Annotated in this window: 84 protein-coding genes, 8 tRNA genes and 1 riboswitch (1 of these 93 running past the window's edge); of the genes, 76 read left to right on the forward strand and 16 right to left on the reverse strand. The window is 39.5% G+C overall.

Annotation, left to right across the window (positions count from 1 at the left end; translation table 11 throughout):
* Window positions 1-227: 227 nt before the first annotated feature.
* From BUA88_RS00005 to BUA88_RS00055, 10 genes are all read left to right on the forward strand, one after another.
* Window positions 228-302, forward strand: a tRNA-Pro gene (locus BUA88_RS00005).
* 21 nt (window positions 303-323) lie between these two features.
* Window positions 324-394: transfer RNA gene (locus BUA88_RS00010), tRNA-Gly, on the forward strand.
* Window positions 395-420: 26 nt separating this feature from the next.
* Window positions 421-494, forward strand: a tRNA-Arg gene (locus BUA88_RS00015).
* A 26-nt stretch (window positions 495-520) separates the two neighbouring features.
* A tRNA-His gene (locus BUA88_RS00020) sits at window positions 521-594 on the forward strand.
* Between the two features lie 27 nt (window positions 595-621).
* Window positions 622-693 (forward strand) — tRNA-Gln (locus tag BUA88_RS00025).
* A 58-nt stretch (window positions 694-751) separates the two neighbouring features.
* Window positions 752-824: transfer RNA gene (locus BUA88_RS00030), tRNA-Lys, on the forward strand.
* Between the two features lie 230 nt (window positions 825-1,054).
* Window positions 1,055-1,318, forward strand: coding sequence for a type II toxin-antitoxin system prevent-host-death family antitoxin (locus BUA88_RS00035; RefSeq protein ID WP_028248491.1), 264 nt, complete (start codon window positions 1,055-1,057; stop codon window positions 1,316-1,318).
* Window positions 1,311-1,613, forward strand: coding sequence for a type II toxin-antitoxin system RelE/ParE family toxin (locus tag BUA88_RS00040; RefSeq protein ID WP_072910799.1), 303 nt, complete (start codon window positions 1,311-1,313; stop codon window positions 1,611-1,613). The genes BUA88_RS00035 and BUA88_RS00040 overlap by 8 nt, the downstream gene beginning before the upstream one ends.
* A gap of 397 nt (window positions 1,614-2,010) precedes the next feature.
* On the forward strand, window positions 2,011-2,193 hold the full coding sequence (locus tag BUA88_RS16680) for a DUF3791 domain-containing protein (protein ID WP_242839276.1): 183 nt from the start codon (window positions 2,011-2,013) through the stop codon (window positions 2,191-2,193).
* Between the two features lie 236 nt (window positions 2,194-2,429).
* Window positions 2,430-2,657, forward strand: a complete 228-nt coding sequence (locus tag BUA88_RS00055; protein ID WP_044937206.1) for a hypothetical protein — start codon at window positions 2,430-2,432, stop codon at window positions 2,655-2,657.
* A 362-nt stretch (window positions 2,658-3,019) separates the two neighbouring features.
* Here BUA88_RS00055 and BUA88_RS00060 read toward each other — a convergent pair whose 3' ends face one another.
* Window positions 3,020-3,730, reverse strand: a complete 711-nt coding sequence (locus BUA88_RS00060; protein ID WP_072910801.1) for a CPBP family intramembrane glutamic endopeptidase — start codon at window positions 3,728-3,730, stop codon at window positions 3,020-3,022.
* A gap of 229 nt (window positions 3,731-3,959) precedes the next feature.
* Here BUA88_RS00060 and BUA88_RS00065 point away from each other — a divergent pair, with 229 nt between their 5' ends.
* A complete protein-coding gene (locus BUA88_RS00065; RefSeq protein WP_072910802.1) occupies window positions 3,960-4,463 on the forward strand; it encodes a shikimate kinase in 504 nt (167 codons plus the stop codon).
* Here the strand turns inward: BUA88_RS00065 and BUA88_RS00070 are convergent.
* Entirely contained in the window at window positions 4,460-5,164 is a 705-nt protein-coding gene (locus BUA88_RS00070; RefSeq protein WP_072910803.1) for a hypothetical protein, read from the reverse strand. The genes BUA88_RS00065 and BUA88_RS00070 overlap by 4 nt on opposite strands.
* 188 nt (window positions 5,165-5,352) lie before the next feature.
* On the opposite strand from BUA88_RS00070, the gene BUA88_RS00075 reads away from it, so the two are divergent.
* From BUA88_RS00075 to BUA88_RS00090, 4 genes are all read left to right on the forward strand, one after another.
* Entirely contained in the window at window positions 5,353-6,573 is a 1,221-nt protein-coding gene (locus BUA88_RS00075) for an Ig-like domain-containing protein (RefSeq protein WP_072910804.1), read from the forward strand.
* A 134-nt stretch (window positions 6,574-6,707) separates the two neighbouring features.
* The gene (locus tag BUA88_RS00080; RefSeq protein ID WP_072910805.1) at window positions 6,708-7,403 is read left to right on the forward strand and encodes a zinc metallopeptidase; all 696 of its coding nucleotides are present in this window, start codon (window positions 6,708-6,710) and stop codon (window positions 7,401-7,403) included.
* Window positions 7,403-8,155 (forward strand): GNAT family N-acetyltransferase, encoded by a 753-nt coding sequence (locus tag BUA88_RS00085; protein ID WP_072910806.1) that lies wholly within the window; start codon window positions 7,403-7,405, stop codon window positions 8,153-8,155. The genes BUA88_RS00080 and BUA88_RS00085 overlap by 1 nt, the downstream gene beginning before the upstream one ends.
* On the forward strand, window positions 8,156-8,983 hold the full coding sequence (locus BUA88_RS00090; RefSeq protein ID WP_072910807.1) for an AraC family transcriptional regulator: 828 nt from the start codon (window positions 8,156-8,158) through the stop codon (window positions 8,981-8,983).
* 100 nt (window positions 8,984-9,083) lie between these two features.
* On the opposite strand, the gene BUA88_RS00095 is transcribed toward BUA88_RS00090, so the two are convergent.
* Window positions 9,084-9,156: transfer RNA gene (locus BUA88_RS00095), tRNA-Lys, on the reverse strand.
* 143 nt (window positions 9,157-9,299) lie between these two features.
* Window positions 9,300-9,414, forward strand: a riboswitch (FMN riboswitch).
* A 125-nt stretch (window positions 9,415-9,539) separates the two neighbouring features.
* On the opposite strand from BUA88_RS00095, the gene ribD reads away from it, so the two are divergent.
* The 13 genes from ribD to BUA88_RS00160 all read left to right on the forward strand — a co-directional run bounded on the left by ribD (window position 9,540) and on the right by BUA88_RS00160 (window position 24,658).
* Complete coding sequence (ribD, locus tag BUA88_RS00100; RefSeq protein ID WP_072910808.1) at window positions 9,540-10,628, forward strand: bifunctional diaminohydroxyphosphoribosylaminopyrimidine deaminase/5-amino-6-(5-phosphoribosylamino)uracil reductase RibD; 1,089 nt, start codon at window positions 9,540-9,542, stop codon at window positions 10,626-10,628.
* The gene (ribE, locus tag BUA88_RS00105; protein WP_072910809.1) at window positions 10,628-11,260 is read left to right on the forward strand and encodes a riboflavin synthase; all 633 of its coding nucleotides are present in this window, start codon (window positions 10,628-10,630) and stop codon (window positions 11,258-11,260) included. Before ribD ends, ribE begins: the two co-directional genes overlap by 1 nt.
* A complete protein-coding gene (locus BUA88_RS00110; protein ID WP_072910810.1) occupies window positions 11,221-12,426 on the forward strand; it encodes a bifunctional 3,4-dihydroxy-2-butanone-4-phosphate synthase/GTP cyclohydrolase II in 1,206 nt (401 codons plus the stop codon). The genes ribE and BUA88_RS00110 overlap by 40 nt, the downstream gene beginning before the upstream one ends.
* Before the next feature lie 22 nt (window positions 12,427-12,448).
* Complete coding sequence (gene ribH / locus BUA88_RS00115) at window positions 12,449-12,913, forward strand: 6,7-dimethyl-8-ribityllumazine synthase (RefSeq protein ID WP_028248478.1); 465 nt, start codon at window positions 12,449-12,451, stop codon at window positions 12,911-12,913.
* 167 nt (window positions 12,914-13,080) lie between these two features.
* Window positions 13,081-14,565 carry an L-fucose/L-arabinose isomerase family protein gene (locus tag BUA88_RS00120; RefSeq protein ID WP_028248477.1) on the forward strand — a complete coding sequence of 495 codons (1,485 nt, stop codon included), beginning with the start codon at window positions 13,081-13,083 and terminating at the stop codon, window positions 14,563-14,565.
* Between the two features lie 137 nt (window positions 14,566-14,702).
* Entirely contained in the window at window positions 14,703-16,160 is a 1,458-nt protein-coding gene (xylB, locus tag BUA88_RS00125) for a xylulokinase (RefSeq protein ID WP_072910812.1), read from the forward strand.
* Between the two features lie 486 nt (window positions 16,161-16,646).
* Window positions 16,647-17,864 carry an ROK family transcriptional regulator gene (locus BUA88_RS00130; RefSeq protein WP_051194959.1) on the forward strand — a complete coding sequence of 406 codons (1,218 nt, stop codon included), beginning with the start codon at window positions 16,647-16,649 and terminating at the stop codon, window positions 17,862-17,864.
* A 38-nt stretch (window positions 17,865-17,902) separates the two neighbouring features.
* Window positions 17,903-19,441 carry an ATP-binding cassette domain-containing protein gene (locus BUA88_RS00135; protein ID WP_072910816.1) on the forward strand — a complete coding sequence of 513 codons (1,539 nt, stop codon included), beginning with the start codon at window positions 17,903-17,905 and terminating at the stop codon, window positions 19,439-19,441.
* 72 nt (window positions 19,442-19,513) lie between these two features.
* Entirely contained in the window at window positions 19,514-20,740 is a 1,227-nt protein-coding gene (locus tag BUA88_RS00140) for a sugar ABC transporter permease (RefSeq protein WP_072910819.1), read from the forward strand.
* Window positions 20,741-20,833: 93 nt separating this feature from the next.
* Window positions 20,834-21,976 carry a substrate-binding domain-containing protein gene (locus tag BUA88_RS00145; protein ID WP_072910822.1) on the forward strand — a complete coding sequence of 381 codons (1,143 nt, stop codon included), beginning with the start codon at window positions 20,834-20,836 and terminating at the stop codon, window positions 21,974-21,976.
* 113 nt (window positions 21,977-22,089) lie between these two features.
* Window positions 22,090-22,890, forward strand: coding sequence for a Cof-type HAD-IIB family hydrolase (locus BUA88_RS00150; protein WP_072910825.1), 801 nt, complete (start codon window positions 22,090-22,092; stop codon window positions 22,888-22,890).
* Between the two features lie 32 nt (window positions 22,891-22,922).
* Window positions 22,923-24,155 (forward strand): AGE family epimerase/isomerase, encoded by a 1,233-nt coding sequence (locus tag BUA88_RS00155; protein WP_072910829.1) that lies wholly within the window; start codon window positions 22,923-22,925, stop codon window positions 24,153-24,155.
* A gap of 32 nt (window positions 24,156-24,187) precedes the next feature.
* Complete coding sequence (locus BUA88_RS00160) at window positions 24,188-24,658, forward strand: NUDIX hydrolase (protein WP_072910832.1); 471 nt, start codon at window positions 24,188-24,190, stop codon at window positions 24,656-24,658.
* A 464-nt stretch (window positions 24,659-25,122) separates the two neighbouring features.
* Here the strand turns inward: BUA88_RS00160 and BUA88_RS00165 are convergent.
* Window positions 25,123-25,194: transfer RNA gene (locus tag BUA88_RS00165), tRNA-Glu, on the reverse strand.
* Between the two features lie 284 nt (window positions 25,195-25,478).
* Between BUA88_RS00165 and BUA88_RS00170 the strand changes: the two genes are divergently transcribed.
* From BUA88_RS00170 to pyk, 5 genes are all read left to right on the forward strand, one after another.
* The gene (locus tag BUA88_RS00170; protein ID WP_072910835.1) at window positions 25,479-26,618 is read left to right on the forward strand and encodes a glucose-1-phosphate adenylyltransferase; all 1,140 of its coding nucleotides are present in this window, start codon (window positions 25,479-25,481) and stop codon (window positions 26,616-26,618) included.
* Between the two features lie 3 nt (window positions 26,619-26,621).
* Window positions 26,622-27,740 carry a glucose-1-phosphate adenylyltransferase subunit GlgD gene (gene glgD / locus BUA88_RS00175; RefSeq protein ID WP_072910838.1) on the forward strand — a complete coding sequence of 373 codons (1,119 nt, stop codon included), beginning with the start codon at window positions 26,622-26,624 and terminating at the stop codon, window positions 27,738-27,740.
* Between the two features lie 252 nt (window positions 27,741-27,992).
* The gene (locus tag BUA88_RS00180; protein WP_072910841.1) at window positions 27,993-34,856 is read left to right on the forward strand and encodes a family 43 glycosylhydrolase; all 6,864 of its coding nucleotides are present in this window, start codon (window positions 27,993-27,995) and stop codon (window positions 34,854-34,856) included.
* 17 nt (window positions 34,857-34,873) lie between these two features.
* On the forward strand, window positions 34,874-37,552 hold the full coding sequence (locus BUA88_RS00185; protein WP_072910842.1) for a LamG domain-containing protein: 2,679 nt from the start codon (window positions 34,874-34,876) through the stop codon (window positions 37,550-37,552).
* Window positions 37,553-37,771: 219 nt separating this feature from the next.
* Window positions 37,772-39,187, forward strand: a complete 1,416-nt coding sequence (gene pyk, locus BUA88_RS00190; protein WP_072910843.1) for a pyruvate kinase — start codon at window positions 37,772-37,774, stop codon at window positions 39,185-39,187.
* 269 nt (window positions 39,188-39,456) lie between these two features.
* Here the strand turns inward: pyk and BUA88_RS15825 are convergent, their stop codons facing one another.
* From BUA88_RS15825 to BUA88_RS00215, 3 genes are all read right to left on the reverse strand, one after another.
* Window positions 39,457-41,316 (reverse strand): cellulose binding domain-containing protein, encoded by a 1,860-nt coding sequence (locus BUA88_RS15825; RefSeq protein WP_083572327.1) that lies wholly within the window; start codon window positions 41,314-41,316, stop codon window positions 39,457-39,459.
* Window positions 41,317-41,596: 280 nt separating this feature from the next.
* Window positions 41,597-42,778: a sensor domain-containing diguanylate cyclase gene (locus BUA88_RS00210; RefSeq protein ID WP_072910844.1), complete on the reverse strand. Its 1,182-nt coding sequence runs from the start codon at window positions 42,776-42,778 to the stop codon at window positions 41,597-41,599.
* 1 nt (window position 42,779) lies between these two features.
* Window positions 42,780-43,343, reverse strand: coding sequence for an FIST N-terminal domain-containing protein (locus BUA88_RS00215; RefSeq protein WP_072910845.1), 564 nt, complete (start codon window positions 43,341-43,343; stop codon window positions 42,780-42,782).
* 299 nt (window positions 43,344-43,642) lie between these two features.
* Here BUA88_RS00215 and BUA88_RS00220 point away from each other — a divergent pair, with 299 nt between their 5' ends.
* From BUA88_RS00220 to hisS, 6 genes are all read left to right on the forward strand, one after another.
* A complete protein-coding gene (locus BUA88_RS00220) occupies window positions 43,643-45,283 on the forward strand; it encodes an ABC-F family ATP-binding cassette domain-containing protein (RefSeq protein WP_072910846.1) in 1,641 nt (546 codons plus the stop codon).
* Window positions 45,284-45,434: 151 nt separating this feature from the next.
* Window positions 45,435-47,498 carry a pectate lyase family protein gene (locus BUA88_RS15830; protein WP_159430868.1) on the forward strand — a complete coding sequence of 688 codons (2,064 nt, stop codon included), beginning with the start codon at window positions 45,435-45,437 and terminating at the stop codon, window positions 47,496-47,498.
* 299 nt (window positions 47,499-47,797) lie between these two features.
* Entirely contained in the window at window positions 47,798-50,098 is a 2,301-nt protein-coding gene (locus BUA88_RS00240; protein ID WP_072910847.1) for a RelA/SpoT family protein, read from the forward strand.
* Window positions 50,099-50,107: 9 nt separating this feature from the next.
* Window positions 50,108-50,731, forward strand: a complete 624-nt coding sequence (locus BUA88_RS00245; protein ID WP_072910848.1) for an MBL fold metallo-hydrolase — start codon at window positions 50,108-50,110, stop codon at window positions 50,729-50,731.
* A gap of 12 nt (window positions 50,732-50,743) precedes the next feature.
* Window positions 50,744-52,183, forward strand: a complete 1,440-nt coding sequence (gene hemZ / locus BUA88_RS00250; RefSeq protein WP_072910849.1) for a coproporphyrinogen dehydrogenase HemZ — start codon at window positions 50,744-50,746, stop codon at window positions 52,181-52,183.
* Window positions 52,174-53,433, forward strand: a complete 1,260-nt coding sequence (gene hisS / locus BUA88_RS00255; RefSeq protein ID WP_072910850.1) for a histidine--tRNA ligase — start codon at window positions 52,174-52,176, stop codon at window positions 53,431-53,433. The genes hemZ and hisS overlap by 10 nt, the downstream gene beginning before the upstream one ends.
* Window positions 53,434-53,562: 129 nt before the next feature.
* On the opposite strand, the gene BUA88_RS00260 is transcribed toward hisS, so the two are convergent.
* On the reverse strand, window positions 53,563-54,087 hold the full coding sequence (locus tag BUA88_RS00260) for a flavin reductase (protein WP_072910852.1): 525 nt from the start codon (window positions 54,085-54,087) through the stop codon (window positions 53,563-53,565).
* Window positions 54,088-54,104: 17 nt separating this feature from the next.
* Window positions 54,105-56,030, reverse strand: coding sequence for an EAL domain-containing protein (locus BUA88_RS00265; protein ID WP_072910854.1), 1,926 nt, complete (start codon window positions 56,028-56,030; stop codon window positions 54,105-54,107).
* Between the two features lie 189 nt (window positions 56,031-56,219).
* Between BUA88_RS00265 and BUA88_RS00270 the strand changes: the two genes are divergently transcribed.
* The 9 genes from BUA88_RS00270 (at window position 56,220) to BUA88_RS00310 (ending at window position 70,120) form a co-directional block, all read left to right on the forward strand.
* Entirely contained in the window at window positions 56,220-57,284 is a 1,065-nt protein-coding gene (locus tag BUA88_RS00270; protein WP_072910857.1) for a branched-chain amino acid aminotransferase, read from the forward strand.
* Window positions 57,263-59,896 (forward strand): bifunctional diguanylate cyclase/phosphodiesterase, encoded by a 2,634-nt coding sequence (locus BUA88_RS00275; protein WP_083572329.1) that lies wholly within the window; start codon window positions 57,263-57,265, stop codon window positions 59,894-59,896. The genes BUA88_RS00270 and BUA88_RS00275 overlap by 22 nt, the downstream gene beginning before the upstream one ends.
* A gap of 60 nt (window positions 59,897-59,956) precedes the next feature.
* Entirely contained in the window at window positions 59,957-61,222 is a 1,266-nt protein-coding gene (glyA, locus tag BUA88_RS00280) for a serine hydroxymethyltransferase (protein WP_072910861.1), read from the forward strand.
* Window positions 61,223-61,380: 158 nt separating this feature from the next.
* Window positions 61,381-63,726, forward strand: coding sequence for a collagen binding domain-containing protein (locus BUA88_RS00285; RefSeq protein ID WP_072910864.1), 2,346 nt, complete (start codon window positions 61,381-61,383; stop codon window positions 63,724-63,726).
* Window positions 63,713-64,300: a sortase gene (locus BUA88_RS00290; protein WP_072910865.1), complete on the forward strand. Its 588-nt coding sequence runs from the start codon at window positions 63,713-63,715 to the stop codon at window positions 64,298-64,300. Before BUA88_RS00285 ends, BUA88_RS00290 begins: the two co-directional genes overlap by 14 nt.
* A gap of 252 nt (window positions 64,301-64,552) precedes the next feature.
* A complete protein-coding gene (hypB, locus tag BUA88_RS00295) occupies window positions 64,553-65,227 on the forward strand; it encodes a hydrogenase nickel incorporation protein HypB (protein ID WP_072910866.1) in 675 nt (224 codons plus the stop codon).
* A gap of 68 nt (window positions 65,228-65,295) precedes the next feature.
* A complete protein-coding gene (locus BUA88_RS00300; protein WP_072911722.1) occupies window positions 65,296-68,079 on the forward strand; it encodes an FAD-dependent oxidoreductase in 2,784 nt (927 codons plus the stop codon).
* Window positions 68,080-68,256: 177 nt separating this feature from the next.
* Window positions 68,257-69,252 (forward strand): alpha/beta hydrolase, encoded by a 996-nt coding sequence (locus tag BUA88_RS00305; RefSeq protein ID WP_072910867.1) that lies wholly within the window; start codon window positions 68,257-68,259, stop codon window positions 69,250-69,252.
* Window positions 69,253-69,364: 112 nt separating this feature from the next.
* Complete coding sequence (locus BUA88_RS00310) at window positions 69,365-70,120, forward strand: helix-turn-helix domain-containing protein (RefSeq protein ID WP_072910868.1); 756 nt, start codon at window positions 69,365-69,367, stop codon at window positions 70,118-70,120.
* A gap of 594 nt (window positions 70,121-70,714) precedes the next feature.
* On the opposite strand, the gene BUA88_RS00315 is transcribed toward BUA88_RS00310, so the two are convergent.
* The 5 genes from BUA88_RS00315 to BUA88_RS00335 form a co-directional block, all read right to left on the reverse strand.
* Window positions 70,715-71,317 (reverse strand): cytidylate kinase-like family protein, encoded by a 603-nt coding sequence (locus BUA88_RS00315; RefSeq protein WP_072910869.1) that lies wholly within the window; start codon window positions 71,315-71,317, stop codon window positions 70,715-70,717.
* Between the two features lie 33 nt (window positions 71,318-71,350).
* Window positions 71,351-72,007, reverse strand: coding sequence for an arginase family protein (locus BUA88_RS00320; protein WP_072910870.1), 657 nt, complete (start codon window positions 72,005-72,007; stop codon window positions 71,351-71,353).
* A gap of 3 nt (window positions 72,008-72,010) precedes the next feature.
* The gene (locus BUA88_RS00325) at window positions 72,011-73,519 is read right to left on the reverse strand and encodes a TrkH family potassium uptake protein (protein ID WP_072910873.1); all 1,509 of its coding nucleotides are present in this window, start codon (window positions 73,517-73,519) and stop codon (window positions 72,011-72,013) included.
* 7 nt (window positions 73,520-73,526) lie between these two features.
* Window positions 73,527-74,915, reverse strand: coding sequence for a Trk system potassium transporter TrkA (trkA, locus tag BUA88_RS00330; protein ID WP_072910876.1), 1,389 nt, complete (start codon window positions 74,913-74,915; stop codon window positions 73,527-73,529).
* Window positions 74,916-74,999: 84 nt separating this feature from the next.
* Complete coding sequence (locus BUA88_RS00335) at window positions 75,000-75,500, reverse strand: hypothetical protein (protein WP_072910879.1); 501 nt, start codon at window positions 75,498-75,500, stop codon at window positions 75,000-75,002.
* Between the two features lie 153 nt (window positions 75,501-75,653).
* On the opposite strand from BUA88_RS00335, the gene guaA reads away from it, so the two are divergent.
* From guaA to BUA88_RS00410, 14 genes are all read left to right on the forward strand, one after another.
* Window positions 75,654-77,201, forward strand: coding sequence for a glutamine-hydrolyzing GMP synthase (guaA, locus tag BUA88_RS00340; protein WP_072910881.1), 1,548 nt, complete (start codon window positions 75,654-75,656; stop codon window positions 77,199-77,201).
* Between the two features lie 588 nt (window positions 77,202-77,789).
* Window positions 77,790-78,605 carry a hypothetical protein gene (locus tag BUA88_RS00345; protein ID WP_072910884.1) on the forward strand — a complete coding sequence of 272 codons (816 nt, stop codon included), beginning with the start codon at window positions 77,790-77,792 and terminating at the stop codon, window positions 78,603-78,605.
* A 91-nt stretch (window positions 78,606-78,696) separates the two neighbouring features.
* The gene (locus BUA88_RS00350; protein ID WP_072910886.1) at window positions 78,697-79,179 is read left to right on the forward strand and encodes a GNAT family N-acetyltransferase; all 483 of its coding nucleotides are present in this window, start codon (window positions 78,697-78,699) and stop codon (window positions 79,177-79,179) included.
* 115 nt (window positions 79,180-79,294) lie between these two features.
* Entirely contained in the window at window positions 79,295-80,077 is a 783-nt protein-coding gene (locus tag BUA88_RS00355) for a class I SAM-dependent methyltransferase (protein WP_072910889.1), read from the forward strand.
* Entirely contained in the window at window positions 80,065-80,538 is a 474-nt protein-coding gene (locus BUA88_RS00360) for a dihydrofolate reductase (RefSeq protein ID WP_072910891.1), read from the forward strand. Before BUA88_RS00355 ends, BUA88_RS00360 begins: the two co-directional genes overlap by 13 nt.
* 23 nt (window positions 80,539-80,561) lie before the next feature.
* Window positions 80,562-80,888 (forward strand): MazG nucleotide pyrophosphohydrolase domain-containing protein, encoded by a 327-nt coding sequence (locus tag BUA88_RS00365; RefSeq protein ID WP_072910894.1) that lies wholly within the window; start codon window positions 80,562-80,564, stop codon window positions 80,886-80,888.
* A gap of 543 nt (window positions 80,889-81,431) precedes the next feature.
* A complete protein-coding gene (locus BUA88_RS00370) occupies window positions 81,432-82,097 on the forward strand; it encodes a GDSL-type esterase/lipase family protein (protein WP_072910897.1) in 666 nt (221 codons plus the stop codon).
* A 3-nt stretch (window positions 82,098-82,100) separates the two neighbouring features.
* Window positions 82,101-83,477 (forward strand): MATE family efflux transporter, encoded by a 1,377-nt coding sequence (locus tag BUA88_RS00375; RefSeq protein WP_072910900.1) that lies wholly within the window; start codon window positions 82,101-82,103, stop codon window positions 83,475-83,477.
* Between the two features lie 180 nt (window positions 83,478-83,657).
* Window positions 83,658-84,695 (forward strand): LacI family DNA-binding transcriptional regulator, encoded by a 1,038-nt coding sequence (locus BUA88_RS00380; RefSeq protein WP_072910902.1) that lies wholly within the window; start codon window positions 83,658-83,660, stop codon window positions 84,693-84,695.
* A 32-nt stretch (window positions 84,696-84,727) separates the two neighbouring features.
* On the forward strand, window positions 84,728-85,933 hold the full coding sequence (locus BUA88_RS00385) for a glycoside hydrolase family 130 protein (protein ID WP_072910903.1): 1,206 nt from the start codon (window positions 84,728-84,730) through the stop codon (window positions 85,931-85,933).
* A 21-nt stretch (window positions 85,934-85,954) separates the two neighbouring features.
* Window positions 85,955-90,334, forward strand: coding sequence for a carbohydrate binding domain-containing protein (locus BUA88_RS00390; protein WP_072910904.1), 4,380 nt, complete (start codon window positions 85,955-85,957; stop codon window positions 90,332-90,334).
* Window positions 90,313-91,746 (forward strand): glycosyl hydrolase, encoded by a 1,434-nt coding sequence (locus BUA88_RS15835; protein WP_083572330.1) that lies wholly within the window; start codon window positions 90,313-90,315, stop codon window positions 91,744-91,746. Before BUA88_RS00390 ends, BUA88_RS15835 begins: the two co-directional genes overlap by 22 nt.
* A gap of 93 nt (window positions 91,747-91,839) precedes the next feature.
* On the forward strand, window positions 91,840-94,032 hold the full coding sequence (locus BUA88_RS00405) for an alpha-galactosidase (RefSeq protein ID WP_072910905.1): 2,193 nt from the start codon (window positions 91,840-91,842) through the stop codon (window positions 94,030-94,032).
* A gap of 4 nt (window positions 94,033-94,036) precedes the next feature.
* On the forward strand, window positions 94,037-95,065 hold the full coding sequence (locus BUA88_RS00410) for a LacI family DNA-binding transcriptional regulator (RefSeq protein ID WP_072910906.1): 1,029 nt from the start codon (window positions 94,037-94,039) through the stop codon (window positions 95,063-95,065).
* A 1-nt stretch (window position 95,066) separates the two neighbouring features.
* Here the strand turns inward: BUA88_RS00410 and BUA88_RS00415 are convergent, their stop codons facing one another.
* Window positions 95,067-96,026, reverse strand: a complete 960-nt coding sequence (locus BUA88_RS00415; protein ID WP_072910907.1) for a helix-turn-helix domain-containing protein — start codon at window positions 96,024-96,026, stop codon at window positions 95,067-95,069.
* 273 nt (window positions 96,027-96,299) lie between these two features.
* Here BUA88_RS00415 and BUA88_RS00420 point away from each other — a divergent pair, with 273 nt between their 5' ends.
* The 14 genes from BUA88_RS00420 (at window position 96,300) to BUA88_RS00485 (ending at window position 114,824) form a co-directional block, all read left to right on the forward strand.
* Complete coding sequence (locus BUA88_RS00420; protein WP_072910908.1) at window positions 96,300-97,694, forward strand: ABC transporter substrate-binding protein; 1,395 nt, start codon at window positions 96,300-96,302, stop codon at window positions 97,692-97,694.
* Between the two features lie 119 nt (window positions 97,695-97,813).
* The gene (locus tag BUA88_RS00425) at window positions 97,814-98,833 is read left to right on the forward strand and encodes a carbohydrate ABC transporter permease (protein ID WP_072910909.1); all 1,020 of its coding nucleotides are present in this window, start codon (window positions 97,814-97,816) and stop codon (window positions 98,831-98,833) included.
* Window positions 98,834-98,849: 16 nt separating this feature from the next.
* The gene (locus BUA88_RS00430; protein ID WP_072910910.1) at window positions 98,850-99,698 is read left to right on the forward strand and encodes a carbohydrate ABC transporter permease; all 849 of its coding nucleotides are present in this window, start codon (window positions 98,850-98,852) and stop codon (window positions 99,696-99,698) included.
* Between the two features lie 5 nt (window positions 99,699-99,703).
* Entirely contained in the window at window positions 99,704-100,873 is a 1,170-nt protein-coding gene (locus BUA88_RS00435) for an AGE family epimerase/isomerase (protein ID WP_072910911.1), read from the forward strand.
* A gap of 11 nt (window positions 100,874-100,884) precedes the next feature.
* The gene (locus BUA88_RS00440) at window positions 100,885-102,054 is read left to right on the forward strand and encodes a glycoside hydrolase family 130 protein (RefSeq protein WP_072910912.1); all 1,170 of its coding nucleotides are present in this window, start codon (window positions 100,885-100,887) and stop codon (window positions 102,052-102,054) included.
* A 14-nt stretch (window positions 102,055-102,068) separates the two neighbouring features.
* A complete protein-coding gene (locus tag BUA88_RS00445) occupies window positions 102,069-103,091 on the forward strand; it encodes a glycoside hydrolase family 130 protein (RefSeq protein ID WP_072910913.1) in 1,023 nt (340 codons plus the stop codon).
* Between the two features lie 30 nt (window positions 103,092-103,121).
* The gene (locus tag BUA88_RS00450; RefSeq protein WP_072910915.1) at window positions 103,122-104,177 is read left to right on the forward strand and encodes an SGNH/GDSL hydrolase family protein; all 1,056 of its coding nucleotides are present in this window, start codon (window positions 103,122-103,124) and stop codon (window positions 104,175-104,177) included.
* 2 nt (window positions 104,178-104,179) lie between these two features.
* A complete protein-coding gene (locus BUA88_RS00455; protein ID WP_072910916.1) occupies window positions 104,180-105,295 on the forward strand; it encodes an SGNH/GDSL hydrolase family protein in 1,116 nt (371 codons plus the stop codon).
* Between the two features lie 11 nt (window positions 105,296-105,306).
* The gene (locus tag BUA88_RS00460) at window positions 105,307-107,670 is read left to right on the forward strand and encodes a GH1 family beta-glucosidase (RefSeq protein ID WP_083572331.1); all 2,364 of its coding nucleotides are present in this window, start codon (window positions 105,307-105,309) and stop codon (window positions 107,668-107,670) included.
* Window positions 107,636-109,318: a phospho-sugar mutase gene (locus BUA88_RS00465; protein WP_072910917.1), complete on the forward strand. Its 1,683-nt coding sequence runs from the start codon at window positions 107,636-107,638 to the stop codon at window positions 109,316-109,318. Before BUA88_RS00460 ends, BUA88_RS00465 begins: the two co-directional genes overlap by 35 nt.
* Before the next feature lie 482 nt (window positions 109,319-109,800).
* Window positions 109,801-110,619, forward strand: coding sequence for a hypothetical protein (locus tag BUA88_RS00470; RefSeq protein ID WP_072910918.1), 819 nt, complete (start codon window positions 109,801-109,803; stop codon window positions 110,617-110,619).
* A 1-nt stretch (window position 110,620) separates the two neighbouring features.
* Window positions 110,621-110,821 (forward strand): NUDIX domain-containing protein, encoded by a 201-nt coding sequence (locus BUA88_RS00475; protein WP_072910919.1) that lies wholly within the window; start codon window positions 110,621-110,623, stop codon window positions 110,819-110,821.
* 240 nt (window positions 110,822-111,061) lie between these two features.
* Entirely contained in the window at window positions 111,062-113,473 is a 2,412-nt protein-coding gene (locus tag BUA88_RS00480) for a response regulator (protein WP_072910920.1), read from the forward strand.
* A complete protein-coding gene (locus tag BUA88_RS00485) occupies window positions 113,466-114,824 on the forward strand; it encodes an ABC transporter substrate-binding protein (RefSeq protein ID WP_072910922.1) in 1,359 nt (452 codons plus the stop codon). The genes BUA88_RS00480 and BUA88_RS00485 overlap by 8 nt, the downstream gene beginning before the upstream one ends.
* Window positions 114,825-114,830: 6 nt before the next feature.
* Here BUA88_RS00485 and BUA88_RS00490 read toward each other — a convergent pair whose 3' ends face one another.
* Window positions 114,831-115,343, reverse strand: partial view of an Hpt domain-containing protein gene (locus tag BUA88_RS00490; RefSeq protein WP_072910925.1) — the 3' portion only. 69 nt of this gene lie beyond the right edge of the window; the window shows 513 of its 582 coding nt (coding positions 70-582); the start codon falls outside the window, past its right edge; its stop codon occupies window positions 114,831-114,833.

Raw genomic sequence — 115,343 nt, forward strand, 5'->3', positions numbered from 1 at the left:
CTCGCCGACGAACACGTCGTAACGATTATCGCACAGGGCTTGAGTCATATTCTGGAATAGCTTGTAGGTATCAATCTCAATACAAAAAGAAGTTGTCGGAATTTCAGAAACTTCAGGTTAAAATCTAACAATTAAATTTGAAAAAAGTTGTTGACATTAACGCTATTCTCCTATATACTTCTTTTTGTTCGCGAGAGAGATACGCATGAAACGCGGACATCACTTATCGGGGTGTGGCTCAGTTTGGCTAGAGCACCTGGTTTGGGACCAGGGGGTCGCAGGTTCGAATCCTGTCACCCCGACTTCAAATTGAATATACATATGCGGGTGTGGTTCAATGGTAGAACATCAGCCTTCCAAGCTGAATACGTGGGTTCGATTCCCATCACCCGCTCTTTACTTTCTAAGATTTATCAATATGTGTCAGTAGCTCAGCTGGATAGAGCAACGGCCTTCTAAGCCGTGGGTCGGGGGTTCGAATCCCTTCTGGCACATTTATACGGTTTATTTTATCAGTATGGTGGGTGTGGCACAGCTGGTTAGCGCGTCGGATTGTGGTTCCGAAGGTCGAGGGTTCGAACCCCTCTACCCACCCTGTTGCGGTAGCAACTCAATACACGTTGGGCTATCGCCAAGCGGTAAGGCACCAGATTTTGATTCTGGCATTCGCTGGTTCGAATCCAGCTAGCCCAGTTTCGGATCTATGCCTTTTTCTTTTAGGCGAGTGTTCTGAATACCAACAATTTAATATGGGGTTGTAGCTCAGTTGGTAGAGCACCTGACTTTTAATCAGGTTGTCGGGAGTTCGAGCCTCCTCAGCCTCAGCAAAGGAAAGCACGTAAGCATTGGCTTACGTGCTTTTTATTTTATGAACTATCCGGAAAATCCGGATAGTTCAAAGTGTGATAAGTCGTCACGCTTTGACAATTGAACTATTAAGAAATCCTTAATAGTTTAATTGGTTACAATTTGTAACCAATTGAAGAATAAATCAAAGACATGTACAACGCAGCATAATTATGCTACAATATTTTTATCAAAGGAGGTATACACTATGCCAACAATCATGCCTATTAGAGATTTAAGAAATACAAGTGAAATATCAGAAATTGCACATAGACAAAAGGAACCTATTTTTATTACTAAAAATGGATATAGTGATCTTGTGGTTATGAGTGCAGAATTATACGAGAAGTTTGCAAGGGAAAATCGTATTGATCAGGCTATTTTTGAAGCAGAGCAGGAGTTTGCTGAAACTGGTAAGACAATAGATGCAAAGGATGCTTTTGCAGAATTGGAGAAAAAGTATTTTGAATAAGTATACTGTAGAATTAATGCCAAGAGCGTATAGGGATATAGAAGAAATATATGCTTATATTGCTTATGAAAAGTTGTCTCCAGAAAATGCAAAAGGACAGATTGATAGAATAAAGAAGGCTATTCTAGGCCTGGATAAATTCCCAGAGTCGCATCAAGATAGGACAGCTGGTAGATATGCTGGTAAAGGATATAAACAATTAATTATAGATAATTATATTGCTATATTTAGAATTGATGAAGAAAAGATGAGAGTACTAGTGGTAACTGTGCAGTATCAAGGAAGAAATATTTAATAAATCTTGGTTTAACCTAAGGTTTAACTTAAAAATACAGATGCTACAAATCTCTTTCTTTTAGTATTTTGTGGGGCTAAGAATCTGTTCGAGCCTCCTCAGCCTCAGCAAATGAAAGACCTTGAAGTATTTGTTTCAAGGTCTTTTTTTAATATCTAGAATCTTATTACTGTTTTTTATATTTCTCTCGAGTTCAATATAGTCATTAAATATTTTAATTTAGTCATTTGATAACAAAATGACTAAATTAAAGCTGTTGACGACTGAAATGAAGCCTTCAGATTAGTCTGAGGGCTTTTTATTTTATGTAGGAATCTGTTATATTATTTATGTAGGAGTTAATTTAACAAAGGAGATTAAATAGATGAATCAGGAATCGTTTTCATTTGTAATATACATGATTCATGCTTGTGCTAATAAGTGGGGGAAACTACCATCTGAGGTTTACGCTATGCTTAGTAGTGTCGATTGTATAAATAATTATTTGGTTAAACATTTTGACATAATTCATACTCAAAGCACGTCCTATGTTATTGATGATATTACAGACTATTTAAATGCAAGAGGTGTTAAAATATGATTGTTTACCATGGCGGGATTGATGTAATTAAGAAGCCAGATATTAATCACTCATATAGACCTTTAGATTTTGGTAAGGGTTTTTAGAGTTGTAGATATGTATCATCAAGGCATCTGGGATAGAGATAGAGCTTTGAAAGAAATCAAGGTATATGAAACTTATGACCAGATAGCTTTTATATCACAAAAAGCTATAGATAATCTTTTGACTTATAGTTCTTCATATGAGGTTAAATAATGGATGATAAAGTACTAGAACAGGTATATCAGGAAAGCTTGGAAGAGAGATTAATTTCTTATATAGCAAAAGAAAACAATGTTTCTCTAGAGAAAGCAATGGCTATTTATTATGGTAGCAAGCTTTCAAATAAAATAAATCAAGGCAAGGAAGGAATGCAGTATCTAGACTACAAGGTACTTGCGGATATATTAAAAGAGACAGAGCCTGAGTTGTTTGAAAAATAGTCTTCATATGAAGGCTTTTTTTATTGGTGACAAGTTGTCACCAGTTGGTGTCAATATGTCACCAACTCAATTTATGTAATTCTCGCTAAAATAGACTGATAATGTGTCGAGACATGAGTCGAGACCAATAATTGCAGAGGTGACAAATGCCTTTCTTTCATATTTTTTTGAGGCTAGACTTCTGTTCGAGCCTGCTCAGCCTCAGCAACTGAAAGCTTTCAGACTTATGTCTGAAGGCTTTTTTCTTGTATGTATCTATAGTAAGATTATATAAAGTTTATGAATGAAGATGAAAATAGAAATGGGCTATATAGAGTTCTTGCAAAAAAATCCCAGGAGTAAGGATACTCCTGGGATTCATTTTACTGATTTATAATTCCGAATAAGAATGCAGCTACGCCAAGGAACCAGTGAATAAACCAGACGCCGAAAATGGTCTTTTGTTTTTCATAAATGACTCCTAAAATACCACCAAGGAATGCAGCTCCAATCATGAACCAAAATCCATATTCAATATGGAATACAGCGAAAATAATAGATGCATGAACAATAGCATATATAGTCTTATGGCTGGTAGCACAAACTCGTCTTAGGCCAGTTTGCATGATGCTTCTGGCAGTGAATTCCTGTATGAAAGCAGTGACAAGATAAAAAATCTGGTATGAATTAAATCTTCTAATATCAAAGAATCCACGCTCTGTTTGGAATAAAGTAGGATCATATAATTGACCAAAATATTTTATTGCAGCAAGTATTCCGAATGAAATCCCGCATATAATTAATGTTTGGATAATAGTTTTCTTAGGATTATCTGGTAATAGCTCAAGTTCTCGCAGGGAAAATGTTGAAGTGAAATGCCATGCGGTAGCACACATGATTATACCAAGTAAATCTACCGCCTGAACCAAATATGAAACTGGAATAGGGCGTCCAAGGTGTTCCCAAAGTGCGTAAATAATCACCCATACACCCATGCCAGATAAAAGAATTCCCATAACAATGGAAGCATCACGAAACTTTACTTCCGCTGTTCTATTATCTTCATAAGAAGAATTACCGCAGTTAATATCCATTTTTATACCTTTCAGTTAAATAAACAACCGACATTCTATCATCTTTTTTGAATATTGGCATCCCAAATATAAGAAGAATGATTATATTGCATCGATATTTGACATAATGTTTCCATAGTTTCATTTTATAATAGTCTTGGTAAATCGTTGGATGTTGTAAATAACATAATGCAAAAAAGGTTTATTATGGTATAATACGGATTAAAATTTTTATCAGTGAGGAATTGTCATGAAAAACAACATTGTTTTAATCGGTATGCCAGGAGTTGGGAAAAGTACACTTGGAGTTGTTCTTGCAAAGGAATTGGGATTTGAGTTTGTGGATGCAGATTTACTTATCCAGAAACGCGAAAAACGCCTTTTAAAGGAGATAATTGCTGAAGAGGGTGTTAATGGTTTCCTAAAGATTGAAAACGATGTTAATGCAGGAATTCAGACGGATAAGACAGTCATTGCAACCGGAGGTAGCGTAATCTATGGAGCCGAAGCAATGGAGCATTTAAGAGAGATTGGAACTGTCGTATATCTCAAGCTTGATTATGAAACACTTGATAGCAGACTTGGAAGTCTAAAGGGACGTGGAGTAGTACTTAAGGATGGTCAGAATTTGAAGTCTTTATACGAAGAACGCGTACCTTTGTATGAAAAGTATGCGGATGTTATCGTGGATGAATACGGATTGAATTTGGAAGAGACATTGGATAGTGTATTAAAAAAGTTGCAGAACGCTTAGCGCTCTGCAACTTTTTTATATCCAGTCTTAACTAACCATTTCTGGTCGATAATCTTTATTTCATCTCCAAAGGATATGTGGAGTCTTACTGAAGATGGCTGTTTTTCAATTTCCTGAACTGTGCCTTCTCCAAATTTAGGATGTGTAACCACATCTCCAACCTCATATTTAACCTTAGAATTTTCGATGTTAGAATACATCTTCTGAGTGCGGTATGTATCGAGCATCTGAACCTGCTTATGGTCAACGCTAGGACGTGTAAGCACTGAATCATAATCGATTTTTTTGATGCTGGCATCTTCTATATAATAGTCGGATGGGATGGCTCCGATGAGAGAACAGCAATATTTCCATGCACTGCCGTGTACACCTGGCTGCCAATTATATTTTTCTGGGATACTAATATGTCTTGTCATGTAGTGAGCATATTCATGTTTGTAAAGATTGACTCTGTCTGCCTTTGTGAGCTGGTCGTTCATACAGAAGCCAATAAAGAATAGTGAGAACTGAAACTGTTCTTCGTTATCATAAGATGGTGGCATGTAAGAGCCTAAAGCCTTTTCGTCCATTCCGAAGGTGATAGGAACATCTGCACCATGTAATCCCAGCTTGTGATCTAAAACTGAGTAAAGAGCGGTAATTTCTGCACGTAAAACGGGTTCTTCGTTGTGCAATAACTTAAGCATATCTTTTTTAGTCATTTGGTACTCCTTATTGATTAGAAAAACTTTTTTCAGTATATCAACAGAATTACTAATTTACAATTACCAATACTGTGAAATAGTTACAAAAAATGAATATAAACTCTAAACTCAAAATTATAATTGCCGATAAATGTTTTGAAGTATAGATATGATGATAAAAAGAAGGAAAAATGTAGGGGTTGAGTATGAAAAAAATCTATCAAAATCTTAAATTTATAATGGCACTATGGATGGCAGTTGTTATGCTGGCATCTTTTATAGCCTCACCAATTACTGCTGAGGCGGCCAAGAAAAAAAGCTCAGGAAATGCCACTTATGCAGTGGGTGATGATATAGCCTTTGGTCACTTGGATGGAACAATTTTATCCTGGACTATATTGACCTATGACGATACAACAAAGATGGCACTGGTAACCACCCGCAGACCATTGAATTCTAAATCTGTAACAGCTTACAGAGCTGCGATAGCTCAGATGTTTAAGCAAAACGGAACCACAGCAGGATATGTAAGATGGTCTGAAAATTATTGGAGAGGATGGTTGAACCAGACTTTTTACAAGGAATGTTTTAACGATGCTGAGAGGGCGATGATTCAGAAGACAACCCTTTCTGAGCAGGACGCCAAGAATTCTATAATGAATTATTATCATGATACTTCCATGGATGCCTTATATGTAAATGGGCAACCAAAGAATTCATTGAATATGGCAATTTATAATTCTCAAACAACAACATCGGATTATGTATTTTTCCTTTCTAGTGATGAGTATACAACTCATAAGGATACAATGAAGAATGAGACACTTCTTCAGTTCCCACTTAGAACAAATTCTTATGATGATCCTACCTTTGGATTGTTTGGAAATGATACAGATAAATTGATTTATAGAATGTACTATTATGCAGGTGATTCAATTCGACCGGCAATGAATGTTAAGCTTGGAGAAGTGGAAGAAGATACAAGCGATAGTAGTACCTCGGATAAGGATAAGTCATCAAAGTCAAAAACTGATACGACTACTAAATCTTCAACTACATCATCAGCTAAGACAACGTCTACTTCCACAGCGTCAGCCTCAACTGCGACAACTACTGAAACAAAGACTACGAGTAGTAGAAAGTATGCCAATAACGGAACCAACGTAGGAGATATATCACTACCTGAGGATTCGGATTATTCTATGAAACCTGGTGATGTGGCGCAGGTAGCAATTGACATGGAATACTTAAATAGCACTGATAAACAATACAATTGTACATACACTACATCCGATGCCAGTGTACTGACAATCGATTCTAATGGGCAGATTATAGCTGTAAAGAAAGGCTCGGCTAATGTGACAGTTCGAATGAAAAAGTCTAACGGAAAGATTTATACTATGTCATGTAGAATCGATGTGACATAATAAGGTAGCATATGAGCTCTCGGCAATATTGCCGGGAGCTTTTTTAGAAATTTTTTATACTTATTTTATTAGTATTCTAGAGAGCAAACAATTATACTATAAGAAGATAAATATCTATTTATAGGAGGATACAGATGTATTACGGATATGGTTATGATTGGACAATTATATTAGTCTTAATTGGAGCTGCTATCAGTGGAATAGCTTCTTTAAACGTAAGAAGAACTTATGCTAAATATAGCAAGCTCAGAAATTATAGAGGAATCACTTCTAACGACGTTGCTGAGCATATTTTACATGCGGCAGGTATATATGATGTGAGAATTGAGAGAATCAGAGGAAATCTTACTGATCATTATTCTCCAAATGAAAAGGTACTTCGTCTTTCAGATGCAGTATATGGTCAGACAAGTGTAGCTGCTCTTGGGGTAGCTGCTCACGAGTGCGGACATGCTATTCAGCATCAGGAGGGATATGCACCACTTAAGCTTCGTTCAGCATCAGTGCCACTTGCAAATATTGGTTCGTGGATTTCATGGCCAGTTATTTTGATTGGCCTGTTGATTGGTTATACACCACTTGCTCAGCTGGGAATCTTCTTATTCACATTTGTAGTAGCATTCCAGTTGATAACACTTCCTGTAGAGTTTGATGCAAGTGCCAGAGCACTTCGTATTTTGGATCAGGATCACATCTTAGAGGGTGAAGAGCATGCAGGCGCTTCAAAGGTATTAAAGGCAGCTGCCCTCACATATGTTGCAGCATTATTTGCTACTATTCTTCAGTTGCTCAGACTGGTTTACATTGTTAATGGCAGGAGAAGAGATTAGTGACAACTTATCTTAAGAGCACTATCAAAGTTAATAAGTTAGAAGATTTACAGCCTGACTATCCGCAAGGGGTTCTTGTACTCTCGGACAGCCAGGCTGTTCTTGATGAGTGCAATGCTAAGGGGATTCCTGTGGCAGGTTATGAGCACGAAGGTGTTACAGGTCTTAAATGTGACCAGCTGCTTCTTGATGTTGATGAGGTGGAGGATGAAGATTTTGAAAATATCTACCGCAGATGCAAAGGAATACCGTGGGATATAGCAACGACTGAACGCACATATATCAGGGAGTTTTCCATGGATGATTTAGATGATTTGGTGGCTCTTTACGATAAGCCAGGGATGACCGATTACATGGAGCCTCTTTTTGATTATGAAGAGGAAAAGACTTACGAGAAGAATTATATCGAGTACATTTATAAGCTTTATGGCTTTGGAATGTGGTTGATTTATGATAAAATTACGGGTGAACTTATTGGTAGAGCAGGAATCGAGGTAAGGGAGACCTGTGAAGAAGATGGTCAGGCAGAGTTGGGGTTTTGCATTGCTTCAGATCATTGGAAACAGGGACTGGCCTATGAAGTTTGCTCGAAAATAGTTCAGCTTGCAAGGGACGAATATGGCATGAAAAGTCTCATAGCCAGATGTGCCCCTGAAAACAAAGCAAGCATAAGGTTATTAGAGAAATTGGGATTCAGCTTTCAGTATTTTCAGGAGGATGGAGACCGCAGGTATTTTATGGAGATATGTTAGATGGATTTAAAGGATTATCAACACGAGGTAGTAGTCACTGATGCGGGGCTTCCTTTCAAGCTTTTTTCATTTGAGGGAGCTAGTGGCAATTATATTCGTGACAAGCATTGGCATCGTTCAATTGAGATTTTTGCAGTATGGGAGGGCAAACTAGATTTCACACTTCACGATAAGAAATTTCCACTTAGTAATGGTGAATTTGTTATTGTAAACAGTAATGAGGTACACAGTATCCTGGCACCAAATCCTAATAAAACAGTGGTGCTTCAGATACCACAGGATACTTTCGCAGAATATTTTACAGATGACCAGTTTATCTGGTTTTCACATGGTGACAGAGAATCAGATCACCGTGTATTTACCCTTCTTCAGGAGATGTTTCTTATTTACACAAATGGAGAAGAGGGCAATAAGCTTCAGGTTCTCAGCTTGTACTATGAGCTTTTGTACATCCTTGTTACTAAGTATCGTAAGTTCAATGTTAACGAGGAGATTGTAAAGAGTAATAAACAGTTAAAGAAGCTTTCTAGTATTACAAGATACATGAAAGACCATTATGCAGAACCGCTTTCTCTTGAGTTGATGGCAGATCAGTTTAACTATTCACCATCATATTTGTCTCGTATGTTCCAGAAGCATGCTGGAATTAATTTTAAGGATTATCTTCTTGGTATTCGCTTAGAGCATGCAGTTCGCGAGCTTGAGGAGACTGGAGGGCAGATTGTTGATATCGCCCTTGGCAACGGATTTCCTAATTCTAAGGCATTCTCAAATGCTTTTAGGGAAAAGTATGGAGTGCTTCCAAGTGAGTATAGAAAGAACAACTAAATAGAAGATTATGACAGAGCAGCTTCATTTTGAGGTTGCTCTTTTTGCCTATAGTTATTTTGGGTACAAAAAAAGCACCAAGTAAAACTTGATGCTTGAGTGCGCGACCAGGGGTTCGAACCCTGGACACCCTGATTAAGAGTCAGGTGCTCTGCCAGCTGAGCTAGTCGCGCTTATATGTAAAGCTGTTTTTCAACAGCAACGATAATTATTATATAAGGTTTTCAAAATTTTGCAAGCCCTAATTTGAAAAAAATTATTTTTTTTTTGATTCTTGACAGCAGTAGGAAGGTGTCGTAGTATTTACTCAATTAAATAGTATCTTCAGGGCAGGGTGCGATTCCCTACCGGTGGTATAGCCCACGAGCCGCAAGGCATGATTCGGTGTGATTCCGAAGCCGACAGTATAGTCTGGATGAAAGAAGATGGTAGTTTATTTGTGGAACATATTTGCTCTGAGATTATTTTATAGTCTCAGAGTATTTTTAGTTTAAGGGATGAACTATATTTGGCCTTGGAATTTTTCCAAGGCCATTTTTTATTTGGGAGGAAAAGAATGGAAGACAAGGAATACATGCAGCGAGCGATTATGCTTGCGAAGCTTGGAGCAGGATTCGTAAATCCGAATCCAATGGTAGGTGCAGTAATCGTCAAGAATGGGAAGATTATTGGCGAAGGCTACCACAGAAAATATGGTGATTTACATGCAGAGCGAAACGCGTTGAGAGATTGTTCGGAATCCCCTGAGGGTGCCACAATGTACGTAACCTTAGAGCCGTGCTGTCACTATGGAAAGACACCACCTTGTACAGAGGCTATTATCGAAAGTGGTATTACAAGAGTGGTAATAGGAACACTTGATGTAAATCCCGTTGTGGCGGGTAAAGGAGCCAGAATTCTCATGGAGAACGGTATCAAGGTAGAAGTAGGGTTGCTTGAAAAAGAGTGTAAAAAACTGAACCGCGTGTTTAACAAATACATGTCTTCCAAGCGTCCATATGTAGTCATGAAATATGCAATGACGGCTGATGGAAAGATAGCCACAGTGACAGGGGAGTCAAAGTGGATAACTGGAGATGAGGCGCGGACGAATGTGCACAGACTTAGGAAGAATCTGTCGGGGATAATGGTAGGAGTTTCTACTGTAATAATGGATGATCCTGGTCTTGATTGCAGACTTGATGAGCCAGCAAAGAATCCGGTAAGAATTATTTGTGATTCGCATTTACGTACACCACTTACATCAAAGGTGGTAAAAACTGCAGATGAAATCGAGACGATAATTGCCACATCATCTGATGATAAGAAAAAGGTCGCTGAGTTTAAGAAAAAAGGTTGCAGAGTAATAAATATTCCACAGGCAGAAAATGGGATTGATCTGAATGTACTGATGGAAAGACTTGGAGAGATGGGCATAGACAGTGTGCTTTTAGAGGGTGGCGGAACACTAAATTACAGTGCCTTGGAGAGCAAGATTGTAGATGAGATTCATGTCCATATGGCTCCAAAGATTTTTGGAGGAAGCAGCAAATCTCCAGTAGAGGGACTTGGCATTGAAAATATAAATGATGCTATTCGCCTGAATCCAATCGAGACAGTATGGGCGGGAGAAGATTTGATTATAGAAAATGAGGTTATTTATTAATGTTTACTGGAATTATTGAGGAGCTGGGAAAGGTTCAAAGAATCGAAAGAGGAGGCAAGCAGCAGCGCATTACCATCGGCTGTAGCAAAATCCTTGAGGATGTTCATATGGGTGACAGCATAGCTGTAAATGGTGTTTGCCTGACTGTGGTTGAACATAGTGCAAATGGTTTTTCTGCGGATGTAATGAATGAGACGTTTTCCCGTTCCAGTCTTGGGTCTCTTACAGTTGGAAGCCCCGTGGATTTGGAAAGAGCTATGGCTGCAAATGGCAGGTTTGGAGGCCATATTGTCAGTGGACATATCGATGGTACAGGAAAGATAAAAAGCATAAGACAGGATGGCAATGCAGTCTGGTTCGAGATAAAGACTGATGGAAAGATAATGGATGGAATCGTTGAAAAAGGCTCTATCACAATAGATGGAATCAGCCTGACTGTGGCAGATGTGAGCCGTGACAGCTTTAAGGTAAGTATCATACCCCACACCTTAAAGGAGACAGTTTTAGGTCATAAGAAAATTGGGGATGTAGTTAATCTGGAAAATGATGTGGTTGGAAAATATATAAAGAAGTTTTTAGGAAGGGAAGAAAAATGCGAAGAGAATCGATTGAAAGAGCTATTGATGATTTGAAAAATGGCAAGGTCATCATGGTTATGGATGATGAAGGTCGTGAGAATGAAGGAGATTTTATCTGTGCAGCAGAGTTTGCTACTACAGAAAATGTAAACCTTATGGCATCTGTGGGGAGAGGTCTTATCTGTATGCCAATGAGCGAGGAGCTTGCTTATAAGCTGGCACTTCCGCCAATGGTGAGCCACAACACTGATAACCACGAAACCGCATTTACGGTATCTATTGACCATGTGGATACCACCACAGGAATATCAGCAGCAGAGCGTGGCCTTACAGCAAGAAGCTGTGTTAAGGATAATGTGAGCCCTTTGGAATTTAGACGTCCAGGACACATGTTTCCACTGGTTGCCAAGGCAGGGGGCGTCATTGAGCGCCCAGGCCATACAGAGGCCACTGTGGATTTAATGAAGCTGGCAGGTCTTAAGGAATGTGGTCTTTGCTGTGAGATTATGGCTGAGGATGGCACCATGATGCGTGGAACGGCATTGCGTAAGCTAGCAGAGAATATGGGGATAACCTTTATCACAATCCCTGAGCTTGTGGAATATCGCAAGGTCTATGACAAGCTGGTAGAGTGCGTTTCTATTGCAAAGATGCCTACACGCTACGGCGAGTTCATGGCACACTGCTATATCAACAAGTTAAATGGAGAACATCATGTAGCGCTGGTTATGGGAGATATTACAGATGGCAGAGATGTCCTTTGCCGTGTTCATTCTGAGTGTCTCACAGGAGATGTTTTTGGTTCTATGAGATGCGACTGCGGGCAGCAGTTTGATGCAGCCATGAAGGCAATCGCAAGGGAAGGACGAGGAGTGCTTTTATACATGCGCCAAGAGGGCCGAGGCATTGGGCTTGTCAATAAGCTAAAGGCGTACAAGCTTCAGGATGAAGGCATGGACACACTTGATGCAAACATTGCACTTGGCTTCCCTGGAGATTTAAGGGAGTACTACACAGGTGCCCAGATTTTACGTGACCTTGGAATTCATTCGCTGGAGCTTCTCACAAATAATCCTGACAAGGTTTACCAGTTGTCTGATTATGGAATGGATATTTCCAAGAGAGTGCCTATTGAAATAGAAGCAAATAAATATGATGTGTTCTATCTGAAAACAAAGAAAGCAAGAATGGGTCATATATTAGAAGTAAAAGATGCATAAATAAAAGAAGGAGATAATGATAATGAAAGTTTACGAAGGAAAATTAGTATCAGAAGGTGTGAAGGTAGGTATTGTTGTGGCTCGTTTTAATGAGTTCATCACATCAAAATTATTAGGTGGAGCCATTGATGGCCTTAAGCGTGAAAACGTAAAAGAAGAGGACATTGATGTGGCATGGGTACCAGGAGCCTTTGAGATTCCACTTATTGCAAAGAAGATGGCAGAAAGTAAAAAATATGACGCTGTAATCTGTCTTGGCGCAGTAATCCGTGGCGCAACATCACACTATGATTATGTTTGCTCTGAGGTTTCAAAGGGAGTGGCACAGGTAAGCATGAGTGCAGGAATCCCTGTAATGTTTGGAGTTTTAACGACCGATACAATTGAGCAGGCTGTAGAGCGAGCTGGTACAAAAGCTGGTAATAAAGGCTTTGAATGTGCTCAGGGAGCTATCGAAATGGTCAATCTTATCCGTGAAATGAAGTAGAATTTTGACATAATCAACAAAAGAAAGTCAAAAAAATTCCATCACGTAGTAAATTTTTAAAAGTCTCTAAAATTTTTTGTCTGATATTATAATCATACAAAATAAACGTTTTAGAGGCTTTTATTTTTTGTAAAAGGAAGCCGGTAGTATTAAGGAGGGTAATGACAATGAATAACATGCCAAATGTAAAAATTGGTGTAGTAGCAGTTTCTCGTGACTGCTTTCCAGAAAGCTTATCAGTAGACAGAAGAAAGGCACTTATCGCTGCATATACAAAGAAGTACGGCGCAGAGCACATCTATGAGTGTCCAGTATGTATCGTTGAGAGCGAGATCCACATGGTACAGGCTCTTGAGGATATCAAGAAGGCTGGATGTAACGCACTTTGCGTATACCTTGGAAACTTTGGTCCAGAAATCTCTGAGACACTTCTTGCAAAGCACTTTGATGGACCTAAGATGTTCTGTGCAGCAGCTGAGGAGTCAGGCAACAGCCTTCTCGATGGTAGAGGAGATGCTTACTGCGGTATGCTTAACGCATCTTACAACCTTCAGCTTCGCAACGTAAAGGCTTATATTCCAGAGTATCCAGTAGGTGATGCTGAGGATTGCGCAGATATGATTCATGAGTTCGAGCCAATCGCTCGTGCCGTAATCGCACTTTCAGATCTTAAGATTATCAGCTTTGGTCCAAGACCAATGAACTTCCTTGCTTGTAATGCACCAATCAAGCAGCTTTACAACCTTGGTGTTGAAATCGAGGAGAACTCAGAGCTTGATCTTTTCGAAGCATTCAACAAGCACGCTGGTGATAGCCGTATCCCAGAGGTTGTTGCAGATATGGAGAAGGAGCTTGGCGCTGGCAACAAGAAGCCAGAGGTTCTTGAGAAGCTTGCTCAGTACGAGCTTACACTTAAGGATTGGGTTCGTGATCACAAGGGATATCGTAAATACGTAGCAATCGCTGGCAAGTGCTGGCCTGCATTCCAGACACAGTTTGGTTTCGTTCCTTGCTATGTTAACTCACGTCTTACAGGCGAAGGAATCCCTGTATCATGCGAGGTTGATATCTACGGATGTCTTTCAGAGTTCATCGGTACTGTTGTATCAGAGGATGTTGTAACACTTCTCGATATCAACAACTCAGTACCAAAGGATATGTATAACGAGGAAATCAAGGGTAAGACAGATTACACACTTGAGGATACATTCATGGGATTCCACTGCGGAAATACATGCTCTAGAAAGCTTGCATTCTGTGAGATGAGAAACCAGAAGATCATGGCTAGAGCACTTCCTGTAGAGGTTACAAACGGAACACTTGAAGGTGATATCGCTCCAGGTGAAATCACATTCTACAGACTTCAGTCTACAGCTGACAACAAGCTTCGCGCTTACATTGCACAGGGTGAAGTTCTTGATGTTCGTACAAAGTCATTCGGTTCAATCGGTGTATTTGCAATCCCTGAGATGGGACGCTTCTATCGTCACTGGTTAATCGAGAAGGGATTCCCACATCACGGAGCTGTTGCATTCGGACACTTCGGAAAGTCACTCTTCGAGGTATTCAAGTACATCGGAGTTGATGTAGACGAAATCGGATACAACCAGCCAGCAGGCGTACGTTATCCAACAGAGAATCCATGGAGATAAGAGCATATATAAAATCAACTAGCATGCTAGTTTGATTTTATATTGCCACAGCGCACCCTCTTTCCCGAAGGGAATTATAATGGGTGCGCTTTCCCGTTTGCAGGATATTATTTTGGGTTTAGAATAGGAGAATAATTATGTTTTATATTGGTGTAGATTTGGGTACTTCCGCTGTAAAACTCCTTCTAATGGAAGGTAACGGAAAAATCGAGAAAATCGTTTCAAAAGAGTACGCGTTAAGCTTCCCACATCCAGGTTGGTCTGAGCAGAAGCCAGAGGACTGGTGGACTCAGGTAGTAGCTGGTATTAAGGAGCTTACTTCAGAGGTAGATAAGAGCCAGGTTGCTGGTATCTCATTTGGTGGTCAGATGCATGGTCTTGTTACACTTGATGCTGATGATAATGTTATCCGTCCAGCTATCCTTTGGAATGACGGACGTACAGGAAAAGAGACAGAATATCTTAACAACGTTATTGGAAAGGACAAGCTTTCTGAGTACACAGCAAACATTGCATTCGCTGGTTTTACAGCTCCAAAGATTCTTTGGATGCAGGAGAATGAGCCAGACCTTTGGGCAAAGGTTGCAAAGATTATGCTTCCTAAGGATTACATCGCTTACAAGCTTTCTGGAAGCTTCTGTACAGATTATTCTGATGCCAGCGGTATGCTTCTTTTAGATGTTAAGAATCGCTGCTGGAGCGAAGAGATGATGGATATCTGCAAGGTATCAGAGTCTCAGCTTCCAAAGCTTTATGAGAGCTACGAGGTAGTTGGTACAATCAAGCCTGAGGTTGCTTCAGAGCTTGGCTTCACAAATGATGTTAAGATTATTGCTGGTGCTGGTGATAACGCAGCTGCAGCTGTTGGTACAGGTACAGTTGGAGAGGGCAAGTGCAACCTCTCAATTGGTACATCTGGTACAATTTTCATCTCAAGCAAGAACTTTACAGTTGACCCTGCAAATGCTCTTCACTCATTTGATCATGCTGATGGTGGCTATCACCTTATGGGATGCATGCTTTCAGCTGCATCTTGCAACAAGTGGTGGATGGATGAAATCCTTAAGACAAAGGATTACCCAGCAGAGCAGGCTGGTATCAAGAATCTTGGAGAGAACCGTGTATTCTACCTTCCATACCTTATGGGAGAGCGTAGCCCACACAACAATCCAGATGCACGTGCTATGTTCATCGGCATGTCAATGGATACTACACGTGAGGATATGACACAGGCAGTTCTTGAAGGTGTAGCATTTGGTCTTCGTGATTCACTTGAGGTAGCACGTAGCCAGGGCATTAAGATTGAGCGTTCTAAGATTTGCGGTGGTGGTGCAAAGAGCCCATTATGGCAGCAGATTATCGCTTCAGTTATGAATCTTAAGCTTGATATCCTTGAAAACGAGGAAGGACCAGGTCTTGGTGGAGCAATCCTTGCAGCAGTAGGTTGCGGAATGTACGCTTCCGTAGAGGAAGCGTGCCAGGCGATAGTAAGAGTAAAGGAAACAGTTGAGCCTGATCCAGAATTAATTCGTAAATACGAAGAAAGATATCAGGAATTCAAGAAGCTTTATCCAACAGTAAAGACATTATTCTAATTTTAAAGTGTAAATCAAAATAGAATTCAAATATAAAAAGGTTCTGTGCCTGCAAACAGTCAGGCGCAGAATCTTTTTTTCTAAATAAATTTCATTAAAAATCTTAGCAGAAAAAATCTTACGTACTTGAGCCCTCCAAAAAAATAGTTTTGTGTGAAAAAGTCAATAGCACAATTTTGCTATTCATATAGCAAAATAATACTAATTGAGCATTTTGTTGATTATCTTTGCTTAAGACGCTCAAATTATCATCAAATAAAACCTTTAAATTCCCTAAATGATGATTAGGTTGGCTGAAAATACTCACATAATGTCGCAAAATACCTGTAATTGTGTGTTTTTTACAAAATATTCCATGTTAAAATCACTAAGATTTACAAAAATCAAATAATTTCAGCAATTATATTGACCAGAGTACACTCATGAATTAATGTATTAACAACGTTAAGTAATTAACTCTTGAAATACAATTTCTGGAGAGAAGGTATGGATAAAATAAAAGAGGTAGCGGGGAACAATACAAACGATTTAGTGGAGATGAATCGTTCAGCTATTGTTAGAATACTCCAGCAGACTGATGGATGCTCGAGGGCAGATATAGCAAAAATGACAGGCCTAACACAAGCATCTGTCACAAAAATAGTTGCAGTTCTAATTGAAATGGGAATTGTTTCCGAGGTGGGCTTTGTCAGGGGAAATGGCAATCGTCGCTCTATCGGACTCAGATTAAATGCCGAAAAGAACCTGGTTATTGGGGTAAAGTTTTCAAGGCATGTTTTTTCAATCGGGGTTTTTGATATTTGTGGAAAAAATTACACGAAGCAGGAAACAGAATTTGGTTTAGATGAATTTGCAGAAGATGTTTTAGCTGAAATGAAAAAACAAATTCATGAACTGCTTAATAAATACAAAAACATTGTTGCAATTGGAATGGCAGTACCTGGGCCTTATTTAAGAAAAGAAGGTCGAATAGCCATGGTAACAAGGATGCCAAGCTGGCATGATGTAAATTTTATAGATGAGTTCCAAAACGAATTTGATAAGCCATTTTTTATCGAGCAGGATGCTAATGCGGGTGCACTTGCTGAATGGTGGTTTGGAAATCATGGAAGACCATTAAATTCACTTACCTACTTCCTTGTGGGAGAGGGAGTTGGTTCAGGGATAGTTGATCACGACAGATTGTTGCTTGGAAATTTAGGCATAGCAAGTGAGATAGGACACATCAGCATAGATGTAAATGGACCAGCTTGTGAGTGCGGAAACAGAGGCTGTTTGGAGCTGTATTGTTCAGCAACAGCCATGCTGAAAAAAGCAAAAAAGCTTCTTCCTGAAATCTTTCAGGAGGAAATCACAAATAGATGGGAAGCATGCAATAAAGTTTTTATTGCTGCAAAGGAGGGTAATGAGAAAGCCCTCGAATTGGTAGATGAGATAGCTGAGTACATAGGCTATGGATGCGTAACCTTAATTAATGGTTATGATCCAGAAATCATAGTAATTGGCGACAGCATTTCTCAGGGAGGAAATCTTTTGCTTCCAACAATAAACAGGATTGTGAAGGAGCGGATTTTACCAGAAATCAGCAGTAGGGTGCAGATAAAAATATCAGAGCTTACAATCGACCCTACACTTTACGGTGCAGCTGCGATAGCAACTGACAAAATGCTTAGGAAACCAAGCGAGTATCTAGTTAGAAAATAGAGCTTGTTTTAGGTAATAAAAGGGAGGAAGTATTAACTATGGAACGCAATTCTTATATCCTTCAGATGCAAGGGATTACGAAAGAATTTCCAGGTGTACGAGCGTTGGATGATGTAAATCTCAATGTTCACACAGGTTCCATTCACGCAATATGCGGTGAAAATGGAGCAGGAAAATCCACGCTGATGAAGGTTCTGTCAGGTGTTTACCCATATGGTACCTACGATGGGAAAATCATATATATGGGCCAGGAAATGAAATTCAAAAACATCAAAGAATCCGAGCATGCAGGTATTGCAATTATTCATCAGGAATTGACAATGATTCCTGAACTTTCAATCACTGAGAATATTTTCATGGGAAATGAGATTACTCACAAGGGATTGATAAATTGGGCAGAGGAGAGAGCAAGAACAAGCGAAATTCTCAAAAAAGTAGGACTTACAATTAACCCAGATACATTAATCAAGCATCTTGGCGTAGGTCAGCAGCAGCTTGTAGAAATTGCAAAGGCCTTATCAAAAAATGTAAAGCTTTTGATTTTGGATGAGCCAACATCAGCATTAAATGAAGCAGATTCAGCAAATCTTTTAGAGCTGATGAAGGGACTTAGAGATAAGGGAATCACCTGTATCATGATTTCCCACAAATTAAACGAAATTGCAGAGGTATCTGATGCAGTAACAGTTATCCGCGATGGACACACAGTGGAAAGCTACGATGTGGAGGCTGGTAAGGTTGATGAGGATCAAATCATTAAATCTATGGTTGGTCGTTCAATCGAAAACAGATATCCAGAGCATGAGCCAAAGATTGGCGATATTATTTTCGAGGTAAAAAACTGGTGCATTGAGGATCCAGAGGTTGCAGGCAGAATGGTTTGCAAGAACTCAAGCTTCAATGTAAGGGCTGGTGAAATCGTAGGATTTGCGGGCCTTATGGGTGCAGGCAGAACAGAGCTGATGCGTTCTATATTTGGTAAAAATTATGGAATCTACAGAGGTGGTTCTATAAAGATAAAGGGCCGTGAGGTGACCCTTAATTCAGTTGAGCAGGCAATCAAAAATGGTATTGCTTACGTTCCGGAGGATAGAAAAAACTTAGGTCTGAATCTGCTTGATTCAATCAGAAAAACAGTGGTTTCAGCTGACCTTGATAAGATAACAAAGGGTGGTCTTTTAAGTCCTGATATGGAGCAGTCAGCTGCCGAGGAATACAGAAAATCCCTCAAGATAAAAACATCAAGTATTGATGTTGGAGTTACAACTCTTTCAGGTGGAAATCAGCAAAAGGTAGTCCTTTCAAAATGGATGTTTACCGAGCCTGATATTTTGATTTTGGATGAGCCTACACGAGGCATTGATGTAGGCGCTAAATACGAGATTTACAAGCTGATTCATCAGCTGGCAGATCAGGGAAAGGCAGTAATTCTTGTTTCTTCAGAGCTTCCAGAGCTTCTTGGAATGGCAGATAGAATTTACACAATTTTCGAGGGCACAATCACTGGTGAGATGATGAGCTATGAAGCAAATCAGGAAAGCTTGATGAAGAAAATGACAATCACATCAAACTCTTAAAGCTTAGAATTATAACTCAGAAAAATCGAAAAAGTCATAGATGTTTGGTATTTTGAAAGGAAGGATAAATTTATGAAATATATAAAACAGGTATTGGGTGGGGATCTTCGCCAATACACAATGGTAGTTGCGTTAGGCTTATTGATACTTATTTTTAATGTTATTTCAGATGGAAGAATGCTTACTTCATCAAACTTCCAGAATCTTTTATCTGGAAATGCTTATGTCCTTGTGCTTGCACTTGGAATGCTTATGGTAATCGTAATTGGGCAGATTGATTTGTCTGTTGGTTCTGTGGCGGGCTTCGCCGGAATGGTAATGGCACTGGTGGCTAAAAACTACAATGTACCTTGGTGGGTAGCGGTTCTTATTGCTCTTGCTATTGGTATTTTAGCTGGTGCTTGGCATGGTTTCTTCCTGTCACAGCTTGGAATACCAGGCTTCATCACAACACTTGGTGGCATGATGATTTTCCGTGGTGGTGTAATTTGGATTTCTCGTTCAATCTCAGTTCCAGCTCCAGAAGAGCTTAAGTGGTTCGGCGCTGGATACTTACCTGAATGGGGTCCTTCATTTACAGGAATGAACAATTCTACACTCGTTCTTGGACTTATTGGAATTGTATGTTTCGCAGTTGGCCAGATTCGTAAATACAACCGCTCAAAGAACTCCCCGGTTGGTGTAACCCCACTTTGGGCTGTAGTAACAAGAATCGCACTTATGACTGTGCTTATCGGATATTTTACATACCTTTTTGGTTCAGGACGAGTTGGAACATCATTCCCAGTACCAGGCCTTATACTTTTGCTTTTAACAATTATCTACCACATCATTACACAGCGCACAAAGTTTGGTCGCCACGTATATGCTGTTGGTGGTAACAAGGCTGCAGCAGCTTTATCTGGTGTAAATGTAAAGAGAACTTATTTCCTTACAATGATGAACATGTCATTCCTTGCTGCAGTTGCAGGTATCCTTTTCGTAGGACGTTCAACAGCAGCTGGCCCTGCAGATGGTACTTCATGGGAGATGGATGCTATTGCATCAGTATTCATCGGTGGTGCAGCAGTATCAGGTGGTGTTGGTACAATCCTTGCTACTATCGTCGGTGGTATGGTTATGGCAGTTCTTAACAATGGACTGATGCTTATGGGTGTTGGTGCTGATAAGACTCAGGTTATCAAGGGCTTTGTACTTCTTGCAGCAGTAGCATTTGATGTTTACAACAAGAAGACAGGCAAGGCATCAATCATTGGAAGATTATTTGGTGGAAATGAAGCTAAGAAAACCACAAAATAAAAGGTTTATAAATGAAGGCATGGCTGTGGAAAACACGGGCCTTAAATAAAACAAAGGTGCACAATAGTGCATTAAAGAAGGAGGATGTATTTAATGAAAAAAAGAACACTTTTATCTATGGCAATGGTAGCAACAATGGCACTTGCTACATTCACCGGATGTGGGGGAAGTAGAGAGGGGGCTGCTACAACAGATACAGCTGCCGAGACTACAGAAGAGGCAGAGACAACAGAGGCTCCAGCAGAGGAGTCATTCCCAGGCTTTGAGGATGGGGCAACAATTGGTGTTTCTCTTCCATGGCTTGGAACTCAGAACTGGAAAGAGGCTGAGGAAATGTTTACAGCACAGCTTGAAGAGGCAGGCTACAAGCCAATCGTTCAGGCAGCAGACCAGAAGGTTACTCAGCAACAACAGCAGATTGAGTCTATGATTGAGAACGGTGCAAAGGTTATCGTTGTAGGACCTGTTGATGGTTCACAGCTTGGTGCTGTGCTTGAGCAGGCTAAGGAAGCTGGTGTATACGTAATTGGTTACGACCGTCTTCTTGAGAACACATCAGGTGTTGATGGAGTAGTTCAGTTCGGTTCTGTTAAGACAGGTGAGCTTCAGGCGCAGGCTCTTTTACAGGGTCTTGAGGAGAAGAAGGGCGAGGCTCCATACAACATCGAGCTTTTCGGTGGTGGTCCTGCTGATCCTAACGCTCCAAACTTCTTCACAGGTGCTATGTCAGTATTACAGCCAAAGATTGATGACGGAACACTTGTAGTTGTATCTGGTCAGACAGATTTCACACAGTGCGCTACAGTTGATTGGGACAATGCTAAGGCACAGTCAAGAATGGATTCACTTCTTGCAGGTAACTACTCAGACAAGGAAATCGACGGTGTTCTTTCACCTAACGATGGTATCGCTCGTGCAATTATCACATCATGCGAGAACGCTGGACAGGAAATTCCTGTAGTATCAGGTCTTGATGCTGAGAATGAGTCAGTTGAGTGGGTATGGTCAGGACGTCAGTATTCTACTGTTGCAAAGCCAACAAATGATCTTGTAGCAAAGACAATCGAAATCATCGACTCTCTTAAGGCTGGCAATGGTATGCCTGCAACAGATGTAGAAGTAGACAATGGTGTTAAGAATGTTCGTATTTACGAATTACCACCTGTAGTTGTTACAAAAGACAACGCAAAGGAAGTATTTGCTAACGACCCTTCAAGATTAGAGCTTTTGAAATAATATTTTTAGGTTATAATTTAGGGGCAGGATTTTTATAGTCCTGCCCCTTTTATGATTTTGGGGCAGGAAAGACTTCCTGTAGAACTATTAAGTTACTAGATAAGGGAGACAGCATGAATTACAAAATAGTTTTTAGTGACATCGATGGAACGCTTTTAAACAGCAATCATAGAATGTCAGAAAATACCGAAAATGCCATTAAAAATTTGAAGCGTCAGGGCATTCCATTTGTCATAGTGACAGCCAGAGGACCATCTGGAGTTTATCCTATTTTTCGAAGATATAATTTTGTAGCTCCTATCATATGCTACAGTGGTGCATTGATTTTGGGAGAGGATGGAGAAATTATTTTTTCGAAAGGTATCAGCAAGTCTACAGTTTCAAGCCTGATAAGGGTAATAACGGAAGAAGGCTGGGATTGCACCTGGAATGTATATACCATGGACGATTGGATTGTAAATGACAAATCCGATGAGAGAGTCATCAAAGAGGAAAATATCGTTGAGGTTCAGTCCACTAAGGGTAGTGTTGACGATATTCCTAATGGCATGGAAATTGGCAAATTCCTTTGTATGTGCAACCCTGACGAAATAGATGAAATTGAAGCAGTTCTTAAGAAAAAATATCCTTCCCTTTCTATTGTTAAGTCATCTGATATCCTCCTTGAGGTGATGGAAAAGGGAGTAAACAAGGGAATTGCAGTAGAAATGTTTTGCGAAAAATTAAATATAAATAAAATTGATGCAGTTGCCTTCGGAGACCATTATAATGATATTGAGATGTTAAAAACTGTTGGTGCACCATTTTTGATGGAGAATGCTCCAGAGGATATGAAAGCCGATTTTAACATCACTTCGAGCAACGACGAAGAAGGGGTTTTTCAAGCATTAAAAAAGATAGGGTTACTAGATTAATTCAGCATCAGTGGATAAGGGGGATATCTACTATGGGAAAATACCAACTTGATACACCTGAAAACAAAGCCTTTGTCAGAGAGATGAGAAACAGTCTGCTGTCCTTTGGACATCAGTTTCCATCCCCTGGTGGAGGCTCTTATTATTTAGGAGATGATGGCACTCCTTGGAAGGACAGACCACGTGAGACCTGGATAACAAGCCGTATGGCCCATGTGTATTCTCTTGGAGTGATGCTGGGGCATGAAGGCAGTGAGGCATTGGCTGATGCTGCATTGAAAGGTTTGTTTGGCGAGCTTTATGATGAGGATCACGGCGGATGGTATGCTGGGATTACATCAGATGGAGATTATTTGCCAAACAAGCAGTGTTACGCCCATGCCTTTGTAATATTGGCTGCTACTTCTGCCTATCTTGCAAAGCGTCCAAATTCAAAGGAATTGCTCAAATCGGCTATCGCAGCTTATGATGCACATTTCTGGGAAGGTGAGCGAGGTCTTTCAGTTGACACCTGGAACACTGAGTTTACAAAGCTTGACGAATACCGTGGTATGAATGCAAACATGCACTCCGTGGAAGCATTTCTTGCAGTGGCAGATGCGCTGGAGGATGAAAACTATCGAATCCGCGCTGGAAGAATTATAAATTTTGTAATCGGATGGGCTAGCGACAATGAGTACAGAATTCCTGAGCATTTTACAAGTGACTGGATACCTGATTTAGAGTGCAATAAGGATAAGCCTGATGATTGCTTCAAACCATATGGTGCTACACCAGGCCATGGCATAGAGTGGGCTAGGCTTATAGTACAGTGGGCTATTTCTACCTATGGCATTAACAATGAAAATGTGTCAGATTATATAAAGATAGCTGAAAAACTATACAATCGCGCCATAGAAGATGGCTGGAACGTGGACGGTGCACCGGGTATTTGCTACACTACTGGATGGGATGGCAAGCCAATCGTCCATGACAGAATGCATTGGACACTTGCTGAGGCAATTAATACTTCTGCAGTTTTGTTCAGAGTGACAGGCAATGAAAAGTATAAGGAAGACTACGCTGCATTTATGGAATATCTAGATAAGTATGTTTTTGACCATGAGACTGGTTCCTGGTTCCATCAGCTGGACCAGAACAACAAACTTCTGGACACAGTCTGGCCGGGCAAATGTGATATTTATCATGCCCTACAAGCTACAATGATTCCATATAATGAGATGGTAGGTGTTTCAATTGCAGCAGCTTTAAGCAGGACTAGATAATACTTACTAGAAAAAATAATAGGAGACATAAAATGGATTACATAGGAAAACTTCGTAAATACGTAGGACATGATTTGCTTATAGGAGTAGGCTGTGGTGTCTTAATAGAAAATGATAAGGGACAGGTGCTTCTTCAGAAGAGAAGTGATACTGGAGAATGGTGTGTGCCAGGAGGCGCATTAGATGCATATGAGACTTACGAGCAGGCAGCAAAAAGAGAGCTGTTTGAAGAAGTAGGAATTCATGTGGATAACCTTAGATTATTTGGACTGTATTCTGGAGAAGACAGAATAATAACATATCCAAATAAGGATGTGGTTTATTCGTTATCGGTTATCTTTATTACTGATACTTATACAGGAACCATTTCTGATGAGGATTCTGAGGTGTTGGAACATCGCTTTTTCAACCGCGAGGATATTCCAGTGGATAATCTCTTTACCCCTGATGCCCGCCCAATTCTTGATTGGAAGAATGGAAAGATGGAATTGACTGTAGATTAAAAAGATAGGTTTTAAGCAGAGGTTTAGTCTATGGCAAATCCCATTACATTTACTACCTGAGACCTACTAATTTGATAAGGTAGTAATTTTTTTTAGATATTCTACTACCTATATACAAGAAATGAACACAGGTAGTAACTTTTTACTACCTCAGGAAAAATTATCAAAATAGGCAGTAGTTTATAAATCAAAAACTACTACCTCTATAAGCAAAATCTTTTCAGGTAGTAAAACTCCCATTTTCATCCCTGCTTGATTACCACATATCAGCCAAAAGTCGAGATGTCAATGCCGCATAGCGCCGAAGGAAAGCATTGACTTTGAGACTGAGCTGATATGCTGTATCAAGCAGTGTGAAAATAAAAAGAGGTTTAGCCATAGACTAAACCTCTGGGTTACCCATATCTTTACTTAATTATCTATAAACACAAAAAGAGCATCGCATTTGCGATGCTCTTTTTTAGCAGTTCCTAGCGGAATCGAACCGCTGTTTTCGCCGTGAGAGGGCGACGTCTTAACCGCTTGACCAAGGAACCATATTTATTGTCGTTAGGTGTTTGCCTCAGCGACAAAACATATATTACTATGGTTTTATTCATTCGTCAATAGAAAAATTACTATTTTTTTATATTCAGAATAATTTGAAAAGTATGACAATACTCAGCAATATCATACCATAAAAAGCCAAATCAAATAGCGCTAAATTTATCTGTAAATTTTCACAACAAATATATTATTTTCGTTGCGACATTTGTGCAAAACTATTAGAATTTTAATTAAGAGAATGTAATGTTATTATTTGTCGAGGGAGGAATAATATATGGCTCAGACCAGTATGCTAGCTATGATTTTAGCTGGTGGCCGAGGCAGTCGTCTACATGACTTGACCAACAAGGTGGCTAAACCAGCAGTTTCTTATGGCGGTAAATACCGCATCATTGATTTCCCACTTAGTAATTGCGCCAATTCAGGCGTAGATATTGTAGGTGTTTTGACACAGTACGAGTCTGTTCTTTTGAACAGCTATGTTGCCGCTGGAGGTAGATGGGGACTTGATACAAAGGACAGTGGCGTTTTTGTTTTGACACCTCGTGAGAAGGCTGATTCAGGACTTGATGTATATCGAGGCACAGCAGATGCTATTTCTCAAAATATTGATTTTGTAGATGCCTATGATCCAGAGTATATTCTGATACTATCTGGGGATCACATTTACAAAATGAATTATGACAAAATGCTTACCTATCATAAGGAGCAGGGAGCAGATGCTACAATTGCTGTTCGTGGAGTGCCAATGAAGGAGGCAAGCAGATTCGGTATTATGAATACTGATGGCAATGGTCGTATCATCGAGTTTGAAGAAAAACCTGCAAAGCCAAAGAGTAATTTGGCTTCAATGGGTATCTATATTTTTACATGGAAGACACTACGTAAGCTCCTTGTAGAGGATATGAAGAATCCAAATTCTGACCATGATTTTGGTAAGGACATCATTCCTGTTATGCTGAATGACGGAAAGAAGCTTTGTGCTTACGAGTTCTCGGGCTATTGGAAAGATGTTGGAACTATTGATTCTCTCTGGGAAGCTAATATGGATCTTCTCGATAGCGATAATGAGCTGGATTTGGATGATACATCTTGGAAGATTTATACAGAGGACAGTGGTATTACACCACAGTACATTGCATCGACTGCCAAGATTGATGAAGCATACATAAATCAGGGTGCTGCAGTAGGTGGAACCGTCCAGCGTTCAGTTATTTTCACAAACTGTAAAATTGCTCCGGGGGCAAAAGTTATCGATTCTGTTTTGATGCCTGGTGCAATTGTAGAAGAGGGGGCAGTAGTAACACGAGCTCTTGTTGCAGAGAATGTACGCATCGGAAAGAATGCAAAGGTAGGAGAAAAGAAGAGTGAAGAAATCCTTCTTGTTGCAAAAAATGTAAAGGGGGAGGACTAAACTATGGCAAATAAAGCATTTGGTGTAATAAATTCAGCACCTAACTATATCAGAGTTGAAGGTCTTCATGATTATCGTCCAATCGGAGCCTTCACATTTATCGGAAGATTTCGTGTAATCGATTTCCCACTTTCTAACATGAGTAACAGTGGTATAAATCGTATACACGTATATTTGAACAGTAGACCACGTTCCCTTGTTGAACACATTGGTTCAGGTCGTCACTATAATATCAATTCAAAACGTGGTAATTTGCAGCTTCTTTTTACACAGCAGAATGGTGCAAATTCAATTTATAATACTGATATTACTGCATACATGGAAAACTTAGAGCAGCTTGAGCGTATGCCTCAGGACTATGTAATCGTAGCCCCTAGCTACATGGTGTATAAGCAGGATTTCCAAAAGCTTTTAGATGACCATGTGGAAGCAGGTAATGATATCACACTCCTTTATCACAAGGTTGATCAGGCTAAGGAATACTATAGAGCATGTAATGTTGTGGAGCTGAATAAGCAGAAGGGTGTTCAGAGTCTCACAAGAAATATGGGCACCGCAAAGGATAAGAACATCAGCATGGACACATATGTAATGTCCAAGGATTTGTTTATTGCTTTGATTAAGAAGGCAAAAAGAGAATCAAGTGCTTATTCATTTGCAGATATTATTGCCTTAAGCTGCGACACCCTTGATATCAGAGGCTATCAGCACAAAGGATATTTTGCAGCAATCACCAGTCTTGATGACTTCTATAGGGCAAACATGGAACTTTTGGATTATGGTACAGCGATGGATTTCTTCAAGCAGGATTGGCCATTCTACACACATACTACAGATGCCTGTCCAACACACTATTATCCAGGTGCTAAGGTCGTAAATTCGCTGGTGTGCAATGCTGCTACAATAGAAGGCACAGTTGAGAATTCTATTATCGGACGTCATGTACATATCGGAAAGGGTGCAATAATAAAGAATTCCATTATCCTTTCATATTCTGATATCAGTGATGGAACCTATATCGAAAATGCGGTAATTGATAAATGGGTTAAGGTTAAGAACGTGAAGAAGATTGTATCTGAATCCGTAACACCTGCATATATAAAAAGAAATGATGTGCTGTAAAGGTAACTAGTTTAAATAAAATAAAAATATTTTAGATTTATAGGTAGAAAATTTTTAGGTAGATTATCTAAAAATTTTCTACCTTTTTTTAATCAAGGCTAAATTTTTACGAAAGCTGTGACGAAACTGTGAAAGAAATTCTATTTACCCTAATCAATCTCTCGCATAAAATTTTTAGTGTACCAACTAGTGTCGCTACTTGGGGCGTAGCTGCATTAGCATAACCACTCTAATCAAATTGGGGGAATAAGAATGAAGCATGGAGAAAACATGAAACGTCTCCTGGCAGTTTCTCTTGCACTAGCAATGGCCTGGTCAGGCATAATACCTGGCTCAGGTCTTAATTTGGTTCAGGCAACTGAGACTGATGAGACAACAGTAGAAGAAAATTCTTCTACAGCTGATTCTTCAGATTCAACAGAGGAGGAAACTTCTGAGGAGAAGGAAGAGGTTTCTGAAGATGAGGAATATACAGATTCCGTTGAAGATGCTGAAGAAGAAATTTCCGAAGAAGCTTCTTTGGAAGAGGAAGCTTTAGAGGCTGACAGTAATTTACTTAAAGCTGAAAAAGACCTTGAAGAGGAAGATGAGGAAGAAGAGCAGAGCTTAGAGCTCTTGGCTGATTTCAATTTCGAAGACCTTGAAAATGGCGATGATATTACTGGGGCTGAGGCCATTGCAAAAGGTTCTTACGATGTTGTAAAGAGTTATGGCAATGCAGGCTCAGCAATTGAGCTTAATGGAAGCAATCAGTTCCTTTCAGTTACAAAGAAGGATGGAAGCAGTCTTCTAGCAGGACTTGATGAGGTTTCCATTGTAGCAGATGTTTATTTCGAAAGAACAAACACAGACTGGCTGTATTTTGCAGCAAATGATACTTCAGCAAGAAGTGAAAGCAATTTACACTACATTGGTGGATTCCAGAATGGTTCGAAGCTCAATGTAGAAAGATTTGATGAAGGCAGAGCTGGTAATTTTGCACCTTCACTTTCAACAAATAGTTGGTATCACGTAGAAATCGTATATGGCAAAGATGAAACAGTTGCTTATATCAATGGTGAAGTGGCTGGAAGTGCTGCATCAGACGATGCACTTACAAGCATTCTTGGAAGCTCACCTATTTTCAATATTGGTAAAGCAAACTGGGGAAGCGGTGAGTACTGCAAGGCTAAGCTTGATAATTATCAGGTATACGCAGGTGCGCTCACAGAAGAGCAGGTAGCAGATTTATATAAGAACTATATAAATCGCAAGGCTGGCAAGGTAGCAGAAACAGAGTTTTCTTTAAACTTAGGTTATGTTACAGATGATATTGATCTACCTGGAGAATATAAGGAGAAAAAAATTACCTGGTCCACAAGCAATGATGAGGTAATTACTGCTGATGGTAAAGTTACACGTTCTTCAAAGAACAAAGAGATAACACTCACAGCTAAATATAATGATGGTGAAAATGATGTCGAGAAGGAATTCCGACTTATTGTATTAAAAGAAGGAAAGGACCTTGCTACATATGTTAGCAACAGTCCAGCCACAGGTCAGGATGGTGGTATGAAGATTGCCGCAGAAGAAAACGGAAGCTTCAAGGCACTTCACAAGAACCAGCCAATCCTATACACAGCAGTGGGAAATAAAACATATTCCGCACCAACTGTAATGCGTAGTGCTGATGGCGAGAGCTTCTATCTGGTAGCCGCTGATGGAAAAGGTAGCCAGATTATCACATATACATCTGAAGACTTGATTACATACGACAATGAGACAGCTGTTGATACTGGTGATGTTTCAGATGTAAGAAAGATTCAGGCTGTATATGATCTTACAGATGAGAGATATGAGATTTATCTCGGAACTGCTGATGGTACATACTTCATTCATTCAAAGGACATGAAGGAGTTCAGCAGACCTGTAAGAATTGATTATACAATCAAGGATATGACCGGTGCCCCTTCTGATGCTGTTAGTGCTTCAGAAATCGGTCTTACAAATGAAGAGTATAAAAAGATAGTAGAGAAATTTACAAATCCATACAACACATCTCTTAGTGAGCTTCCAAAGGATGAAATCAAAGTTGATGCCCTTACATCTCAGGAAGAGTTTAGAGAGATTCTCGAGAAGTACATCAAGAAGAACACAGTTAAGGCTGAGTATTCTGATGGAACAAAGCACACATACTCACTGAGATTTACAGAGGATAGTATCGACAATGTAGATTTAGAGCTTCCTGGAACATACACACTCGACGGTATTGTTGGTGGTTCAGGAAACTTTACAGATGCAACAGATCCTCTCATTCCAGAAAGAGCAGATCCATATGTAGTTTATAACGAGGATGATGGATATTACTATTTCACAGCTTCTTACCCAATGGTTGGAAGTGGTGACAAGGATGGATATGACAGAATCATCTTAAGACGCGCTAAGACAATCGAAGGATTAGCAACAGCTGAAGAGGTGAGCGTTTGGGATGAGAATACCAGCAAAGAGCTTGGCAGATTTATCTGGGCCCCAGAGATGCACAAGATAGGAAATAGCTGGTATTTAGTTGCAACAGCAGGGGTTAATTCTGGCAGTGGCACAACCTTTAACATCCGTCCATTCATGATTAAGTTCGAGGGCAATCCAAAGAAGGAGAGCATGCTTGATGCAGACAAGTGGGGAGAGCCAGAGCTTGTTAAGCCAGTTGATGGTGACAATATCTTAAATGGTATGTCACTTGATATGACTTATTTTAATGCAGGTGGAAAGCATTATCTTATCTGGGCTGATGAGACAAAGAATCTTAAGAACCCTGATGGATTAAGCTATTTATTTATCGCAACTATTGACCCAGAGAATCCTACAAAGCTTACCAGTGAGGCAAAGCTTCTTACAAAGCCAGAGTTCAACTGGGAATTAGTAAGATACAAGGTTAATGAGGGACCAGGTGTGTTCCATAAAGATGGCAAGGTTTACATGACCTTCTCCGCATCAGGAACAGGTTCTGAGTATTGCGTAGGTCTTATGTACGCTGATGAGAAGGCTGATTTAACAGATATCAGCAACTGGACAAAGCTTCCATATCCAATTCTCACTAGCTCAGATTTTGATGATGAGGTTTCTGGTCCAGGTCACAACTCATTTACTTATGACGAAAATGGAAATCTTGTAATTGTTTACCACGCAAGAGAGTCAAAGAGTCACGCTACTCACTCAGGTGATCCACTTTATGATCCATGCAGAAATGCATACGTAAAGACGGTATTGTTTGATGAGGATGGACTACCAATCTTTAACCTAAGTGATGAAGATTTTATCAATGGTGGTGATACCTTCAAGGTGAATGTAGTTGTTGAAGGTGAGGAGATTAAGGAAGAGCCTATCTTAGAGTACAACTTCAATGATGCACTTAATAAGGGCGTTGTTAAGGATGCTTCAGGTAACGGAAATGACGGAAAGGCATACAAATGCGAGTACGTTTCAGATGATGACTATGGCAAGGTGCTTTACCTTAGCGGTGATGATTCTGTAGGCGGAAGCAACTCTTACCTTGAATTCCCTAAGGGCTTCTTTGATAACAGAAACAAGATGACAATTTCCTTTGATGTGAAGGAAGTAACAAGAACAGGAAACTACTTCACATTTACATTCGGACAGGACAACAGCAAGTACTTATTCTACAAGGCAATGCCTACAGCAGAAAAGCTTGCTATTACTAAAAACGGTGGTGGTGAAGAGCAGAAGGTGGAGGATTCAGCTAAGTATCCAAACACTGCAAGCACATGGATTAACATCACAATCGTTGTTGATGGTTCTAAGATGTCTCTTTATAGAGATGGAAAGCTTATCGGAGTTAACAAGAAAACTGGAATGAAGGTTTCTGATTTGGGAGAGGATTTACTTGGATATCTTGGTAAGTCATTCTACTCAGCAGATGATTATTTCAGAGGTTATTTCGATAATGTAAAGGTATATAACAAGGCATACAAGAAGGATGATGTTGCAAGACTTTACGTAGCAGGAAAGACTGCCCGCCTTGAGGAAATTGGGGATGTTAATTATGTAGCAAACAACTATGTAATCCCTAATATGAACAAGATTAAAGGCAACATTTCACTTCCTTCAGAAGTAAATGGAGTAAAGATTTCATGGTCATCATCTGATGAAGATGTAATCAGTACAAAGTCTGTTAAGAATACAGGCTATGATGCTACTCCAGCAGGTGTTGTTACACGTCAGGAAAATGATACAAATGTAACACTTACAGCTACATTCTCTAAGGGAGATGAAAAGGTTACTAAGACATATGACTGCAAGGTAATCAAGGCTCCAAAGGCTGTTGATGACTATGTTGGTTACTTATTCGTTCACTTCACCGGTACAGAAGGTACAGCAAGTGACGAGCAGGTATATTTCTCAGTTTCAAAAGATGGATTTAACTGGGAAGACCTTAACAATAATAACCCAATCATCACAAGCACAATCGGTGAAAGTGGTCTTCGAGATATGTATATCGCAAGAACACCTGAGGGCGACAAGTTCTACATGATTTCTACTGACCTTAGCATTTATCACAATAAGGCAAATGCTTGGCCAGCTGCTGGTAGCAATGGAAGTCACAGCATCGTAGTTTGGGAATCAAGTGATTTGGTTCACTGGTCTAAGCCATGGCTTGCAGAAATTGCACCTGAGAACGCAGGCTGCACATGGGCACCAGAGTTTGTTTACGATGATGTAACAGGCGAGTATGTTGTTTACTGGTCAGCTACAAGACTTGAGGTAGATGAGAACGAGAAGATTACTCAGGATTATGAGAATCATGCAATCTACTATGCAAAGACACGTGACTTCGTTCACTTTACTGAGCCTAAGCTTTATCACGAGGGCGGTCGAAATAGCGATGGCGTAATCATCAAGGTTATCGATTCAACAATGATTAAGGGTAACGATGGTAAATATTATCGTTACACAAAGAACGAATCTAACGGTTCCATCAAGATTGATGTGGCAGACAGAGTTCTTGGAAACTTTAAGGATATTGATTCTAAGTTCTTAGACAAGTCACTTCCTGGAAAGGTTGGAGCTGTAGAGGGACCAATCATCTTCAAGCTCAATGAAAAGAATGAGGATGGTGAGGATCAGTGGTGCTTACTCATCGATAGATTCGCAAGAGGTCAGGGCTACTACCCAGTAGTTACAACTGATTTGTCATCAGGTGATTTTGAATTTGTTGATGATGACAAGCTTGGTTCATACAACAAGATTAAGTATCGTCACGGTTATGTAATGCCAATCACAGCTGATGAGTATTCAGCTCTTACAGGCTCTGATTGGAATGATTTCGATGATGAGGCAGAGGAGATTGTTCTTGAAAAGAGCAAGTCAGGAAATCCAATGCTTGGATTTGATGAGAATGGTGACATCCTTTACGGTGGTGACCCTTCAATCTTAGTTGATGGTGATACCGTATATGCGTATGTTGGTCACGATACATCTTCTAACGAAAGCTATGTGATGCCAGACTGGAGATGCTACTCATCTAAGGATATGAAGAATTGGAAATACGAGGGCGAGTTCCTCAACGATTCTGATATTTCTTGGGTTCAGGATAAGAATAGTGCCTGGGCTGGACAGGTAGTTAAGTATGGAGATAAGTATTATTTCTACTATTGCTCTGAAGCAAAGGGAAGCTACGGTGGTGGAAAGTGCATCGGTGTTGCTGTTTCAGATTCTCCTACAGGTGGATTTGTGGATATCGGAAAGCCACTTGTAAAGAATGTTGATACCTATGACGGCGTCAGCACTTGGGAAGACATCGACCCAACCTTCTGGATTGAGAAGGATGAAGATGGCAATGAACACCGCATCCTTGGATGGGGAAATGTTCGTTTCTTCAATTGCGAGCTTAACGAGGATATGATTTCTATAGTTGATAAGGATGGAAACGAGGATAAGCTTTCAGTGGAGAAGGCATCTGACAAGAAGAACGCTGATATCAAAGTTGGCGTAATTAAGGGAATGCCAAGTGGACATCAGTTTACAGAGGCACCTTATTACTACAAGCACAAGCTTGCAAATGGCAAGGACAGATACTACATGTTCTTCGCTTATGACTGGAGAGAGCAGATGGCCTATGCATATTGCGACAGCTTGGAGGACTTCCTCAATAATGAGTGGACCTTCGGTGATGTTGTAATGGAGCCAAGTGCTACCGCAAATACGAATCACATGGCAGTATTTGATTTCAAGGGTCATACATATTTCGTATACCACGATGGAAGTCTTCCACACGGAAGTGGCTTCAGAAGAGTAGCTTGCTGTGAGGAGTTCAAGGTTAACTCTGATGGAACAATTCCATACATAAAGAAGACAGCAGTTGGTCTTACAGGAACAGTAAGCAAGATTTATGACTTGGCAAAGAATAACATCTATGTTAAGGAGTTTGAGAATACTCTTGATGATGCAGATTATCCAATGACAGGCAAGGCTGTTGGATGTGATTTCGTATACGATGGCGAAAATGCTGAGTGGGAAATCAACCCAGGTAAGCTTAATAAGAACAATGATGCTTTAGTATCAATCGAGTCTAACTACAAGCCAGGTATGTACTTGAGCGTTGGAAAGGCTGATAAGAATGGTAACTACAGTGTGGTTCTTTCACAGGATGTCAATGGCTCAAAGGATGAAGCAAAGGCTATGACATTTAGAACTATCAAGGGTCTTGCTGGAGATGGAGTTACATTCGAAAGTGCACTTCATCACGGATATTATCTTGCATCGGTTAATGGCAAGCTTATCCTTACAGAGGAGCCAGAGGCTGATGAAGCTACATTCTTTACAGAGAAGGTTGCTGAAGGAACAGTTAAGGCAGCTGAGGTTGTCAAGACTTCAAAGGTACAGAAGTCCGTAAGAATGTACGTGGTTGGTGAGGAAGTTAAGACTGATGATATTAGAGTCAGAGCAACTCTTGAAAATGGCAAGAGAGTAACCATAAATGAAGGCCTTAAGATTTCTGTTCCTGAGGACATTACAGCTGAGACAGGAAAGAAGACTATTACAGTTTCATATGAGTTCTGCGGAACTGAGTATGAGGCAGAGGTTGTTATCAATGTTGTTGATAAAGCATACAGGAAGTAGAAGCAAGGAGAATGATGATGAGAAAAAATAAGAAATATTATGGCTTAATTGCATGCGTCTCAGCACTTGCTTTGGCAACACCTTTCGTTGGCTACAATATAGCAAAGGCAGATAAATTATATGATGATGTAGTTGCCTGGTATGATTTTGATGGCAGTAACCTTACAAATGTTAAGGGCGGCAGCCAGGCTGTGGCAATCGTTTCGGGCCTCGCTGAATATGACGGAGAAGTTAAGTTTGATGCTAACAGAGATTCTTCAAAGGAAGGTCAGTCACTTAAGCTTGATGGTAGCTATGGCTTAAAGCTTAATCAGAAGAATCTTGGAGAGAATTTTTCTGTTTCACTTTGGGTAAAGCCAGAGACAAAGCTTGTAGAGAATCAGTCAGTGTTATTCCTGGGATATCACTCACCTGAAATGTGGTATGCGGTGTCTGGCGATAGAAACAACACTCTTATGAAGTTCTGGTATGACGCTAAGCCAGAGTTCTCTTGGGTTACAAAGACATTTGCAACTTACGCTCCTAATGAGTGGCATCACATCGTAATCACTGGTGATGGAAATACTATCAAATCATATTATGATGGTGCAAGAATTTCTGAAGGAAATGAAAGCTTTGTACCATTTATGGCTGGCGAGGAGCAGGATGTTTACATCGGAGCAAACAATTGGGATAAGTGCTTTAATGGTCTTGTAGATGACGTTATGATTTATGACCGCACAATCTCAGAAGTAGATGTTGAGAGACTTTATACTGGTAAGTCTTTGAAGGAAATCGAAGAGGAGACAGGAGTAGTTGATTATGACGAATACCTTGTTGCTTCTTATGACTTCGAGGATGGGATTGGTGATGCAAAGCCTATCGTTAAGGGACTTGGTGCATACGATGGCGAGCTTAAATTTGTAAACGGCGCAAACGGAAAGGCTCTTCTTACAGATGGCTATGGTCTTGATCTTGGAAATAAGGTTAATGGAACAGACTTTACTATTTCATATCTTGTAAAACCAAATAAGTCACAGGCGGAAAATCAGGTAATGATGCTTATGGGATATCACAGCCCAGAGCACTGGACAGCTATTTCTGGTGATGGAGGAGATCAGTCTTATAAGCTTTGGGGTAGAACAGAAGGTAGTGCAGTTACTGTTGGAAATGCTGCAGCTATGAACTGGACAACTATTGGAAATCCTACTATAGCAAATAATTCATGGTCACTTGTTACTTTGGTTGGTACAGATGGTCGCCTTGATATGTATGTAAATGGCGAGAAGGCAGCAGGGGGAGCATATAACAATCCACTTTGCGGTGACAATGAGTCAATTCTTTTTGGTGCTAACTACTGGGATCCATGTTTTGATGGTGCGTTTGATGAAATCAAGATTTATAGCCGTGCAATGGATGCCGATACAATCAAGGCAGAGGCTGAAGATTTCCTTGATAACAGACTTCAGCTGGGACTTGAGACAGCTTGTGATTTCGAAGCAATCAAGGGACAGAATACTGATAAGAATCACATCAGATATAACCTAGAGCTTCCAACAAGTGTTGTAGGTACATCAATTAACTGGACATCTTCAAAGCCAGAAGTAATCTCTGAAAAAGGTGTAGTTACAGTAACTGACAAAGCCTCAGAGGTTAAGCTTACAGCCACAGCAGAGCTTGACGGAAAGAAGGCAATTGTTGAAATCGAGTTTTCTGTAGATGCTCTTGATAAGGCAGCGCTCAATGGACTTATTGAAAGAGCAAAATCATTTGACATTACATTTATGTCAGCAGAATCAGCTAGACGTCTTGAGGAAGTAATTGCAGAGGCTGAGGCGGCAGCTACATTTGATGAGATTGATTCAGCTACAGTAAGACTTACAAAGGCTATTGAGACATTAGAGCTTGCTGATGAATATGTTGATCCATTCGATGTTATTCCAGAGGCAGAGGTTACTGTTTCAATAGAGGTAGGAAGCAATAAGGATTTATTTGTACTTCCAGAATCAATCCTTAACAAGGTTTCTGTAGAATATGTATCAGAGGATTCAGAGGTTGCTACATATACAGATGGAAAGCTTGAAGCCAAGAGAGCTGGAAAGACAATTGTTACAGCTAAAGTTGTAGCTCTTTCTGACGAATTCGAGATGGAGTATGCTACAGCAGTTGATGTTAAAGAAAATGCTCCAGCACCTGCTCCAAGTTCAGGCTCAGGACCTGCTCCTGCACCTAGTGCATCAGGTAATGATTCTTCTAGTGGTTCATCATCTAGTAGCTCATCAGGAAGTGGTTCAGCAAGTAGTTCATCAGGTGGTACTACATCAGGAAGCACAGCTTCAGCAGGTGGACAGACCGCACCAGCTACAGGCACAGAGACTACAATCACGGATCCACAGGCTCCTGCAGCAGGACCACAGCAGGGCACTGGCTCACAGATTAAGCCTGAGGTAACTGAAAGCGGAGAGCTTGAGAAAGCTGAAACAGATATTGAGGCTGAATCATCACTTGAAAACAAGTCAGAGGACGAGGCTAAGTCAGAGGAAACAGTTGAGCAGCCAGCAGAAGAGACAGTGGCTGACGAGGCTGTTCCAGAGGCAGGTGAAAGTGCAGGTCTTAGCGCAGGCGTTGTTGTATTAATTATTGCAGCAGCAGTTGTAGTACTTGCTCTACTTGGTTTCTTACTTAGTAAGCTTGGAATTTTGACAATATTCAAATAATAAATAATAACTGAAGGCCGGATGAAGATTTACTCTTCATCCGGTTTTTCTTTTGAAAATCTTAATGTGTTAATTAATTTTTCACGAATTAGTTGTATAATCGTCGATAGATATGTTTAATATGGCTATTTACGTGGCACTCATTTGGTGTTATGATGGTATGGATTTTGGTATTTTTTACAAACAACATGTTTATACAATAGATAGGAGTGTAGTTTAATGAGAAAAACAAAGATTATTTGTACAATTGGTCCAGCAAGTATGAATGAGGAGACTCTCACAGCTATGGCTAAGGCCGGCATGAATGTTGCTAGAATGAATTTTTCACATGGTGATCATGAAGAGCAGGGAATGAAGATGGATTTGGTTAAGAAGGTTCGTAAGAAGCTTAATCTTCCAATCGCTATCCTCCTTGATACTAAGGGTCCAGAGTATCGTATCGGTACTTTCAAAGATGGTTCAGTTACAGTTAACGAGGGTGATGTTTTCACATTTACAACTGACGACGTAGAAGGCGATCAGACAAGAGTTTCTGTTAGCCACAAGAACCTTCACAATGATCTTAAGGTTGGAGATACACTTTCAGTTTGTAACGGTATTGTATTCTTCGAGGTTACTGAGATTAAGGGACACGATGTTATTACAAAGTGTACAGCAGGCGGAACTATGAGCAACAAGAAGTCTATGAGCTTCCCTAACAAGGTTATGTCTGGTCCTTATCTTTCAGAGCAGGATAAGAAGGATATTCTTTTCGGTATCGAGAACGATGTTGATTTTGTAGCAGCTTCTTTCGTATCTACAAAGCAGGATATGGTAGAGCTTAGAACTTTCCTTGATGAGAACGGTGGTAAGGATATCGTTGTTATCGCTAAGATTGAGAATCAGCCAGGTGTTGACAATGTTGAGGAAATTCTTGAGATTGCTAACGGTATCATGGTTGCTCGTGGTGACCTTGGTGTTGAGATCCCATTCGTTAAGCTTCCAGCAGTTCAGAAGGAGCTTATCTCTAAGGCTCGTGCTCTTGGTAAGAGTGTTGTTACAGCCACAGAGATGCTTGAGTCTATGATTTCTAATCCACGTCCTACACGTGCTGAGATTTCTGACGTTGCTAACGCTGTATATGATGGAACATCAGCTATCATGCTTTCAGGTGAGTCTGCTCAGGGTAAGTTCCCAGTTCAGGCTGTTGCTACTATGGCTGAGATCGCTGAGACTACAGAGAACGACATCAACTACGAAGGACGTTTCCACAAGGAGGATATCGCAGTTATCAATACTGCAGATGCTGTTTGCCACTCTACATGTTCTATGGCTATCGATGTTAACGCTAAGGCAATCGTTGCATGTACAATGTCTGGTTACACAGCAAAGCGTGTTAGCCGTTTCCGTTGCCCAGTAGATGTTATCGCTATGACAACAGATAAGAAAGTATGGAGAAGACTTGCACTTAGCTGGGGTGTTACACCAGTTCTCGTTGATAAGTATAAGGCACTTGACGTTATGTTTGCACGTGCTGTAGAGCGTACAAAGGAAATGTTAGGTCTTAACAAGGGTGATTTGATCGTTCTTACAGGTGGTCCAATCGATGGTTCTGTAGGTAATACAAATACTATTAAGGTAGAGACTATCGGCTAATAGAATTGATTATGGGGAATGGTTACATGAAATAACGATTTGTCAGAATTTAATTTTTATTCACAGACAATTCACACTTCTTACACGAGTTGAACATAAATATCAGTTAATATATACTCATCTCGAAAGAGATACAATTTTTTCATAACATTATTCTCCCTTTTGAAAGAGACGCTCCGCTGGCGTCTCTTTTATTGTGCAAAAATAAGCCTTGCCGCTATGGGCAAGGCTTTGTATTTCATATAGGAATAATTGAAATGAGGAATGGATTATTCAAGGATGTATCCAATTGAAGATCCGATCTTACCAGATCCACAGATACCAAACTGAGCGCTTCCGCCGTTGTAAATTGTCTTGTTCCAAGACATTGGAGTGATTACATAGTAGTCACCTTCTTCGGCAACGTTTACGCACCAGCTGCTGTCAATCTTAACATCTTTCTTGCTAAGCTTAACCTTCCATCCGTCAACATTCTTACCTGTCTTGTTAACTACAGCAAAGTTTACTGTATAACCTGTTCCCCAGCTGTTAATCTGATACTCAAATGCGAGATCCTTGTTAACTACAGGAGTAGGTGTTGGTGTTACAACTGGAGTTGGAGTAGGTGTAACAACAGGAGTTGGTGTAGGTGTAACAACAGGTGTTGGTGTAGGTGTAACTACAGGAGTAGGTGTTGGTGTAACAACAGGTGTAGGAGTTGGAGTTACAACAGGTGTTGGTGTTGGCTTTGTAGGAGCAGCCTTAGCGATGATAGAATCAACTGTTACATTTGAATTTTCAAAGTTGTTTACTAAATAAACATCGTGAACACCAGTAATATCCTTCTTAATCTGTACTGTCTTAGCTCCCTCGTTTGACTTAGAGAACTTAACATTTCCAACAGAGTTAGCAGCATCAAGACCATCTAATCTGATATCAAGAATAGAAAGGTTGCTTGTTGTCTTGCCGTTTACTGTAATAATAGCAGCGCCATCAACAAAGTTTACGTTCTTGATGAGAGCGTAGCCATTGTACTTAATCATAACACCAGACTTATTAGGAGTAACCATAGCATCCTTAAGCTCAGCAACCTTCTCAACTTCTACAGTCTCATAAGGATTTACCTCACCAGTAACAACAGGAGTAGGTGTAACTACAGGTGTTGGAGTTGGTGTAGGCACTGGAGTAGGAGTTGGTGTAACAACAGGTGTAGGTGTAGGAGTTACAACAGGTGTAGGTGTTGGCTTTGTAGGAGCAGCCTTAGCGATGATAGAATCAACTGTTACATTTGAGTCTGCAAAGTTGTTTACTAAGTAAACATCGTGAACACCAGTGATATCCTTCTTAACCTGGATTGTCTTAGCTCCTTCGTTTGACTTAGAGAACTTAGCATTTCCGATAGAGTTAGCAGCATCAAGGCCGTTTACTCTGATGTCAAGGATAGATAAATCACTTGTTGTCTTACCATTTACTGTGATAATAGCAGCACCATCAACAAAGTTTACATTCTTGATAAGTGCATATCCGTTTGCTCTAATCATAACGGCACTCTTATTAGGAGTTACCATAGCATCCTTAAGCTCAGCAACCTTCTCAACCTCAACAGTCTCATAAGGATTTACCTCGCCTGTAACAACAGGTGTTACTACTGGAGTAGGTGTAGGAGTAGGTGTAGGTGCTACCTCGCCAGTACCTGTAGCGTTGAAGTAATCAACGTCAACGTTTCCAAGCTTCCCTACAAAGTAAAGTGTATGCTGACCAGCAACTTCCTTTGATACCTTTACTGAATAAGTCTTGAATGCACCGTTAGTATTGCTAATCTTGAATGAACCAAGTGCTTCACCATCTTCTTTATCAAGTCTGACTTCAACTAAACCAGCACTAGCTGATCTAAATGAAGCTTCAAAACCTGTTAAACCATTTGTAAAATTTAATGGTGTTGTGCTAAATGAATCACCTTTCTCAAGGCTTGTAATAAATACATTATTGTTTTCTGTTGCAACTTCTACGCCATTCTTTGTGATGGCCTTTTCAGCCTCAACCTTTGTGTATGGGCTGATGCTAGGAGCTGCCATAACTGTTGCGCTACTTGATAATAATAAACCAGCAGCTAAGCTTGCGCTCAACAGACTTGCGACTTTTCTCTTCATCTTCAAAAGTCCCCCTTTTCTAGTATAAAATCTTCTTTGTTGTTCCTTAAACGTTTTCGTTGCTCGAGCAATATTATTGTAACAAAAATGTAATATTCAAACCGTCTAATTATTGCTATACAGATGTTAAAAATTGTCGAAAATGCACAATAAAAAATGATTTGAGTAATATTAAACAATTGTGTAGCATATAAATTGAGTACAATTTACTTAAACATTTACTTAAAAAACTGCATGAAAAGAGCACCCATATATAACGGGTGCTCCTGTTATGAATTACTTAAATAAATTCACAGCTAACCTGATTTTTGCCTAGCTCCTTTGCTTTATAAAGCAGCTCATCTACACGTTTAATGGTATCAGCCACTTTTTCAGATTCATGATGCTTGGTAACACCAATACTAATGGTAATTTGGGCATGAGAAGCAGACTGCTTTTTTATTTGTGAGCAAATACATTCAGCAAGCTTGTAGGCGTCATCGTCGGATGAATTGGACAACAAAATCATGAATTCTTCGCCACCCCATCTACCAGCCTGTACATTTGGAATAGTGCACACATTTTCAAGTAAATAGTTTGATACAGCCTTCAGTATCATATCACCTTCCCCATGTCCATAGGTATCGTTAACCTGCTTAAAATCGTCTATATCAAACATTAGAAGATACCAGTTTTTGGTATCACAAGTATCGTTGATTTCATAAATATTTCGTTCGATTGTACCTCGATTGAGAAGATTAGTCAAAGCGTCGTGAGAGGCTTTATAAAGCATTTCACTGAGCTGTGCATTCTTATCCATAAGCTCTTCAGTAATAGTATTTATAAAGATTGCAAGACGGGCGGTGATAGGCATGTTAGAATCCTGCTCTGTATGTTCTTCTGCAATAACAGCATCGTTTCTGGCGTCACCTTCCCTCATTGCCACTGTTACCACGGAAAGGTTGTTGAGAAGAGTAAGCTTGTTGGAACGCATGATTTCCCCGAGAGCACTAAAACCCATGGATTTGAGATTTTTAGATATTTCTCCAATCTCAATATCGGCCTTATCTCCCCAAAACAGCTTTCGCCCCATGCAATTAATGATATAAATCATTTGGGGTGAAAACTCTCTAATAGTGAGTCCTGTCTGTTTGGTATGTCGTATGATTCGGCGTGGATCACCATAGGTTAGGTGGATGTAGCTACCCTGTGGAACGTTGGAAGACATAACAACGGACCCGTCTGGATTAACGCTTTTTGCGTGTCGTATATATTTGGTTTCGTTGTCTACCTGCACCTGCATAGGAAATTCTAGCGCATCGTAGAAAAAGCTATGCCCCTTTTCTATATGGAGATAATGCTCATATACGTCATAGGCAGGCTTGCCATCGATTTCATAAACGACATCACCCTCAGAGTGTGTAACCTGTAGAGGATAGCCTATTGGCTTCCAGCCAAACATTCTGTTGGTAAGAATATGCAAATCAGGGCCGCCATAGAAGTATTACAGATCCGGTGGTGCTACAATCGTAATCATTTGCAAATACATAAGCCTGGTGATCCTCATCGCCAACAGCCACTCCGCCAAAAATATTAACATCCTCTGGAAGAGCATCTACAATAGCGCCAGCCTCTTCAAGACGCTGATAAGTAGAGGCTGTCAGTAGCTCGATTCCTTTAAGATTAGGCAAGCTTTTGGCATAGGCTAAAACGGTGTCAGCATTGCATATATTGGCTGTATCGTAGGTTGTAATAATATTGACATAGCTAGATGCTTCCTCAAATATCATAGCTGTTATTACAAGCTCATCATCATTCAATTTGCCACCTAGAATATTGCCAGTAGCACTACATCCAACGATAGTTGCCTTTGGGAATTCTTTTCTTATGATTTGGCGTACTTCATCAAGGTCCTTTTTCTTGTCATCAAGATTGTAAGGAACAAAAATATGAAAAAAGGCAACATTATCCCCGTAAAGGATATCTGTTGCCCATTGCTTCATCGTATTATGAAATGTATCGTTGAATGAAGTCTGTCTAAATAACACGGAATAGTCTCCTTGCTAGTGAAATTATTAAATGTTACGTAAATTTACATATTATATAATCATTTTACAAATAATATCGGCAATTGTCACTATACTTTGAAATATAAACTAGGAGCAATTTTTTCTGAAAGAAAAAATTCTTTGAGGTAAATTAATGATGTGTGAATCATAAATATTGATATATCTGTACAAAATTATTATTTTTTGGTATCATTACACAGGTTTTGATTTTAAAGTTGGACTTACTTTGGCGTGCCTGGTTTTCCAACTTGTTTTTTTGTATAGAGAAAGGAAATTATATGATTCAAGCAAATAATGTTACTCTTCGTTTTGGAAAGAAAGCCCTTTTCGAAGAAGTTAATATCAAATTTACAGAAGGTAACTGCTACGGTATCATCGGTGCCAACGGTGCAGGTAAGTCTACATTCCTCAAGATTTTATCTGGACAGCTTGAGCCTACCAGCGGTGAGATCACAATGAGCCCTGGAAACCGTCTTTCTTTCTTAGAGCAGGATCACTTCAAATATGACGAGTATACAGTTCTTGATACTGTTATCATGGGAAATCAGCGTCTCTACGACATCATGAAGGAAAAGGACGCTATTTATATGAAGGAAGATTTTTCTGATGAGGATGGTATTCGCGCAGCTGAGCTTGAGAGCGAGTTCGCTGAGATGGATGGTTGGAATGCTGAGGCAGATGCAGCTACACTCCTTAACGGACTTGGAGTTGATACAGAGTTCCACTACACACAGATGGCAGATCTTCCAGGTGCATTAAAGGTCAAGATTCTTCTTGCACGTGCACTTTTTGGTTCACCAGATGTACTTCTTCTCGATGAGCCTACTAACCACCTTGATTTAGATGCTATCGGCTGGCTCGAGGAGTTCCTTATTAATTTTGAAAACACAGTTATCGTTGTATCCCACGACAGATACTTCCTTAACAAGGTATGTACTCATACAGCAGATATTGATTACGGTAAGATTCAGCTCTACGCTGGTAACTACGACTTCTGGTATCAGTCTTCACAGCTTATTATCCAGCAGCGTAAGGAAGCAAATAAGAAAAAGGAAGAGCAGATTAAGGAATTACAGGAATTCATACAGAGATTCTCTGCTAACGCTTCTAAATCTAAGCAAGCTACATCTCGTAAGCGTGCATTAGAGAAGATTCAGCTTGATGACATCCGTCCATCTAGCCGTAAGTACCCATACATCGATTTCCGCCCAGCTCGTGAAATCGGAAACGAGGTTCTTTCTGTTGAGAATCTTACAAAGACAATTGATGGTGAGCTTATCCTCGACCACCTTACATTCAATGTAGGCCGCGAGGACAAGATTGCATTAGTTGGTTCAAACGAAAAGGCTAAGACAGTTCTCTTCCAGATTCTCGCTGGCGAGATGGAGCCAGACGAAGGAAGCTACAAGTGGGGTGTTACAACTTCACAGTCATACTTCCCTAAGGACAATACAGAGATTTTCTCTACAGACCTTCTTATCGTAGACTGGCTCACACAGTTCTCTGAGATTAAGGATGCTACTTATGTACGTGGTTTCCTTGGACGTATGCTTTTCGCTGGCGATGACGGCGCTAAGAAGATGAAGGTATTATCTGGTGGTGAAAAGGTTCGTGTTCTTCTTTCACGTATGATGATTGAGAACTCAAACGTACTTATGCTTGATGAGCCTACTGACCACTTAGATATGGAAAGTATTACAGCACTCAACACTGGTCTTCAGAAGTTCTCAGGTGTTATCATCTTCTCTTCTCGTGACCACGAAATTGTGCAGACTACTGCAAACCGTATCATCGAAATCCTTCCAAATGGACAGATGATCGATAAGATGACTACATACGATGAGTATCTTGAGTCTGATGAGATGGCTCGTAAGCGTACAGTACTCGAGCTTTCATCTGATGAGCTTGAAGATGATTAATTAAATAGATTTTTCAGAAGCCCTGGCGATTTTCGCCAGGGCTTCTTTTTTGTGGAATAATCATCAATTATGGTAGAATATAACAATCATGCCGATATGCCGGGTTGGTATGATGGAGAATTAGGCAACACAAATATGGAGGATAATGTTTATGAAGAAAAACTTCAGACGATTTGCGGCGGTTTTTACAATGGTTTTTGTTACTGTATTGTCGCTTATCACAGCACCAGTACTAGATGCTCACGCAGAGGCTATTACGCCGGAATCCGGGAACATCTACTACATTAAAAACAAGAAAAGCGGACTCTACCTGACAGTAGAAAATGATTCCGCATCTAATGCAGCTAATGTAGTTCAGGCAACAGGAACTGGGGCCCTTGGACAGCGTTGGATTCTTGAAAAGAATGATGCAACAGGTAATTTCAGATTGCATCCAGCAACAGACATGACTGGAAATATGTCTCTTGATGTGGCATACGGTTTAGCTGACAACAACACAAATATTCAGATTTACACAAACAATGGTCATGCAGCTCAAAATTTCTCTATTCGCCCTGCGGATAACAATATGGGATATTACATTGCTACAGAGGTTTCAAACTTTGCTTCGGCTTTGAATGTTTACGGAGCCAGAAAAACAAGCGGAACAAATGTTATTGAGTATACATACTCGGGCAAAGATAACGAAATCTGGTACTTTGAGCAGGCTCCATGGCCAGCAAATAACAATAATGGTGGTGGTAACAATAACGGAAATAATGAGGGCGATACTGGAAATAATGCCGGTGGATATGAGCCATCTCCAGCGAATTCACCTCTTGGAAATGTCTACCCAGAACAGCAGCTTACATTTACAAACTGTGCAGATGGTAATCTGTTAAATGATGCAGGTTCCAATGGGGCAGCACTTACTTCAAGTGGAAACGGCTCAACCTCAAACAGATGGATACTTTCCTATGTGAACAATGGAGTATACAGGATAATTAATGTGGCAACAGGCTATTGCCTCACTCCTTATGGAAGTAGTGTTTCTGATGGGGTTACTGTTGCAGATGCGGTGGTTTCAAGCGGTGACAGCTCACAGTACTGGAGAATCGTGGCAACTAAAAATGATGCAGGTGGAATTGCATTAAATTATAAAATTGTTAATAACAACAATACAAATCTTGCCCTTACACTTTCAGGAAATACTTACAAACTCGGTAATTTCAATGGCTCTGCAAGTCAGTGCTTTAGAGTGATTCCATATGGAGTAGAGGGATTTGCCGGATATTCTAAGGATATGAACGGAAGGGAAAAGGCTGCTATAACAGGAGGTGTATTTGGTCAGACAGTAACAGTGTATTCACTTGGAGACCTTCAAAGATATGCCGCAGGTTCTACACCTTATACAATCGTAATTGGCTCAAACATTTCCCAGAATTCACTTACAAAGGTAAATGTAGGCTCAAATAAGACCTTTATTGGCTCATACAATGCACATAACCTAAATAATATTCATTTTAGAAATATTCAATCATCAGGAAATAATATATACAAGAATCTTACATTCTCTCATTCTGTAAATATTAACAATAATGATGATATTCAAATGTATATTTCAGATGGAAATAATTTCTGGCTCGATCATTGTTCATGGCCTGGCCACAATATGAATCAGGATACATACATCCATAAAAATGATACTGACAAATTCTTATATGTAGGATTAAAGGCAAATTATGTATCAGTAACAAGCTGTTTCTTTGGTGGTCACAAATATGGCCTTATTCTTGGATATCCAAATGAGGATGGAAGATACACCTACAGTGGCTATCCATGTATGACTATCTGCAACAACTACTTCAAGCAGACAATTACAAGAGCACCTGGTCTTATGCGCTACGGCTATTTCCACTGCTACAATAATTATGTATATGACTTTGATTTAGGCTACACTCCTTACACTGAATGTAATATCTTCTCAGAAAAGAACTGCTTTGAGGCTGGCAGTCACAAGGGGGCAGTCGTAAACGACATGGATTATCAGGGTCGATTTACAGATAGTGGAAGCATTCTTTCTAGAAGTATTTCGAATCTTAAGATAGCAGGAGCTACTAACTGGCGCCCTGGCTCAAATTATGGATATGCTACACGTGATGCCAGCAGCGCTAAATCGTGGGTATCAAGCTATGCGGGCTCGCAAAATCACACACTTATATACCCTGTAAACTAAATATATTTCCGGCAAACAAATAGCGCCCCACGGGGCGCTGTTTTTAGGTTGTGAAGCCACAAAGCGCCATTGGTCTTTGACAAAAATAGAAGAAATAAAGGTAGTTCTTGTCAAAGGTGTAGTTGTCAGACCGCATACTGTCGTCGCTTTTTGACAAAGTATGGAAGTAACCTGGTCGCTTTTGTTTTATTGCATCACTTTAGGAAAAAACACAGAAATTTCGCCGTCAGTATTATTGCTTTTTAAACTGTTAAATTATATAATATTCAATAAAAATTTTTTAGGAAGGTGGTGATACTATGGCAGAAAATAAGAGCGAAAAAGAAAAGCTTTTAGATAGTACTGCGTTTGAGAGCCATGGTGTCATTGCTACTGAAGATTTCGTTGATCCTGACGAGCTCTATAAAGAGCTTATCGCTCGCGTTCGCAAATATCACCCTAATACAGATATTTCCATGATTGAAAAAGGCTATTTGATTGCCAGAAATGCCCATGAGGGACAGTGTCGTAAGTCTGGTGAGCCTTATATTATACATCCACTTTGTGTTGCCATTATTCTTGCTGATTTGGAGCTTGATAAGGAAACAATTGTGGCTGGTCTTCTCCATGATGTTGTGGAAGATACCATCTGTACTAAGGAAGAAATTGCTCAGGAATTCTCAGAAGAAGTTGCAGAGCTTGTTGATGGCGTCACCAAATTAGGTCAGTTAAATTACGATGCTGATAAGGTGGAGATTCAGGCAGAGAACCTGCGTAAGATGTTCCTTGCCATGGCAAAGGATATTCGTGTTATCCTTATTAAACTTGCCGATAGACTTCACAACATGCGTACCTTGAAATATATGATTCCAGAGAAGCAGAAGGAAAAGGCACGTGAGACTATGGAAATTTATGCTCCATTGGCACAGCGTCTTGGTATCAGCAGAGTTAAGATTGAGCTTGATGATTTGTCGTTGAAGTATCTTGAGCCAGATGCCTACTATGATTTGGTTGAGAAGATTGCTCTTAGAAAGAGCCAGCGTACAGAATATATAAATTCATTAGTAGAAGACGTTCGTAAGCACATTGATGCGGCAGAAATCCAGGCAGAGGTTTATGGTCGCGCTAAACATTTCTTCAGTATATATAAGAAGATGGTCAATCAGCACAAGACCATCGATCAGATTTATGATTTATTTGCAGTTCGTATAATCGTTGATTCTATCAAGGACTGTTATGCTGCACTTGGTGTTATCCACGAGATGTACACACCAATCCCAGGTCGCTTCAAGGACTATATTGCTATGCCAAAGCCTAACATGTATCAGTCTTTGCATACTACTGTTATTGGTCCTAATGGCGCACCATTCGAGATTCAGATTCGTACATACGAAATGCACCGCACCAGTGAATACGGTATCGCAGCTCATTGGAAATATAAGGAAAGTGGCGAAGGCTCTACTGTTGTTGGCGAGGAAGAGAAACTTTCATGGCTTCGTGAAATCCTTGAGTGGCAGCAGGAGATTTCCGATAATAAGGAGTTTTCATCACTGCTTAAATCAGATTTAAATCTGTTTTCTGATACAGTTTTCTGTTTCACTCCAACAGGAGATGTTAAGAACCTTCCAAATGGTTCTACACCTATCGACTTTGCATATTCTATTCATTCTGCTGTTGGTAACAGAATGATTGGTGCAAAAGTAAATGGAAAGCTTGTACCTATCGATTATGTTATTCAGAATGGTGACAGAATTGAAATCGTCACATCACAGAATACAAATGGACCTAGCCGCGACTGGCTTAATATTGTTAAGTCTTCACAGGCTAAGAATAAAATTAATCAGTGGTTCCGTACCCAGTCCAAGGACGAAAATATCGCAAAGGGTAAGGAACTCCTTATCAATTCTGCAAAACAAAAGGGTGTTGATATTGGCTCTATTAACAAGCCTAAATATCAAGAGCTTATTAAGAATAAATACGGCTTCCACAGTTGGGAAGATACTCTGGCTGCAGTAGGTCAGGGAGCTATCAAAGAAGGCGCTGTTATCAATAGAATGTTCACTGCATGGCAGAAGGATCATCCAGTGAAGATGACTGACGAGGAGGTATTGGCAGAGCACACAGGCTCTGGCGAGAAGATTCGTCCTAAGTCTAAGAATGGTATTACAGTTAGTGGTCTATACGATGTGTCAGTTCGTTTCTCTAAGTGCTGTAATCCAGTGCCTGGTGATGAAATCGTCGGCTTTGTTACAAGAGGCCGTGGCGTTTCCATCCACCGTACAGACTGTATCAACATGATTAACCTTCCAGATTTTGAGAAGGAGCGTCTCATTGAGGCAGAGTGGGCTACAGGTGCAGAGGAAGAAGGTAGAAAAGGCGGCGTTTATCTTACAGAGATTAATATCTATGGAAATAATCGTACTGGTCTTCTCGTGGATATTACCCGTATCTTTACAGAGCGTGAGATTGATATCGATTCAATCCACTCTAAGACCAGCAAGCAAGGCGTAGCTACTATTACTATTAAGTTTGGTACTCAGAGCAAGGAACAGCTTAGAGCACTTGTAGAGAAGATTAAGCAGGTAGAATCCATCATAGATGTAGAAAGACCTAGAGGATAGTTTTATTTAATGAAAGTTATGCATATTTTATTGCCAGTCTGCGCTATGAACTGCTATCTGGCAATCAATGAAGAGACAAAAGAATCAATTATTATAGATCCAGGCTCATCGCCTCAGCGTATCAAGGCAGGCATAGAGCAGTCTGGCACTACACCGGTTGCCATTATACTTACACATGGACATTTCGATCACGTAGGTGCAGCTGATGAAATCGCCGCGGAATACGGCATTAAGATTTACGCATACGAAGGCGAGCGAGAGACACTTGAGAATCCAAATATTAATCTTTCGGCAGACATGATTTTCCAGTCTACAGCTTATCATGCAGATGTTTACTTTAAGGATGAGCAGGAGGTTCAGCTGGCAGGTCTTACATTTAAATGTCTTGCTACACCAGGCCACACACCAGGTGGATGCTGTTTCTATTTTGCAAATGAGGGGATTGTATTTACTGGAGATACTCTTTTCTGTGGTTCTGTTGGACGCACGGATTTCCCAGGCGGCTCAATGTCACAGCTTGTAAACAGTATCAATGAGAAGCTTATGGTACTTCCAGGTGATACAATCTGTTATCCTGGTCACGAAAGTGCTACCACTATCGAGTTCGAGCGTAACAACAATATGTTTTTATAATAGGAATAATTAATGATATACATACAGTTAAACGAAGATAATTTTGAATATGATATATATTCACTTGTTAAAGCCTTCTATCCAAAGGAAGAGGTCAAGATTTCTACAGAGCCTGTCCCAGCGGATGCAGGGCTTCTTTTTTCGATGCAGGTAAACTATTCGGATGATGTTTTGACATTGGATGGACGAAAGATTGATATCGATTATTCTAATCGTCCAGACACAAAGAATCGTCTTAAGCTTGCAATCTATGAGAGCTTACATGAGCGTACTGGCAAGGATTTGCCTTGGGGTACACTTACAGGTATACGCCCTACAAAGATTTCCCTTGGAATGATAGAAGAAGGTGCCAGCGATTCTGATGTGACTGCATACATGAGACAGACATATCTTACTTCACAGGAAAAGATTGACCTTAGCCTTCAGGTATCTCATAAGGAGCATGAGCTTCTTTCAAGGATTGATTATGACAATGGTTATTCTGTTTATATTGGTATTCCATTCTGCCCTAGCACATGCCTTTATTGCTCATTCACTTCTTATCCAATAGGACTTTGGACAAAGAAGCTTGATGATTATATCGATGCACTAGAGAAGGAGATGGCTTTTACAGCAGAGTCTTGTAAGGACAAGAGTCTCACCACTATCTACATAGGTGGAGGAACACCTACATCCCTTGATGCAGAGCATTTAGAGAGGTTATTAACACTTGTTGATACATACTTCAACACGGCTGATTTACTTGAATATACCATCGAAGCAGGCAGACCAGATTCAATTACACTTGAGAAGCTTCAGGTGATGAAAAATCATCCTGTTACACGTATCTCCATCAACCCACAGACTATGAATCAAAAGACACTTGATTTGATAGGTCGCTTCCATAAGGTTGAGGATATCCACCGAGTATTTGGTTGGGCACGAGACCTTGGATTCAAGAATATCAATATGGATCTTATCCTTGGACTTCCAGGAGAGACCATTGAAGATGTGGCTTACACATTATCTGAGGTAGAAAAGCTGGCACCTGATAATCTTACCGTCCATTCGTTGGCTTTGAAGCATTCAGCTCGCCTTAATTATGATAAGGAAGCTTATGAGGATTATCTTATAGATAATTCCCAGAAGCATATGGATATCTGCCTTGATGCAGCTAAACGCATGGGCATGGCGCCATACTATTTATATCGCCAGAAAAATATGGCAGCTAATTTAGAGAACATAGGCTATTCTACTCCAGGAAATGAGGGATTATATAATATCTTGATAATGGAGGAGAAACAAACTATAATGGCACTTGGTTGCGGCACGGCCTGCAAGTTCGTTACAGACCATGGCAAGACTGTTACAAGATGCGAAAATGTCAAGGATGTCCAGCTTTACATGGACCGAATTGATGAAATGATAGAAAGAAAACGTGAAAGACTTAGAGAGGATTTGAAATGGCTTTAAACAAGAAACCAGTTAACGGAATGAAGGACATTCTTCCATACGAGATGGAAGTTCGCGATTATGTTACATCTATTATTAAGGATACATATCGTTCATTTGGATTTACACCAATTGAGACACCAGCTATGGAGTCTATTGGAAATCTTTCAAATAAGCAGGGTGGCGAGAACGAGAAGCTCATCTTCAAGGTAATGAAGAGAGGCGAGAAGCTTAATATCCCTGAGGCACAAACAGAAGATGATGTTGTGGATTTTGGTATGAGATATGACCTTACAGTTCCACTTTGCCGCTTCTATTCAAATCACGCTAATGAGCTTTCATCACCATTTAAGGCTCTTCAGATTGGTTCTGTTTGGAGAGCAGACAGACCACAGCGTGGACGTTACAGACAGTTTACACAGTGTGATATCGATATTCTTGGCGAGCCAAGTAACTTAGCAGAAATCGAGCTTATTCTTGCTACTACGACAACACTTGGTAGAATAGGATTTAAGAATTTCGAGATTCGTATCAACGAGCGCCGCATCTTAAAGGCTATGGCTGCTTATGCAGGATTTTCAGAAGAGGATTACGATTCAATCTTCATCACACTTGATAAGATGGATAAGATTGGACTTGATGGAGTATCAGCTGAGCTTCTTGAGGCTGGTTACGCTAAGGAGTCTATCGATAAATATGTTGAATTATTTGCGCTTCTTGAAGGTGTTAAGGATGTTGCTGCAGGTATGGATGTACTTCTTGGTAAGCTTGGTGAGTTCCTTGATGCAGAGGTTGCAGATTGGATGAGAGAGATTGCAGCAGCTGTTAATGCTACAAAGGAGGCTCAGTTTGAGCTTGTATTTGATCCTACACTTGTACGTGGTATGAGCTACTACACAGGCACAATCTTTGAGATTGCCATCCCTGAGTTCGGCGGCAGTTGCGGTGGAGGCGGACGTTACGACAAGATGATTGGAAACTTCACAGGCCAGAATACACCAGCCTGCGGTTTCTCAATCGGCTTCGAGCGTATCATCCTTCTTCTTATGGAGCAGGGCTTCAAGGTTCCTGGAGCAAACAAGAAGGTTGCTTACCTTGTAGAAAAGGGCTACCCAGCAGAAAAGCTTGCAGAGGTTATGTCTCAGGCTAAGGAAGCTCGTGCAAACGGACAGACAGTTCTTGTTGTTCGCATGAACAAGAACAAGAAGTTCCAGAAGGAACAGCTTACAAACGATGGATATGAAGAATTTGTAGAGTTCTTCAATCGTTAATCAAATGATATTATAGAAGAACACAAAAATGCCTCTTGTAGCTATCAAGCTCTGAGTGTTGCTCAGCGAAACATGTTAGTTGAGCAGAGCAATATCTCAGGCTTGAGAGTGTAACAGGAGGCTTTTATATTATCGAGCTCTAATATCTAATATCTCTCCAATATACATTGTGTGGAAATCATCCAAATGCTTTTCAGTATATTCTGTATCCAAAATCTTAGGGTCTAAGATTGTATTCTCAGTCATTGGCACTGCAGCAATTTTTCTGCAGAGGATAATAAAGTTTGCGTCATCAATGTATGGGCAATTCATGGCATGCTCAATTCCAACGCGACAGGCAGCCAGCTTATCCTCGTTACGTCCGCTTAGCTGATCAAGTACTTTCATAAGTCTCTCATTGTTTTTTTCGTTCATATCAAAGAAGCAGGCACTGAAATATTCACTGTCATCCAAAAGCTCTTTCGTGTATCTTGTATTTCGAAGGAAGGCAAATACTACATTTTTACCCCAAATATGACCAACACCACCATTGTGGGATGACATAGCATTGATTTTTCCATTGGCTTCAGCGACGATGGCAATGCCTTCATCTGCCACTTTTTGAATTGGGTTCCATTCGAGCATATCAATTGGATAAGGTTGAAATGTGTGCATAATAAGTCCTCGCTTTCTTATTGATACATATATTTAAGATTATTATTCTGAATAAATTTCAAAAATTCATGTTCTGGTAAAGGCTTTGAAAAGAAGAACCCTTGAATGTAGTCAACGCCAAGTGCTTTCATCGTGTCAAATTCTTCCTGAGTCTCAATACCTTCGGCAACAATCTTAATACCAATGGAATGAGCCATTTCTATAACGGCATTGACGATGGCCTTGGCCTTCTCACTATTTTTAAAGTATTCATCGGATAGAAGCTTATCCAGCTTAACTATTGATACTGGCATATCAATAATGTAATTAAGATTTGAACTTCCCGATCCAAAATCATCTAATGAGAAACAAAGCCCGTGCTCTTCCAGTTTTTTCATATTTTCGTGCAAGCGTTCTTTACTTCTAAGAGAACTGGTTTCTGTGATTTCTAAATTAATAATTTCCGGGTTAATCTGATAATCTTCCAATAGCTGTAAAATCTTTGTAGTAAAAGTAGGGCTTTCACCCTGTTTTACTGAAAGGTTAAGCTCTATATGCTGAATTCCAAGTCGCTCTACATGGTAGGACTTTATAAATGAAAGCGCACTCCTGTAAATAGCATCTGAAAGAGGAATGATTCGACCACTCGACTCAGCCACAGGAATGAATTCGTTTGGCTGTAGATAGGTTCCATCAATAAGCTTAATACGAACTAAGGCTTCAGCTGATGAGAACGTGTTGGTTGCTATATTGAAAATAGGCTGGTAGTGAACTTCTACTCGGTCATTTTCCATAGCCTCAATAACCAGCTTTTCTATATCCTTTTGTCTGCGGATATTTTTCATTGTCTCAGCTGTGACAACAACCTCATTGGTGGAAGAATTACCCTTATTTGTAGGAATATAGTTGGCTAATAACATCATCAGTTCATCTGCATCCTCAGAAATGGTGCAGTCTGGAATGATTGTATAAAAAGGTCTCAGAAGAGTAACAGCATTTCCCACATCAGAACTGTTTTCGACAGCCTGGAAATATGTGGAAATCTGATATTTAGTGCTCTCCAAAAAATCAGTATTTTCAAATATCAAAAGGAAGTAGCCTTCTGCAGTATCAAAAATTTTAGCTGTATCTATAGAGAATAAGAAATCTGAGAGCATTTCTATAGTTTGTCTCAGCAACTTGTTTTCATCAGAGGATTCTCCCGCTGTTTGGAAAGAAATTCGCATGGCGGAAAAATTCTGTTTAGTCTGATATAGATATTCCAAATACTCATGGATTACAGCTGAACTAAAATGACCGGTACGTCTTGATAGAGAACTCTGAGGATTTTCTAATTCAAAATACATAATCAGAGCACCAATACAAGATGCAAAGCTTACAATAAGCAGCTTAGGATTCAAAAACTGTATGATAGCTGAAATTGCCCAAACAGCCATCCATAAATACAGTGCATATATCTTTTTTTCTTTAAGATGATTCTTAAGTGTAGTTGCAGCTATGATAATAGAAAGAATATACACAGAAACAAAAAAATATGTGGCAATGGCTGCAGGTCCGTATGTATATAGGGTTTGACCATCATAGTAATAGTGCAGAGGTAGATATACTGTGATGATAACACCGATGATACAGAAAATCTGATAGCATACACCTAAGAATTTTTCGTTTGCAGACCCCAAATGTTCAAAGATATCTGAGATTGCGTATCCCAAAGCAGAGAATGCGACACAGTGAAGTGAAATCAAATATAGTTTGCAAATTGCTATTACTACGTATTCTTCATATCTTCGCGATTTAACAATAAAATAGCAGGATGCTATATCCAGAAGAACGCATCCTAAGATAATAAACAGAGTAAATTTGAATTTTCGCTCTGAGCTTAGCCCCATTGTTGGCTGTTTTATGTAAAAAAATAGGAGCATAGCAATAATGACCAGCCCACATACCTGTGTGTAAATATTCATAGTTTTGCCCCACTATCTAACCCTATTTGGATTATAGCATTAAAGGTCAGTTGTATTTGCAAAGAAACTATGAAAAAAATGTAAAAAGAAAGGGATAATTTAGCACACTAAAGTGTTGACGTATCGAAAAAAAAGTACGATAATAAATTTCAAGTTTAAATTGTGAGTAAATGTTATGGAGGCTTAAAGATGGAAATCAGATTTGAAAAACGTGAAAAATTGAAGGATAAGCCAGATTGGAGCAACCTCGGTTTCGGAAAGTACATGACAGATTACATGTTTATCTGTGACTGGGATAGAGAGATAGGTTGGCATGATGCAAGAATCGTCCCTGAGGGACCAATTGAGATGGACCCAGCCTGCATGACTCTTCATTATGCACAGGAGACATTTGAAGGATTAAAGGCATATCGCAGAGAGGATGGAAAGATTCAGCTTTTCAGACCTGAGATGAATGCTAAGAGAATGATTAATTCTAACGAGAGACTTTGCATGCCAGCATTCCCTGTTGAGGATTTTGTTGCAGCTGTAAAGGCACTTGTTAAAACAGAAGAAGCTTGGGTTCCAAAGGAGAAGGATACATCTCTTTATATCCGCCCATTCATGTTCGCTACAGAGGCAGCTCTTGGTGTACACATGGCTAAGTCATACAAGTTTATGATTCTTTGCTGTCCAGTAGGCGCATATTATGCTACAGGTCTTGACCCAGTTAAGATTTTAGTAGAAAATGAACTTGTTCGAGCAGTTGCAGGCGGTACTGGCTTTACAAAATGTGGTGGAAACTATGCTGGTTCTATCGCAGGTCAGGTTAAGGCAGAGAAGCTTGGATATTCTCAGGTACTTTGGCTTGATGGTAACGAGAGAAAGTACGTAGAAGAAGTTGGAACTATGAACATCATGTTCAAGATTGATGGTGAAATCTGGACAGCACCTACAGTAGGTACAGTACTTCCAGGTGTAACCAGAGATTCTATGATTCATCTTCTTAAGGATTGGGGATACAAGGTTAGAGAAGAACGCCTCGCAATTGATGATCTTATGAAGGCAGGCCACGATGGCAAGCTTGAGGAGGTCTTCGGTACAGGAACAGCAGCAGTCATTTCTCCAGTAGGAGAGCTCCGTTATAATGACGACGTTGTTGTAATAAATGGAGGTAAAACCGGTGAGCTTACACAGAAGCTTTACGATACCTTAACAGGCATTCAGTGGGGTAGATTACCGGATAATTACGGATGGACTCAACTAGTAGATTAATCAATGAATTAGAAGTAAATAATGATGACTTACAGTCTCTACAGGACTCATTCTGTAAAGCCAATGATATGTATATGATATGCATTGGCAGAAAGCATGGTCAGCTTACATCCTTCTCAGGTTCCAAGCCTGAGGAGGATTTTGTTGATGCTAATTTTCCAGAGAGTCTTCGAAAAGAGCTGATAGAATCCTTTGTGGATGGTGCACCAGAAAATATCGTGGATCGCGCTGGCACAGAGGATTATTTTTTATACAGAGGAGTGGCCTTTAGAGGAGAAAAGGATGAGGTAGTTGGTAAGTGGCTATGTTTTGCCGTTGATAAGGAAAAGGTGCCTGCAGGCATACAGCTTCCAGCCACACTTCGAACCACAACACCTGCTCAGCTTGATAAGGCTATTTCTTTGCTTGAAACTTTGTCAAAACATTACGTTGCGACGATTCTACGTAATGAGCAGCTTAAGAAAAAGCTTTCTCAGACTCAGAGTGAGGAAAAGGAAGTAGAGAATAAGCTTATTAAGAATGAAATGATGACAGAGATTTTGCGACTTATGGAGTCTGAAGATTCATTTACAAATGTTGCAAATGAGATTCTTTCATTCGCAGGAAAATATATAGAGTGTACCAATACCGCGCTGGTTCAGATGTCAGTGGACGGTGTTACAGCAGATATGATTTTGGAATGGAGCATGGGTGAAGACAAGCTTTCTCCTATATTCCATGGTGTTCCTGTGAAAGAATTGCCATTTATGAATGGTAAACCATATACCATTTCTAGTGATGCAGCTCTTCCAGATGCATTTGTGGATTTCTTTGGAAAGTACGCCATCAAAAGTGCGATTCTCCTTCCTATCAATGTGGATGAAGAGGCGGCTATGTACCTTTGCTTCCTTTCAATCAAGCAGGATAGACAGTGGACCGTTGACGAGATTCGCTTCTCCAACGACATTAAAAACATTCTTCATTCTATTTTAATTAAGAAGATTACTGCTAATTCACTTGCCGGTTCATACTCTGCATTGGAGTCAATTCTTCAGAATGCAGGCTATGGAGTAGTGGTTGTTGATTCAGAACAAAAGCAGATACTATATAAAAATGATACCTTTGGCGACATGTTCGATAATTCTATCGATTCAGTTGCTGTTGAAGAACTGATATTCAATGAGAACTACAGCCTTTCAGAGCTTAATGGCTATTCAGCAAACGGCTCAGGCAAATGGTTTGATATCAGTGTGGCTGATATCAGATGGGTGGATTCAAGAGAAGTTAGACTTATTACCTTCTACGATACTACCGATATCCGCAACTATCAGAAGAAGGCGGAAAAACAAGCTCAGACAGATACCCTTACAGGTTTATTTAACCGACAGGCTTGTGAGAAGGATATCGCAATGGAATATCACATTACCACAAAGCTTAATAAAGAGTTTGCCGTGTTGATGTTTGATATTGATAACTTCACTAATATGAATCAGGGCCTCGGCTATCGCATAGGTGATGATTTGCTTGAGTTTATCGCTCATAGCATTGATGAAATATCTTATGTTAAGGGAAAATGCTACCGTATCGGTGGCGATGAGTTTGCAGTTCTTGTAGACCATGAGAATATTAAGAACCTTGATATTATTACAAAGAGAATTATGAATCTCTTTGATAATCCTTGGGTTTTAGATGATAAGGAACATTATTGCACTATTAGTATGGGCGGATTAAAGGCACCAGGAAATATTACTGATGCTTCAGCTATTTTGACACGCCTTACAATTGCTCTCCATAGCACAAAAGATAAGAGTCGTAACAGCTTCCAATTCTATGACGAAGAGGCAGATGTTATTGTTGTGGAGAAACAGGAGCTTGAGGACGACCTTAAGAAGGCTGTAAAGCACGGTTGTAGAGAGTTCGTTGTTTACTATCAACCAATCATGGAATTTGTCGGAGGTGTGCCAAGCTGCTGTGGAGCAGAGGCATTGGTTCGCTGGGAATCGCCAGAACGTGGACTGGTAATGCCTTCTGGATTTATAAAAGAGGCAGAGGAACAGAATCTTATAGGAGACATAGGTCATTATGTGCTTTTGGAGGCAGCTAAATCCTGCAAGCACTGGAATGATTTTGGACATCCTGAATACAAGATTAATGTCAATATTTCTCCAGTTCAGCTGGTTCAGAAGGATTTCGTGGATAGATTAGACGCAGTACTTAAGCAGACTGCAATCAATCCTAAGAATTTAACACTTGAGATTGCTGATGATTTTGGACCAGGTGTACTTCCAAAGGCTGTAAAGGCACTTGATGCTGCACGAGCTCTCGGATGTAGAGTTGCACTTGATAATTTCGGAGCTGCAAATTCAGCATTAAATGATATTAAAGCTTTGCCAATTGACACAATTAAGATAGACAGAGCCTACGCAAAAGATATGCAGGGTGACACCTTTGCCCAATCATTTGTTAAGACTGTTTCTGAGCTTGCAAACTCAGTTGATGTTGATGTTTGCGTAGAGGGAGTGGAAGAGGATAAGCAGGTTACAATGATTGGTGATTATCCAATTAATCTTGTTCAGGGATTCTTCTTCGACAAGCCACTTTCAAAGGAGGAATTTGGCAAAAAGTATATTTAGGTGATTGCCGGCTTGCCGGTTCACATAGAACTATTTTAGAAGTAATAGAAAGGGAAAGTAATGTACACATTAAAGGACATCAAAAACACAGATCCAGAAATCGCAGAGGCAATTGTTAAGGAATTCAATCGCCAGTCAGAGCACATCGAGCTTATTGCTTCAGAAAACTGGGTATCTCCAGCTGTAATGTCAGCTATGGGCTCAGTTCTCACAAACAAATACGCAGAAGGTTACCCTGGAAAGCGTTATTATGGTGGATGCCAGGAAGTCGACGTTGTAGAAGAGCTTGCAAGAGAAAGAGCTAAAGAGCTTTTTGGTTGTGACTATGTTAATGTTCAGCCACACTCAGGTGCCCAGGCTAATATGGCAGTTCAGTTTGCCGTTCTTAAGCCAGGTGATACAGTTATGGGTATGAATCTTGATCATGGCGGACATCTTACTCATGGTTCACCAGCTAACTTCTCAGGAACATATTTCAATATTGTACCTTACGGCGTAAATGATGAAGGTGTTATCGATTATGATGATGTTGAGAGAATTGCAGTAGAGTGCAAGCCTAAGATGATTATTGCAGGTGCTTCAGCATACTGTCGCAAGATTGACTTCAAGCGTTTCAGAGAGATTTGTGATAAGGTTGGCGCTGTCCTTTTCGTAGATATGGCTCACATTGCAGGACTTGTTGCAGCAGGCGTTCATGAGAGCCCAATCCCTTATGCAGATATCGTTACTACAACTACACACAAGACTCTTCGTGGCCCTAGAGGTGGTATGATTATGGCTACAGCTGAGGCTAACGAGAAGTACAACTTTAATAAGGCTGTATTCCCAGGAATTCAGGGTGGACCACTTATGCATGTACTTGCAGGTAAGGCTGTATGCTTCAAGGAAGCTTTAGACCCATCATTCAAGGAATATGGTCAGCAGATTGTAAAGAATGCCCAGGCACTTTGCAAAGGCTTACAGGATAGAGGAATTAAGATTGTTTCTGATGGAACAGATAATCACCTTATGCTTATCGATCTTACTCCATTTGAGCTTACAGGAAAAGTTGTAGAGAAGCTTCTTGATGATGCTCACATTACAGCAAACAAGAATACTATTCCAAATGATCCAAAGTCACCATTCGTTACATCTGGTATTCGTCTTGGTACTCCAGCAGCTACAACACGTGGTCTTAAGGAGGATGATTTCGACAAGGTAGCAGAGGCTATCGCTGTTGTAATCAAGGAGCAGGAAGCTGGTGTTGAGAAGGCTCGTGCTATTATTAAAGAGCTTACTGACAAGTATCCACTTCCAGGAGAGGCTGAATTTAAGGTTGAGGTATAATACACAACTGTGGCATAATACTCAAATTATCGCAAAAATCACAAATTATACATAAATTCTGTGATAGTTATTGACTTTAACACTAATCTGTACTAACTTTTTCTTAGAGAAAATGCAATCGACATGCTGGGGAGCATAAAAGGAAAGGGTTTAGTATTATGAAAAAATGTGTTTTTGGCCTTTTTTTAGGGTTGATTGTTTTGTTTACAGCAATCAGCCCTATTTTTATTTCTCATGCAGAAGAACTTGAGAATGGGGCACAGGAAAATGTGGTTAAAAGTGTTACTTTCTTGGCAGATGGAAAGCCTGTATCAAATGGTGACACAATATCATTAGAGGAAGAATTTCAGGTAGAGTACAGGCTGGCATCGCCACTCTATATGAATTATTCAGAAGAAGATAAAGAAGATGGTCATGTGTACTTATCTGAGGGAGATGTTATAGATCTTCCTGAAATAATGAGTACAGGTTTTGATTTATCTGGAATTGAAGATTTTGATGTTAAGTTGGATGATGGTTCAACCTTTGGTACAGTTAGCGTTTCTGAAGATGGAGCTGTCAAACTTACCATTACTTATTCAGAAAATAAAAATGTTAATGACGTTGTATTTGGTATAAATATCGGATTAGACACTACAGTTGTAGGCGAGGAAAGACAGTATACTTTCCAGCTTCCAGGTATTAATCCTACTACAGTTACAGTGAATATTGATGATAATGATCCAGAAGATCCTACACCAACAGACCCAGTGGATGTGACTACTCTCACAAAGGATGGCGGCGTATTTAACGAAGATGGTGTTGCAAGCTGGGAGATTAATCTTACTAACAATGGTTCAGAGCTGACAGACGTTGTTCTTTACGATTTCTTTAGCACAGACAAGAGAACAGATTATGATCTTCTTACTGACACTGTTGTGGTTAAGGATGAGAATGGAAATACACTTACAGAAGGTGTAGATTATAAGCTTATCTACGAGAAGGGAAAGACAGGCAAATCTACAGGAAATCAGCAGTACAGCTGGAAGTTTGATTTTGGCATTGTTCCTGCGGATAAGAAATATTCGGTTTCATATGACACAAAGATAAATGATTTTGAGAACTATGTTTTAAATAATCATAATGCACCTGTAAACACTGCATGGGCAGAATACAATTATGTTAAGGCTGATGGTGATGAGCCTCAGTTTGTTCAGGGGATTGGTGTAAAGAAGCAGGGTACAGGTAAGGATATTAAAACAAATGCTGTTATAGAGAAGTACGTTTTTTCAGTTGATCCTACAAAGCATCAGATTAGATGGAAAGTAGATGTTAATAAAAACTGGAAAGAAATTACAAATGCATCTATAACTGAGAGAATCTGTGACGGTCAGAAGCTAGTTTCCATTAATGGTCTCCAAATCTATGATAAAAAGTGGAAAACTGTTGTAGCTGATGTCCAGCCAGTAAAGCTTTCAGACAACGAATATCGTCTTGATTTTGGCGATTTATTAAATGGTAATAGAGCTAATTTTTATGTAATCACTGAGTTTACTGAGGAAGAAATTCCTGTTTGGGAGCAGGATAATAACAAGCTTTATCAGAACAAAGTTATTCTTAACTGTGACCGGCACGATAATTTAGCATTTACTGCATATGCAAGATGCAAGTGGTCTAGCTCAATTCTTGTAAAGAATGGAAAGGTTGATAAAGCCACAAAGAGAATTGATTATACAGTAGAAATCAATGGTGGCAAGCAGACTCTTCCAGAAAAGATGGAGATAAAGGATACTTTAGGCAAAAATCTAAGCTTTGATCCAGAGTCAGTAAGGCTTTATATTGGGCAGCTTGATGATACTAAGCGTGTTGTTTCCACTGGAATACTTGAGGAGGGCTATTCTGTAGTTATTTCCAAGGATGGTGATAATGAAGTTCTTACCATTAAGTTACCAGAGAAACAGGATAATAAGAGTGCTTATGTTCTCACATACTCAGCAACTCCTACAGAGATAATTGCTGATGGTGATTATTCAAACGAGGTGCAGCTTTTAGGATATGGCAGTGAGGAAATTGAGACTGCCAAGACAGAATTATCATTTAGGAATTTTTACGGTGGATGGGCAGAGGATCCTACAAAACCTAATAAGCCAGGCGAGGAGGTGCCAACACCTACTCCAGAGCCAACACCTACTCCAGAGCCAACAGTTACTCCTACACCTTCACCAACATCAGAACCATCATCTAGTTCATCATCTTCATCTAACCCTTCATCAGGTTCAGGTTCGAACTCAGGTTATAGCCCAGATGTAGTTGGTTATGGCGAAACAGTGATTTCTATTGGTTCAAGCAACCTTGATGGCACTACTATAGCAGATGATAATGTACCGCTTGCTGGTAGTCCTGTGCTTGCGAAGACAGGTGGTTTCATAGGTACACTTAGGAGCTATGGCGCAGGAATAATTTGTTTGATTGTCGGACTTGTGATTGTTTTTGGTGGAAGAAAAAAGTCAGATGATGATGAATAAATCCTTTGTAAAACTAATCACTGGAATTATATTTATTTCTATCGGATGTGGCCTTATTCTTATGTCATTATTGTTTAATGTGAGGCAGCATCTGGCTCAGGATAAATTGATTTCAGAGTTTAAAGAGAGTGTGTCTAATGAGGTATCCATTTCGGAACCTACATTGGAAAATCCGGCATTTGAGGGTGATGTTTTATACAACCTTAGAATTCCGGCGATTGATTCTGAAAATCCAGTTCGTGAAGGAGTCAGCAAGGGTGTTCTTGCTGACTCTCTTGGTCACGAGCCAGGCACTGCATATATAGGTGAGCAGGGAAATTGTGTCATAGCAGGACATAGGAACTATACCTTTGGCAAATTCTTTAACAGACTTGATGAAGTGGCTGTTGGCGACTATATATACGTAGATACGAGAAGTGGCAGCTATACATATGTTGTTAAGGAAATTAAGATAGTGGAGCCTACGGAGAAATCGATTTTGAGTCCTACTGAAGAGACGAGATTAACTCTTTATACATGTACTCCAATTTATGTTGCGACACATCGACTTGTTATCATCGCAGAACCGATTTGACATATTACACAGTTTTTTCATACACATATTGTATACTATTCCTATATTGAATAGATGCATTCCAAAAGATAATACACACGTGTGTATTTATGGCGCTTTGTACTAGAATTTATACGGGATAAAAGATACAAACCTAATTGACAATTTTTTATCAATTAGGTTATATTTATAGTCAGAGGAAACTCTAATTACTCGCTATAGTTTACTTAAAAGTGGTTTATTACACACCAAATTGATTGCGTGGAGGAATAAATGGAAGACTACAAAGTAATAGAAGTTAAGCAAAGCATCTTTGAAGATAATGATGCTGATGCTGAGAAGCTTAGGGGCGAGCTAAAGGCTCAGAAGACATTTTTAGTTAATCTTATGTCTGCTCCTGGCTCAGGCAAGACCACCACATTATGCCAGACGATTTCACGTCTCAAGGACGAGATGCAAATTGGTGTAATGGAGGCTGATATTGATTCTGATGTGGATGCTGCCACTATTCAAAAAGCTGGCGCTCGTGCAATTCAGATACATACAGGAGGCATGTGCCATCTCGATGCTGATATGACTCGTCAGGGACTTAGAGAGTTCGGCACAGAGGAGCTAGACCTTGTCTTCCTGGAAAACGTTGGAAATTTGGTTTGTCCTGCAGAATTCGATACCGGTTCATTGAAGAATGCAATGATTCTCTCAGTTCCAGAGGGAGACGACAAACCACTTAAGTACCCGCTGATGTTTTCAGTATGTGATGTGGTGCTTATCAACAAATGTGACACCCTTCCGGTGTTCACTGAGTTCTCAAAAGAGGCTGTAGAAGAAAGAATACACAAGTTAAATCCAAATGCAAAAGTCATATTTGTTTCGGCAAAAACTGGCGATGGCTTTGATGAATGGGTTGACTGGTTGAGGGGCCAAGTGAATTCTTTCGTTAATGAATAGTCTTTTTGAGGTTGAGTATAAATAATTTTGTAAGGTTATGATTAAAGGAGGAAATAACTAATATGGGTATGGGACCAGACCGTTTAGGAGATTTTTATCCAGATTGGGTAAATGAGTTAAAAGATGAAGACCTTCGTCCAGAGATTCTTCAGCTTGGTAAGGTAATTACAGATCGTGCAAAAATTAAGCTTGGTCTTCAGAAGATTACAAAGTACGATCCAGAGTACTGGGCAGTTGCAAATCTTGCTCCTACAAAGGAGATTGCAGAGCTTGCACTTCAGATGGGTGGCATTAGAAAGCCTAAGACATTCCAGCAGATGCTTGAAATCACAGGTCTTGATGAGAAGACTCTTGAGGAGCGTCTTGAGCAGGCTAGCTACACAGGACTTTTAGAGTGGAACTACGAGAACGAAGCTCACGAGAAGCAGTGGGTACTTCCAATGTTCGTTCCAGGTTCTGCTGAGTTTTCTAACATGAATCAGGATTTCCTTGCTGAGCATCCTGAGATGGGACGCTTCTTCGAGCGTATGAGCCGTCTTCCACTTGAGGGACTTACACACATGGTACCACCAGGAGGCGCTGGTATCGGTATGCACGTTATCCCAGTTGAGGAAGCTATCGGAATGGAGCAGGAAGCAATCAACCTTGAGAAGATTTCTTACTGGCTCGATAAGTACGAAGGAAAGTATGCTAAGTCACCTTGCTCATGCCGTCTTTCTAGACAGACATATGACGAGGGCTGCGCAGATGATCCTGAAGGCTGGTGTATCGCTGTTGGTGATATGGCTGACTACGTTGTTGAGACAAATAAGGGTGGCGTTTATATCACTAAGGAAGAAGCACTTGCTATCTTCAAGCAGGCTGAGGAGAACGGTTTCGTTCACCAGATTACTAATATCGATGGCGAGAACAAGATTTTCGCTATCTGTAACTGTAATGTAAATGTATGTTATGCACTTCGTACATCACAGCTTTTCAACACACCTAATATGTCGCGTTCAGCATATGTAGCTCACGTTACAGCTGAGGACTGTGTTGCTTGTGGTAAGTGTGTTGAGTCATGTCCAGCAGGTGCTGTTAAGCTTGGTCAGAAGCTCTGCAAGGCTGATGGTTCACAGGTTCAGTATCCAAAGCACGTTCTTCCTACAGAGAAGAAGTGGTCTACAGACGAGTGGGATGACGATTACAGAGACAACAATAGAATTAACTGCTATGAGACAGGTACAGCTCCATGTAAGACAGCTTGCCCAGCTCATATTGCTATCCAGGGTTACCTTCGTATGGCAGCTCAGGGACGCTACAAGGAAGCTCTTGCTCTTATTAAGCAGGACAATCCACTTCCAGCTATCTGCGGTCGTGTATGTAACAGACGTTGTGAGGCTGCTTGCACAAGAGGTACAGTTGATGAGGCTATCGCAATCGATGAGGTTAAGCGTTTCTTAGCAGAGATGGATCTCAAGGCAGAGACACGTTATGTTCCTAAGAAGATTGTTCCTTCACAGAAGGGCGAATTCGAAGAGAAGATTGCTATTATAGGTGCAGGTCCTGCAGGTCTTTCATGTGCTTACTACTTAGCACTTAAGGGCTACAAGCCAACAATCTTCGAGAAGAGCAAATATCCAGGTGGTATGCTTCGCTATGGTATTCCATCATTCGTACTTGAGAACAACGTTATCGACGCTGAAATCGAAATCATCAAGGAGCTTGGTGTAGAGATTAAGTGTGGCGTTGAGGTTGGTAAGGACATCACTCTTGATGAGTTACGTAGCCAGGGTTACAAGGCATTCTACGTTGCTATCGGTTGCCAGGGTGGTAATCGTCCAAACGTACCAGGTGATGACGCAATCGGTACAGCTACAGCTGTTGATTTCCTTCACGAGTGCTCAGAGAACGAGAAGTACGATATCAAGGGTGACCTTGTTGTTATCGGTGGTGGTAATGTTGCTATCGACGTTGCTCGTTCTGCAAGACGTGTTGGTAATGAAAAGGTTTCTATGTTCTGTCTTGAGAGCAGAGACATTATGCCAGCTTCTCCAGAGGAAATCGAAATCGTAGAGGCTGAAGGCGTTGAGCTTAACTGCGGTTGGGGTCCTAAGGAGGTTCTTGTTGATGAGGCAGGAGCTGTTAAGGGAATTGTTCTCAAGAAGTGTACACGTGTTAAGGATGAGACAGGTCGTTTCTCTCCACAGTACGATGAGAATGATACAATAACAGTAGAGTGTAAGCACGTTATCTTCTCAGTAGGACAGCGTAGTGTATACGGAGACCTCTTCAAGGGTTCTAAGGTTGTTATCGAGCGTGGTCCTAAGGCTGATGCTCTTACATACCAGACAGACGAGCCAGATATCTTTGTTGGTGGTGATATGTACACAGGACCTAAGTTCGCTATCGATGCAATTGCAGCAGGTCGCGAGGGTGCAATCTCAATCCACAGATTTGTTCAGCCACATAGCTCACTTACAATCGGACGTAATCGTCGTGATTTCATCGAGCTTAACAAGGATGATCTTCGTATTGACGATTATGATCACAGCCCACGTCAGATTCCAGGCGTATCTAAGACTACTGTTGACGGAGAGCTTACATTCCGTGATAAGACTGTAGAGCTTACAGAGGAGCAGATTAAGGTTGAGACAGCTAGATGTCTTAAGTGTGGTGCTTCTGTTGTTGATGAGAATAAGTGTATCGGTTGTGGTGTATGTACAACCAAGTGCGAATTCGACGCTATCAAGCTTTACAGAGAACATCCAGAGTGCTCTAAGATGACTCCTTCAGAGGATAAGCTTAAGTATGTGCTTCCATATGGATTAAAGCAGCGTATAAAAGTTACCTTCAAGGGTGGTCGTAAATAAAGCGTAAATAGAAATATAAATAATACGTAACACAGCGTAGATAATTGTGGTAAAATAAAGCCTATCAAGTAGCTATCAGGCTCTTAGTGTTACTCAAGCGAAGCTTTCTTTAGCTGAGCGGGGTAATATCTAAGGCTTGAGAGCGTAACTTGGTAGGCTTATTTTGGAGGAGTAATAATGCATTTTTATTTATTTGCTGAAGGGTTTACGCAGGCTGTTCGTACTATAATACTGGTATATTTTATTCTTACATTCGTATTTACGGTTTACTCCGTGGCACGAATGTATTATTTTGAGCATATAGGAAACGATGTTAAGGGTGGCAGAGCTCGCATGAAGGAGCTTCAGGCAGGTGGAAGATTTATTCAGATGCCAGTATATTCCATGGAGGAAATGGCAGAGGATAAGCATAAAAGAGATGTAAGGCTTATGTATTTTCCGGCTGATGAGCCAAGGGATAAAAGGTTTGCAATGGTTCTTCCAGGAGGTGGCTATGCTCACGTATGCCTAAAGGAAGAAGGCTATCCAGTTGCAGCAGAGTTAAATAAAAAGGGAATTAATGCTTTTGTGTTAGATTATAGGGCGGGAAGAGATTGTGAGCCATTTGCTCCAATGGAGGATTTGGGAAATGCCCTTCGTCTTATTCAGGAAAAAGCAGAGATGTTTAATGTTTCCCTTGATAATTACGCTTTAATTGGTTTTTCAGCAGGTGGCAATCTTGCTGGAATCTTTTCCAGTCATAAGTATGGCTATTTGGACTACCAGCTTCCAAAACCAGGAACTGTCATTTTAGGCTATCCTTGGACTTGTGTGAACGATTGGCTACACCATCCATATTGGAATATCTGGATTGGTCTACTTGGAATATGGCTTAGCAACAGAGGCAGCTTTTACATGTTTGGCTTACGTCACATCAGAAAAGGCCGCACTATGTTAGATGTTCAAAAATACATCGAGGCAGATTACCCACCAGTATTTATGTATTCAGGCTCCTGGGATGTTTTAGTGCCTGCTAGCCGCCACGCAGATGTATTTGATGCTGCTCTTACCACAAACGGCGTAAAGCACGTTTATGAGAAGTATTTCGGCGTTCCACACGGCATCGGCCTTGGCATCCACACAAAGGCTGAGGGCTGGCTAGATAGAGCAGTAGAGTTCTGGGAAAAAAACTAAATTCTATTTTTCATAGAGTCTGATTCTACATGGATTCTAGCTTACATAGGTACAATTCTTACGTTTTTTCATATAACCTTAAGGTGTAACAGTTAGAACGTCAGGAGGTCACATGTTAGATTTAACGAAGACAGGTTCATTTATTTCTGAGATGAGAAAGGACAAGGGGCTTACTCAAAAGCAGCTTGCAGATTTGGTAGGTGTTAGTGATAAAGCAGTTTCCAGATGGGAAACAGGCAAAGGCTTGCCAGATACCAGCATAATGCCTGAACTATGTAAGGCTCTTGATACTAATATAAATGAACTATTGTCTGGTGAACGCCTGAACCCTGAAGCTTATAGCGGAAAGGCGGAAGAGATTATGGTTGATTTAGTGAAAGATGTTCAGAATAACAATAAAGCTAGAAAACTAGAACTATTAGGTTTGATACTGGGATTGATGCTCTTGTTAATAGGTTTATTTGGAATAATGATAGTGGGTGGCAGTGAGGTGGTATATTTTATTGATGCACCATCTTTTGTTATGGTGCTAGCAATTCAGTTAATTATACTTGCAGCTGGTGGCCAGATTGGAAGTTTTGTTAAGGCATTTAAGCTTGTTTTTAGAAGTAAAAGTCTTGCTGAAAGTGAGCTTATGGAAAATGTGGCTAAATGTGAATATGCAATAAAAATCGCACAAAAGGCTGCACTACTTGGCGGGGTAATTTCTAGCATTATAGGATTTGTTACAGTATTTGCCATTGTATGGCGCAAGGCATATGATGTCCTTGGCCCAAACATGGCAGTAGCAGTATTGTCACTTTTCTATGGTGTGTTAATTGCGCTACTTCTGATACCAATCCAGGGCAGGTTACATAATATGCAGTAAAATAGGGATTTAGCATAGGAACTTAGTTTATTGCTAAGTTCCTTTTTCTTCATCTAGCTTGTTACATTGTATATGGCCTTGGCTCTAGTCAAGAGCAAGCCCTGCGGGGACTCTGTCCTCTTGACTAGGTGCCCGCAGCCATATAAAAAGTAATCAAGCCGGCTGAAGAAAGCGGTCTGTGGCGTTGCCACAGTGCATATCAAAGATAAAAAAATGCACAAATATATCAACTATGCATCCCTAGATAGACAAAATCATTTACGGGATGCACGGAAATTGTTTTCATTTTAGAAAAATGCATCCTAAATGAGAATTTCTAACTTTTGGGATGTATTGGTAAATTTTAAATGCATCCCCAATAAGTGAACTATACATTCAGGTTGCATTAGTAGGCATCCCAAAATCATAAAACATACTTCTGGGATGCATAATACAAAAATTATATCGAAAATTATGCATCCCAAAGGGTTGAAACTGACATTTAGGATGCATAGTTTAGTAAAATCCCTGTTTTAGTAGGATATGATATTTCTAGCAGGTTGAAACCAAAAAGAGACTCAGCCATAAGCTAAGTCTCTTCAACAAAATCAATATTTATTCTGGAAATGCTCCTGCAAGTTCGCAGATTGTCTTTACACACATTTCCTCTCCAAGTGTTCCGCTGTCTAAGATAACATCATATTCGCGGAAGTCACCCCAGTTTTTATCAGTATAGTATTTGTAATAAGTCTTGCGCTGCTTGTCTTTTTTAGCAAGACGCTTTTCAATGCTGACATTTTCGATATTTTCATATCTATCTAGAACACGTTTCTTTCTATGTTCCATATCTGCGTGAATCATTACGTTCATGCAACGAATGCCTTCTTTTCGAAGAATATAGTCAGCACAGCGTCCTACGATTACACAAGGACCTTTGCTGGCGCAATCAAGAATGACTTTCTTCTGAGCTATAAAAATCTCATCCTGTGGGCTCTGGAAATACATTGTACCAGCTGCAGAAATATCAAACCACATTGCTGTTGAGGAAGTATATTCACCTTGAGTTTCGATAAGCTCTTTGGCGTAGCCGCTTTCTACAGCAACTCGATTTACAATTTCCCCATCATAGAAAGGAATATTCAATTGCTTTGCAACAGCCTCCCCAATGCTATGACCACCGCTGCCAAATTCTCTAGATATAGTAATTACTGGATACATAGTGGTTCCCTCCAATCAATTTTCTTATCCCTATTATAAAATATTTTCGGATAAAAAGTCAAAAAGAGTTACATTTGTCAGATTATTGATTTTTCCGCCAACTGCGGCGTTTTCTCCTGAATCTCCGCATATATCCACACCAATTATTTCATGATTTGCACACAACTGGTCAAGCATTTCCAACATAGTGGATAGTTTCATATCACCCTGATCCCAGTCGGTGATGGCATCATCCGTACACAGAACGTCCTTATCTATGGAAATATATATAGGTAAATCCTTTGAAATCTGCTCAATAGGTACTTCTTTACCCACACCATAGGTATAAACCTGCTTGAGGTGCGGAAGGCTCTCCAGGGCCTCTAAAACCCATCCTCCGCAGGAGGTAATCATGCCAAAGCTTGGAGGTTGATTGTCTGGATGATGATCAAACAGAACCAGGTTGAAATCCTCCTGTATTTTTGTAATCCATAGTAGGCTCAGATAGTGATAGTTTCCGGAATCAATAAAGTGAATTCCATCAGCGCCAAAAGGCACAAGCCTATCTATCAGGACTTCCTTGGCAAGGTCGTCCAGATAGCAGCGTGTGCCTTCTATTGATTTGCAATCTAAAATGCAACAATCTTCAATTTTTTCGTAGAATGACTGATAATCATAAGCTTCAGTCATCTTCATCAATACGGTGTTCATATTTTATTTGAAATCGTCGTTTAGTATCTTTCCTGCATGCTTTAGTTCTTTTACTTTACGCTTTGTAAACAAATCCTGCCAGATAGTAGGATGGAAGAGCATAAGTATTGGGAAGAGCTCAAGTCGTCCTGCCAACATATCAAGGATTAATATAATCTTAGATAAATCCGTATAGAATGCGAAGTTTCTTGTAGGTCCTACCAGGCTAAGACCAGGTCCGATGTTACTAAGGCAGGCAATTACCGAAGTAAATACAGTTGAAAAATCAATATTTTCAAAGGAAAGCACAAATACGCTGACAAAGAATACTAACATAAATGTACCGAAGAAAACGTTGTTTGAACGAACTGTATCGTGAGTAACTGGTTTGCCATCCATAAGAGTTTTTCGGATGCTACGTGGATGAATATAGCTGATAAGCTCTTTGTGTACAGCCTTTCCCATAAGAACAAAACGGGAAACCTTAATACCTCCACCTGTTGAACCAGCACAGGCTCCAATGAACATTAGAAGCACTAAAACACAACGGCTTGTCTGTGGCCACATATCAAAGTCTGTAGTTGAAAAACCAGTAGATGACTGGATAGAGGTAACCTGAAAGGCTGCCTTAGTAAGTGCATCGAAAAGTCCAGCACTACAGCTTAGTGTGTTTAATGTGATTATAAAAATAGAGATAGCTGTAAGGAGTGCATACATTCTAACCTCTTCCATACGGAAGGCATCTCTTGCGTGATGGAACAATACGTAGTAGTAGAAGTTGAAATTTACACCGAATACAAACATGAAAATGGCAACTATCCACTGACATGCCACATTAAATCCACCGATACTGCTTGAGTAAATACCAAATCCTCCAGTACCTGCTGTGGCGATACCTGTATTGATAGCCTCAAATGGAGTCATTCCTGCGATAAGAAGAAGGATGATTTCTAAGGCACATAAACCTAAATAAATAAAGTAGAGCATCTGGGCTGTGTTTTTAAGCTTTGGTACAAGCTTTCCAACAGATGGACCAGGTGACTCAGCCTTCATAAGATTGAACTGTGAGCCCTCACCGCCGGCAAGAGGGATGATAGTAAGAAGGAATACTAACACTCCCATACCACCTACAAGGTGAGTGAAGCTTCGCCAAAACAGAGAAGCATGTGAAAGTGCCTCAACATTATCTAATATTGATGCTCCAGTAGTGGTAAAACCTGAAACTGTCTCGAAGACTGCGTCAACAAAATGAGGAATCTCGTTTGTGAGCCAAAGTGGAATGGCGCCAATGACTGATAATATAACCCAGGAAGCTCCAGTGCAGAAGAATCCCTCTTTAAGGTAGAAGGAAACCTCTTTTGGTTTAATCCTACTGTTGATAATACCGAGGATGAGACAAGGTACCGCTACTACTGCGTAATCTACCCAGACACTCTCGTGATATATAAGTGCTACGAAAATTGGTAGCATCAAAAATATTCCCATGAATCCTACTACGTAAAGTAGGATAAAACGAATGACGGAATTATTCATGCATTATTTACCTCAATGTATCTAATATAGTTCCAAAGCCGGTGTGTGTGGTAACAACCATGACTGTATCTCCCACCTCGATAGTGTCGGAACCGCTTGGGATAATGATTTTACCGTTACGATTAATAAAGGCAATTAAGACATTATCTTTAAACTGTAAAACTGAGAATGGAACGCCAGTAGCATTTGATTTCTCAGTAATGTTAAACTCGATGGCCTCTACCTTTCTATCAAACATATGATAGAGTGTGAGGATATCATCACCATCGCCAGATGCACTCTTGGCACGTACATAGGCGATGATTGATTCAGCTGTAATATGGCGTGGATATACCACAGAACCAAGGTTAAGCTGAGACAATACATTATCAAAACTAATGCGGTTGACTTTTGTTACAACCTTAGCATTGCTAACCTGATTTGCATAAAGTGTAAGAAGAACGTTCTCTTCATCGATTCCTGTAAGAGGAACAAAACTCTCTACGTACTCGATGCCTTCTTCACGAAGTAAAGCTTCATCACCACCATCACCATTGATAATGGTAGCCTTTGGAAGTGCAACTGAAAGCTCCTCGCAACGCTCCTTATTTCGCTCGATAATGCGTACATTAATTCGAGCCTGAAGCAGAAGATTTGCAAGGTAATAAGAAGCCTTTCCACCGCCAACGATAAGACAGTCCTTAACCTGACGAGTCTTGAAGCCGATTTCATTTAAGAAGGTACGGGCAAAACGACGTGCACCTACGGCACTGACAATATCGTTAGCCTGAAGTGTGAAATCACCAGTAGGGATAACTATTTCAGAACCACGCTTAACAGCAGTAACAAGTACCTTACTTGAAATGTTAGAACTTAAGTCTTTAACTTTAAGACCATCGAGAACATTTCCTTCTTCAATTTTAAACTCAACCATTTCAGCCTGACCGTGAGCAAATGAAGAAACCTCGAGCGTAGAAGGAAGAGATAAGATTGATGAAATCTCTTTTGCAGCTTCTAACTCAGGGTTAATAATCATTACAAGACCAAGCTTTTCCTGAAGGTATGAAATTTCCTTTGAGTAGTCTGGGTTTCTAACTCTGGCGATAGAAGCGCAATCACCTACCTGCTTTGCAATTGTACAGCAGAGAAGATTAAGCTCATCAGAGTTAGTAACAGCGATGATAAGATCAGCATCCTTAATACCTGCTTCCAACTGTGTGCTGTAGCTGGCACCGTTTCCTTGGATGCCCATGATATCGTAAAGATTTGTAAGATTATCTATTCTTTCCTGTTTCTGATCGATAACAACAATGTCATGACCTTCTTTTGAGAGTCTATCAACTAGGGTGCGTCCAACTTTACCGCATCCTACAATAATTATTTTCAGTCCTCTTTTTTGAGACGAACTAAATAGCATTTTAAAAATTGCCTCCAAAATAATATTAGGAGATTACAAAATCTCCCATATGATAATTTAATCCATATGGGGCAAAAGTTCAAGTTAAATCCTTACGTCTACGCGGCGCGTAATCCTTTGTGCAGCGCTATATAAATCGTTAAGATATTTGGAATCTTTATCAAAAAACTTGGAGAACTTTTCCTTCTTATAGAGTTTTGACGCAGTTTCATATACAGAAAGAGAGCCGTCTTTACCTACAGTTATTCCTATTTTTTTCAAGTCGGAAGCATATTCTGTATTTAGATTCTTAATCTTGGATACTGCATTTTTTACGGAAGAGCTGTTTCCTGCATAGTTTGTTCCAGAATCAAGTGTATTATTTACAGCATCGGAAAATGCCTTAAGCTTTTCCTGAATCTCCGCCGCGGTACCATCTTCGAACTTGTAGTCCTGCAGTCTTCTTACAGCATTTCGAAGGGCACTTGCATCAGCAAATGAAAGTGTGCCGGCACTGGCATCTTTTCGGGTGGAACCTTTTACAAGTGCTGAATACTGTCCATAATATATTCTTAGTGAAAGAGAGTTGGTAACGCTAATACTCATACGAAACTCCTGAAATCTAACATAGTTACATATTTCTATATACGTTATCGGATATAAAAAATTATTTATTAATATTAACTGTTGAAGAAAAAGGGAAAAGCATATATTATATAGGAAATTTAAATATCAATTTTAATTTCAAAGGAGCGACTAATGAACCAGGAAAAAGTCATTGTTATTGACTTTGGCGGTCAGTACAATCAGCTTGTAGCCCGCCGTGTCAGAGAATGTAACGTCTATTGTGAAATCTATTCTTATCGTACCCCGCTTGAACAAATCAAAGAAATGAATCCTAAGGGAATCATCCTTACAGGTGGTCCAAATTCCTGCTATGAGGAGGGTGCCCCTACTTACACTAAGGAGCTTTTCGAGTTAGGAATACCTGTGCTTGGCCTATGCTATGGTGCACAGCTTATGATGCATGTTCTTGGAGGAAAGGTTGAAAAGGCCCCAGTTCGTGAATATGGTAAGACAGAGACCTTTATTGATGGTGCTAGTGACACTTTATTTGCAGGCGTGGAGAAATCAACTATCGTTTGGATGAGTCATTTCGATTACATCTCAAAGGTTGCTCCTGGTTTTGAGATAATTGCCCACACGGCAGACTGCCCAGTTGCAGCATCAGCATGTGAGGCAAAAAAGCTTTATGCAATTCAGTTCCACCCAGAGGTGCTTCACACTGTTCAGGGTAAGGACATTTTATTTAATTTCGTTCGTAATATTTGCGGTACAGCAGGTACATGGCGCATGGATTCCTTTGTTGAGCAGACAATCGGTGAAATCCGTGAACGCGTTGGTTCAGGAAAGGTGCTTCTTGCACTTTCAGGTGGTGTTGATTCATCTGTACTTGCAGCACTTCTTGCTAAGGCAATTGGAAAGCAGCTTACATGCGTATTTGTAGACCATGGTCTTCTTCGTAAAAACGAAGGTGATGAGGTTGAGGGTGTATTCGGTCCAGCTGGTTCATTTGATATCAACTTCATTCGTGTTAACGCAGCAGACCGTTATTACGCAAAGCTTGCTGGCGTAGAGGAGCCAGAGCAGAAGCGTAAGATTATCGGTGAGGAATTCATCCGTGTATTTGAGGAAGAGGCGAAGAAGATTGGTACTGTAGATTTCCTTGCTCAGGGTACTATCTACCCAGACGTTGTAGAGTCAGGACTTGGCGGTGAGTCAGTAGTTATCAAGTCTCATCACAACGTTGGTGGTCTTCCTGATTATGTTGATTTCAAGGAAATCATCGAGCCACTTAGAAACCTTTTCAAGGACGAGGTTCGTAAGGTCGGTCTTGAGCTTGGATTGCCTGAATACCTTGTATTCCGTCAGCCATTCCCAGGCCCAGGTCTTGGTATCCGTATCATCGGAGAGGTTACAGCAGAAAAGGTTCGCATCGTTCAGGATGCTGATTATATTTACAGAACAGAGCTTGCAGAGGCTGGCCTTGAGAAGCTTCCAGATCAGTACTTCGCAGCACTTTCAAACATGCGCTCCGTAGGTGTTATGGGTGACGAGCGTACATATGACTACGCAGTAGTCCTTCGTGCTGTTGAGACTGTAGACTTCATGACAGCCGAAGCTTCAGAGATTCCATTCGAGGTACTTCAGCGTGTTATGAGTCGTATCATCAACGAGGTTAAAGGCGTTAACCGCGTAATGTACGATTTGACTTCTAAGCCACCAGGAACTGTGGAACTAGAGTAAAGCCAATAAAGCACAAGCCGAGTAAAAATAAGCAGTCTAGTTGCGTGGATGCTTGCATCCAAAGCAGCTAGGCTGCTTTTTATTTATTGGGCGCCGCTAGGCGCTGGTTAGTGTGCCACGTAGTGGTGCACTAAAGGGCTTGACATTTTATTTCACGCACGTTATATTACTACCTATCGTTTGAAAAGTGATATAGATTTATCACTATCATGGCAAAGCTTTTCATTTCGCCAATTATTCCAAGATGAACTTTTTAGATATATTTGAGGATTTTGATGTTTTATGCATCCTGTAAAGGATATATTGCATTTCGGGATGCATACTAAATTTTAGGTCATGCATCCCAAAGGAGCCAAACTATGTTATGGGATGCATGACTATCAGATTTGATGCATCCTAAATAGATAAAAAGACTTATGGGATGCATTTTTAAGCTGAGAAGAGGGGAATAATGATGAAATTAGGGCGAAAAGCCGTAATTTATGCATCCTAAATAGGAAGAATTGACTGCTGGGATGCATAGTCAAAAAATCAAAATTATTTTATGCATCCCAAATGTGTTAAATAACTATTTGGGATGAGTTATGAATGAAAATGGAGGACGAGTTGAGAAATTATAAGAATGAATTAGAGGCACAACTAAAAGAGATTGAATCATTGATAACACTTAACAATAAGAATCTGGCTAGATTAAAGAATCTGCCGGAGTTCGGTGTAAAAGCTTCAACAGCACGGGGGTGTCATCAGTATTATTTGATAGATAAGGACACTGGCAAACGTAAATACGCTTGTAAAGAGAAGCTTAAGCTTGTAAAAAAACTAATCCAAAGAGATTATGCAGTTGCAGTGGATAAAAAGTTAATAGATTTAAGAAATAGACTCGATAGATTTATTTCAAATTATGATATAAGTGAGGTTGAAGCTTTGTATGAAAAATTGCCTACTGCTAGAAAGAGTATGGTAATTCCTGTAATAGAGCCAGATGATGTCTTTATAAAAAGATGGTATGAAGCACATCCAGGTCAACAGAATACATATCATGAAGATGGAATATATCAAACCAATCGTGGCGATATGGTTAGATCTAAATCCGAAAAGATAATTGCAGATGCTTTGGAGAAATTTAAGATACCATACCAGTATGAACCAATGCTAGAGTTAGGGCACAACACAGTATATCCTGATTTCGTGGCTTTAAATGTCAGAACAAGAAAGACACTATACTGGGAGCATTTGGGTATTGTTTCTGACATAGAATATGCAGCAAAGAATTTTATAAAGATACAGAATTACGAGAAGCATGGATACCTTTTAGGCAAAAACTTGATTACTACAATGGAATCAGAGGATATTCCTATTGATGTAAAGCTTGTAGAACGGAAAATAAAGGAATTTTTACTTTAGGTTGCCTATGCAACAAATTTAAGATTTAGTATACTAATTTAAAATGCGAACTTAGAAGAATGCATTGTATTAGATGCGTTTGGAGGGAAAAATGCTAAGACTTGAGAAAATTAACGGAAAAAATGTTTGGGATATATTAAAACTATCAGTAGATGATTCTCAAAAGACTTTTGTAGCAAGTAATGAGATAAGTATCATTGAAGCATACACAGCTATAACAGCGCATGGGTATGCCTATCCATTTGGAATCTATGAGGGGGATACCCCAATAGGATTTTTGATGATTGGATTTGATAAGGATGATTATTGGGAAGATGCACCTGATATTGCCATAGGAAATTACAATTTGTGGCGACTGATGATAGATAAAAAATATCAGCATAAAGGATATGGCAGGCAAGCAGTAAAGCTCGCATTGGATTTCATTAAGACTTGTCCATGTGGACCAGCCGAATATTGTTGGTTATCCTATGAACCAGAGAATCAAATCGCAAAAGAGCTGTATGCATCCTATGGATTTGTTGAGACTGGGGATATGGATGGGGAAGAGCTTATAGCAGTTTTAAAAATATAGAGGGAAGAATATTCCGTCAAAGGTTTGCAAAAATAAGGTGCGGTGGATGATTGGAGAAGTGTGAGAAGAACATGAACCGCTGGTAGAAGGAATAAACCGCAGGAGGAAGGTCGTTTTGAACGAATATAGTCTACAACATAAAAAGGCGTGGGAGTTTGATGCATATGATTTTTGGGTAAGAACCGCCGGGACTCCGGAGGAAAGAGCATCAAAGGATAAAGAAAACCCCAGGAAGATGCTAAAGCAGTATGCGAACTACTTTGATTCTTTTGAAGGCGTCAAGGTAGCTAATATCTGCGGATCCTGTGGCAAGAAAGCAATTCCGCTGGCTCTTTTGGGAGCAGAGGTTACAGTATTTGATATATCCGAAGCCAATAAGAAATATGCTATGGAAACAGCTGAGGCTGCAGGCGTAAACATTGGCTATGAAGTTTGTGATATCATGGAAATCGATATGGACAAGTATGCCGGCTTTTTTGATGTTGTCTTTATGGAGGGTGGAATCCTTCATTATTTCCACGATATAGATGTTTTTATGAATGTTATGAACGGATTGCTTAAAACCGGTGGAAAGATGATCTGTAGTGACTTCCATCCATTTACTAAGATTTCCGATATACTTGAGCTGCAGCAGCCAACCATGAGTTATTTCTCAACAGATATATTTGAAGGTGAGATGGCGCACGCAAGATTTTACGATGAGGAGATCCGTAAGCAGATCCCTAAATGCCATTACAGGAAGTACACAATCAGCGAGATTATCAATTCTATCATCGGGAACGGATTTACTTTGGAGCGTTTTGATGAGCATCCTTCATGGGAGAACGAGAAACTTCCGGGAGAGTTTACTGCAATTGCAAAAAAAGATATGAAAGGCGCAGATAAATGGTTGGCTTAATTGTAGCACGGTCAAGAAATAATGTTATTGGAAAAGACGGCGCCATTCCTTGGAAAATAAAGGGTGAGCAGATGCAGTTTAAGGAGCTTACTACAGGAAATGTTGTTGTAATGGGGAGGCGTTCTTATGAAGAGATAGGTTGTCCTCTACCAAATCGAGAGACCATAGTTGTGTCTAGGACAAAAAAGTTTGATGGCGATAATGTTCTAACAGCAAATTCTGTAAAAGAGGCAATAAAGCTGGCAAAGGGAAAGGATGTTTATATTGCCGGTGGTTATGGATTATACAAAGACGCCATGGCTCTTGTAGATATTATGTATATCACTGAAGTAGAATTGGAAGTGGAAAATGGAGATGTGTTTTTTCCTATATTTAATGAAATGGAATTTGATAAGGAAATAGGTGAAACTCTTGGCGATGACATCAAATATACTAGAACGGTTTATCGAAGAAAGAAATAATAAGGTTTTCTGGAGGGAGATTAATGTCAGATTTTGGGATTAACGAAATGCTTGAAATGCAGAAAGCGCTTCAAGAGAAGTACAAAGATAAATGGGAGCATATTTCTCCAGAAGTTGGTAAAAACAAGCTACTTTGGATGATTGGAGAAGTTGGAGAGGTTATTGATATAGTTAAGAAGCATGGTCCTCAGGCAGCAGATATAGACAATCCTGAGCGTAATCATCTTATTGAAGAAATGGCTGATGTGCTTATGTATTACAATGATGTTTTGCTTTGCTATGGGATAACTGCGGAAGAACTAAAGGAATCTTATACCATCAAGTTTGAGAAGAATATGAACCGTTGGTAGAAACAAAAATTATTATGGTTATGGAGGTATGGGTAAGTTGACAGAGGTATTTTCAAAACCGGCGGCAGGCGGAATAATAGAAAAAATTGTTGATGGAGAAGTGTTTGTTATGTCAAATGTAGAATAATGCTATTTGAATAGTAGTCACACCATGATACAATCCTAATGTCAGCGTGACAATAGAATGACAATAAAAACTTGTGAAAAGGTATTGGATTGATTCAAACCGTTCAGAAGTGAACTGATTTTAAACGCAAAATCGCCATTTTTCAGTTGGTAGCAATCTGAAATTTGCGAGCTGGAATAGATTTTATATCACTGAGAACATTGATTATTCAATGTTCTCTTTTTTATTTGGTGACAATATTGGGATATACCTTAGATTTTTGACGAGTTTGAAAAAAATGTAAGGGTGAAAATGTAATGTAAAAGATACACGGATTTCAAAAAAGAATACCTGTTTTTAATTGTTATACAAATATAATATGAGTATAATTCAGGTGAAATATTAGGCTTAAAATATACTATAAGGGGGAAGCAAAAATGAATAAAGAAGATATACTTGATAAATATTTTAAAGAAGAGAAAATTGGCAAGGTAAAGCTTTTTGCACATTTAAATATAAATTCAAAAAAGGGACAGATTTTATTTGTGGGATCTTCATTGATGGAGCAGTTTCCTGTAAATGAGATTCAGCAAAAATACAACCTGGGGAAGATTATTTATAACAGAGGAATAGGAGGCTTTACAATTCCTGAAATGCTAGATGCTATAGAAGAGCAGATTTTTGAATTAGAACCAGCAGTGATATTTCTAAATATTGGCACCAACGATATAAGCGCCCCTGAGTGGAGTAAAGCAAAATTTGAGGAAGATTATGGAAAATTGTTGAGATTAATTAAAGAACGTCTTCCTAAAACGAGGGTTTTTCTGATGAAGTATTACCCTGTGAATGAAGAAGTGGCTGAAAGCATGCCTGGGGATGGTTATATCAAGGCAGTAAGAAATAGAATTGAAAGAATGGATACCGCAAATAATGTGGTGCGTGATTTGGCTCTGAATTATGGATATAGATATATAGATGTAAATGCCGGAATTATGAATGAAAATGGTCAGGTAAAAAAAGAACTGTCTAAAGATGGAATTCATATGTGGCCAGAGGCATATGAGATTATTTTTGAAAATATGAAGAGCTATATTTTGGAGTAAGTAATGAAACAGATCGATTTTGAAAATGGAGGAACTCTCAATAATATTCTAGCTACGGCATTGCCTATGATGGTGGCTCAGATATTAAACCTCTTATATAACATAGTTGACAGAATTTATATTGCTCGTATTCCTGATATTGGAACGACGGCACTTGGGGCTGTGGGCCTGTGTTTCCCAGTTGTAATTATGGTCGGAGCCTTTACAAATATGTTTGGTAGTGGAGGTGCTCCATTATTTTCTATATCCAAGGGACAGGGAGATAAAGAAGCCGCAGGAGATTATCAAAACACTTCTTTTTTTCTGCTAGTGTCGACGGGGATTGTCCTGACTGTGGTGGGTGAGATTTTCGGAAAATATATATTATCGTTATTTGGAACATCTGATTTATCCATGATGTATGCATTGCCTTATCTTAGGATATTTCTTGTAGGAACAATATTTTCTATGATTTCAACTGGGATGAATCCCTTTATAAATGCTCAGGGCTTTTCTCTTGTTGGGATGACTACTGTGGTTGTGGGAGCTGTTGCAAATATCATTTTGGATCCACTTTTCATATTTGTATTTGGATTTGGAATTGAAGGGGCAGCTATAGCCACTGTTATATCTCAGGCACTATCTGCTCTCTATGTTATGCATTTTCTCTTTGGAGTTAAGTGTGATTATAGAGTGAGGTTGTTATCTTTTACGGAAGCAAAGAAAAATATTGAAAAGGCAAAAAAAATAGCAGGACTTGGCACAGCAGCTTTTATTATGCAATTTACCAATGCTGCAGTACAGGTTTCTTGTAACAATGTGCTTTCAGATGTGGGCGGAGATATTTATATATCCATAATGACAATAGTTAACAGCGCCAGACAGATGATGGAAACTCCTATTTTGGCCTTTTCCGAAGGCGCATCACCTATGATTAGTTTCAACTATGGAGCTAGAAGATATGATCGTATAAAAAAATCTATCTTTATAATGTTTGTGCTTAACTTCGTATATACGCTATTAGTATGGTTGGTAATAAGATTTTTCCCAGCAGCATTAATTGGGATATTCAGCGATGACAAAACTATATTGGCCGATGCCATACCAGCATTCAATATTTATTTTTCCACATTTGTATTTATGACTTTTCAGCACTGTGGTCAGGTTACATTCAAATCCTTGGGAAGGAAGAACCAGGCTATTTTCTTTTCCTTATTTAGAAAAATAATAATTGTAGTACCTCTTACCTATCTGCTTCCTTATACGTTTTCAAAGGGAACAGATGGAGTATTTATGGCAGAGCCTATAAGTAATGTGGTAGGTGGATTGGCGTGTTTCATCACTATGCTAATCACAGTAGGGTATATGTTTAGGACAGAAAAAAACACGCTGCATAATTAAAATATGGTACAATGCAAATGTAACCGTGCAAATGTAAAGTAAAAAGTGACAAAAACTGTGCAAAACCCCTTTATATTTGTTGTCAATAAAAAATAGTGTTTGTATAATTCCCTTAAGACGTCTGAAAATCAACGAAAAGGAGATATGAAGATAGTATTAGAAGGGTGAAAGGAAAACATAATGGCTAAGAAGGCAGTCACTCAAGGCAGGATAGCAGAGGCTTTGGGAATCTCCAGAAACACTGTATCAAAAGCATTGAACAATGATGTTGGTGTTTCTGAAGAGATGCGAAAAAAGATAAGAGATACAGCTATTGAGATGGGCTATAACAAGCTGGTTGTTATAGATGAAAAGGGCGGTATTTACAAGCAAAATATTGCACTTGTTTGTATAGGAAATGCTCTTATTGACAGTTATTGGAATACATTCATAGTTGCCCTTGATAAACGCTTAAGAAGCCTTAATTACAACATGACATTATGTTTTTTGGATGAGGAAGAGGAATCGGGGCTCAAAATACCAGACACTCTTTCTCCAAGTTATGTAGCTGGCATAGTATTTATAGGAGTTTGCACTAAAGCATTTGCCAAGAAACTGATGGAGCTTCACATTCCTACAGTGTTTATAGATACCTTTTGGGATGTTGATATAAACAATCTGTTTTCTGATACATTAATGATCGATAATTATCATGCTGTTTATGATATTACCACTCGATTGATTAAGGACGGGCATAAACATATAGGCTTTTTAGGAGATATATATACCTGTAAAAGCTACTATGAACGTTGGAAGGGATATAGGAATGCTCTCATAGATAATAAAAGAGAGTATGAAGAAAAGTATTGTGCTATAGGAAAAAATATAGATGGCACATATACCGATGAGGAATACATTTTTAAGCAGTATAAAAATATGGATATAAAACCTACAGCAATGGTTTGTTGTAATGACAGATATGCTATTCAATTCATGCTTGGGCTTAAATCATTGGGCTACGAAGTACCTCAGGATATTGCTGTTAGCGGGTTTGACAACCTGAAGGAAGCCTCATATTTTTATCCAGCACTTACAACAGTTGAAGGCAACAGGAGTCAGTTGGGAAGCAGAGCTGCAGATCAAATAGTCAAAAGAATCAACGCTCCTAACGAGCAGTATGAATTAGTTAGACTTCAAACTACTCCTATATACAGAGACAGTACTAAACGAAAATCATAATCACTTCTTTTTATCTATCTAAAAGAAATTCAATGAAAAAACCAGAAATTTTATACTCACCTGTACCAGTCGTAGAACCTAAAGAGGGCTGCGACTGGGCAGATACTATGGTTCTGAATCCAGCTCTTATTTTGGATGAGGATGGCAAAACTATTCATATGCTTTTTAGAGCAACTGGACCATGGCCAAAGAAAAATCTTAAAGGATTATCAGATCCATACCCTATTTTTTTAGGTTACGCAAAAAGTGAAGATATGGGAGAAAGCTTCAACTGCGATTTTTCCAGACCAGCATTGGCACCAAATGTGGCATATGAAAAGGATGATATGTACATAAGAGATGCCAATGGTAGAAGGGTTTTGAATTATGCTAACGGTTGCGTTGAAGACCCTCGTATTTTTAATATTGGCGATAAGCTGTATCTTACCGTGGCTTCAAGACTTTTTCCACCAGGCCCTTATTGGGAGAAGGATGCCAGAAGAGATAATCTTCCAGATTGGGTTTTCGAGGATGGTAGCGAGGCAGGTAGATGCGCCCTGGCAAATGATACTGTTACAGTTCTTTACGAGTTGAATCTAGAGGAATTGAAAAACCGTAGATATGAAAACGCATTTACGTATGTATGTCCGCTGACAGATGGGGAACTAACAGACAATAGGGATGTATTTTTCTTTCCAAAGAAATTTATGATTAATGGAAAGGAGCAGCTTTTGATGCTGCATAGGCCTGATGATCCTAGCAAATTTGAAGGAGTAACAGACGTAAAAACTCCATCCATAATGCTTGCGGCAGCAGAGTCATTTGAAGATTTTACTACAAAAAAAGCTACCAATAAGCTACTTGCCACAAGTGAATTTAATTGGGAAAAGGAACGAGTAGGGGCAAGCTTTCCTCCTATCGATTTAGGAGAGGGACAGTGGCTGGTTTCGTATCATGGAAAACAGTTGCCTGATTATGGCTACACACAGTCTTTTATGATTTTGCAGGAGAGGGAAAATGATTTTCCGAAAATCATTCATAGGATGTCAGAGCGATTAATTTATGCAAAGCAGGATTGGGAGTTACCAGATAAATTTCCTTGTCCATGTATATTTACAACAGGTGCAGTTGTAGTGGAGGACACGCTTATTATGGGGTATGGGGCTGCTGACCAGAAGATTGGAATTGCTAAAACAAGCCTCTCAGAATTAGTTGAATATGTTAGACGTTTTGATTCTAAAGGTAATTTAAAAAATTAGATAATGTAAAAGGGATGAAAAATGAAAAAGAGAATAATAAGTTTTGCCTTGGCAGCACTTCTTTTATTAGGTCAGAGGCCTGTGGAAGTAGAGGCAGCAACTAAGAGTGACAGTATGTTTGAAAATTTTATAACAACAGATGGAACTAAGCTTATGGATGGTGATAAGGAACTGAAATTTATTTCCTTAAATTATCCACAAGCTACCAGCGATAATTCATGGGAACATGCTAATGCCATGAAGACTATCAAGGCAATGGGTGGAAATGTAACAAGAACATACACTATCCCTGTGAATAATGGGTTAAATGGTTCTAAAGCTTATGTTACAGGTGTAGATGAAAATGGGGTACTCACCTTTAATGAGGATGCTTTAAATGAGCTGGATGATGTTTTGGCAAAGGCTAATAAATATGGTGTTAGAGTAATCATTCCACTTGTGGATCACTGGCATTGGATTGGTGGAATGGATGGTTATGTTTGGCTGGCAGAAGAATCAGAAGGAAATGCGCCAAGCAATAGCGGCTTCCAGAGCTGGGCGTGGAAATTTTATTCAAGTGAAACCTGCAGAGATTACTTCAAGCAGATGATAGAGCATTTGCTTGAAAGAAAAAATACTGTTACAGGAATAAAGTATAAGGATGACAAGGCTATTCTTTGCTGGGAGACAGCCAATGAGGCCGGTGGTAATCCTACAAACCAGAAAAACTATGATGATGTTTTGTCAGACTGGAATATTGATATTACCAGTTTTATAAAGAAACATGATAAGAATCATTTGGTGCTGGATGGAAGAATGTCCACTACCGAACAGTCTAGAAAAAAAGATAATCCGGCAGATATTTTAGGCGCACATTACTATGAAGGAAATTATGCAACTAGATGTGCCGATGAAACAGTAGCTGTTCATAATGAGGCAAACAAGCCATTTATCCTTGGAGAGTTTGGTGGAAAGGTAGAAGCAAAGCCTTGTATTGATGTATTCCAAAAGGGTGTAGAAAACGATACTAATGGAATTATGATGTGGAGTCTTAGAGCACATAAGGATGGGTATGGCTATTACTTCCACGACGAGGATGGATATTGGGCTTCATATCACTGGCCTGGATTTGTGGCTGGAAGCTATTACGGTGAGACAGAGATATTAAGGGCCATTTATGCATATGCTCAGATTGTAAATGGTGAAGCTGATGACTATGAAGAGGCTAAGACTATTGCAATTCCTGCGCCAGAATCAGACGAGGCACCTCTTTTATATTCAGCAGATTCTAAAGATGCCCACGACAAGTCATTTCTTAATGGTTCGGTAGGCGATATTAAATGGCGTGGTGTTGTAGGCGGCGCATGGTATGAAATCGAACGAGCTGAAGGCAAAGTAACTGAGGCAAATGCAGACAAGACAAATTGGACACTAATTGCCGACGAAGATGACTATGTATATGATTCCGGCAGAAACTGGGAAGATAAAAAGCATGATTGTATAGCAGGATATCATGACAAGACGGCTATTGATGGACAAACATATTCATATAGACTTAGAGCCTGCAATGAATCAGGAAAGGGCTTGTGGTCAAATATTGTTACAGTAGAAGATGTGAATCATGTGGTTGTTGATGATTTGGATTTGATTGCAGTATCCTCAAAGGATCAAAATCCTACAGAAATCAGAAATACATACAGCTTTGCACATTCTGCAAATATCACTCAGTCAGGTGGAACCATCACAAACAACAGTGATGAGGAGGGCTATATTGAGTACAAGTCCATCATCCCTGTAAAAAAATTGGATATGGTTGCTGTAAGTGAAGTGTCTGAGGAAAATATGCCAAAGGTATATGTATCTTCAAATGGTATTACTTATGACCCAGTTGAAGTGAGCCATGAAAATGATACTAAGGAATATAAGGTATCAGTTGAGGAAGAGGGTTATTACTATACTCGCATTTATTTACCTGCAAAGGGAAGATGCAAGCTTGAATCAGTGACTCTTACATATACTAATGATGGAAATCACTATCTGTCAGATGATATTACATTTGATACAAATGTGATGATTCAGGACAGAGTATTTGATGATGAAAATGCTCACTATGCTCTGAAGGACGACACATCACTTATCTACAAGACAGGTGATGATATCAATGCCATCAGAGTGAATGCTGCCTCTGACAGTGATGTAACAGTGGAATATTCATATGATGGTATTTCATTTACAGAAATGAGTGCCAAGGAAAGCGCAGGCAAGAATGTATATTCAAACTTTAACCTTGGCGATTCTATCAGAGTGGTAAGGGTTGGCTATAGTGATTTAGCGGATGTGAAGTCTGTAGAGATTTCTTCCGGAACAAAGTCTATCCCTGCATCAGATGCGGCTCCAGCCAACATTATTGAAGATGGAGAGTACTATTTTGGAGATGATGAGGCTTTAAATGGCACATATGACCTTGAGATTTCAGGCAATAAAGTGACTATTTCAAAGGCTTTAGATGCTGGGGATTACTCAGGCTACGATAGCATCTTTGGATGGTTTAAATCAGCTGATAATTTCAAGGGTGCTAAAATCTCATTTGAGGATAATGCGGGTGCCAAGTGGATTAGTGATGCTTTTAATGTAACGGCAGACGGTGAAATGTCAAAAGCTACTATTGATTCTGAGAGTATTGATCTTGGTGCTATGGAAAAAGTGTCATTTATATTAGAGCACAAGGATGATATTAAGGATGCAAAACTAAAGCTTACATCAGAAAAATACACAGGAAACTATGCTGTGTCTGTAGAGCTTACAACAGAATCTGGCGCTAAGGAGACTCTTGTTTTTGACAGTGTTTATGTAAATTCTTCTACCAAGGTAGATGATTTCGAGGGCTACAGCGGTTCTAACAGCTTACTTAATGCCGCATACAATAGAAACACTAATGGTGGCGCATTTGAAATGTCCCTTGATTCAGAGCATGCATACGAAGGTGGCTATGCCATGAGAATTGATTACGATTATCAGGGCAAGGGCTACGCTGGTTCAGCTAAAACTATGGATCTGTTAAATCTAGATGGATACGATGGCTTCTATATGTATCTATATGGAGATGGTTCTGACAACGATTTGAAGATCCAAGTAGAGACCGATGTATCGACATTTGCATACACAGGCTACCTTTCTTTCGAGGGTGGAAGAGAGTGCTTCCTTCCATTCAGTGGTTTTGCTGAGTGTGATTGGGCAGGAAGTGGACATAAGCTTGATTCATCAAACAATCTAAAATCAGTGGCCATTTACACAGACCAGACTGGTAAGGTTGATAAGGGAACCTTTTATATTGATGATTTAAGAGGCTCTCATGTGGTAGAGGGTGCCGATGACCTGCTTAGCAGAAAGGAAATTGAAAAGCCTGATACAGGAGAAAATCTGGATAATGTAGTATTCTCATGGAATTTTGGTGAGGATGGTACAGATGGCTGGAAATTCGAAGGCTTCAGCCCATGGATTGAAAATGGAAATCTCTGTGCATGGTCACAAAGTGGATACCAGGCAGTATTCAGCTATACAGTAGAGGATGTGCCAAATGGAAGATATGCTCTTATGGAGGATATCAAAGTAAAGAGCAACATGAGAAATGTGCAGGTGGAAATTTCATCTGGCGACAACAAGGTTAAATCAGATACTATTGATACAGCGGATGTGCTTTTAGATGATGAACTTCTTGAGGGGAGACTTGAGGTAGAAAATAATACTGTAACTATTACTTATTATTTGGATTCACCTACAGATTCTAACGGAACCACATTTATGGTGGGTGACATAAAGCTTATCTGTGTGGAAGAAGCTGAAGAATCAGATGATTCAGAAGAATCAACAGAGCCAAGCGAGCCAGTAGGGCCGAGTGAACCAGCAGAGCCAAGTGAGCCAACAGAGCCAACAGAGCCAACAGAGCCAACAGAGCCAAGCACGCCTGCTAAACCAAGTGAGCCAACAAAGCCAAGTGTACCATCAACTCCAAGTGTCCCATCAAATCCAAGTGCGCCTGATGTTGTTGTGCCTTCTGGTACAACAACTATTACAGATACGGAGACTCCACTAGCAGGCCAGACTGTTCAAGATGAAGCAAAAAATGTAAATGATAATAAGGTGACCAAGGAAATAGATAATACAATCACTTCAGAGGAAGCTAAAGAAATAACTGATGAAGCTATACCTGCAGCAGGTGAAACCATAGAGGATACTGAAAAGGAAGCCAAAGAGGAAATTGATGTTGAACTTGAGGATGATACAGAGGATGAATCATCTGTATCAAATGAGCAGGAAGCAAATGCAGGAAATGGTAGTGTAGTTGCAATCGTATTAGGACTATTAATTGTAGTAATATCTGTGGGGGCAGGAATAATACTATGGAGAAGAAAAAATATCTAGTTTTAGGAATGATATGTGCAAGTGTAATGTTTGGTGGGAATAAAACAAATGTAATGGCTGCTGGAAATGAAAATATAGCATACAACAGACCTGTTACAGTCAGTTCTGTGGAAGGCGCTGGACTTGAGGGTTCAAAGCTTGTAGATGCTGATGGAAATACAAGGTGGTCATCACAATATCAGGATAATCAATATGTTATTGTGGATTTGGGACAGTCAAAGTCTATCTCCAAGGTGAGAATAGACTGGGAGGCAGCATATGCCTCCCAATACCAAATCCAGATTTCAAATGATAACAGTTCATGGACAACAGTTTATGAAAATTACAATGCAAATGGCTCTGATGCTGTGATTGATTTTAATCCGGTCAATGCCAGATATGTAAAGATTTACTGTATTAAAAGGGCAACCAGCTATGGATTTTCTATCTATGAGTTTGAAATCTATGAAAATAGTTCATCTCAGAATACCAGCACTAACAATGGCACTGCAAATGTGTCAAAGGCTAAGGAATCCAAGGAGAAAGTTATAAACTTTCTCTATCAGCAGAAGGGTAAAAAGACAGTAATAGGCATTCACAATAGGGAGCCTAATTCACAGCCTTCAAAGCAGACTAATCAGGCATATAATATAACAGGCCAGTATGCTGGGTTATGGAGTGGAGATTTTCTGTTTTCACAGGATGATGTAAATAACAGATGGAACATGATTTATGAATGCGAGAGACAGTGGAATCAAGGAAGTATAGTGCAGCTGATGTTGCATGTTACCCCACCAACTAAGGGGCATGTAGGTAGCTGGGATGGAGATGTTTGTAGCCATTTATCAGATCAACAGTGGAATGATTTAATTACTGATGGTGGATATCTGAATGGGCAATGGAAGAAACGTCTGGATGACTATGCTGTGTATTTCCAATATCTAAAGGATAAGGGGATTCCTGTACTGTTCAGGCCATTTCATGAAATGAATCAGGGAATGTTTTGGTGGGCTGGTAGAACAGGCGATAGAGGTAGTGCCGAATTATTTAGATTGACCAGATATTATTTGGAGCATGAAAAAGGTCTGGATAATATTATTTGGGTTTGGGATATGCAGGATTTATCATATGATTGGAGTGCCTACAATCCAGGAAATAACAATTGGGATATTTTTGCTGTAGATATTTATAATAATGATAGATTTACTTCATATAAATATAATTTAGCTAAACAAATTGCAAATGGTAAACTGTTTGCAGTGGGGGAGTGCGACAAAATTCCTACAGCAAATGAGCTTAGAAACCAGCCAGAATGGTCATTTGTAATGAGCTGGGCTGAGCTTACCTTTTCCTATAATTCAAATCAGGAGATACAGAACCTATATTGGGCTGATAATGTTTTAATCAGAAGTGAGTTGCCTAGTTTTAAGTAAAAATTAATTAATATTAATGTAATTGAGATTTAAATTAAGTTAAAATGATGTTATACTTCTCCTGTAGATATTTTAAAACAGGAGAGGTATGGCATGAATATAACTTACAATAATGACAAAAGAATTTTCAAAATAGATACTGATAATTCAAGTTATATTATAGCTATAGTAGACGACGAGGAGTTCGTTGGTCATGTTTACTATGGTCCTTTTGTACAGGATGATGATTTGTCCTATTTGATGCGTATAAATGAAAATCCAAGAGTTCCATCTGTAAATAATAGAGATAGAAGCTCTTTTTTAGATTCTTTTCCTTCTGAGTACTCGGGGAATAATGTGGGAGACTATAGGGAAAGTGCTATAGCCGTAACAGATAAAAAGGGTCATAGTGGTATTCAGCTTTTGTATAAAAATCATAGGATTTTTCAGGGTAAACCAGCACTAAGGGGGCTGCCGGCTACATTTGCAAAAGACTCTGAAGCAATGACACTTGAAATAGAGGTAGAGGATAGAGTCCTAAATGTGGAGGCTGTATTGCGCTACAGCATTTTTGAGGGCAGTGATGCTATTGTTAGAAGTGTAAGCTTTATAAATAGTTCCTACGAGGAAATCTATCTGGAAAAGATAATGTCCATGTGTTTAGACATGGATGATGATAATTATAAAATGCTTGTGCTCCACGGCTCCTGGGCCAGAGAGAGACACATTCAGTACAGACAGATAGGTTATGGCAAACAAAGTGTTAGCTCAGTGCGAGGAGAGTCGTCCCATCAGGAGCATCCATTTATTGCCCTTGTTGGAGAAAATATATCCCAGACTACAGGTGATGTTTATGGCTTCAATTTTGTGTATTCTGGAAATTTCATCGCCCAGGTAGAGAAAAATCAGTTTGATAGTCTAAGAATCGTAATGGGAATTCACCCAGACAATTTTAGATTTAAGCTTGGCCCAAAGGAGTCCTTTGTTTGTCCTGAGGTCGTGATGGTGTATTCAAATGAAGGACTGGGACACATGACCAGAACCTACCATGATTTGTATAGAAAACATCTTATTAGAAGCCCCTATGTGGATAAACCAAGACCAATTCTCATTAACAATTGGGAGGCGACCTATTTTGATTTCGATGATGAAAAATTAATAGATATTGCCAAAGACGCAAAGGAATGCGGCATAGAGATGCTTGTTATGGATGATGGGTGGTTTGGCAGAAGAAATGATGACAACAGTAGCCTGGGAGATTGGAAGGTAAACGAAAATAAACTTAAAGGCGGCCTTAAGAAGCTGGTAGATCGAGTAAACGATATTGGATTGAAGTTTGGAATATGGTTTGAACCGGAGATGATTTCACCGGATTCTGATTTATATAGAAAGCATCCTGATTGGGCTATTTGTATTCCGGGGCGAGAGGCATGCCGAAGCCGCAATCAATATGTACTTGACTTAACCAGAGAAGAGGTTCGTAAATACGTATATGAGGCGGTGGCTTCTATTTTAAGAAGTGCCAATATCCAGTATGTAAAATGGGATATGAATCGACAGCTCACAGATATTGGAAGCGCGGCAATAGACTCTGATAGACAGGGTGAGCTTATGCACAGATATGTGTTGGCGGTTTATGAATTGCAGGAGCGACTCACAAATGAGTTTCCAGATTTATTGCTTGAGAATTGTTCAGGTGGCGGAGCCAGATTTGATCCAGGCATGCTTTATTATAGCCCTCAGATATGGTGCTCTGATGATACAGATGCTATAGAAAGACTGTTGATTCAAGAGGGTACAGCGCTTATATATCCATTGTCTTCTATGGGAGCCCATGTTTCTGTATGCCCAAATCATACGGTGGGGCGAGTGACTCCTTTTGAAACAAGGGGAAATGTTGCATTAGCCGGAACATTCGGCTATGAGCTGGATATTACAAAATTGTCGGCGCCTGAAAAAACTATGGTGAATGAACAGGTCAAGATGTATCATAGATACAGTGGGCTCGTAAGAAATGGAGATTACTATCGTATTGCTTCATATTCCAACGGAGGCCAGATAGATTGCTACATGGTTGTCAGCAAGGATAAATCAGAGGCAATTATCACATTTGTTCAAGTGCTAAACCAGCCAAATAGGCATAGCATAAAAATCAAAATAGATGGCTTGGATGACAATAAAAAATATCAGATTGAAGGATATGATAAGGCTTACTATGGTTCTATATTAAGACATGCAGGATTATTGATAGAGAGGCCTTTCGGTGATTTCGAGTCAAAGATTATTCATTTGGTAGAGGAGTATTAATATAATGGCGAAAAGTGTTAAATTATCTGACATTGCCGGGCAGCTTGGCGTCAGTGCAGTTACGGTGTCTAAGGCACTTTCAGGGCAGAAGGGCGTAAGCGACGAGATGCGAGAAAAGATTGTTAAGCTGGCTAATGAACTGGGATATAAGCAGCCATCTGCCAACAAACAGTCCTCTGTTGCTTCAAAAAGCTACAATATTGCAGTGCTTATTCATGAAAGATATTTGGATAAATACGATTCATTCTATCTGCGTTTGTATCAAAGCATAGCGGCTAATGCTGCTACAGTGGGCAGTTTTACACTTATGGAAGTTATTTCCTACGAAGCTGAGAAGAATTGCTCTATGCCTCTTGTGGTGCAGGAGAATAAGGCCGACGGAATTATTGTGCTTGGAAAGTATTCTAAGAATTACATAAAAGAGCTAAACGGATACTTTGGGCAGCTGCCATATGTTTATCTGGATAATAGTGATGTTAGCATAGATGTAGATTGCGTTATTTCTGACAGCTTTTATGGAGCTTATTACCTTACAAATTATCTGTTTGAAATGGGTCATACCCAAATCGGATTTATGGGAAATATTATGGGCACCAGTTCTATAACTGATAGATATCTGGGCTTTTTAAAGTCTATGATGGAACACGAACAGAAGCTTATAGATGAATGGATTATAGATGATAGAAAGATGGATACTGGAATCATGTATTCATCTGAGGAGCTAAAGCTGCCTAGAGTGTTGCCAACTGCATTCGTATGTAACTGCGATCTGGCGGCCAGCACTCTAATCAGGAGATTGGAGGATGACGGCTATAAAGTTCCTGAGGATTTTTCTGTAGTTGGTTATGATAATTTCCTTTATCCGGGGCTTTGCGATGTTCCTCTCACCACTTATGAGGTTGATATTCAGGAGATGGCGAGAGAAAGCATACAAATATTGACAAAAAAGCTGTCTGGCGAAGAATATAAAGAGGGAACTCACATTATCGAAGGACGAATAGTCATTCGTGATAGTGTAAAGAAGATTAAATAATCTAAAACAAAAAGGAATCTGGAATAGAATCTCCTAATTGTATATGGTGCTGGCGATACTTCAATGGAGTATCGCCAGTTTCTTTTTTGAACTGATTTATAAAGTGGGTCGTGTTTGGTATGCCCACAGCATTTCCTATTTCTACTATCGTATTTTCGGTATCTAAAAGCAGTTCTTTGGCTTTTGACATTCTAACGGTGTTTAGATATTTTAATGGGGCTATATTATAGGTATTGGAAAAATCTCTACATAGTCTGTATTTGTTAAGCCCCAGCTCTTCCTGAAGAGAATCAAGAGTGTGAGCCTCCTGATATCTGGTGTCCAGGATTTTTTTTAGTCTGGTTACATGGTTGCTGGCGTTATGAACACCGGTGATGGTGGTGTCTTGTACATTTAAAAGACGTACAAATACATATTGAAATAACAGAGATTGTCTAAAAAGTCCCATCCTGGTTTCTTCTGTCAGTAGATAGTCTATCTTTGAAAGTGAATTGATAATAAATGAATGCATATCGAAATCCTTGTGAAAAGAATGGATATTTTCGGGATTCTTCATCAGAGATTGCATATAGGAATCCACTGCTAGGCCAGAAACAAAATAGGTGTGTATGGTGGTGTCCTTACTGAAGGATTTAATATTATAAATAGAATCTTTGTAACAAATAAAAACCAGATGTGTTTCTCCGATATAGCTTTCTGCTTCGGTCTCTATCTGAATACGACCTTCGCTAATATAACCGCACATATAATAATCCCCTGTCTGGATGTCGGCATCTATATTACGATCAAAATGGAGCACTCCGCCATAAGATATATAAGGTAACACATCATTTTCATAGGGTTGTTGGTTTTCAAAGAAATTATTAATATCCAGGCAGGAAGGCAGACTATCATTTAAAGATAGAGGCTTATTAAAATGAAAATGTTCTGAAATAAAATCTGATTTACTCAAGGTATTCATAGTATTCTCCTTAAAATTAATCAAACTAAAAGGTAAAAATTAAGTAAATTAATTACTTAGAACTTAAATTAATCTCTAAAATTAGGTTTCCATGTGGTTAATATTAACAAATAAAGCAAAATAAAACCATCAAATGTTACAAAAAAGTCCTATGTATCAAAAATGAATGATTTATAGCAATAATAATAGATGACTAAAATATAAATGTCAATATAATTAAATTAAACCAATTGAAAAGCGAAACGCTTTTAGGAACAAGGAGGTAAGAAGAAATTGAAAAGGAAAAAAGTATTGGCACTTGCTCTTGCATCAACGATGCTTGTAGCGATGATGGGGTGCGGAAACACATCTGAAAGCAACAATTCAGGTGCTTCAGAAAACGAAGGGGCAGCAGATCTAACATCATATGAAGATATCATCCTCGGCGAGGATTTTACAGATCTAGAAGCTACAATCACAATGTTCAACAACAGAACAGACTTAGACTCAGACGATTACGGCGGAGTTACATGGAAGGAATACCTTGCAGCATTTAACGAGGTATATCCAAACATCACAGTAAAAATTACAACAGATACAAACTACGCAGATGATGCACTTACACATTTGCAGTCTGGTGATTACGAGACAATCATGGGTATCCCAGCAATTGATAGCGCAGACTTTAGCACATATTTCATCTCATACGGTGATTTAGAGACTATGTCAAAGCAAATCAATTATGCAGATGAGAAGATGTATCAGCAGGAAGTATACGGTGTACCTTTCACAGCAACTACACAGGGTATTGTTTATAACAAGAAAGTATTTGCAGATGCAGGAATCACTGAAACACCAAAGACTCCAGATGAGTTTATCGATGCATTAAAGCAGATTAAAGAAAACACAGATGCTATTCCTCTTTATACAAACTACGCAGCAGGATGGACAATGGGTGTTTGGGATATGTACACAGGTGTTAGTGCTACAGGTGATGAGGAATATGCAAATCAGAAGCTTCTTCACACAAAGGATCCTTTTAAGGATTATGGCGACAACACTCATCCATACTCAGTTTACAAGATTCTCTACGATGCAGTAGCTGAAGGTCTTACAGAGGACGATTATACCACTACAGATTGGGAAGGCTGCAAGGGTATGATGAACAACGGCGAAATCGCTTGTATGGTACTTGGTTCTTGGGCAGTACCTCAGATGAAGGCAGCTGGTCCAAATGTTGATGATATTGGATACATGGCATTTCCAATCACAATTGATGGAAAGCAGTACGCAAAGGCAGGCGCTGACTATTGCTTCGGTATCAATGTAAATGCACCAACAGATGAGCAGCAGGCAGCTTTAGTATTTGTTAAGTGGATGGCTGAGGAATCAGGATATTCATACAACGAGGATGGACTTCCAGTTGCAACAAAGAATACTGAGACAAAGCTTTCTTTCGATGGTGTAGATTTCATCGACGATGCTCCTTCAATTGATGGCGAAGAGGATTTATTAAACGAGCTTAATGCAGAATCAGAGCTTAACGTTAACAACGGCGGTGACAGAAAAATTCAGGAGCTTATCGAGCATGCATCAATCGGTGATATGACATTTGATGAGATTATGGATTCATGGAATCAGCTTTGGACAGATGCACAGGATGTTTGTGGTGCAGAAATTCAGTATTAATCAGTATCTATAAACAGTTTAACAGTCAAAAAACAGTATTTTAAGCAGTTTTTACTCGGGAGAGCTTAAGCTTCATGGGCTCTCCCAAGTTTATCTAAAAGAGTTGGGAGGAACTATTTATGGCGACCGCGCTGGAAAATTCGAAAAAGTGGATAAGAAGTAGGAAGGGGCAACAGGTGTTAATTTGTGTTGGCTTTACGGTCATTCCTCTGTTATTGCTCTTCGTATTTACGTATTTGCCTTTTGGACAAATGGTAAAATTCAGTTTTTATAAAATGAAGTATTCCACTCCAGTCGATAAAAGAGTTTTCGTTGGATGGAAGAACTATATTGATGTATTTAACAGAAAAGACTGTTTCGGAGCATTAAAGCTTAGCCTTTATTACTGCTTTGGTGCAATTATGCAGCTTGTTCTATCACTTTATTTAGCAACAGTTCTTTCATTTAAGGTAAAGGGCGGCAATATCTTTAAGGGACTTATGTTTTTCCCTTATCTGATTAGTGGTATTGCTATCGGTTTTATTTTCAAATTTTTCTACACCAGAGGTTTTGTGTTAGACACATTACTTGCTGGCCTTGGTATTAATTTAGAAAGTCTTCCATATTGGTTGAAGGATCAGAAAGTAAACAACTGGTCGTTGGTTGCAACATCAGTATGGCGTTATTTCGGACAGAATATGGTCCTCTTTATTGGAGCTATTATGTCTGTAGATGCAGAACTTTATGAGGCAGCTCAGCTAGATGGTGCAAATAGATTTCAGCAGTTTAAAAATATTATTCTGCCAAGTATTAAAACAATTGTTACATTAAACATTATTCTTTCTATTACCGGTTCATTATCAGCATTTGAGCAGCCATATGTTATTACAAATGGTGCAAATGGAACTGGAACATATTTCGTAGTAATGAATGAAATTGCTCACACAAGCCAGAAGGTAGGACTTGCAAGTGCAATGGCGGTAGTACTTCTGATGATCATTTTTGGATGTACGATTCTGCAGAAGCTGTTCTTTAAGTACATATTCAGAGATGCGAACAGCGAGGATGAGTCTTATGCAGCAAAGAGAGCAAAGCAGAAGGCTGAGAAGAAGGCTGACAAAGAATCGAAAAAGGCTCTTAGAGCTGTAAAGGCAGCGTAATAGAGGTGAATAAATAATGAAAAGAAAACAAATTAATCTATCTACATTAGTTATTAACATAATCAAATATTTTTCATTGGTATTATTTGGTTTTGTGGCTGTTGTACCGGTAATTTCCTGTGTTATAACCGCTTTCAAAACATCAGAGGAATATCAGAATACAAATGTTATGACATTGCCAGAAAACTGGCTGAATTTTGATAACTTTATAAAAGCTTTTACGACAGCAAACATGGGCAGAGCATTCATAAACTCCCTCATTGTAATGATGTGTGTGTTATTCGTATCAATTATCGTGGGAACACAGCTTGCTTATGTACTGAATAGATTTAAGTTTCCAGGAAATACTCTCATCAGAAATCTGTTCTTGTTTGCTTCACTTCTCCCCGGTGTAGCTATGCAGGTGACGGTTTACAACATCATGTCGTCACTTGGATTTATCAATCACCTGTATGGTTACATAATTATGATGTGCGGTACAGATGTAATATCTATCTACATTTTCATACAGTTTATGGAAAACATACCAGTTTCCCTTGATGAGTCGGCAATCATTGATGGAGCAAACTACTGGACTATCTACTGGAAAATAATGCTTCCACTATTAAAGCCAGCTATCATCACATCCTGCATCCTAAAGGGTGTTGGTGTTTACAACGAATACTACGCAGCTAACCTTTATCTTCAGGATAAGGATTTGCACACAATAGCAACATCCCTTTACACCTTCGTAGGTCCTATGGGAAGCCAGTACAATCTTATTTGTGCCGGTGTGTTAATTTCCTTACTGCCAGCTCTTATTGTATTCATCATTTTCCAGAAGCAGATATATAGTGGTATCACAGCAGGTGCTGTAAAGGGGTAGTAGTAATGTTTGTAGAAGAAATAAAAAAGGAATTATTAGAGAATATTATTCCCTTTTGGAAAGGGATGGAAGACAAAAGCCACGGAGGCTTTTATGGATACTTAGATTATGATTTAAAGTTAGATAAGCAAGCGGAAAAAGGATGCATTTTAAATAGTAGAATTACCTGGTTTTTTGCAAATGCTTATCTAATTACAAAGGATGAAAGCCTTCTTTTATATGCGAAGCAGGGATACACTTTCATGAAGGAAAAATGCTTTGATAAGAAATATCCAGGTGTGTTTTGGTCGGTGGATTATCAGGGAAATCCTGTGGATACCACAAAACATACCTACAATCAGGCATTTGCTATTTACGCACTTTGTGCATATTTTGAAGCTTCAAATGATGTGGAAGCATTGGAGCTTGCCTATGAATTATTCCATGTGATCGAGGATTATTGTACAGATGATTACGGATATTTAGAGGCATTCAAGAGGGATTTTTCGCCTGAATCAAATGAAAAGCTTTCTGAAAATGGTGTCATAGCAGAAAAGACTATGAACACACTGTTACATGTACTTGAGGCGTACACCCAGCTTTACAAGGTTTCAAAAGACGATAAGGTACGTCAAAAGCTGTATCGCATTTGCGATATTATCAAAAATAAGGTTTACAACCCTAGCCTGAAAAGGCAGGACGTATTTTTTGATAAGAAGTACAACAGTATTTTAGATTTACATTCCTATGGTCATGATATAGAGACTGCATGGCTGGTGGATAGAGCACTTGAGGTTTTGGATGATGATGAACTTAGCAATTCGATTAGTCCTATCACTGAGGCACTTACAGAGCAGACTTTCAAGGTGGCTTTTGATGGTCACTCGTTTGCTAACGAATGTGAAAAGGGTGTTGTCAATAATCATCGTGTGTGGTGGGTACAGGCTGAAGCAATCGTTGGATTCATCAATGGTTGGCAAAAAAATAAATCAGACGAGAAATACCTTTTGGCAGCTAAATCCATATGGGAATTTATAAAAACATATGTGGTAGATAAACGAGAAGGCTCAGAGTGGTATTGGGAAGTGGATGAAAATGGAAAGCCATATGAAGGCAGACCGATAGTGGAGCCATGGAAGTGCCCATATCACAACGGCCGCATGTGTTTTGAAGTAATAAATAGATTAAGCGAGTAGGAGATATATCAATGTTACATGAGCGCTATTTTGTAGAAAAGGAAAAGCAGGACAAGCTACTTTCAACAAAGAATGTAAAGTCAGATTTTTATAATGGTATTTATGATCGCTACGTATATCCAGTATTAACCAGAGAACATATTCCTCTTACCTGGAGATACGATTTGAATCCAGATACAAATCCATATTTTATGGAGAGACTGGGCATCAATGCAGTGATGAATTCGGGAGCCATTTATTTAAACGGAAAATATTATCTGGTTGCCCGTATTGAAGGAAATGACAGAAAGTCATTTTTCGGAGTAGCCGAAAGCGATAACGGCATAGATGGGTTCAAATTCTGGGATTACCCAATTCTTTTAGATGATGTGTGCCCTGAGGAGACTAATGTGTACGATATGCGTCTCACTCAGCACGAGGATGGATATATTTACGGTGTGTTCTGCTCTGAGAGCAAGGATACTTCAGTTAATGATTTATCTGCAGCTGTTGCTGCGGCAGGAATTGTCCGCACTAAGGATTTGAAGAACTGGGAGCGACTTGACAATCTTACAACACTTAGAAGCCCACAGCAGAGAAATGTAGTGCTTCACCCTGAGTTTGTAGATGGAAAGTATGCATTCTATACACGTCCAATGGACGATTTCATCGAGACAGGAAGCGGTGGCGGAGTTGGTTTTGGTTTATGTGAGGATATCACACATGCTGTTATCGATGAGGAAAAGATGACCAGCCTTAGAAAATATCACACTATTACAGAGGCTAAAAATGGTGCCGGAGCTACTCCTATTAAGACAGATAAGGGCTGGATTCATATTGCTCACGGTGTTAGAAACACTGCAGCTGGACTTCGCTATGTTATATATGCATTTGCCACAGATTTAAATGATCCTTCAAAGGTTATTGCTGAGCCATCTGGTTTATTAATCGGACCTAGAGGGGAAGAGCGTGTAGGAGATGTATCAAATGTAGTATTTACAAATGGTGCAATCGTCAATGAAAACAATGAAGTATTTATTTATTACGCATCCAGCGACACAAGAATGCATGTAGCTACTACTACAATTGATAAATTAAAGGATTATGTGTTTAACACACCATCTGATCCGGGTCGCTCAGTGGAGTGTGTCGCACAAAGATGTGAATTAATCAGAAAAAATCTTGAGTTTTTAAATAGATAACGGAGGAAACACAAATGTCAAAGTACACAATGATCAGCCCTGAGGTACCAAATGTTCCATGGCAGGACAAGCCAGCTAATTTAGTTGGTGCGCCAATCTGGAGATATGATGAAAATCCTATTATCGGACGTAATCCACTTGAGGGTGTTGCTAGAATATTCAACAGTGCAGTAATGCCATATGGTGATGAGTTTATCGGTGTGTTCAGAGGTGAGCAGACAAATGGTATTCCATACATTTATCTTGGCCATAGCAAGGATGGTATTAATTGGACTTTCGAGACTGAAAAGATTCCATTTGTGGATGAAGAAGGAAATTCTTTCATGCCAAAGTATGCTTATGACCCTCGTCTTGTAAAGGTAGAGGATGCATACTATATCATTTGGTGCCAGGATTTTTATGGAGCATCTATTGGTATTGCAAAGACAACAGATTTCAAGACCTTTGTGAGACTTGAAAACCCATTTATCCCATTTAACAGAAATGCTGTTTTATTCCCAAGAAAGATTAATGGCAATTATGTAATGCTTTCACGTCCATCTGACAGCGGACACACACCATTCGGTGATATTTTCCTTAGCGAAAGCCCAGACCTTGTATATTGGGGAAAGCATAGACATGTAATGGGTAGAAATGATAAGTGGTGGCAGTCATTAAAGATTGGTGGCGGTGCAGCTCCAATCGAAACATCTGAAGGCTGGTTGCTTTTCTATCATGGTGTTACAGGAACCTGTAATGGATATGTATATTCAATCGGTGGAGCTATTCTTGATATTGATAATCCTTCAAAGGTTAAGTATCGTTGTGAGAATTTCCTTCTCACTCCAGAAGAGTGGTATGAAGAGCGCGGATTTGTTCCAAATGTTTGTTTCCCATGTGCAACAATACATGATTCAAAGACAGGCAAGATTGCTCTTTACTATGGAGCTGCAGATAGCTATGTAGGTCTCGCATTTACAAATCTTGATGAGATTATTGATTACATCAAGGACCACAGCGTTGTAACAGAAGAAGATACCGAAATCGGTATAAGATAGTTGAATGATATACAAGGGAAGGTAAATGTTATGTTTATTAAGTTTGATGATGAGTTCTTGGATTATAGCGGAAGGGTTGATTATGAAACTGATAAAACAATATTTATCTTCCCTTGTTCTTATGTAAGGGTGAAATTTAAAGGAAGTAGTCTGAATGCGATAGTAGATAACAAAAATGTCTACTGGGATAACTATCTTGGAATTATTGTCGATGGCAAACAGTCCAAGGTAAAGCTTTCGAATGATGAGGGCAAGCAGACAGTAACCCTGGTCGAGGATGAAGAGGCAAATCTCCATGAGGTGATGCTCTTTAAGAGGCAGGATAGCTGTCATCAGGTTGGATTTTATGGTTTTGAGTTGGATGATGATGGAATTCTATTGGAACCACCTGAGAAGCCTCAAGGGAAAATAGAGGTGTATGGAGATAGTGTTTCAGCAGGAGAGGTATCTGAGGCCTATGATTTTGTGGGAAAACCTGATCCAGACTGGCATCAGGGGGAGCTTTCAAACAGTTATTATTCCTATGCCTGGCTTACTGCCAGAAAGCTAAATGCTCAGATACATGATATTGCTCAGGGAGGAATAGCACTTATAGATGATACCGGATGGTTTAACGAACCAAATTACATAGGTATGGAGTCTGTATACGATAAAGTGCGATATAATCCCGCCATTGGAGAGTCTTCTAAATGGGATTTTAGTAAATATACACCTGATGTCGTCATAGTGGCTATAGGTCAAAACGACAGTCATCCAGATGATTATATGGCAAAGGATTACCACTGTAGTCAGGCTAAAAACTGGAGAGAACATTATCGTAAATTCGTATTAAATTTGAAAACAATTTATCCCGATGTCCATATAGTTTTGTGCACAACTATTTTGGAGCATCATAAAAACTGGGATATTTCTATAGATGAAGTCTGTAATGAGATTGCAGACGACAAGATACATCATTTTCTTTTTGAAAATAACGGCTCAGGTACATCGGGGCATATCAGAAAGCAGGAGGCTGAAAAAATGTCAGATCAGCTTGCGGCATATATTGAAAGCCTTGGTATACCAAGCTTAAGAAGAGGCAAATAAAGATGAAAGAATACATTAATTACAAAGAAAGTATATGTAATAAAGGCAATCTTTTCAGATTAAAGCGTGTGATGAAGAAAGCTAACGCAAAGGAAGAGATTACTATTGGTTTTATTGGTGGTTCTATCACACAGGGCTCATTAGCTTCAGCAGATGATAAATGCTATGCATGGAAGGTTTTTGAGTGGTGGAAGGAGATTTTTAAAGATACCAGCTTCAAATATGTAAATGCAGGAATTGGAGGGACAACCTCTCATTTTGGGGCAGCAAGAGTTGAGGCCGATTTGCTTAATGCTAAGCCTGATTTAGTATTTGTGGAGTTTTCAGTAAATGATGATAGTAATGAGCATTTTCTAGAAACCTACGAAGGTCTTGTGAGACATATTTATAGAAGCGAGAGTGCTCCGGCTGTATTGCTTATAAGCAATGTTTTTTATGATACAGGAGCAAATGCTCAGCTTCAGCATTCAAAGGTGGCCCGTTTCTATGAACTTCCACTTATCAGTATGCAAAGTGCCATTTATCCTGCTGTCAGAGATGGGAAAATCGCAGTAAGAGATATTACTCCTGATGATTTGCATCCAAATGATATGGGGCACGAGCTTGTTGCATCGGTGGTTAGATTTTTCCTGGATAGAACATTACAGGAGGTTCTTATAGGAGAGCAGCCAGCTTTTGAGAACGATAGTCTGCCGGCTCCTATAACAGAAAATACCTACGAAAATGCAATCAGAGTGGACAATAGAACATATGAGGCCAGCTGTCAGGGCTTTATTAAAGATGAAAGTGAACAGCAGGATATTACAGATTGCTTTAAGAATGGATGGCTTCTCAGCGAAGGTGAGGGAAGGATAGCATTTGAAGTGGAATGTACTGGTGCAGCTATTCAATACCGCAAATACGTATCGAAGAATGCACCTGTAGCTGAAGTTTTTATTGATGGCAAGCCTGTTACAGAACTTGATGCAAATTTTGATGAAAGCTGGGGTGACAAGCTGGAGCTTGAGACACTGTTTGAGCATTGTGAATACAGTAATTACAAGATAGAAGTAGTTATAAAAGACGGTAATAAAGTGAAGAATCCATTTAATTTGGTTTCGGTAATTTTGGCTAGATAGGAAGTGAAAGTATGTTTAAAAAGGATTTTGTGTGGGGTGTTGCCAGCAGTGCATACCAGATTGAAGGTACAGACCCTAATGATGGCAGAGGTGAAATGATATGGGATGATTTTCTTGCAGAAGGAAAGGGATATGCCAACCAGACTGCAGAGATTTCCTGTGATCATATGCATCGTTACAAGGATGATTATGCTCTTATGAAAAATATGGGTATTAAGGCATATCGATTTTCTCTTAACTGGTCTAGAATCCTACCAGAGGGGACTGGAGTAGTAAACCAGAAGGCAATTGATATGTACCGAGATATGATTCTCACCATGAAAACTAATGGCATAGAGCCATATATCACATTGTTTCACTGGGAATTTCCAAAAGCGCTTTACCACAAAGGCGGATGGCTGAATTCTGATGTGGTTGAATGGTTTGGAGAATATGCAAAGGTTGTCGCTGAAAATTTTTCAGACATTTGCTCTAACTTTATAACTTTCAACGAACCACAGTGCGTTGTTTTGCTAGGTCATATGACTGGGGAGCATGCTCCGGGAATAAAGGTTTCTATCAAGGATTCTTTCTTAATAGCCCATAATCTTTTAAAAGCTCATGGTCAGGGCGTAATCAATCTCAGGAAATATGCAAAGCAGAAGATTAATATAGGATTTGCTCCTACAGGAGGGGTAGCCTATCCATACACAGATTCAAACGAAGATATTGAAGCAGCTAAAAAAGTTTATTTTGGCTTTGAAAATCCTATTGAAAGATGGGCCTGGAATGTTTCTTGGTTTTCTGATCCTGTTTTCTTAGGCCACTATCCTGCAGAGGGACTTAAAAAATATGCAAAATATCTTCCAGAAATCACTGATGAGGATATGGCATTGATTCACCAGCCTATAGATTTTATGGGTCAAAATATTTACAACGGCTATTACATTAGATGTGGTGAAGATGGAAATCCTGAATATGTGGAGCGTGAAGTGGGAAGCCCGGTAACAGCAGTGGATTGGCCTATTACACCAAAGGCTTTTTATTATGGAATCAAATTTTTGACAGAGCGATATCCATATCCTTTGTATATTACTGAAAATGGAATGGCATGCCATGATAATATTTCTATTGATGGAAGAGTACATGATTACGATAGAATTACATTTTTGGATGAATATATCAGTGAAATGCAACGTGCTATAGATGAAGGAGCCAATGTAAAGGGATACTTCTGCTGGACTTTTCTTGATAATCTTGAATGGAACAAGGGATATAAGGAACGCTTTGGTCTAGTTTACGTGGATTACCACAATCAGCGTAGGATTGTAAAGGATTCAGGCTATTGGTACAAGCGTCTTATTGAGACAAACGGTATGAGTCTATCCGTAAATACGATAAATAAAGAAATTATCTTTTTAGAGCCTGTATGTACACATAATATTTGGGGTGGCACAAAGCTTCATGATGATTTTGGATATAAGGAAGAAGGCTCTGATGTAGGTGAATGCTGGGGTATTTCAGCTCATCCTAACGGAGATGGCGAAAATAAATATGGAGCCTTTGAGGGATGGAAATTATCGGAATTGTGGAAAAAGCACCCAGAAGTGTTTGGAAATCTGGATTTAGATAGATTTCCACTTTTAGTAAAGCTGATCGATGCCAGAGATGACCTTAGTATTCAGGTGCATCCTGATGATAGCTATGCAAAGACACATGAAAATGGAAGCTTTGGAAAAACTGAGTGTTGGTATGTCCTAGACTGTCCAGAGAATGCAAGTCTTGTAATTGGACATAATGCTACATCAAAAGATGAACTTATCCATATGATTGATGAGGGCAAGTGGAATGATTTGATAAGAGAAATTCCTGTGAAAAAAGGTGATTTTATTCAAATTGATCCAGGTACAGTTCATGCAATCAAAGGCGGTCTTCTTATTCTAGAGACACAGCAGAATAGTGATATTACATATCGTGTATACGATTATGATAGGCTTTCAAATGGTAAACCTCGTGAGCTTCATATAAAGCAGAGTGAGGATGTTATTAAAGTGCCTGCCAAGGACCCGGAAAAATCCGTGATTCATACAGGAAATTCTATTAAAAATGAACTTGTTCCATTGTACAGCTGTGAATTTTATAGTGTGTTTCATCTCAATCTGGATGGGGATATTTCTTTTAGGCAGAAATACCCGTTTTTGAATATGACTGTTACAGATGGAAGTGGAATTATAAACGGCCAGCCCATCAAAAAGGGAGATAATTTTATTATTCCTAATGATTTTGGCAGAGTGGAGATTACTGGAAAACTACAGGCAGTATTTTCTACTGCAGATAAAATAAAGGAAAAGGGTGCGGAAGATGAGTTATATTTCGATTTACGAAGAGTGGTGTAAGAAAGCTACAGAGGATGCTGATGTAGCAGGCGAGTTAAAGGCAATTGAAGGTGATGATGTAAAAATCGAGGATGCTTTTTACAGAAATCTCGCTTTTGGTACAGGTGGTCTTAGAGGAGTCATTGGCGCAGGAACTAACAGAATGAATATTTACACTGTTGCCAAGGCTTCTCAGGGACTTGCAAATTATGTATGCGGCAATTTTGCTGAAGATGCAAGAAGAATAGCAGTAAGCTATGATTCCAGAATAAAGGCAGATTTATTTGCAAAAACTGCTGCTTCAGTATTTGCGGCAAATGGAATTAAAGTATTTATATATTCACAGTTAATGCCTACACCTTGTCTTTCTTATGCAGTTAGAGCACTTGACTGTGCAGCTGGAATAATGGTGACAGCATCTCATAATCCATCTAAATACAATGGATACAAGGTATACGGACCTGACGGATGTCAGATTACTACAGAGGCAGCTGCAGAAATCTTAGCTGATATAGAAAAAGTAGATGCCTTTGAGGATGTAAAAAAGGTTGATTTTGAAGCTGCACTTGAAAATGGTGCCGTTGAATATATCAAGGAAAACGTATATACGGACTTTACTAATGAAGTGTTAGGTCAAAGCCTTGTTGGTGATGAAGAAATTGATAAGAATGTTGCTATTGTATATTCGCCTTTAAATGGTACTGGCTTAAAGCCTGTTACAAGAGCATTAAAGGAGGCTGGTTACACTAACATTTCATTAGTTGAGGAGCAGAAAAATCCTGATGGCAATTTCCCAACATGCCCATATCCAAATCCTGAAATAAAAGAAGCAATGGCCCTTGGAGTTGAATACGCAAAAAAGAATAATGCAGATCTTCTTTTAGCCACTGATCCAGATTGTGATAGAGTAGGTATCGCTGTTAAAAATGCTGCTGGAGAGTATGTACTTTTATCTGGAAATCAGATAGGCTGTCTATTGCTTGACTATGTATGTTCAATGCGCGTTAAAAATGGAACAATGCCAGCTGACCCAGAGGTAGTTAAGACAATCGTTACTACAGATTTAGGCGAACAAATTGCTAGAAACTATGGTGTTAAAACTGTAAATGTGCTTACAGGCTTCAAGTTTATAGGTGAAGAAATCGGCCGTCTTGAAAAGCAGGGGAAGGATGCTTCGTATATATTCGGCTTTGAGGAGAGTTATGGATATCTGAGTGGTTCCTATGTAAGGGATAAGGATGCTGTTGATGGCGCATTCCTTATATGTGAAATGTTTGCTTATTATAAAACTCGTGGTATCAGCTTGCTTGATAAGTTGGATGAGCTTTATGCAAAATATGGTTATTGTCTTAATACACTTCATTCATACGAGTTTGAAGGTTCTGCCGGCCTTGAAAAAATGCAAGGCATAATGGCAACAATGAGAAATGACATTCCACAAATCGGAGGAATAAAGGTGGTTAAGGTAAATGACTATCTTAAGGGCATAGATGGTCTGCCAAAATCTGATGTAATCAAGTTTTTCCTTGAAGGAAATAGTTCTGTAGTTGTACGCCCATCCGGAACAGAACCAAAGATGAAGGTATACGTATCTGTTAGTGCCGAAAATGAAACAGCTTCAACTGCGATAGAAAAGGAAGTCTTAGCTTTTATGGAACAGCTGATGTAATAGCTGATAATTTAGGAGTAAGCCGTAGTGAATGTGGTCAACACATTTGCTACGGCTTTTTTGTTGACGAACTTGAAATTCAGTGTTATATTATCGAATGAGTTTTCAAAAGAGAATTCTTTTTATAATTTCTGATGCGGCATATGATTTTAATTCGCTGCAATATTCCTTTTTTTATTATTGGATTTCATTATTTACGCTCATGGAGCACAAAATAGCGTTTATGCGCGTAGGTATTGCAAGCCTGGACATGCCTTACTACGCGCGTAGCGCTGGAAATTGAGCTGGTGAGCGTAGTCGGAGGGATGGCTATAGGTAAGAAAGTTGCTTTATTAATGAATGGCTACGCTTACGAACATAGAAAAATTTATGCATGAGCGTAAGCAGGTTGATTCACAATGTAGATTACTACGCTTATAGATAGTAAAAAGCATGCTTATGCGCGTATCAGGAGAAATAATTGATTTAGAAGGAGATTATATTTGGTAGAACAGAAGGAAATATTGGAAGATTATAGGGAAAAATTGGAAAGACAATTGCTTCTTATCAAAAGTTTGATAGCCAAGGTGAGAAAGAATCTCTCTAGAATGGAGGATGTGCCGGATTGTTGGATTAGGATTGGCAAGAGCAATGGTAGTACGCAGTATCGTTTGGTGGACAAGCAGACTAATGAGAGCAAGTATGTGAAATCGAATGATGTCCCAAAGCTTAGGAAGATAGCTCAAAAGCAATATAATCAGGAGGTTTACAAGGAATTAATAAAAAATCAAAGTGTCATTGAGAAGTTCCTGAAGAACTACGATGTTCATAAAATACATCAAACCTATAACAAAATGGCAGAGGGCCGAAAGATACTTGTAACTCCAATTATAGAGACGGATGATTTGTATAGAGAGAATTGGTTGGATGATGACTATGCATCGATGCCATTTTTTGACGAAACAGAGTTTTATACAAATAATGGTGTGCGCGTCAGGTCTAAATCCGAACTGATTATAGCCAACCTTTTGGAACAGTACGATATTCCCTATAAGTATGAAAAAACATTGGAATTGGAAGGAATGGGGAAGGTGCGTCCTGATTTTATTTGTTTAAACACAAGGACACATCAGGAATATGTATGGGAACATTTTGGTATGATGGACAATGCTGATTATGCTAATAAGAACGTGGCAAAGTTGAATTGTTACCAGCAGAATGGGTTTTATCCTGGGGGTAATATGATTGTTTCTTTTGAGACATCAACACAGCCAATTAGTTCTAAGAATATCCAAAATGTAATAGAACAATATTTAAATTGATTTGAAAGAGCTATTTTCTAAACCTGCTGCAGGCGGAATAATAGAAAAAATTGTTGATGGAGAAGTGTTTGTCCTTATACAAGAGAGATGTAAAGGAAATGTTCATGAAGATGGATTAATTGAAATACCTGCAGGTAAAATTAGAGAATTCGAAAACATTTATGACTGCCTTAGAAGAGAAATCTTAGGTGGGTTTCACTAAATGATCTGAGGGATATGTTGAAAGCCGAAGAGTCTTTCTATCCTATGCATGTATCAACTTTAAAAAAGTACTTAAAAACTAAAGAGCTTGATTAACTACACTCCCATCATACTTTTTTAACAATATAAAAATAACTAAATGATAGAATTAATCTGTGTTAGTTTATGTAGATTCCTGCTGGCAATTCGTTGTTCTGCCAGCAGAAAGTCATAACGATTTGGAGTGTACAGAGGACGCAGATTGAAGAAACGATATATTTTCATCATTAATATATTGATAGTGGGTTTGATTCTTTTCATAATCCTGAAGTATGCCAACGATAGGGCAGAAGAGTCAAACCGTGCTTCAATTGCGTCTTTTGAGAAAATGACAACCACCACAGAGCAAATCATCGCCAACTATCTGGAGGATGAGCAGCATCTGTGCGACATATGGTCAAATTATATCAATAGGTCTGCGGAGGCTGGCACTCCTATGACTGTTGAAGAGGCTATTTCCTATATTAGAAAAGCAAAAACATCTCCTGAAATCTCAGGACATCTTATCTATATTGATGACGGGTCAATGGCGGGCATTTCTACCACCGCCAGCTCTACAGACTCGTCTGATTACTCTGTAAAATATTCCCATATTAATATTTTTGAAAATCTGGAAATAAGTAATGTGGATGGTGTTGTTAACCTGACCAGGGCATATACAAACCCTTTAAATGGCGTTCAGTCTATCGCATTTTTGAATAATGTGAAGGTTGTGGATGAGGAAACAGGCGACATGCGAGAGGGACTGCTTCTTCGTGTTGTACCTGTAAGTCGTCTGGAGCAGAAGCTTGTGTTTTTGAAGGGTGAATATGAAAACGTGGAGATATCTCTTATCGATTGGGATGGAGATTATATGATTCACGGAAAATCCTTGAAAAACAGTAATTTATTTGAATATTTTAAATCCTACAACCCTATGACAACTCAGGAATATAACGGGGTGGTGGATTCCATTCGTACTGAGACTGGCTCTATGCATATTCGTAACTCAAAGGATGAAGATAGTGTCATTGCATATGCTCCTTTAAGTAATCTGGATTACTGGTTCATTGTGGCTTATATTCCTGCAAAAGAGCTGACAGCAAACAGGTCTATTGATTGGATTCTTTTAGGAATTGTATCTTTTGGATTGGTAGTTCTCTTGCACTTTAACCTGGCAATACTCCTTAAATTCAATCGAAAGTTGTCAGTAGTTGCAGAGGCTGCAAATCAGGCGAATGAAGCAAAATCATACTTCCTTTCAACAATGTCTCACGATATCAGGACACCTATGAACGCAATTCTGGGCATGAATGAAATGATTCTGAGGGATAGCAGAGAGGATAAGATACTTTCTTATTCAGAGAATATTAGGGCGGCAGGTAATACCCTCCTTGGAATAATCAATGATATTCTGGACTTTTCAAAGATTGAAGCAGGAAAGATGGAAATTATTAATGTGGAGTACAATTTCGCTTCTCTTTTGAATGATCTTGTAAATATGGTCCAAAGAAAGGCTGATGAAAAGGGACTTAGCTTTAGGCTTGAGGTGGACCCCAATATACCAACACTCCTGCAGGGGGATGAGATAAGAATCAAGCAGGTTATCACAAATATCCTTTCAAATGCTGTTAAATACACCAAAAAAGGGGAGGTTATCTTTTCTATATCCAGCAGTAAATGCGAAGACGACTTAGAAACAGTAAATCTCCATGTCAGCGTGAAGGATACTGGCATAGGAATTAAGCCGGAGGACCTCGGCAGGTTGTTTGAAGCCTTTGAGAGAATTGAGGAAAAGAAGAATCGAAATATAGAAGGTACCGGACTTGGAATGGCAATTGCTCAAAGCTTCCTTAATATGATGGGAAGTAAGCTGCAGGTGGAAAGCGAGTATGGAAAGGGATCAGAATTCTCTTTTGACTTGAAGCAAAAGGTAATAAAGTGGGAGCCAATTGGCGAGTTTAATACAGCTTTAGAGCAATTCCTTAGTCAGAGAAAACTTTATCAGGTTCAGTTTGCAGCACCTAAGGCCAGAATATTGGTGGTGGATGACAATGAGATTAATCTGAAGGTATTTGCAAATTTGCTTGGCGAGACAAAGATGCAGATAGACACTGCAGATAGTGGGGATGCCTGCATTGCCCTATTTAAGCGGAATTTCTATGATGTGATTTTCCTGGATCACATGATGCCAGACAAAGATGGAATCGAAACCATAAGGGAAATGAAAGAGTGTAACGACACACCTAATCAGAAGACTCCAGTGATTTGTCTTACCGCAAATGCCATATCAGGCATGCGTGAAACCTATATAAATGCTGGCTTTGACGACTATCTGACAAAGCCAATTGATACAAATAAACTTGAAAGCATGTTGCTTACATATCTGCCGCAGGACTTGGTAACTAAGGCAGAAGACATATTTACAGAAGAAAAACAAGAAAAGACCAACTCTAAGACCCTGCATAGCATACTTGTAGTAAGTGAAGATGTGGGATTTTTAAAGAAGATAAGAGCGCGTCTAACAGATAAATATAACGTGGTGTTAGTTAAATCAGAAGAGCAGGCAATGTCCTATCTACAGAAGCAGGAAGCCATTGAAGCTACAGATACAGAAAGGAGAGAGCATGAATAGACGAAATAAAACAATTACTTCACTAATCCTTATGACGGCATTGGTTCTTAGTACCGTCGGCTGTGGCCAGACTCAGGAGCCAAAACAGAATGAAAGCCAAAGCACAGAGCAAAGCCAAGGTCAACAAGAGGGAGCAAACAAAGAGTTTTCTCCTAAATACCAGTCAGACACTGAGTTTAAGCTTTCGGTGGTGGGAACTTATTCTAATTTTGAATCCCTGGAAAGTGAATTTGAAAGATTCTATGCTTACTATCCTAATGGCGAGCTAGAGTACACCTACCTTGATGATTACATCAATACTATAACAAAGGCCTTGGCTGGACAGGAGACACCTGATATCTATGTGGTACAGCCATGGATGTATGGAGATGAACGATTTGACTCCTTGTTTGAAGGTGCAGAGGTTCTCTCGAATCCAGAACTTGAGGTTAATCTGGATTGTATCCGTACTGGGCTCAGATGGGAAATGGAAAATGACAAAATACTGACACTCCCAGTATTTGCAACCTCTTACGGTATGCTTGTAAACGTGGATATCTTTGAAAAAGAGGGGCTTGAGGTACCTAAGACCTTTGATGAGCTAAAGGAAATCTGTGACAAGCTCAAGGCAGCTGGATACGAGTCTCCGATAATGGGCAGCAATACCTCAACTACTCCAGGTATAGGCTATGCTTTTGCATACCCAATGTTTGCTAAGACCATAAAAGATGACAGAAGCATTGAGGAAGACCTTAATAATTTGGTACCTTCAGCAGGCGAAACTATGCGTGCATCCCTAACCCGGCTTAAAGAGCTGGTGGATTACGGGTGCATAGATATTGATAAATGTACAGCGGAAATAGAAGATGATTATAATGCGGTAATTATGAGATTTTTCGAAGGAGATGTTCCGATGATGCTCTGTTCTGGAGATGTTGTTTCCGGAACCAAGAAACGCGAGAGCAAATCAGAAGCCTTCGAGGCAAATCCTTTTGAGTACGACTTTTATGTAGCACCTTCAGGAGATGATGGTGGCTATTATATGGATTCTATGAATTTATTATTCTGTGTAAATAAAAGTAGTGCAAACCTTGATATGACCAATGAATTTATTCGTTTCTTAGCAAATGAAAAGGAGCTTGGTATAATGGCTCAGGAGAAGAGACTTATAACTCCAACAAAGGATTACTCACTTGATGAAGTGTATGCTTCGCTATCAGATTTTCCAGAGGACAGAACTGTTAATTTTAGAGATATAGAAATCATGGATACAGCAGTAAAACAGTTCAGAGCAGCAGCTTATGCTGTAATAAATGGCAAAATGACAGTGGATGAAGCGGTGGAAGGCTATGGCACAATACCAACTGACTAGAACGCATTAGAGACTATCAAGCATCCGCTTTGCAAGCGATACTGCATCCTCATAGTCAAGATTGGTAACAAGCCTATCCAAAGTATCAAGTTTACCTGAAAACTCATCATTGCAGTCATAGGAAAAAAGCTGTTTTACAGCATCTTCGGCGGTGCTAAGGTCAAAATCATCTATCGCTGTGATGAGTTTATTTAGAACAGCAGAAATTGCAACCTTGTCAAAACTGATTTTTGCACCGTTATCGTTAGATGCAAATGGTTCAAGATAAGGCTTTAACGCCCTAAGAGAATTTAAAACATCTGGGGTGAGCCTTTCGATTTCTGCAAGATTGTTTTCTTTCCCAAGCTTTTCAAGGGCGAAGAATTCTTCCCCAAGATCTATGGCGCCAATCATGCGGCATGTAGTCTTGAGAGAATGAACTTCTACGGTGTAATTTTGGATGTTTTTTTGCGATAGATAGGATTCTACTGAATTAATTTTTGAATCCATGAGTTTGTAGACATCACCGAGAAGCTCTAA

It is taken from the genome of Pseudobutyrivibrio xylanivorans DSM 14809, assembly GCF_900141825.1.
GTDB classification, from domain to species: Bacteria; Bacillota; Clostridia; order Lachnospirales; family Lachnospiraceae; genus Pseudobutyrivibrio; species Pseudobutyrivibrio xylanivorans.

Coding starts and splice junctions, on each gene's coding strand:
- BUA88_RS00035 (WP_028248491.1), top strand. CDS start 1,055: ATGCCAACAATCATGCCTATTAGAGATTTAAGAAATACAAGTGAAATA.
- BUA88_RS16680 (WP_242839276.1), top strand. CDS start 2,011: ATGATTCATGCTTGTGCTAATAAGTGGGGGAAACTACCATCTGAGGTT.
- BUA88_RS00055 (WP_044937206.1), top strand. CDS start 2,430: ATGGATGATAAAGTACTAGAACAGGTATATCAGGAAAGCTTGGAAGAG.
- BUA88_RS00060 (WP_072910801.1), bottom strand. CDS start 3,730: ATGGATATTAACTGCGGTAATTCTTCTTATGAAGATAATAGAACAGCG.
- BUA88_RS00065 (WP_072910802.1), top strand. CDS start 3,960: ATGAAAAACAACATTGTTTTAATCGGTATGCCAGGAGTTGGGAAAAGT.
- BUA88_RS00070 (WP_072910803.1), bottom strand. CDS start 5,164: ATGACTAAAAAAGATATGCTTAAGTTATTGCACAACGAAGAACCCGTT.
- BUA88_RS00075 (WP_072910804.1), top strand. CDS start 5,353: ATGAAAAAAATCTATCAAAATCTTAAATTTATAATGGCACTATGGATG.
- BUA88_RS00080 (WP_072910805.1), top strand. CDS start 6,708: ATGTATTACGGATATGGTTATGATTGGACAATTATATTAGTCTTAATT.
- BUA88_RS00090 (WP_072910807.1), top strand. CDS start 8,156: ATGGATTTAAAGGATTATCAACACGAGGTAGTAGTCACTGATGCGGGG.
- ribD (WP_072910808.1), top strand. CDS start 9,540: ATGGAAGACAAGGAATACATGCAGCGAGCGATTATGCTTGCGAAGCTT.
- ribE (WP_072910809.1), top strand. CDS start 10,628: ATGTTTACTGGAATTATTGAGGAGCTGGGAAAGGTTCAAAGAATCGAA.
- BUA88_RS00110 (WP_072910810.1), top strand. CDS start 11,221: ATGCGAAGAGAATCGATTGAAAGAGCTATTGATGATTTGAAAAATGGC.
- ribH (WP_028248478.1), top strand. CDS start 12,449: ATGAAAGTTTACGAAGGAAAATTAGTATCAGAAGGTGTGAAGGTAGGT.
- BUA88_RS00120 (WP_028248477.1), top strand. CDS start 13,081: ATGAATAACATGCCAAATGTAAAAATTGGTGTAGTAGCAGTTTCTCGT.
- xylB (WP_072910812.1), top strand. CDS start 14,703: ATGTTTTATATTGGTGTAGATTTGGGTACTTCCGCTGTAAAACTCCTT.
- BUA88_RS00130 (WP_051194959.1), top strand. CDS start 16,647: ATGGATAAAATAAAAGAGGTAGCGGGGAACAATACAAACGATTTAGTG.
- BUA88_RS00135 (WP_072910816.1), top strand. CDS start 17,903: ATGGAACGCAATTCTTATATCCTTCAGATGCAAGGGATTACGAAAGAA.
- BUA88_RS00140 (WP_072910819.1), top strand. CDS start 19,514: ATGAAATATATAAAACAGGTATTGGGTGGGGATCTTCGCCAATACACA.
- BUA88_RS00145 (WP_072910822.1), top strand. CDS start 20,834: ATGAAAAAAAGAACACTTTTATCTATGGCAATGGTAGCAACAATGGCA.
- BUA88_RS00150 (WP_072910825.1), top strand. CDS start 22,090: ATGAATTACAAAATAGTTTTTAGTGACATCGATGGAACGCTTTTAAAC.
- BUA88_RS00155 (WP_072910829.1), top strand. CDS start 22,923: ATGGGAAAATACCAACTTGATACACCTGAAAACAAAGCCTTTGTCAGA.
- BUA88_RS00160 (WP_072910832.1), top strand. CDS start 24,188: ATGGATTACATAGGAAAACTTCGTAAATACGTAGGACATGATTTGCTT.
- BUA88_RS00170 (WP_072910835.1), top strand. CDS start 25,479: ATGGCTCAGACCAGTATGCTAGCTATGATTTTAGCTGGTGGCCGAGGC.
- glgD (WP_072910838.1), top strand. CDS start 26,622: ATGGCAAATAAAGCATTTGGTGTAATAAATTCAGCACCTAACTATATC.
- BUA88_RS00180 (WP_072910841.1), top strand. CDS start 27,993: ATGAAGCATGGAGAAAACATGAAACGTCTCCTGGCAGTTTCTCTTGCA.
- BUA88_RS00185 (WP_072910842.1), top strand. CDS start 34,874: ATGAGAAAAAATAAGAAATATTATGGCTTAATTGCATGCGTCTCAGCA.
- pyk (WP_072910843.1), top strand. CDS start 37,772: ATGAGAAAAACAAAGATTATTTGTACAATTGGTCCAGCAAGTATGAAT.
- BUA88_RS15825 (WP_083572327.1), bottom strand. CDS start 41,316: ATGAAGAGAAAAGTCGCAAGTCTGTTGAGCGCAAGCTTAGCTGCTGGT.
- BUA88_RS00220 (WP_072910846.1), top strand. CDS start 43,643: ATGATTCAAGCAAATAATGTTACTCTTCGTTTTGGAAAGAAAGCCCTT.
- BUA88_RS15830 (WP_159430868.1), top strand. CDS start 45,435: ATGAAGAAAAACTTCAGACGATTTGCGGCGGTTTTTACAATGGTTTTT.
- BUA88_RS00240 (WP_072910847.1), top strand. CDS start 47,798: ATGGCAGAAAATAAGAGCGAAAAAGAAAAGCTTTTAGATAGTACTGCG.
- BUA88_RS00245 (WP_072910848.1), top strand. CDS start 50,108: ATGAAAGTTATGCATATTTTATTGCCAGTCTGCGCTATGAACTGCTAT.
- hemZ (WP_072910849.1), top strand. CDS start 50,744: ATGATATACATACAGTTAAACGAAGATAATTTTGAATATGATATATAT.
- hisS (WP_072910850.1), top strand. CDS start 52,174: ATGGCTTTAAACAAGAAACCAGTTAACGGAATGAAGGACATTCTTCCA.
- BUA88_RS00260 (WP_072910852.1), bottom strand. CDS start 54,087: ATGCACACATTTCAACCTTATCCAATTGATATGCTCGAATGGAACCCA.
- BUA88_RS00265 (WP_072910854.1), bottom strand. CDS start 56,030: ATGAATATTTACACACAGGTATGTGGGCTGGTCATTATTGCTATGCTC.
- BUA88_RS00270 (WP_072910857.1), top strand. CDS start 56,220: ATGGAAATCAGATTTGAAAAACGTGAAAAATTGAAGGATAAGCCAGAT.
- BUA88_RS00275 (WP_083572329.1), top strand. CDS start 57,263: ATGGACTCAACTAGTAGATTAATCAATGAATTAGAAGTAAATAATGAT.
- glyA (WP_072910861.1), top strand. CDS start 59,957: ATGTACACATTAAAGGACATCAAAAACACAGATCCAGAAATCGCAGAG.
- BUA88_RS00285 (WP_072910864.1), top strand. CDS start 61,381: ATGAAAAAATGTGTTTTTGGCCTTTTTTTAGGGTTGATTGTTTTGTTT.
- BUA88_RS00290 (WP_072910865.1), top strand. CDS start 63,713: ATGATGATGAATAAATCCTTTGTAAAACTAATCACTGGAATTATATTT.
- hypB (WP_072910866.1), top strand. CDS start 64,553: ATGGAAGACTACAAAGTAATAGAAGTTAAGCAAAGCATCTTTGAAGAT.
- BUA88_RS00300 (WP_072911722.1), top strand. CDS start 65,296: ATGGGACCAGACCGTTTAGGAGATTTTTATCCAGATTGGGTAAATGAG.
- BUA88_RS00305 (WP_072910867.1), top strand. CDS start 68,257: ATGCATTTTTATTTATTTGCTGAAGGGTTTACGCAGGCTGTTCGTACT.
- BUA88_RS00310 (WP_072910868.1), top strand. CDS start 69,365: ATGTTAGATTTAACGAAGACAGGTTCATTTATTTCTGAGATGAGAAAG.
- BUA88_RS00315 (WP_072910869.1), bottom strand. CDS start 71,317: ATGTATCCAGTAATTACTATATCTAGAGAATTTGGCAGCGGTGGTCAT.
- BUA88_RS00320 (WP_072910870.1), bottom strand. CDS start 72,007: ATGAACACCGTATTGATGAAGATGACTGAAGCTTATGATTATCAGTCA.
- BUA88_RS00325 (WP_072910873.1), bottom strand. CDS start 73,519: ATGAATAATTCCGTCATTCGTTTTATCCTACTTTACGTAGTAGGATTC.
- trkA (WP_072910876.1), bottom strand. CDS start 74,915: ATGCTATTTAGTTCGTCTCAAAAAAGAGGACTGAAAATAATTATTGTA.
- BUA88_RS00335 (WP_072910879.1), bottom strand. CDS start 75,500: ATGAGTATTAGCGTTACCAACTCTCTTTCACTAAGAATATATTATGGA.
- guaA (WP_072910881.1), top strand. CDS start 75,654: ATGAACCAGGAAAAAGTCATTGTTATTGACTTTGGCGGTCAGTACAAT.
- BUA88_RS00345 (WP_072910884.1), top strand. CDS start 77,790: ATGAAAATGGAGGACGAGTTGAGAAATTATAAGAATGAATTAGAGGCA.
- BUA88_RS00350 (WP_072910886.1), top strand. CDS start 78,697: ATGCTAAGACTTGAGAAAATTAACGGAAAAAATGTTTGGGATATATTA.
- BUA88_RS00360 (WP_072910891.1), top strand. CDS start 80,065: ATGGTTGGCTTAATTGTAGCACGGTCAAGAAATAATGTTATTGGAAAA.
- BUA88_RS00365 (WP_072910894.1), top strand. CDS start 80,562: ATGTCAGATTTTGGGATTAACGAAATGCTTGAAATGCAGAAAGCGCTT.
- BUA88_RS00370 (WP_072910897.1), top strand. CDS start 81,432: ATGAATAAAGAAGATATACTTGATAAATATTTTAAAGAAGAGAAAATT.
- BUA88_RS00375 (WP_072910900.1), top strand. CDS start 82,101: ATGAAACAGATCGATTTTGAAAATGGAGGAACTCTCAATAATATTCTA.
- BUA88_RS00380 (WP_072910902.1), top strand. CDS start 83,658: ATGGCTAAGAAGGCAGTCACTCAAGGCAGGATAGCAGAGGCTTTGGGA.
- BUA88_RS00385 (WP_072910903.1), top strand. CDS start 84,728: ATGAAAAAACCAGAAATTTTATACTCACCTGTACCAGTCGTAGAACCT.
- BUA88_RS00390 (WP_072910904.1), top strand. CDS start 85,955: ATGAAAAAGAGAATAATAAGTTTTGCCTTGGCAGCACTTCTTTTATTA.
- BUA88_RS15835 (WP_083572330.1), top strand. CDS start 90,313: ATGGAGAAGAAAAAATATCTAGTTTTAGGAATGATATGTGCAAGTGTA.
- BUA88_RS00405 (WP_072910905.1), top strand. CDS start 91,840: ATGAATATAACTTACAATAATGACAAAAGAATTTTCAAAATAGATACT.
- BUA88_RS00410 (WP_072910906.1), top strand. CDS start 94,037: ATGGCGAAAAGTGTTAAATTATCTGACATTGCCGGGCAGCTTGGCGTC.
- BUA88_RS00415 (WP_072910907.1), bottom strand. CDS start 96,026: ATGAATACCTTGAGTAAATCAGATTTTATTTCAGAACATTTTCATTTT.
- BUA88_RS00425 (WP_072910909.1), top strand. CDS start 97,814: ATGGCGACCGCGCTGGAAAATTCGAAAAAGTGGATAAGAAGTAGGAAG.
- BUA88_RS00430 (WP_072910910.1), top strand. CDS start 98,850: ATGAAAAGAAAACAAATTAATCTATCTACATTAGTTATTAACATAATC.
- BUA88_RS00435 (WP_072910911.1), top strand. CDS start 99,704: ATGTTTGTAGAAGAAATAAAAAAGGAATTATTAGAGAATATTATTCCC.
- BUA88_RS00440 (WP_072910912.1), top strand. CDS start 100,885: ATGTTACATGAGCGCTATTTTGTAGAAAAGGAAAAGCAGGACAAGCTA.
- BUA88_RS00445 (WP_072910913.1), top strand. CDS start 102,069: ATGTCAAAGTACACAATGATCAGCCCTGAGGTACCAAATGTTCCATGG.
- BUA88_RS00450 (WP_072910915.1), top strand. CDS start 103,122: ATGTTTATTAAGTTTGATGATGAGTTCTTGGATTATAGCGGAAGGGTT.
- BUA88_RS00455 (WP_072910916.1), top strand. CDS start 104,180: ATGAAAGAATACATTAATTACAAAGAAAGTATATGTAATAAAGGCAAT.
- BUA88_RS00460 (WP_083572331.1), top strand. CDS start 105,307: ATGTTTAAAAAGGATTTTGTGTGGGGTGTTGCCAGCAGTGCATACCAG.
- BUA88_RS00465 (WP_072910917.1), top strand. CDS start 107,636: ATGAGTTATATTTCGATTTACGAAGAGTGGTGTAAGAAAGCTACAGAG.
- BUA88_RS00485 (WP_072910922.1), top strand. CDS start 113,466: ATGAATAGACGAAATAAAACAATTACTTCACTAATCCTTATGACGGCA.